Origin of the sequence: Amycolatopsis acidiphila (assembly GCF_021391495.1) — a bacterium.
Taxonomy (GTDB): Bacteria; Actinomycetota; Actinomycetes; order Mycobacteriales; family Pseudonocardiaceae; genus Amycolatopsis_E; species Amycolatopsis_E acidiphila.
The window spans coordinates 2257738-2371630 of record NZ_CP090063.1; the positions used below are offsets into that span (position 1 = coordinate 2257738).

Sequence of the window (113893 nt, forward strand, 5' to 3'; positions counted from 1 at the left end):
GCGCCGGATCGCGCTCGCCGCACAGGGGTTCGCCGATCCGCGGCCGGAGGTCGCCACGCGCAGGCACCTCAAGCGGGTGCTGTCGCGCGTGCAGCTGATCCAGCTGGACTCGGTGAACGTCGCGGTTCGGGCGCACTACGCGCCGTTGTTCTCGCGGCTGGGCGCGTACGACCGCACGCTGATCGACGAGGCGGCGTGGGCGCACAGTGCGCGCAAGCCGCGGATGCTGGTGGAGACGTGGGCGCACGAGGCGAGCCTGATCCCGGTCGAGGACTGGCCGCTGCTGCGCTCGGGGGCGAAGCGGGCCGGGTGGTGGCGCAACTACGCGCGGCTCGTCGAGAGGTCGCCGACGCTGGTGGACGACATCGTCGCGGTGGTCAAGGAGCTGGGGCCGATCGGCGCGGGCGGGATCGAGCGCGAGGTCGTGGGCGAGTCGCAGCGCACGCCCGGGCCGTGGTGGGACCGGTCGGAGGTGAAGAAGGTCTGTGAGTGGCTGTTCGGGATGGGACAGCTGACGACGGGGACAAGACGGTCGTTCGAGCGGTTGTACGACCTCACCGAGCGGGTGGTGCCGCCGGAGATCCTCGCGCGGCAGGTGTCGCCGGAGGAGGGGGCGCGGGAGCTGACGGCCCGCTCGGCGGCGGCGCTGGGCGTCGCGACCGAGCCCGACCTGCGGGACTACTACCGGCTGGGGCCGGAGGTGAGCCACCAGGCGGTGGCGGACCTGGTCGAGTCGGGCGTGCTGGAGCCGGTGCGGGTCCGGACGTGGCGGTCCCCGGCGTACCGGTTCGCGGGGGCGCGGCTGCCCCGCAAGATCACCGGACGCGCGCTGCTGTGCCCGTTCGACCCGCTGATCTGGGAGCGGGGGCGCACGGAGCGGCTGTTCGACTTCCACTACCGCATCGAGATCTACGTGCCCGAGCCGAAGCGGGTGTACGGGTACTACGTGTTCCCGTTCCTGCTGGACGGTGAGCTGGTCGCGCGGGTCGACCTGAAGGCCGACCGGGAAGCGGGGGTGCTGCGGGTGCAGGGCGCGTTCGCGGAGCCGGAAGTGGACCGGCCGCGGGTGGCCGGTGAGCTGGCCGCGGAGCTGCGGGTGATGGCGCAGTGGCTGAGCCTGGACGGCGTGGCCGTGGGGGAGCGGGGTGACCTGGCCCCGCTGCTGCGGAGGGCCTGAGACGGCGTGCCGGCGGTGGGCGGCGCGGCCGGTGGGCGGCGGTGGTTGCGGGCAATGGCCAGGCCGCCCGTGACTCGAGGTCGCCGTTCGGGGCGCCGCGCAGCCACCTGACACCGCCGCGTCCGGAAGAAACAACGAGGGGCGCCCCGCCGGTCGCTGTGGGCGCCCCCGTTGTCCCCCTGGTACCGCGCTACTGCGTCGCGCGGGTGATCAGTGCCGCGCCCATTCCGGTGCGGGCGCGGATCTTCAACGGCACCTCGCCGGCGGGCGGCTCCAGGTCGAGGTCCAGCTCGCTGGACACCTTCCCCGACCCCGACGTCAGGTCCACCTCGGCAGTCACCCCCGGCCGTACCCCGACGCGGATCTCGCCCGAGCCCGTGATCAGCTCCAGCGAACCGCCCGCCGCCTCGGCGACGGACAGGTCCCCACTCCCGCTGCGCGCCATGATCTCGCCGGACGCCGCGCCCAGCCACACGTCGCCGGTCCCGGTCACCACCGTCGCCGAGCCGGACAGCGACGACGCCTCCACGTCACCGCTTCCCGTCCGCAGCTGCAGTCCCGCCAGCGCCGGCCCCAGCCGGATCCCGCCGGAACCCGTGCGCACCGTCGCCGCACCGTCGGCCCGGTCGAGCTTCACCTCGCCGGACCCGGTCAGCACGTCCGCGCGCCCGCACGGCCCGGTGACCGTCACGTCCGCCGACCCCGCCCGTAGTTCCAGCGACGAACCCACCGGCGCCCGCACGGTCACCGACAGCGGAATGTTCCGCAGCGGCAACGGTTTCGGCGCCCGCACGACCAGCCGCCTGCCGGTCTGCTCGATCCGCGTCTGCTGCACCGCCTCGGCCGGGGTGCCCCGCAGATCGCCGCCGAGCTGGTCGCCGAACCGGTCGCTGACCCAGTTCAGCAGGTTCGACACGCCCTGCGCCCATGGCTGGCCGACTTCCGGATCGTGCCGGACCTCGACGAACGTCTCGTCCGTGTCCGTCAGCTCGATGTCGATCTGTCCGAGCGTGACGCTGATGTCCAGGTCCAGCGGCCCCGCCGCGGCGAAGGTCTCCGTCCGGATCAGGTCTTCCCCCTGTGGCTCAGCCATGACTATCCCTTCACCCAGCCGTGCAGATGCGAGTCGGTGTTCTTGCCGGGACGCGACTTCGTCTCCCCGCGCAGGTGCGCCGCGCCGCCGAGGGCGCCCTGCACCGCCTGTGAGATGAACGTGTTGAGCGAAACCCCCTGGGCCGCCGCGGCCTGCTCGGCCTGGCCCTTGATCTGCTCGACCATCCGCAACGTCATCCGCGTGATGTTGTCGCTGCTCTCGCCGAGACCGGGCGGCGGCGGGGGTGGTGGTGGCGTCGGTCCGGGCTCGCGTTCCGCGGCCCCGGTGCCCGTCACGACGACGCGCACGTCGCGGCCGTCGAGGCGGACCTCGACGACGTGCTCCGGCAGTTGTGTGGTGACTTCGGCGGCCAGGTCGGCGAGCGCGTTCATCAGCGCCAGCCGGACCGCCGGTTCCAGCGCCGCCGAGAGCACCGCCGCGGCTCGCCGGGTCTGGTCGTCCCCCGCCGAGGCCGTCGCGGTCAGGTCCTCACGGAGGCTCGTGATGTAAGGCGACAGGTCCATGACACCACTATGGTGTCATTAGTGGTGTCAGTCAAGGCGTCACGTGGCGCCTCCGCGATGTCGCCCCCTTCGCCGGTTAGGCTGCCAGAGCCGAAAGAGGGGAAGGGAGCGAACGTGGCCGAGACCGTTTCGCCGAAGGTCCAGTTGATCGCGAAGACGGAGTTCTTCCCGCCGGAGGACGTGCCGTGGTCGACCGATGCCGACGGTGGCCAGGCGCTCGCGGAGTTCGCCGGCCGCGCCTGCTACCAGTCGTGGAAGAAGCCCAACCCCAGGACGGCGACCAACGCCGGCTACATCGACCACATCATCGAGGTCGGGCACCTCTCGGTGCTCGAGCACGGCTCGGTCACCTTCTACATCAGCGGCATCTCGCGCTCGCTGACCCACGAGCTGATCCGGCACCGCCACTTCTCGTACTCGCAGCTCTCGCAGCGCTACGTGCCCGAGCGGAACGCGGCGTTCGTCGAGCCCGACGTGATCGCCGAAGACCCGGTGCTGCACGAGAAGTTCCTCGCCGCCGCGCAGGCGAGCGTCGACGCCTACACCGAGCTGCTCGCCGGGCTCGAGGAGAAGTTCGCCGACGCGCCGAGTGCGACGCTGCGCCGCAAGCAGGCCCGCCAGGCCGCCCGCTCGGTGCTGCCGAACGCCACCGAGACCCGCATCGTCGTGACCGGGAACTACCGCGCCTGGCGCCACTTCGTCGCGATGCGCGCGACCGAGCACGCCGACGTCGAGATCCGCCAGCTGGCCGTGGAATGCCTGCGGCAGCTGCAGAAGGCCGCCGAGAACGTGTTCGCCGACTTCACCATCTCGACGCTGCCGGACGGGACCGAGGTCGCCTCGAGCCCCAAGGTGCTGGAGGGGTGAAGCGGCTCGCGATCGACGTCCAGCCGGGGGAGTACGTCCTCGCCCGGCTGGAGCCGGACGCGGGGGTGCCCGCGGACCTGCTGGCGCCCGGGCGTTCCGGCCTGGTCTCGGTGACCCGCACCGCCGGCGAGCTGTCGGTGGTCTGCCCCGCCGGGCACGCGCCGGAGGGCGCGAAGGTGGAGGCGGGCTGGCGGCTGCTGACCGTGCGCGGCCCGCTGGCGTTCACGCTCACCGGCATCATCGCGGCGCTGGCCAACGAGCTCGCCTCGGCCGGGGTCGCGCTGGTCACGCTCTCGACCTTCGACACCGACCACGTGCTGGTGAAGCAGGGCGACCTCGCCCGCGCGGTGGACGCGCTGAACTCCGCCGGGCACGAGGTGCACCTGCCCGCGTAGCCCGCCGAGTTTCGGGTAACACTCTTCTCGGACACCTTGAACCTTGAAGTTCGGCATGCCTAAACTTCGAGTTGGGTAACCGAGAGGTGGTGGCATGGCGCTGGCGGAGAGCGTTCGCCCGAAGCTGGCCCGGGTGCGGGCGGGGTCGGTCATGCTGGGCCCGGCGTTCGTCGCGGCCGTCGCCTACGTCGACCCGGGCAACGTCGCGTCCAACATCAGCGCCGGTGCCCAGTTCGGTTACCTGCTGGTCTGGGTGATCTTCGCGGCGAACCTGATGGCCGGGCTCGTGCAGTACCTCTCCGCGAAGCTGGGCCTGGTCACCGGCCTGTCACTGCCCGAGGCGCTGCGGGAGCGGATGCCGCGCACCGGCAGGCTCGCCTTCTGGGCGCAGGCCGAGCTGGTCGCGGTCGCGACGGACCTCGCCGAGGTCGTCGGCGGCGCGATCGCGCTGAACCTGCTCTTCCACCTGCCGCTGCTCGTCGGCGGCGTGATCACCGGCGTGGTCTCGATGGGCCTGCTGCTGGTGCAGGACAAACGCGGCCAGCGCCCGTTCGAACGGGTCGTCACCGGCCTGCTGGCCGTCATCGCGATCGGTTTCCTGGCGAGCGTGTTCGTCGAACCGCCGTCGGCCGCCGGGGTCGTGCACGGTCTGGTGCCGCGGTTCGACGGCGCCGAGAGCGTGCTGATCGCCGCGGCCATGCTGGGGGCCACGGTCATGCCGCACGCGGTCTACCTGCACTCCGGGCTCGCCCGCGACCGGCACGGCCATCCGTCCGGCAGCGGGTTGTCGCGGGCCCTGCGCGTGACGCGGTACGACGTCGGGCTGGCGATGCTGCTGGCCGGCGCGGTCAACCTGGCCATGGTGCTGCTCGCGGCGACGGTGCTGCGCGGGCGTGCCGACATCGACTCGATCGCCGGTGCGCACTCGGCGATCGGGCAGCTGCTCGGCGGCGGGATCGCGCTGCTGTTCGCGATCGGGCTGCTCGCCTCGGGGCTGGCCTCGACCTCGGTCGGCGCCTACGCGGGCGCGATGATCATGCAGGGCCTGCTGCGCAAGCGGATCCCGCTGCTGCTGCGGCGGCTGATCACCCTCGCTCCCGCGATCGTGGTGCTCGCCGCCGGGGCCGACCCGTCGCGGGCGCTCGTGGTGTCGCAGGTGGTGCTCTCGTTCGGAATCCCGTTCGCGCTCATCCCGCTGGTCCGGATCACCAGCGACCGGCGGGTGATGGGCGCCGACGCGAACCATCGGGCGACCACGGCGCTGGCCTGGGCGATCGCGGGCATCATCATCACCCTCAACGTGGTGCTGATCTACCTCACCTTCGCGGGCTGAGCGGGAACCGCCGGACCGCTCGCCCGGTCGGATTACCATCTCGCTGTCCGATCCGAGGAAAGGCCGCGCCCCCGTGAGCAACGAGCAGACGACGCAGGCGGCCCAGCCGGCGCCCCGCACCATCGCCGGGCGCTACGCACTGCTGGCGGAGCTCGGGCGCGGCGGGATGGGCGTCGTGTGGCGCGCGGAGGACCGGGTGATCGGCCGCCAGGTCGCGATCAAGGAGCTGCGCCTGCCCGACGGCGCCGAGGAGACCGTGCACAGCGAACGGGTGCTGCGCGAGGTCCGCACCGGCGGGCGGCTCAACGACCCGGCCGTGGTCACGGTGTTCGACGTGGTGTCCGAGCAGGGCGGCACCTACATCGTGATGGAGCTGGTGGAGGCGCCGACGCTGTCGGAGCTGGTGCGCCGGCACGGGCCGCTGCCCGCGGCGCAGGCCGCCTCGATCGGCCGGCAGGTGCTCACCGCGCTGCAGGCAGCGCACGAGGCGGGGATCGTGCACCGGGACGTCAAGCCGGGCAACATCATGGTCGCGCCGAACGGCCGGGTGAAGCTCACCGACTTCGGCATCGCCCAGGCCGTGGACGACCCGCGGCTGACCACCAGCGGCATGATCATCGGCTCGCCCGCGTTCATGGCACCGGAACGCGTCGCGGGCAACGAGGCCGTGCCCGCGTCGGACCTGTGGTCCCTGGGCGCGACGCTGTTCTTCGCCGTAGAGGGCGCGATGGCCTTCGAGCGGCCCACCACGGCCGCCACCCTGCACGCGATCATGACCGAGGTGCCCTACCTGAGCCGGACCCAGGGCCCGCTCGCGTCGGCGATCATGGGGCTGCTGATCGCCAGCCCGGACGCCCGGATCGCCGCCGCGCAGGCACACCACCTGCTCGCGATGGCCGCGAACGCCCAGCCCACCCCGTCCGGGGGCCACACCGCGGTTTGGTCCGGGCCGTCGCCGACCCGGGTCGCCAACGGCGCGCCCGCGCAGCGTTCGCGCAAGCCGCTGTGGATCGGCGCCGCGGTGGCCGCAGTCGTGCTGCTCGCCGGGGGTTTCGTCCTCGGCGACCGCTGGGCGGCGCCCGGGCGGGACGCCGCGCTGCTCCCCACGCTGACCTACGGGCTGGGCGGGAACGTGCCGGGCTTCGACATCGGCAGCTACGCCTGCACGTCGGCACCGGTGCGAGACCAGCAGAGCCTCGGCGAGAACGACTGGGTCGACTGCAAGAACCTGCACTACGCGGAGCTCTACGACACCGCCACGACGTACGGCTCCAGCGGCTCCGGCGCCGTCAAGGCCGCGTACCCGTCCCAGCTCGCCGCATGGGCCGAAGCGCGCTGCGCGATGACGTTCCACTCGAACGCGGTGCCCGAGCAGGCCGGCATGGGCCGGGCGTACCGCGCGCTCGTGCCGTCGCCGCAGGCCTGGGAGACCCCGCCGGAGAGCCAGTACTCGGACTATCCCGTGCGCAAGGTTTACTGCCTGCTGGCCAACGCCGACGGCAGTGCCTCGACCGGCACGGCCGCCACCGGCCTCAAGTAGCGCAGCAGAAGTTCCGGCGAGGCCGGGGCGCTGCCGGTGATTCTCCGGCAGCCGCCCCCGGCTGCCTGCCGATCGTGCCGAACCGGCAGGTCGTCGCGGAGATCGTCGCGCTGAGGAGGTACCGTCAGACCATGTCCACTCCACCTACCGCAGCGCCCGGCAGGCCGTTCGGACGCGTGCTCACCGCGATGGTCACCCCCTTGGACGCCGACGGCGCAGTGGACCTGAAGCGCGCCGGTGAGCTCGCCGAGCACCTGGTGGAACTGGGCAACGACGGTCTCGTCGTCAACGGCACCACCGGTGAGAGCCCGACGACCTCCGACACGGAGAAGGCGGACGTGATCCGCGCCGTGGTCGAGGCGGTCGGCGACAGGGCCACCGTGGTCGCGGGCGCGGGCACGTACAACACGAGCCACAGCGTGGAGCTGGCGCAGCAGGCCGAAAAGGCCGGCGCGCACGGCCTCCTGCTGGTCACCCCGTACTACTCCCGGCCCTCGCAGGCCGGGCTGTACGCGCACTTCACCACGGTCGCGGACGCGGCCGGCCTGCCGGTGATGCTCTACGACATCCCGCCGCGCTCGATCGTGCCGATCGAGGTCGACACGCTGCGCCGGCTCGCCGAGCACCCGCGCATCCTCGCGGTCAAGGACGCCAAGGGCGACCTGCTCGCCGGCAGCGAGGTCATCGCGAACACGCACCTGGCCTACTACTCCGGCGACGACGCGCTGAACCTGCCGTGGCTCTCGGTCGGCGCGACCGGTGTGGTCAGCGTGATCGGCCACGTCGTCGCGGGCCGGATCCGCGCGATGCTCGACGCCTACGAAGACGGGGACACCTCCACCGCGCGCACCAACCACCGCGGCATGCTGCCGGTCTACCGGGCCATGTCGCGGGTGGGCGGGGTGGTGTTCGCCAAGACGGCCCTGCGGCTGCGGGGCCACAATGTGGGCGAACCGCGGCTGCCGCTCGTGCCCGCGACGGACGAGCAGGTGCGCGCGATCGAGGGCGACCTGACCCAGGCGGGGGTCCCCCTCGACGAGTCGCGCAGCACCGACTGGCACAGTTCGAGGGTCGCGCAAGCGGACTCGGCGGCGGCCTACGTCGCGCCGACAACTCATACCAGCGTTGGGATCATTCCTAGGTGACCTCGTTTTCTCCGCCCAGCGGACCCGGACCGACGAACAACCCGCCCACCCTTCCCGACGGTGCCCTGCGCGTGGTCGCGCTCGGCGGCATCGGCGAGGTCGGCCGCAACATGACCGTGTTCGAGCACGCCGGCAGGCTGCTCATCGTGGACTGCGGGGTGCTCTTCCCCGAGGACGCGCAGCCCGGCGTGGACCTGATCCTGCCCGACTTCCGGGCGATCGAGGAGCGGCTCGACGACATCGACGCGCTCGTGCTGACCCACGGCCACGAGGACCACATCGGCGCCGTGCCGTTCCTCCTGCGCATGCGCCCGGACCTGCCGGTCTACGGTTCCCGCTTCACCCTCGCCCTGCTCGACGCGAAGTGCCGCGAGCACCGGCAGCGGCCGAAGCTGATCGAGGTGACCGAGTCCGAGCGGCGGACGGTCGGCCCCTTCGAGCTCGAGTTCTTCGCGGTCAACCACTCCATCCCGGACGCGCTCGCGGTCGCCATCCGCACGCCGGCCGGGGTGGTGCTGCACACCGGCGACATCAAGCTCGACCAGCTGCCCCTGGACGGACGGCTGACCGACCTGGCCGGGTTCTCCCGGCTCGGCGACGAGGGCGTCGACCTGCTGTGCATCGACTCCACCAACGCCGAGGTGCCCGGGTTCGTCACGCCCGAGCGCGACATCGGGCCGGTGCTCGACGACGTGATCGGCCGGGTCACCCAGCGCGTGATCGTCGCCTGCTTCGCCAGCCACGTGCACCGCGTGCAGCAGGTGCTCGACGCGGCGGTCCGGCACGGCAAGCGGGTCGCGTTCGTGGGCCGGTCCATGGTCCGCAACATGGGCATCGCGGCGGACCTCGGGCTGCTGGAGATCCCCCAGGGCCTGCTGATCGACCTGGACCAGGCGGTCAACCTGCCGGCGACCAAGGTGCTGTTCGTCTCGACCGGTTCGCAGGGCGAGCCGCTCTCGGCGCTGTCGCGGATGGCGCGCGGCGAGCACCGGCAGATCTCCATCCGCGCGGGCGACACGGTCGTGCTGGCCAGCTCGCTGATCCCGGGCAACGAGACCGCGGTGTTCGGGGTCGTCAACGGCCTGGTCCGGCTCGGCGCGCACGTCGTGCACCAGGGCAACGCCAAGGTGCACGTGTCGGGGCACGCCTCGGCCGGTGAGCTGCTGTTCCTGTACAACGCGATCCGCCCCAGCAACGTGATGCCGGTGCACGGCGAGTGGCGGCACCTGCGCGCCAACGGCGAGCTCGCGGTGCGCACGGGCGTGGCGCCGGAGAACGTGGTGCTCGCCGAGGACGGGGTCGTGGTCGACCTCGTCGACGGACAGGCGCGCGCGACGGGCCGCGTCGAGGTGGGGCACGTGTACGTCGACGGCCTGTCGGTCGGCGATGTCGGCGAGTCGACGCTCTCGGACCGGCTGGTCCTGGGCGAGGGTGGCTTCATCTCGATCACCGTCGTGGTGGACTCGACCACCGGGCGCGCGATGGGCACCCCGACCGTCTCCGGGCGTGGTTTCTCCGACGACCCGAAGGCGCTGGACGCGGTCGTGCCACTGGTGGAGATGGAGCTGTCGCGGACCGAGGCGGAGGGCATCACCGAGAGCCACCGCATCGCGCAGTCGGTTCGCCGGACCGTGGGACGCTGGGTGGCCGAGACGTATCGCCGCCGGCCGATGATCGTGCCCACCGTCATCCCGGTCTGAACCACTGCGACGAACGGAGTAACGCGTAGTCCATCCTGTGGCGCCTGGTGCTGATCGGTTTTGGCTCTAGCCTGAACCGGCACGCACCTAGAGTTGCAGGAGGCGATACCGGTGGGGCGACACGAGCCGGCCACCGGGCGGCGAGGTACCCACACGGCGCTGATCGCCACCGCGGCGGTGGTGGCGCTGGGCACCGCGGGCTGGATCACCTTCGACGTCGCCGGCGAGGACCCCGGCTGCCCGGGGCAGGACGTGATCCGGGTGGCCGCCGCCCCGGAGATCGCCGCCGTGGTGGACCGGGTCGGGCGTGGCGTCGCGGACGGCGAGTGCTTCCGGTTCGAGGTCGAGGACCGCGATCCCGCCGCCGTCGCGTCCTCGCTCGCCGTCGCCGACGGGACCCGCCGTCCGGACGTCTGGATCCCCGACTCGACCCTGCGGCTGCGCCGCGCGAAGGCCGCGGGCGCGGCCGACGTGCCGGAGTCGGGCTCCCCGGTCGCCAACTCGCCGGTCGTGTTCGCGATGACCGAGGACGCCGCGAAATCCTTGGGGTGGCCGGGAAAGACGCCGACCTGGCAGGAGCTGCTGGCCTCCGGGGTGAGCGTCGGGCTGCCCGACCCCGGGTCGGACCCGGTCGGCGTGTCGACCCTGTTCGGGATCGCGAAAGCCCTTCCACCCGGGCCCGCGGCCGCGCCCGCCTTCGCGGCGGCGATACGCCGGCTGGCGCCCAACACGCTGCCCGGCGTGGACGACCTCTACGCCCGCCTGCCCGGCGCGGGCAGTTCGAAGCAGCCGATCAGTGCGTTCCCGGCGTCGGAGACGTCGGTCCTGCGGTACAACGCGCGCAGCGGGGTCGCGGCCACGCCCGACCAGCTCGTCGCGATCTACCCGCCGCAGCCGGTGCCCTCGCTCGACTATCCGTTCGCGGTGCTGGGCGACGCCGGGCAGGCGCAGCAGCAGGCCGCCGAGAAGCTGCTGCGGGCGCTGCTCGCCCCCGACGGCCAGGCAGCCCTCGCGGCCGTCGGCGTGCGCACCCCCGACGGCCGGATGCTGTTCGGCCACACCGCGGACAGCCACGTCCGCGGCGGCGCACAGCCGCTCGCGGCGCTGCCGCCGGAGCAGGTGCTCGACGACGTGCTCAGCCAGTGGGCGAAGGTCAACACCAGCTCGCGGGCAAGGGTGCTGATCGACGTTTCCGGCTCGATGAACGCCGTCGTGCCGGACAGCGGCGGCCGGACGAGGATGGAACTGACCGCGGAGGCGGCCGCCAGGGCGCTCGACCTGTTCCGGCCCACCTCCGAGACGAGCACCTGGGTGTTCGCGACCAACCTGGACGGCGACCGTGACTACCGCGAGGTGCTGCCGATGGCCCAGGTCGGCGCGCAGCTCGCGACCGGCGCGGCGCAGAAGCTGCGTGACCTGCGGGCGACGCCGGACGGCCAGACCGGGCTCTACGACACGGTGCTCGCCGCGTACCAGCAGGCCCGGCAGGACTGGCAGGCCGGGCGGCTGAACCTGGTGATCCTGATGACCGACGGCCGCAACGAGGACCCGCACGGCATCACCCGCGACCAGCTGCTCGCGGGGTTGCGCAGTCTGCAGGACCCGCGCCGCCCGCTGCCGATCATCGGGATCGGCATGGGCGGCGACATCGACGTGCCCGAGCTGGACGCGATCACCGGGGCCACCGGCGGGAAGACGTTCGTCGCGCCGGACCCGGCCAGGATCTCCGACGTGTTCTACGGTGCGCTGGCCGGGCTTTCCTGTCCCACACCGGGTTGTGCCTGACCGGCTTGTCTACTGTGGACTCGCTGGACGACGGTCGCGCCGCTCAGCAGCACGAGCGCGCCGGCCAGCTGGACCCAGCTCAGCGCTTCGCCCAGCAGCGCCCAGGCCGTTGCCGTCGCGACGATCGGTTCCAGCAGGCCGATCACGGACGCGACGGCGGCGGGCAGATGCCGTAACGCCGTCGTGCCCAGCGCGTAGGCCAGCGCCGTCGACAACAGCGCGACGGCCACCACCAGCACCCACACCGGCGGGTGCCACGGCCCGAACGCCGCGGGCGCGTCCAGCAGGGCCACGGGGATCGTCCACGGCGGGGAGATCGCGCAGACGGCCACCGCGCCGACCACCATGCCCCAGGTGACCATGCCCAGCGGTTCGCGGGTGGTCGCGCCGTGCTCGCCGATCAGGAAGTACGCGGCCGAGCAGACCGCTCCGCCGAGCCCGGCGACGAAGCCGACCGAATCGAGGCTGAGCCCTTCCCACACCTGCGCGACCAGGGCCAGGCCGAGCATCGCGAGCGTGATCCCGAGCCACATCGTGCGCGGCAGCCGGACGCGGCGGACGAACCGGGCCCACAGCGCGATCAGCACCGGCGAGGTGAACTCGAGCAGGATCGCGATGCCGACCGGCAGCCGGTTCACCGAGACGAAGTAGCACAGCTGCACCCCGGCGACACCCAGCAGCCCGTAGCCGAGCAGCAGCGGCCATTCGGCCGGCCGCACGCGCAGCAGGCGCGGGCGGAGGATCCCGATGCCGAGCAGCAGTACCACGGCGGCCAGCGCGATCCGGGCCGCGGCGACCTGCTGGGGCGAGAGGCCGGCCAGCATCGTGGGCTTCGCGATCGTGCCCGAGCTGCCGAAGCAGGCGGAGGACACCAGGATCAGCGTGGTGCCCCGGCCGCGACGGGAGACCGGGGCGGGCGCGACAGCGGGCACTTCGAGGGACACCCCACGAGGCTAGGTGCTCGCCGGGGAGAACACGAAGTGATTTACCCGGCGCGCAAACCGGCGGCGACGTAACCGGCGATCGTCGCGAGCCGGTTACCCTGGATCCGCAGCGCGCCGAGCGCCTCGTCGTCCGGCGCGGCGGACCGGCGGGAGACGAACGAGCCGCCGTAGGGGTTTCCGGAGCCCATCAGGTGCGGGTGCGCGTAGCCGAGCGGCACCACGATCGCGCCCCAGTGGTAGAAGACGTTGTTGATCGCGAGCACGGTGGACTCCAGCCCGCCGTGCGCGGTGGACGCGGTGGTGAACGACGTCGCGACCTTGTTAGCGAGCTTTCCCTGCGCCCACAGGCCGCCCGTGGTGTCCAAATAGGACTTGAGCTGCGCGGCGGGGCCGCCGAACCGGGTCGGGCTGCCGACGGCGAGCCCGTCGGCCCAGGTCAGGTCCTCAAGCGTCGCCGGCTCGGCGTGCGGGCCCGAGTCCACGTAGGCCTGCCAGCGGGGGTTGGTCGCGATCGCCTGCGGGGGAGCGGTCTCGGCCACCGTGCGAAGCCGGACCTCGGCGCCGGCTTCGCGGGCGCCCTCGGCGAGGGAGGCGGCGAGCGCCGCGGTGTTGCCGGTGGCGCTGTAGAAGACCACGAGGATACGAGTGTCCACGCCCTCACCCTAGCGATCATGCACCGGTGTCCCATGATCTGGACGTGCTGTGCACAACGGGGGACGGAAAATTACGTTCGAAGCCGTGACCGCAGCCACCGCCGTCCTCCCGCGTACGTCCCCGCGCAGTGCCGCGTTCGGCAGCGCGATCGGCACCACGATCGAGTGGTACGACTTCTACCTCTACGCCACCGCCACCGCGCTGGTGTTCAAGCCGCTGTTCTTCCCCAACATCTCCTCGACCGCCGGCACGCTGGCCGCCTTCGCCACCTACGCGGCGGGCTTCGGCGCGCGGCCGATCGGCGCCATCGTCTCCGGTCACCTCGGCGACCGCGTCGGGCGCAAGTCCGTGCTGGTCGCAGCGCTGCTGGTGATGGGCCTGGCCACCACCGCGATCGGCGTGCTGCCGACGTTCGCGCAGGTCGGCGTGCTCGCGCCGGCGCTGCTGGTGGTGCTGCGGCTGCTGCAGGGCCTCGCCGTCGGCGCCGAATGGGGCGGCGCGGCGCTGCTGTCGATCGAGCACGCCCCGCCGGGGCGGCGGGGGCTGTTCGGCAGCTTCACCCAACTCGGCTCACCGGCGGGGATGCTGCTCGCGACCGGCGTCTACTACGCCGTGCGCTCGCTCGCGGGCGACGACGCGTTCCTGTCGTGGGCCTGGCGCCTGCCGTTCCTGCTGAGCATCGTGCTGGTGGTGATCGGGCTGGTCGTGCGGCTGCGGCTGGAGGACGCGCCGGAGTTCCAGGCGGTCAAGCAGCGCAACGAGGTCGCGCGGCTGCCGGTCGTGGAGGTGCTGCGGACCCAGCCGAAGAACGTGCTGCTCACCACCGGGCTGCGGCTGTCGCAGATCGGGCTGTTCGTGCTGCTGACCACGTACTCGCTGACGTACCTGCAGGGCACGTTCGGCAAGCAGAGCCAGGTCGGGCTGGTCGCGGTGATGGTCTCCTCGGCGCTGGGGCTGATCACCACCCCGCTGTGGGCGCACCTGTCGGACCGCTACGGCCGCCGGCCGTTCTACCTGTTCGGCGCGGTCGCCGGGGTCGTGGCGCTCGTGCTGTTCTTCCTGGCCGCGCACTCGGGCTCGGCGGTGCTGGTGGTGCTGGCGATCGTGCTGGGGGTGAACGTCGCCCACGACACGATGTACGGTCCGCAGGCCGCGTGGTTCGGGGAGCTGTTCGAGACGCGCGTGCGCTACAGCGGCGCGTCGCTCGGGTACCAGGTCGGCGCGGTGCTTTCGGGCGGTTTCGCCCCGCTGATCGCAGCCGCCCTGCTGGTCGTGGGCGGGCCGTGGCTGATCGTGGTCTACTTCGGAGTACTGGCCGTGCTGACGTTCGCGTCGGCGTTCTACGCGAAGGAGACCGCCAGGTGAGCCGGATCTACCTGAACGCCTTCGACATGGCGTGCGTGGGGCACCAGTCCGCGGGGCTGTGGCGCCATCCCGAGGACCAGGGGCATCGCTACCGCGACCTGCGGCACTGGCTCGACCTGGCGCGCACCCTGGACCAGGGCGGATTCGACGCGCTGTTCCTCGCCGACGTGCTCGGCGTGTACGACGTCTACGGCGGCTCGCGGGACGCGGCGGTGGCCGACGCGGCGCAGGTGCCGGTGAACGACCCGACGATGGCGATCTCGGCGATGGCCTCGGTCACCGAGCGGCTCGGCTTCGGGGTCACGATCTCCACGACGTACGAGCAGCCGTACCAGCTGGCCCGCCGCCTGTCCACGTTGGACCACCTGACGGACGGCCGGGTCGCGTGGAACATCGTGACGTCCTATTTGGACAGCGCGGCGCGGAACCTCGGGCTGGGCACCCAGATCCCGCACGACGAGCGGTACGAGCTGGCCGAGGAGTACGTCGAGGTCTGCTACAAGCTGTGGGAAGGCTCGTGGGAGGACGACGCCGTGGTGCGGGACGCCGAGCGCGGCGTGTTCACCGACCCGGCGAAGGTGCACGACATCGACCACAAAGGCAGGTACTTCACCGTGCCGGGCCCCTTCCTGTGCGAGCCCTCGCCGCAGCGCACGCCCGTGCTGTTCCAGGCCGGCGCGTCGCCGCGGGGCCTGCGGTTCGCCGGGGCGCATGCGGAGGCGGTGTTCGTGTCGGGGCCGTCGCCGAAGGTGGTGCGCAAGTCGGTCGACGCGCTTCGTGGTGCCGTCGCCGAGCAGGGGCGTGACCCGCGGTCGGTCAAGGTGTTCACGATGCTGACGCCGGTGGTCGCCGAGACGGGCGAGCTGGCGCGGGAGAAGCTGCGGTCGTACCAGGACCTGGTGAGCGTGCCGGGCGCGTTCGCGCTGTTCGGCGGGTGGACCGGAGTGGATCTGGCGGAGCTGGAGCTGGACACGCCGCTGAGCTACCAGGACTCGGACGCGAACCGCTCGGCGCTCGCGGCCTTCACGACGGCCGACCGGGCGTGGACCCCGAGGGAGCTGGCGGGCTTCATCGGCCTCGGCGGGCGGGGGCCGGTGGTGGCGGGCTCGCCGGGCGAGGTCGCGGACGAGCTGGAACGGTGGACCGAGGAGGCCGACGTCGACGGCTTCAACCTCGCGTACGTGACGACGCCGGGCACGTTCGCCGACTTCGCCCGGTGGGTGGTGCCGGAGCTGCGGCGCCGTGGGCGTGTCCCGGAGGCGCCAGAGCCGGGGACGCTGCGCGAGCACCTGGGCTTCCCCGGCCCACGCCTGACGCCACCCCACCCGGGCGCGGCCTACCGGCGGTGAGTGGGGGACACGCCCGACCACCGACCCAACCGGGACAGGCCCCCGCACAACGGCAACCCAAGAACGCCTAACCACCCCACCACGGCGACCCGGCAACGGCAGCCAAGAATGCCCGCGCCCAGCCCGCTCCCTAACCCCGATCCCCGCGCCCTGAACACTCCGCGATCGGGGTGGGACGGGCGTTCCCAGCCACCCGCGCCACCCGCACCCCGCACGTTCCCCAGAACCCCTCAAGGCCGCCAGGGGCTGAGCTTGTCCGTGGGGCGCGTCGGGTCGTGGAAGCGGGGCCGGTCCAGCTCCCCGGCGCGCAGCGGGACCAGGCCCGCGGTGATCGCCTGCATGATCTTCGCGTGGGCGCGCATGCCTGCGCCCGGGCGGGCGGGATCGATCTCCGAGAGGTCCACCGGCGTGCCGAAGTGCACCTTGAACGTCGGCCGGCGCAGCGGTGCGGTGAACCCCGACCGCGCGATCGGCAGCAGGTCCATGGGCCCCGTCACCTTCTCGGTGCCCCAGTAGACCGCCTCATGCGCGCCCCACTGGCTGATGGGGATCACCGGCACCCCGGCCGCCAGCGCGAGCCGCGCGGCGCCGGTCTTGCCGCGCTCCGGCCACAGGCCGGGGTCGCGGCTGATGCGGCCCTCGGGGTAGACGATGATCGGGCTCGTCGTGGTGCGCATCGCCGCCACGGCGTCGGCGAACTGCTCGACCGCGCCCGCCTTGCCGCGGTCGACCCGCAGGTGCCCGCTGGCCCGCAGCGCCGGGCCGAGCACCGGGGCGTCGAGCAGGCCGCCGGCCAGCAGGAACCGCGGCGCGATGCCGATCTGCCGGCACGCCGCGATCAGCACGAACGCGTCGAAGACACCGATGTGGTTGGGCGCCATGAGCAGCGGCTTGCCACGCAGCTCGGCCGGAATGCCGCCGCTGACCCGGAGCCTGCCCACGAGGTGGACCAGCCCGCTGTCCAGCGTCGACATCGTGCGCCAGATCGCCGGCGGCCTCCGGCGTGGCGCCCCGTTCTCCTCGTGCTGCAGCGCGACCATGGGCAGAGCATGGCAGACGCCGATCTTCACGAGTACGAGGGCGCTGTGACGAAAGTTCGTCCTGCGCCGAGAGTGGCGGATGGGACTACTGCGCTACTGCCGTTACCGTAGAAGGCATGGCAGGCGGGGCGACCACGAGGAGAAGCACGACGACGAAACGCAGCGGCGGCAAGAGCCCGGCGCGCAAGCCGCGCGCGGGGAGCAAGCCGCGTGCGCGGTCGTCGGCGCGCAGGCCCCCGGCCCGCCGCTCGTCGGGCGGCACGTTCGCCAAGGCGGTCCGCGGTGGCTGGACGTTGCTGGCCCGAGGCGCCGGGAGCATGGCCAGGACCGTCGGGCGCAGCCGTGAGCTGGAGCCGGAGCACCGTCGCGACGGGCTCGGCCTCGGCCTCATCGCGCTCGGCCTGATCCTCGCCGCCGCGGTGTGGTGGCGCGCGGGCGGTCCCGTCGGCGGGTACCTGGAGCTGGCGGCGCGCACGGTGTTCGGCGCCGCCTCGGTCACCCTGCCGCTGGTGCTGTTCGTCACCGCGATCGCGCTGATGCGCTCCGAACCGCGCCCCGAGACCCGGCCCCGGATGGTCATCGGCACCGTGCTGGTCACGTTCGCCCTGCTGGGACTGCTGCACCTGTTCAGCAGCCGGCCCGCGAGCAACGACGACCGGATGTACGCCGGCGGCCAGCTCGGCGCGCTCTCCGGCGGCCTGCTGGCCCAAGGCGTGACCCCGTGGGTCGCGGCGCCGGTGCTGATCCTCGCCCTCGGCTACGGCGTGCTCGTCTTCACCGGCACCCGCGTGCGCGACATCCCGCAGGCGCTGCGCGGCTGGGGCCTCGACCCCGAAGAACGCGAGCGCATGGAGGAGGAGCAGCGGGCGTTCGAGGAGGAGCAGCGGGCGTTCGAGGAAGAGCAGAAGGCGGTCACCGAGGCCGACCCGAAGGCCGTCCGCCTGCGCAAGCCGTCGCGGCGACGCCAGGGCAGCGGCGACAACGCCGGCGAGCAGCTCGACATCGAGGCCGCGCTCGCCGAACCGCCGACCCCGAACCGGCCGCCGAAGGTCAAGCCCGCCGACATCCCCGAGAAGAAGCCGAAGAAAGCACCCGAGCCTGCGCTGTCGGTCACCCGGACGGTCGAGGGCGACTACAAGCTCCCCTCGCCGGACCTGCTGCAGCTCGGCGACGCACCGAAGACGCGCAGCAAGGCCAACGACGCCATGATCGAGGCGATCACCGGCGTGCTGGAGCAGTTCAACGTCGACGCGCAGGTCACCGGCTTCACCCGCGGCCCGACCGTCACCCGGTACGAGGTCGAGCTGGGCCCCGGCGTGAAGGTCGAGAAGATCACCGCGCTGACCAAGAACATCGCCTACGCGGTCGCGACCGACAACGTGCGGCTGCTCGCGCCGATCCCCGGCAAGTCCGCGGTCGGCATCGAGGTGCCCAACTCCGACCGCGAGATGGTCCGCCTCGGCGACGTGCTGCGCTCGCCGAAGGCGGCCAAGGACAACCACCCGATGGTCATCGGGCTGGGCAAGGACATCGAAGGCCACTTCGTCACCGCGAACCTGACGAAGATGCCGCACCTGCTGGTCGCCGGGTCCACCGGATCCGGCAAGTCGAGCTTCGTCAACTCCATGCTCGTGTCGCTGCTGGCGCGGGCGACACCCGACGAGTGCCGGATGATCCTGATCGACCCGAAGATGGTCGAGCTGACCCCGTACGAGGGCATTCCGCACCTGATCACGCCCATCATCACCCAGCCGAAGAAGGCCGCCGCCGCGCTGGCCTGGCTGGTGGAGGAGATGGAGCAGCGCTACCAGGACATGCAGGCCAACCGGGTGCGCCACATCGACGACTTCAACACCAAGGTGAGATCCGGGGAGATCCAGCCGCCGCCGGGCAGCGAGCGGGAGTACCGGCCCTACCCGTACATCATGGCGATCGTCGACGAGCTGGCCGACCTGATGATGACCGCGCCGCGCGACGTCGAGGACGCGATCGTCCGCATCACGCAGAAGGCGCGCGCGGCGGGTATCCACCTGGTGCTTGCGACGCAGCGGCCGTCGGTGGACGTGGTCACCGGCCTGATCAAGACGAACGTGCCGTCCCGGCTGGCGTTCGCGACCTCGTCGCTGACCGACTCGCGGGTCATCCTCGACCAGCCGGGCGCGGAGAAGCTGATCGGCATGGGCGACGCGCTCTACCTGCCGATGGGCGCGGGCAAGCCGGTCCGCGTGCAGGGCGCGTTCGTCGGCGACGAGGAGATCGCCGCGGTCGTCAACTTCGCCAAGGACCAGGCGCAGCCGGACTACACCGACGGCGTCACCGCGGCCAAGGCCGGCGAGGCCAAGGAGATCGACCCGGAGATCGGCGACGACCTCGACGTGCTGCTGCAGGCGGCCGAGCTGGTGGTCACCTCGCAGTTCGGCTCGACCTCGATGCTGCAGCGCAAGCTGCGGGTCGGCTTCGCCAAGGCGGGACGGCTGATGGACCTGCTGGAGAGCCGCGGCGTGGTCGGCCCGTCGGAGGGGTCGAAGGCCCGCGACGTGCTGGTGAAGCCGGACGAGCTGGAGGGCGTGCTGTTCATGATCCGCGGCGGCGGCCCCGGCACGGCGGACGAGGACTAGAGCTCCAGCAGCATCCGGGTGTTGCCGAGGGTGTTCGGCTTGGCGTACGGCAGTTCCAGAAACTCCGCGACGCCCGGGTCGACCGAGCGGCGCATCTCGTCGTAGACCTGTTGCGGGACCGGGGTTCCGTCGATCTCGCGGAAGCCGTGCTGGGCGAAGAACCGGGTCTCGAAGGTGAGCACGAAGATCCGCCGCAGCCCCAGCTCCACGGCGTGGTCGACGAGCCGGCCCACCAGCCGGTGCCCGATGCCCTGCCCGCGCGCGGCCTTGTCCACCGCCACCGTGCGGATCTCGGCCAGGTCCTCCCACAGCACGTGCAGCGCGCCGCAGCCGACGATCTCGCCGCCGGCCTCGCCGACCCAGAACTCCTGCACGTGCTCGTAGAGGGTGACGAGCTCCTTCTCCAGCAGCACCCGCCCGGCGTCGGCGTCCACGAGGGCCTTGATCTTGCGGACGTCGGCGATCCGGGCCCGGCGGATGCCGACCCGGGTGGCGGGATCTTGCTGCACCGATCGACCGTATCCGGGCTGTGGCCGGGTTGTCGCGGTGGGTTCCACCACGTCCGGGGCCCGCTCGTATGCTGCGTCGGGTAGCCGCGGACGAACCACGGGGGGCGAGCTTGACCGGCGCGGGGTGGGATCCGTTCGTCGAGGCCGAACGGCAGGCGTCGAGGGGGCGGACGACGATACTGGCCACCCCGGACGGGGTCGGGTGGCTGCTCGTGCCGGGGCGGCCGTGGCAGTGGCGCCGCCAGGGCCGTGGCAGTTCGGCCCGCCGCCACCGGACCCCCGCTGGCGTGCGACCGCGCGGTTCATCCCGCCGCCGCCCGCCGCTCCCGCACCGATGAACCCGCCCGCGCCAGCGGCCCCGTCGCCCGGGCCGACGGCCGAAAAGCTGCCGAACGGTTCGGCGTTCGTCGCGGGTCCGGAGTCCGCCGTCGCCTACGTCGAGAAGGTCGTGCGCGTCGTGCAGTGGGCGGACGGCACACGCCACGCGGACGAGCCGGAGCGCCCCGAAACGAGCGCGAAGCCCGGGCTGCTCGACGAGGTCGCCTCGGCGATGAACTCCGACGCCCTGCGACTGATCGCGCGGGCGAACCGGGCCCGCCGGGTCCTGCAGGAGCGGAACGAGGCCGCGCCGCGGCAGCCGGGCCCGGTCGTCGTGCCCGAGCCGAACCCGATCCTGCTCTCGACCGGTCCGCTGCGCAGCGGGCACCGGCGGCTCTGGCGCGCGGTCCGCGACGAGCTCGTCGCCCGCGAGGTCTCGTTCGCCGGCTACTAGATGTGGAGCGGCCCGGAACTGAGGCAGCTCGCGGAGCAGTCGGGCAAGCCCGTGGACCTCGCCCTGCAGACCGCGATCGAGGCCGCCGAGGGCGACACCGACCCGCTGATGGTGCTGATCGACGACGTGGACGTGCTGCTCGCGGAGAACGCGGCCGGGGTGGCGCGGGTGCTCGACCGGCTGGCGCACGACCAGACGAGCTGCCGCCTGGTCACCCTCGCCGGCACCCCGGCGGTACTGGCCACGCTGACCGCCGAGTCGCCGCGGCTGGCGTCCCGGCTGATCACCTACCGGACACCGGACTTCGCCCGGCCCGCCACCGCCGCCATGCTGCTCGACGTCCTGCTGGCCGAACGCAACGCCATCGTGTCCCCGCCCGCCCGGGAGGCGTTGGCCGGCGTCGTCCGGCAGCTGCGCGCGCCCGATGCCCGGGAAATAGAGGCGATCGTCGGTGCCGCCGCGCAGCGCGCCATCGGCCGTGGCGCGCTGCTGGGCGACCGGCCGCAGATCGACGTCGCCGACGTCGGGCCCGCCCGGCCCGCGGACGACGGGCCGCCGGTGGAGCGGCTGCTGGCCGGGCTGGACGCGATGATCGGGCTGGACGCGGTCAAGCAGCGGGTGCGGGCGCTGGTCGCGGAGCTGGACGTCGACGCGCAGCGCCGGGCCGCCGGGCTCAAGGTCGCCACCCGCAGCCGCCACCTCGTCCTCACCGGCAACCCCGGCACGGCCAAGACCACGGTCGCGCGCCTGGTCGCGCGGATCTACCGGGCGCTCGGCGTGCTGCCCAAGGGACATCTGGTCGAGGTCGGTCGCGCGGACCTGGTCGCCGAGTACGAGGGCCAGACGGCGCCGAAGACGCGGGAGGTGTGCGAGCGGGCGATGGGCGGGGTGCTGTTCATCGACGAGGCGTACAACCTGGTGCAGGACGCCGACGACGACTTCGGTCGCGAAGCCGTCACGGAACTGTTGGTACAGATGGAGAACCACCGGGACGACCTGGTGGTCTTCGCCGCGGGCTACCCCAGGGAGATCGACGGGTTCCTGGAGTCCAACCCCGGCCTGCGCTCCCGGTTCGCCGGCCGGATCGACTTCCCGGACTACACCAACGAGGAGCTGGGCCGGATCTTCGAGTTGATGGCCCGGCAGCAGGGCTATGAGCTCGCCCCGGACTTCGCCGCCGCCCTGCCCGAGGCGGTCCGCCGGATCCCGCGCGGCCGCGGTTTCGCGAACGGCCGGTCCGCGCGCGGACTGCTGGAGACGGCGATCAGCCGCCAGTCCACCCGCATCGCCGCGCAGGCACAGCCCGACCCGCGCGCACTGGCCCTGCTGGTCGCGGCGGACCTGCCCACCGACGCGGGTGTGGGGCAGGCGGACGACGGCGGGCCGCGGCGTGGCCTCGGCGACCTGCTGGCGGAGCTGGACGCGATGATCGGGCTCGCCCCGGTCAAGCAGCGCGTGCACGGGCTCGTGGACGAAGCCCGCGTGGACGCGCAGCGCCGTCAGGCCGGGCTCCAGGTCGCACCGCGCAGCAGGCACCTGGTCTTCACCGGCAACCCCGGCACCGCGAAGACGACGGTGGCGCGGCTGATGGGCCAGCTCTTCCGCGAGCTGGGCGTGCTCCCGTCGGGGCAGCTGGTCGAGGCGTCCCGGTCGGACCTGGTCGCCGAGTACACGGGTCAGACGGCGCCGAAGACCCGGGACGTCTGCGAGCGTGCCATCGGCGGGCTGCTGTTCATCGACGAGGCGTACAACCTGGTGCCGGACGCCGACGACGACTTCGGCCGTGAAGCCGTCACGGAACTGTTGGTACAGATGGAAAACCACCGCGAAGATCTGGTGGTCATCGTGGCCGGGTACCCCGGCGAGATGGACGAGTTCCTCGAGTCCAACCCCGGCCTGCGTTCCCGCTTCGCCGCCGGCGTCCAGTTCCCGGACTACGACAACGACGAGCTGGCCGCGATCTTCCGCGCGATGGCGCAGACGCAGGGGTACCGGTTCGCGCCCGACTTCGCCGCCGCCCTGCCCGAGGCGGTCCGCCGGATCCCGCGCGGCCGCGGCTTCGCGAACGGCCGGTCCGCGCGTGCTCTGCTGGAGGCCACGATCGGCAGGCAGTCCAGCCGCCTGGCGCGCGAATCCCAGGCGGACCCGGCGGCGCTCGTCCTGCTCACCGCCGCCGATCTGCCGGCCGAGGCGGGTGTCGGTCAAGCCGACGCGGCGGGTCCGCGCCGCGGCCTCGAAGACCTGATGACCGAGCTCGACGGGATGATCGGGCTGGAGCCGGTCAAGCAGCGGCTGCGCACCCTGGTCGCGGAGACCCGGCTCGACGCCCGGCGGCGCCAGGCGGGGCTGCCGGTCGCCGCGCGCAGCAGGCACCTCGTGTTCACCGGCAACCCCGGCACGGCGAAGACGACGGTGGCGCGGCTGATGGGCCAGCTCTACCGCGAGCTGGGCGTGCTCCCGTCCGGGCAGCTCGTCGAGGCGACGCGCTCGGACCTCGTCGCCGAGTACCTCGGGCAGACCGCGCCGAAGACGCGGGAGGTGTGCGCGCGGGCGGTCGGCGGGCTGCTGTTCATCGACGAGGCCTACCAGCTGGCGCAGGACGACTTCGGCCACGAAGCCGTCGCGGAACTGTTGGTACAGATGGAAAACCACCGCGACGACCTGATCGTGATCGCGGCCGGCTATCCGGGCGAGATGGACCGCTTCCTCGACAGCAACGCAGGTCTGCGCTCACGTTTCGGCGGCACGGTGGAGTTCCCGGGACTACACCGACGAGGAGCTGGCCGCGATCTTCGCCACGCTGGCGGCGAAGCAGGGCTACCGGCTCGCGCCGGACCTCGCGGCCGGGCTGCCGGAGGTGCTGGCCGGGCTCGGCCGGGGGAACGGGTTCGCGAACGGCCGGTCCGCGCGTGGCCTGCTGGAGCAGGCGATCGGCGCGCAGGCGCTGCGGCTGGCCGGACCGGAGGCCGACCTCGACGGCCTCGCCGACGAGGAGCTGACCCTGCTGACGGTGGCCGATCTGCCGCGCCAGCTACCCTGAGTGTCGTGTCTTCCGCCACCGAACCCCGCCGCGTCTCCCTGCTGACCCTGGGGTGCGCCCGTAACGAGGTCGACTCCGAGGAGCTGGCAGGCCGCCTCGCGGCCGGGGGCTGGGAGCTGAGCGAAGACCCCGAGGACTCCGACGTCGTGGTCGTCAACACCTGCGGCTTCGTCGAGTCCGCCAAGAAGGATTCGGTGGACACACTGCTGGCCGCCGCCGACACCGGCGCGAAGGTCGTCGCGGTCGGCTGCATGGCCGAGCGCTACGGGGCCGAGCTCGCCGACAGCCTGCCCGAGGCCGACGCGGTGCTGGGCTTCGACCACTACCCGGACCTCGCCGAGCGGCTCGGTGCGATCGTCGACGGGCACCGGATCGAGTCGCACGTGCCGGGCGACCGCCGCAAGCTGCTGCCGATCAGCCCGGTCGAACGGCCCACCGCCGCCACCGACATCAGCGTTCCCGGCCACGGCTGGATCCCGCGCGCCCGGCTCGGCCAGGGCCCGGTCGCGGCGCTGAAGATCGCCTCCGGCTGTGACCGGCGCTGCTCGTTCTGCGCGATCCCCTCGTTCCGCGGCTCGTTCGTCTCGCGCCGTCCGGAGGAGATCGTCGCGGAGGCGGTCTGGCTCGCCGGCGAGGGCGTCAAGGAGCTGTTCCTGGTCAGCGAGAACTCGACCTCCTACGGCAAGGACCTCAGCCGCGAGGACGGCGGCACGCGCGCTCTGGAGCGGCTGCTGCCGCGGCTCGCGTCGATCGAGGGCATCGAGCGGGTGCGGGTGTCCTACCTGCAGCCCGCCGAGACCCGGCCGGACCTGGTGCGCGCGATCGCGACCACGCCCGGGGTCGCCGACTACTTCGACCTGTCGTTCCAGCACTCGAGCGAGACCGTGCTGCGGCGGATGCGCCGGTTCGGCTCCACCGACTCGTTCCTGGCGCTGATCGACCAGATCCGCGAGCTGTCGCCGGCCGCGGGCATCCGCACCAACGTCATCGTCGGCTTCCCCGGCGAGACCGAGGAGGACGTCGCCGAGCTGGAGCGCTTCCTGACGAACGCGCGGCTCGACGCCGTCGGGGTGTTCGGCTACTCCGACGAGGACGGCACCGAGGCTGAGACGTTCGCGGGGAAGGTCGACCCCGAGCTGGTCGCCGAGCGGGTCACCAAGATCTCGGCGCTGGTCGAGGAGCTGACCACGCAACGCGCGGAGGACCGGGTCGGCGAGCTCGTCGACGTGCTGATCGAGGAGACCGGGGACGAGGTGGTCGGGCGCGCCGCGCACCAGGCGCCCGAGGTCGACGGGGCGTGCATCGTGCTCGACGGCGGTGCCGTCGCGGTGGGCGAGTTCGTCCGCTGCCGCGTGGTCGGCAGCGAGGGCGTCGACCTGCTCGTCCGCCCGGACACGGACGGATGAGTGCCGTGCCCGACGAATCCGCGCAGGCCGGGGAGACCCCGCCCGCGCAGGTGCCGCCGCGGACCCCGGTCTCGAACATCAACGTCGCGAACTTCCTGACCCTTTCGCGCCTGGTCCTGGTGCCGGTGTTCATCGTGGCGCTGTTCGCCGACGACGGCACGGACACCTGGTGGCGTGCGGTGGCCACGGCACTGTTCGCCATCGCGTCGCTGACCGACCAGGTCGACGGCTGGGTGGCGCGCCGCTACGGCCTGATCACCGACTTCGGCAAGATCGCCGACCCCATTGCGGACAAGGCCCTGATCGGCGCCGCGCTGGTGGGCCTGAGCGTGCTCGGCGAGCTGCCGTGGTGGGTGACGATCGTGATCGCGGTCCGCGAGATCGGCGTGACCCTGTTGCGCTTCTGGGTCATCCGCTACGGCGTCATCCCCGCCAGCCGCGGCGGCAAGGCCAAGACGCTCACCCAGATCGCGGCGATCGTGGCGTTCCTGCTCCCGCTCCCGGCCGGCGCGACGCCGGTATGCTGGGTGTTGCTGGGCATCGCGCTCGTGCTCACCGTCGTCACCGGGGTCGACTACGTGCTGCGCGCGCTGCGGCTGCGCACGTCGGGCACCCGGCCCGTCGCGCCGTGACCCTCGCCCGCCGGCTCGTCGCCCGCCTGACCGAACGGGGCCAGACCGTCGCCACCGCCGAGTCCCTCACCGCGGGCCTGGTCTGCGTGACGCTGACCGAGGTCCCGGGGGCCAGCGCGGTCGTCCGGGGCGGGCTCGTGGTCTACGCCACCGAGCTCAAGGCCAGGCTGGCCGGGGTCGACCGGGCGTTGCTGGCCGAGCACGGCGCCGTCCACCCCGAGGTCGCGGCGCAGCTCGCCGAAGGCGCGCGGGAGTGCTGCGGCGCCGACTGGGGGCTGGGGCTGACGGGGGTGGCCGGGCCCGACCCGCAGGACGGGGTGGTGCCGGGCACGGTGCACATCGGGCTCGCCGGAGCGGGTGTGCGCGACGTGCGCACGCACTGGTTCGAGGGAGACCGGAGATCGGTTCGAACCGAGTCGGTCCGTGCCGCGTTGCTCCTGTTGGGGGAACATCTGGCCTGAGCCAGACGTTCGCCCTTGGCGTACGGCCGTGTCAACCGCTGCGGCGGAGGGCCCGGTCTGGGTAACGTGGTCGGTACCAGGAAGGGAGGCGCGTGATGACCGTGCTGTTGCGTGAGGCGATCGGTGATCGGCTCCGTCATGCCCGCACCAACCAGCGTCGCACACTGCGCGACATCTCCCGCGCCGCCAAGGTGAGCCTCGGCTACCTGTCGGAGGTGGAGCGGGGACAGAAAGAGGCGTCGAGCGAGCTGCTGGCCTCCATCTGCCAGGCGTTGGAGCTCCCGCTCGGTGAGTTGCTGCACAACGTGGCCGCCGACGTCTCCGCGCTCGACACAGTCGACGTGGCCACGATGGCCGAGGGCGAGGGCCCGAAGGGCCGTGCCGAGGCCGAGCGCCGTGCGGCCGCGGGCGAGCTCGAAGGCGGCCGGATGGTCGAGGGCGTGATCGGCAATGACCTCGCCGACCTGCGGGTCTCCCCTCAGCGCATGGGCCCGGCCCTGCGCACGACGATCCACGCGCCGAAGATGGTCGCGGCGTAGGGACCCGGTTCTTCGCAGAGGCCACTTTCCGGACGTCGCTGTCCGGGAGGTGGCCTCGCGGTCATTCCGGGGGCGCGGATCGGGGTAGTCCCTGAAATCCCCCGGGGTCGCCTGGAAGACCGGGCGCTGACCTGACACGATGGAACCCACGCCGAGGCTGGGACGTTGCTGGATCAAGGGGAGAGCAGCGCCCCATCGGCCGGACAACTTGGACAGTGGGACGCAAGAAGGCAGGCGGAGCAGATGGCCAACCCGTTCATCAAGGCCTGGAAGTACCTGATGGCGGCGTTCTCGTCGAAGATCGACGAGCACGCCGACCCGAAGGTGCAGATCCAGCAGGCCATCGAGGACGCACAGCGCAACCACCAGGCGCTGTCCCAGCAGGCCGCGGCGGTGATCGGTAACCAGCGGCAGCTGGAGATGAAGCTCAACCGGCAGCTGGGCGAGGTCGAGAAGCTGCAGGCCTCGGCCCGCCAGGCGCTGGTGCTCGCCGACGAGGCCCGCTCGAAGGGCGACGAGCAGAAGGCGACCCAGTACGAGAACGCCGCCGAAGCGTTCGCGACGCAGCTGGTCACCGCCGAGCAGAGCATCGAGGACCTCAAGACGCTGCACGACCAGTCGCTGCAGGCGGCCGCGCAGGCCAAGCAGGCCGTCGAGCGCAACGCCACGATGCTGCAGCAGAAGCTGGCCGAGCGCACGAAGCTGCTCTCGCAGCTGGAGCAGGCCAAGATGCAGGAGAAGGTGTCGGCCTCGCTCAACCAGATGTCGGAGCTGGCCGCGCCGGGCAACACGCCGTCGCTCGAAGAGGTCCGCGAGAAGATCGAGAAGCGCTACACCACGGCGCTGGGCTCGGCGGAGCTGGCGCAGAACTCGGTCCAGGGCCGGATGCTGGAGGTCCAGTCGGCGACCACGGAGCTGGCCGGGCATTCCCGGCTGGAGCAGATCCGCGCGTCGATGGAGGGCAAGCCGGTCGCGCAGGTGACCGACGGCGCGGAGCCGTCGAAGTCGTCGACGGCGCCGACCGCGGACATCCAGCGCGAGATCCAGGCGCGGGTGCAGGCCGAGCAGCAGAAGAACCAGGCCTGACCGGGACACGGCATGGGGTCGGGCAGGCGGGACTTCGGCGAGTTCGGCGCGAAGCTGGAAAAGCACCTGGAACGCCTGCCCGACTACGCGCAGCGCGCGCAGGAGAAGCTGCAGCGGTACTTCCCGCCGGAAGGTGAGCAGAACCCGTTGCGCCGCCCGGCGCCGCCCCGGGCGGTGACGATCACCGACGTGCCGGTGTTCGCCGAGGCCCGTTCGCGATGGGCCCGGTGGAACGCGCCGGAGGCGAAGCTTGAGCGCCGCAAGCGGCGGGCGTCGCGGACGCTGACGTTGTGGATCGTGTTGACGCTGCTGTGCGTGCTGTACGCCGTGTTCACGGGCTTCGGGCTGGTGGGCGCCGGTGGGCTGGGCGAAGCCGCCGGCGGGATCGCCGGGGCCGTCGTGTTCGGCGCGCTGGGCGTGCGGTCGGGTCTGCGACTACGGCAGCTGAACCGGACCGAACTGCCGGCGAGCAGCACGCCGCCGCCGCTGCCGGGGCCGAACTCCGCGGCCCGCAGGCCCATGGAGCGGCTGGCCGAATGCGAGGCGTCGCTGGCCGAGCTGTTGCGGCAGCTGTCGGAGTCGGTCGTGCCGGACATCTCGGTCGAGGACGCGCGAGCGACGGCCGCGGAGGCCGCGTCGGCGCTGCGGGCCCTGGCCGGCCGTGTTCAGGCGATCGAGCGGGCACGCAACTCCGCCCCCGCAGGGGAGCGCAAGGCCCTCGAGGCCGCGATCCGCACCCTGCGCGAACAGCTGGACGACGGCCTGGACAGCTACGGCGCGCTGATCGCGGCGGCGGGGCACGCGGTCGCCGCCGGCGGCAGCGGCCTGCAGCCGTCGAAGGACGCGCTCACCGACGCGACCGACCGGCTCGCCGGTCTCGCGATCGCCCTGCGGGAGCTTTCCTGACGCGGGCTGCTCCCACAGGGTGAAGCGGTTCGATACCTGTGCGTAACGCGAGACGGCTGTTGTCCGGAATATCCGCTGCTTACCGTCGGATGGATGGAGACGCTGCCGCTGCCCCCAGAACCGGCGCCACTACCCCCGGCGCCGCTCAGTGCTCACCGCCAGGTCCTCGCCGCGTACGACCGTATCGCCGAGGCCGGCCGACCCGAACTGTGGACCATCCTCCGCCCCTGTGAAGACGTCCTCGTCGACGCGAAAGCCGTGGACGAGCGCGTGCGCGCCGGCGAGCCGCTGCCGCTCGCGGGCCTGCTCGCCGCGGTCGCCGACCCCCTCGACGTCGCCGGCCTGCCGACGAGCGGCCGCCCGGACACGAGCGCTACCGCGGTCCGCCGCCTGACCGAGGCCGGTGCCGTCGTACTCGGCAAGATAGTCCTGGACCGGTCCGGCGCCGCCGTGGTCGCGCTCGGTCTGGTCGACGTCACGATCGGAACCGGGATGGCGGCGTGCGACGGCGTCGTCGGGCTCGCCCCGACACCCGGCCTCGTCCCCGTGACCGGCGTGCCGGACCGCGTCGGCGTCTTCGCCCGCACCGTCGCCGACGGCCAGCGCGTTCTGGCCGCGATGACCGGGCCCGACCCCGCCGATCCGTCCAGCCGGGCGTGGCCGTCGTCGGTGCGGCTTTCGGCGGGAGAACGGCCAAGGCTGGCCATTCCCGTCGAGGCCGCGTCCGGCGCTTTCCGTACGGCCGTCGAGGATCTGCTCGCCGCCGGTGCCACCGTCGAAACCGTTGGCAGCACAGGGTTTCTCGACCACACCGCGAAGTACGACGCGCTGTTGCTGCCGTTGGCCCCCGAGCACGGCGAGCTGCTCGGGTTCCCGGTGGTCACGGTGCCCGGTGTCAGCGTCGTCGCGCGGCTGTTCGAGGACCAGATCGCGCTCGACATCGCCGCGTACCTGCATGCCGAGCAGATCCGGAACCCTTATCCGGACACCGGAATCGACCTCGTCGTGTTCGGTGCGCACCTACGGGGCCAGCCGCTCAACACGCAGCTGACCGACCTCGGCGCGCGGTTTCTCGGCGAGGTGGAGACCGCCGGTTCCTACCGGATGGTCGCGCTGCCCACCAGCCCGCCGCAGCCCGGCATCCTCCCGGTCGCCGGGGGCGCCCCGCTCGCGGGCGAACGGTGGACGATCTCACCTGCGGGGCTGGGCTCGTTCCTCGACGGGCTGCCTCAGCCGATGAGACCGGGCGAGATCGAGCTGGCGGACGGCAGCACCGCGATGTCCTTCCACTGTGGCGTGCCGGCGGGCGCGCACGCCCGGGACATCACCAGGTTCGATGACTGGCGGGCATACCTGCGACACCTCACCGCCACCCGGCCAATGTCCTGTTGATCTCCCGGATCAGCCCGGGCCCCCGCAACGCGAACCCGGTGTAGACCTGGACGAGGCTGGCGCCCGCGTCCAGCAGCGCTCGCGCGTCCGCGCCACTGAGGACCCCGCCGACGCCGATGATCGGCAACCTGCCTTCGGTGTGCTCGTGGACGAACCGCACCACCTCGCGGGCGCGCGCGGCCAGCGGACGGCCGGAGAGCCCGCCGGTTTCCTTGCCCAGCGCGGCTTCCGGGCCGGTGAGTCCGTCGCGGGACAGCGTCGTGTTGGTCGCGATCACCCCGGCCACGCCGTGCGCGTCGCACACCTCCAGCAGCTCGGCGAGCGCGGTGTCGGTCAGGTCGGGCGCGACCTTCACGAGCAACGGCGTCGGAGTCACGGCGAGCTCGGCCGACGTGCGCTGGAGTTCGCCCAGCAGCTCCGCGAGCGCATTTTTGTCCTGCAGCTCCCGCAATCCGGGGGTGTTGGGGGAGCTGACGTTGACGGCGAAGTAGTCCGCGTACGGGTACAGCGCGCGCAGCGAGTGACGGTAGTCGTCGACGGCGTCGTCCAGTGGGACCACTTTGGACTTGCCGATGCTGATTCCCAGTGGAACAGCCGGTTTCCCGCCGTCCGCGAGCCGTCGGGCGAGCGCGTCCGCGCCGGAGTTGTTGAACCCCATGCGGTTGACGACCGCGTCGTTGGCGGCGAGGGTGAACAGGCGCGGCTTCGGGTTCCCCGGCTGCGCGAGCCGCGTGACGGTGCCGACCTCGACGAAGCCGAAGCCCAGCGAAGGCCAGGCGTGCAGCGCGCGCCCGTCCTTGTCCATGCCCGCGGCCAGCCCGACGCGGTTGGGAAAACGCAGCCCGAAGACGGTGGCGGGGTCGTCGGCGGCGTAGAAGTCACGCAGGAGCGGGGGCTGGGCGGGCAGCAGGCTCAGGGCGCGGACCGTCCGCTCGTGCACGGTTTCGGGGTCGTCGCGGTTGAGCCGGTAGAGCGCGGGGCGGATCAGCTTCTCGAACAGCACGCCCTACATCTTCGCTCAGCCCTTCTGCCACTCCGTGTCCAGCATCGCGTAGACGAGCTCGTCGACCCATTGGCCCTTCACGCGCTCGTTCTCGCGCAGGTGCGCCTCGCGGCGCATGCCGAGGCCCTCCATGAGCGAGGCGGAGGCGATGTTGCGGGCGTCACAGCGGCCGAAGATGCGGTGCAGCTTCAGTTCGTCGAAGCCCAGGCGCAGGATCTCGATGGCCGCCTCGGCCGCGTAGCCCTTCCCGTGGTGGCGGGGGTGCAGGACGATGGTGAGTTCGCCGGTGCCGTGCTCGGCGCTCGTCCAGCCCAGGGACAGCTCGCCGATGAGCTCGCCGGTGTCGACGAGCTCGACCCCCATGGACAGCGTCTGGCCGGGCTGCGTGAGGCTGGTGTGCTCCGCCTTCTTCGTCAGCAGCTCGAGGCTCTGCGCGCGGCCGTGGGGCTCCCAGTACAGGAAGCGGACGACTTCGGGGTGTGCGTAGAGCGCGTGGAACGCCGTGATGTCGTTCCGGGTCAAGGGGCGCAGGATCAGCCGCGGCGTCTTGATGGGGTATGTGGGCTGGAGCACACGGAGCAGCGTAACCGCCCGCGGGCCGCTCACCTGGGTGAATGCGGCAGGAAATATGCAAAAGTTAGGAAACCGGTGGCAGCCGGGGGTGCTCGTCACCTGATCGACTGCGGGCATTTCCGGCAGTCGGCGCAATCTTCGCGGGCACCGCTCCGCCGGGCGTCGCCTGGTCCCGGCAGTCGGCGCGATCGTCGCGGCGCCGTTCCGCGGGGCGTCGCCTGGGCCTCGCCAGCCGGGTACGGGAAACCCCCGGCGCGTCTCCGACAACGTCGTCAGCCGTTGTCGGCCCGAGCCGGACTTGCTCGGGGCGCCGGGGGTCCGGTGACTGCCTGGTATTCGCCGGCAGGCTCCACTGTCCTGTCGCGGCCCGGACGCCGACGGCGTCGACGGGGCGCGGCACACCGTGACGGTTTGTCTGGTCGTCACGAGCTTTCGCAGCTTCGTCCGCTAGCGGACAGCCACCTCACGAGTCCTGTCGATATTCAACTGAGGACCACCTCCTTTCTCGTGTACTGCCAAGTTATGCCCGCCCGGGCCGCTCTCGCAACATCGTTTATTTCACTTCCCGGGGGCGGGCCCGCGCTGGCAGCGGGGGCAGTACCAGGTCGGCCGCTGCTGCACGTCGTGCCCCTGGGTGCCCACCCCCAGTCGGCCGCCGCAGCGGAAGCAGCCCTGCCTGGTGCGCTCGTAGACCCAGTTGCGCCGGCCCCGCGCGGTGTCCCCGGTCGTGCTCTGCTCGTGCCGCCACGCGTTGGCCAGCAACAGCTTGCGTGCGAGCGCCACCGTCCTCCCGGCGTCCACTTCGGACACCGGAACCCACGGCGTGACGCCGAGCAGGAAGCAGACCTCGCACTTGTACAGGTTGCCGACCCCGGCCATCACCCGCTGGTCCAGCAGGGCGAGCCCGAGCTCGCGAGCCGGGTCCGCGCGCAGCGCCGCGACGGCCCGCTCCGCGTGCTCGTCCGTCCACTGTGGATCGAGCAGGTCGGGTCCGAGGTGCCCGACGAGACGCGACTCGGTGTCCGTCGGCAGCAGCTCGAGGTCGTGCAGCCGGAACCCGACCGCCTGCACCTCGGCGTCGGCGAGGATCACCCGCACCAGGTGCGCGGGATGCCGCCACCGCGCGCCTGCCCGGTAGACCTCCCACGAGCCGTCCATCTTGAGGTGGCTGTGCAGGCTCAGCTCGCCGGAGAACCGCGTGAACAGGTGCTTGCCGACCGTCCCCACGCCCAGCACGGTCCGGCCCGTCAGATCGGCCGTGGCCAGCGCCGGATGCCGGAAGTCGGTACGCGACAGCGTCCGCCCCGCGAGGGCGCGGTCGAGCTTCTTGCCCGCCAGGAAGACGGTGTCACCCTCGGGCATCGGTTCGGATCGGCTCGATCGGGCCCGTGATCTCGGCCTCGGTCTCCGGCTCGGCGTCGATGCGGTGGCGGCCGGCCCGGTTGGACCGCAGGATCTTGGCCAGCACCATGTTGAACGTCAGCGCGATCTCCTGGGCGCCGGGGGAGTGCCACTCGTGGATCGGGCTGCACGCCCCCTGCGCCTGCTGGATCGCCAGCCGGTCCGGGATCGCGGTGGGCATGACCAGCGCGCCGAAGGACTCGCGCAGCTCCGCGATGCGGAACTGGTGCTCGTGCGAGCGCGGCCGGAGCCGGTTCACCAGCACGCCGACCGCCCGCAGGTCCTGGTTGTGCTCGTCACGGACGCTTTCGATCGCCTCCAGCGCGCGCTGCGCCCCCGCGACGGCGTACATCGTCGGCTCGGTGACCAGGATGGCGCTGTCCGCGGCGACCAGTGCCGACTTGGTCAGCCTGCCCAGCGACGGCGGGCAGTCGAGGATCACCAGGTCGTAGGGCTTGCCGCGCGGTGGCGACTGGTCCAGCTCGTCGAGGGCGCGCGACAGGCTCGCCAGCCGCCGCTCGTCGGGGCCGGGCTCGTTGAGCGCCTCCAGCTCCTCGGCGCCCACCAGGACGTCGATGTCGTCGCTCCACACGCTCCGCGCGATGGCACGTTCGAGCACCGGCAGCTGCGGGGTCTCCAGCACGTCCGCCAGGGTGGCGTCGGTGTAGGGCGGGTCCAGGGAGGCCGTGGCGTTGCCCTGCGGGTCGAGGTCGGCGACGAGCGTGTGGATACCCCGGCGCATCGCGGCCGAGGCGATGCCCAGAGCGACCGTCGTTTTGCCGACGCCTCCCTTGAGGCTGAGTACGGCGACCGTGTGCACGTCCCCGAGGGTAGCCGGGCGCGCCCGCGCACCGCGCCCGCTGTCTTGTTACCAGGCCTGCCGAAAGCAGGCCGGCCGCCGTGCCTGCCGGTCGGCTCGGCGATTGTCAGCGCAGTACGCTGTTCTCCCATGCGAACGGAGATCGGGGCGGCACGCGGCTCGAGCGCGGTCTGGCGGGTACTCGAGGACGAGGTGGCCCGGGTCCGGGCGCAGGGCACGGCCGAGCCCCACGTCGTCGACGTCGGCGGCGGGACCGGGGTGTGGGCGGTGCCGCTGGCGGCCGCCGGCTGCGTGGTGACCGTCGTCGAGCCGAACCAGAACGCACTGGCCACCCTGCGCCGCCGCGCGCAGGAGACCGAGGTCGCCGACCGGATCGTCGTGGTGGCCGACGACACGGACGCGCTCAGCGAGTGCGTGCGGGCCGGGTCGGGCGACCTGGTCCTGGCGCACGGGCTGCTGGAGATCGTCGACGACCCGAACCGCGCGGCCACCGCACTGGCCGCCGCCGTCGCTCCGGGCGGGGCGGTGTCGGTGCTTGCCGCGAACCGCTTCGCGGCCGTGCTGCACCGCGCGCTCGCCGGCCGCCTTGCCGCGGCGCGGCACCTGCTGACCGGCGCGAACGGCGTCCTGCCCGACGACGGGGAGAGCCTCCTGCGCCGGTTCGACAGCGTGGGCCTGCAGACCCTGCTGGAAGCGGCCGGCCTGGACATCGCGCTCCTGCAGGGCGACGGCGTGGTGTCCGATTCGCTGGGCGAGGTGGAGTCCGCGCAGTTCAGCGGCGACGAGCTGACGGAGTTCGAGACTGCCGCGAGCGTCGTATCGCCGCTGCGGGACATCGCGACCCGGCTGCACGTGCTGGCCCGGAAACCCGGAACTGTCGGTGGGGCCCCGTAGGCTCTGCCTCGATGGGGAGAAACTCCGGCCTGCCCGCCGGCTACGAACGGTTCCGGGTGTCGGCGCAGCACGTGCCCGACGACTCCGGCTGCGGGCTGCTGCACGTCGACATGGACGCGTTCTTCGCGGCCGTGGAGCTGCGCACCCGGCCCGAGCTGGTCGACAAGCCGGTGGTCGTCGCCGGCAGCGGTCCGCGCTCGGTGGTCACCTCGGCGAACTACCCGGCGCGCGAGTACGGCGTCCGCGCGGCGATGCCCGCGGCCGTCGCGCGGCGGCTGTGCCCGCAGGCGGTGTTCATCCCGCCCACCCACGGGCTCTACGGCGAGGTCTCCCGCGGCGTGATGGCGATCTTCCGCGACCTGACCCCGCTGGTCGAGCCGATGAGCCTGGACGAGGCGTTCCTGGACGTCAGCGGCGCGCTGCGGCGGCTCAAGGCCACCCCGGTGGAGCTGGCCGCCGGGATCCGCCGCCGGGTCCGGGCCGAGCACGGCATCACCTGCTCGGTCGGGGTCGCCGGGGTCAAGTTCGTCGCCAAGCTCGCCTCCGGGATGGCCAAGCCGGACGGGGTTCTGGTGGTGCCGGTGGAGCAGACCCTGGCGTTCCTGCACCCGCTGCCGATCTCCGCGCTGTGGGGCGTGGGGCAGCGCACGGAGGAGAGCCTGCGGCGGCTCGGGCTCACCACGATCGCGGAGGTGGCGGCCGCGCCGCTGCCCCGCCTGCGGCGCGCGGTCGGCAACGCCGCGGCCGAGCACCTGTACGCGCTGGCCCACGGTCAGGACGAGCGAGGCGTGGTCGTCGACAGCCCGGACAAGTCGATCGGGGCGGAGCACACCTTCGACACCGACCAGCGCGACCCACGGCTGCTCGAACGGGAGCTGCTGCGGCTGTCCGAACGCGTCGCGGCGAGCCTGCGGGCGCGGGAGGTCCGCGGGCGGACGGTGTCGATCAAGGTCCGGTTCGCGGACTTTCGGACGATCACCAGAGCCCGTACCCTCGCCTCCGCCACCGATGTCGCGCGGGTCATTCACTCGACGGCGGTCGCGTTGCTGACGGAAGCGGTTTCGGGCGCGGAGATCCGGTTACTCGGAGTGCGGGTCGAAGGACTGTCCGGAGCCGACGCTCCCGAGCAGCTGACCTTCGAACGGGCGGAGCCGCGCTGGCGGGACGCCGAGGTGGCGGCGGACGTCGCCCGGTCGAAGTTCGGCGCGGGAGCCGTCCGGCCGGCTTCGCTGCTGTCGCCCGGCCCGGGTGAACCGCGGCGGCACAGCCCGACGTGACAGGAAAGCGTGCACGAAAAACACAGATGAGCCGAACGGGGCACAGCTTCGGAGCGGGATCGGGTAGTCGTCCGCGCGCAGGACTCGTATCCTGGACAGAGACACCCCGGTCGGGGTGTGATTGTTGGGTCCAGGACGTTGCGCGGCCCGGCGCCCGCGACAGCTGTGCCGGAGGAGGAAAGATGCCACTCTCCGAGCATGAGCAGCGGCTGCTCGACCAGATCGAGCGCGAGCTCTATGCCGAGGACCCCAAGTTCGCGTCCACGGTGCGCGGTGCCCGGTTCCGCCGGCCCGCACGCCGCCGTCGAATCCAGGGGATCGCGCTGTTCGTAGTCGGAGTCGCGCTGCTCGTGGTGGGCGTGATGGTCAGGGCGCTGTGGGTCGCCGAGATCCCGCTCGCCAGCGTGCTCGGATTCCTCGTGATGTTCTTCGGGGTGGTGCTGGCCGTGATGTCGGGCCGCGGCCCGGCGGGCGCCAAGGGGGGCAAGAGCGGGCCGGGGAAGGCCAAGAGCTCGTTCACCCAGCGCATGGAAGAACGCTTCCGCCAGCGCTTCGAAGAGCAGTAGAGAGACTGGGAGGCGAGCGCTCGCGCGGAGCGCTCGCCTTTCTCTTGCCCTTGATCACGTCGGGGCCTGAACCCCGAACCGCCGCGTGCCTACCGGTTCCGCCGGAAGATCGACCGTGGGAAGAGGCGTCCGCGCCAGGACATCGGGGCGTTGCGGTGCAGGCTCGCCCGCACGCCCTCGAACGCCGGGGCGAACTGTGGGTCCTCCGCGCCGCCGCCCGGTGAGTACCAGGAGCGCTCCACGACGCCGACCACGGTCCGCAGGTCTTCCTGACCACTGTCGTCCAGATGGTGCTGCTGCGCGACCTTCTGCGCCGCCGCCCGGACGGTGTCCGACGTCGGGATCGGCAGCCCGCGGTCCGCGCACTCGTCCAGCAGCTCCGCCCACGCGGCATCCGCCGCACCGGGCGCGGCGCCCGTGATCGCCCGCCAGCGCCGTCGCCGATGGACCTCCCGTACGACCGCGGGCGCCAGCGCCGCCGCGGCGAGCACCAGCAGGATCAGCGCGAGCGACCAGTGGATCAGCCACGCGCTCAGCAGCACGGCCACCAGCCACGCCCCGGCCGCCGCCAGGGGCAGCCAGCGGATCCGGTGCCGGCGTGCGAGCTTGGGCGCGAGGAACGCCCCGATGGTCAGCGCCACCGCCAGCAGCACCAGCGCGAGCGCGCCCCAGCCGGTCCAGCCGGGCGCCGAGCCGGGGCCCGCCGCCTGCTGGCCGCCGTTCGCGCCCGTGCCGTCGTCCTGCGCGTTCGGCGCCCCGGTCGGCGCCACGTGCGTGGTGGAGACGCTGGGCACCTCCTGGCTGTCCGTGGCCGACGGGTCGCTCGGCGAGCTGCCCGACTGCAGGTACGGCGGCACGTAGCCGCGCCCGTCCGAGCGCGGTGTCGGGTCGAAGCTGACCCAGCCGAGGTCCTGACCGAAGTAGACCTCGACCCACGCGTGCGCGTCCTGCGAGGTGATCATCCGGTAGTCGCCGTCGGTGTAACCGGTGGTGAAGCCGACCGCCACCCGCGTCGGGATGCCCAGCACGCGAAGCATGACCGCCATCGCGGAGGCGAACTGCTCGCAGAACCCGCGCTTGCCCTTGAGCAGGAAGTCGGCCAGCGCGTCGGAGTCCGTCGCGGCCGCCGTGCGGGTGTCGTAGGTGAAGCCGTTCTCCGCGGTGAAGTACCGCCAGATCGCGCTCGCCTTGTCGAACGTCGTCGACGCGCCCGCGGTCAGCTGCTGGGTCAGCGCGACGACCCGCGGGTCCACGCCGTTGATCTGGGTGTAGGCCGCCGGGACCGACGCGGTGCGGTCCGGGGCCGACTCGAGCTGGTCCTTTGACGGCTCGGCCAGCGAGGTGATCTCGGTGTAGGGCTGCACGTGCTGCTTGCGCTCGCTGAACACCGCGCCGCCGCCCGGGTCGTAGTACCAGCCCTGGTCCACGCCCTGCAGTCCGCGCAGCGCGCCGTAGACCGGCAGCCACACGTCCACCCAGTTCACCGGCTCGATCTGGATCTGCCGCGACTCGCCGGTGCCGTCGTCGCCCGGCGCGGCGGGCAGCGTCTGGTTGGCCGGGTAGCCGGCGGGCATCGGGCCGTCCGGCAGGCTCCAGCCCTGGTTGGGCCGGTAGGTGTCCAGCGTGAAGGCACGCAGCAGCCGCTTGTCGTTGCCGAGGCCGCGCACCCGGAACAGGTCCACCGTGCTGCCCTGGTCGAGCATCCCGCGCAGCGACGTGAACGGGTTGACGCCCAGTCCGCCCGAGCCCGCGCCCTGACCGCTGCGGCCGCTGCCCGGCAGCCGCCCGACCGTGCCGACGGCGGTGACCGTCGTGCCCGCGACCAGACCGCACACCAGCGCCAGCGCCAACACCGCGACGGGGGCGGCCGCGGCGGAGGGCGACGCGCCCATGCCGGGCGCGTCCCGGTTGCGCCAGCGGCGGTGCCGGTGGTTCCCGTCCACCGCGAGCAGCCCGGCGAAGGCCGAGGCACCCAGCAGGAACGTCCACCAGGGGAGCATGGTGTCCGACAGCGACGCCGGGACCGCGTACACGCACAGCAGCACCAGGCCCGTCGCGGCCGGCGCGGACGCCGCGACCGCGAGGGTGTCGACCAGCACCGCGACCATGCCCATCGCGATGGTGACCAGGCACAGGATCGGCGGCGTGGGGTCGACCGGCGGCAGGCCGGTGCGGATCTGGTCGAAGGCCGAGACGAGCACGTCGTTCAGCTCGGTGAAGGCCGCCGGGCCGGGGATGATCGCCAGGATGCCGCTGCCGGTGAACACGCCGGTGATCAGCAGCAGGAGCACGACGAGCTGCGCCAGCCCGACCAGCGGTGTCGGTGTGCGGATGGAGCGGAGCGCGAGGCCGGTGCAGGCCACCAGCACCACGGTGACCGCGACGTAGCCGAGCCAGCTCACGCCGCCGACGACACCGGTCAGCGAGGTCGACGCGCACAGCGTCGCCACGCCCGCGGCGACCGGCGCGAGCACCGAGCTGCGCCACGCGGGCGGCGGCTGGACGTAGCGCTTCGTGGGGGTGTGCAGCTCCGGGCGGCCCGGCGACGGGGGAGCGACGCCGGGACGAGGCAGCGTGCTCGTCACAGCGAACCCCCGATCAGCACGCCGCGGCCGGAGCCCGTGCGGCACAGCTCGCCCCAGACCTGCGGCATCGGCGTCGCGGGGTCGGCGATCACGACGCCCCAGCCCGCGGCCCGCAGCAGCGTGGCCGACTCCTCGGTGGCCGCCGCGCGCTTCTCCGGCACGGAGATCCCGCTGGCGAAGGCCGGCGTGTCCAGCAGCACCGCGAGGCTGCGGATGCCGCGCGGCCGGTAGCGGGCCAGCTCGTGCACCGCCTCGTTGCTCACCGTGCCCAGGATCGCGATCAGCTCCTGCCCCTCGGCCGGGTCGTGCCCGGTGGTGAGGTCCCGCTGGTGCGCGGGCTGCAGTGCGGCCAGCGCGTCCAGGATGAGGTTGTCGTAGCCCTCGCCGCCGTCGCCCGGCGCGTCGGCGAGGACCTTGCCGTGCTCGCTGACCAGCCGCACCCGGTGCCCGGCCTTGCGGACGTGCAGGCACACACTGGCGGCGAAGGAGATGGCCCATTCGAGGCTGGCCGTCGGCCCGGTGCCGTGGTGCGCGGCCGCGCGGTGGTCCAGCAGCACGGTCGTGCCGCCGCGCCACGGGCGCTCCTCGACGCGGACCATGATCTCGTCCCGGCGGGCCGTCGAGCGCCAGTGCACCTTGCGCAGGTCGTCGCCCTGGCGGTAGTGCCGCACGACCACGTCGGTCTCGCCCTGGCCGGCGTGCAGCCGGACGCTGCCGTCGTCGCCGGCGCCGATCCCGGCACCGCTGGGCAGGCCCCACAACGCCACCACGCGCGGGACCACGACCAGCCGGCTGTGCCCGATCAGCTCGCGGTCGAACTCGCACAGCCCGAACGGGTCGGTCAGCGTCGCGCGCAGCGGGCCGACCTGCTGGATCCCGCGCAGCGTCGGCTGGATCGGGTAGCGCAGGGCCACGACCCGGCCGTGCGGCAGCCGCTCGACCACGAACCGCGGCCGCGAGCCCAGCGCGTACGGCACGCCGTCCTCGAGCAGCACCTCACCGGCAGGCAGCTTCCCGTTGCGCCACAGCGCCAGCTCGACCTCACTGTTCGAACCGACGGCGACCCGGTCGGGCAGCATCCGGCGCGAGGCGCCGATGCGCACCCGCGACGCCGCGATGAACACGGCCACCACCAGTGGCAGGGCGATCACGAACACGGCGACCCGCAGCAGATCGCGCTCGTTGAGCACCACCGCGCACACCGCGGCCGCGACGCCCGCGGCCAGCAGGCAGCGGCCCCGTGTGGTCAGCCCCGACAGCGACCGCAGCATCGCCGGCTACCGGCGGGCCTGGCCGTTGACCGCGGGTCCGCCCTGCGGCACCGGCACCCGGTGCAGCACCGCGCGGACCACGTCGGTGGCCGACCGGCGGGCGGCGTGCGCCTCGGTGGTCAGCACGAGCCGGTGCGCGAGCACCGGGATCGCCACGGCGTGCAGGTCGTCCGGGACGACGTAGTCGCGTCCCGAGAGCGCGGCCTGGGCGCGGGCGGCGCGCACCAACTGCAGCGTCGAGCGAGGGGACCCGCCGAGCCGGATCTCCGGCACCTGACGGGTCGCGGCGACGATGTCCACGGCGTAACGGCGCACCTCGGGGGCCATGTGCACGCGGCGCACCAGGTGGATCAGCCGGACCACGGTGGCGGCGTCGGACACCGGCTCCAGCTCGTGCAGCGGGTTGTGGCCCGAGTGCTCGTCGACCATGGCCAGCTCGGCCTGCTGGTCGGGGTAGCCGATCGAGACGCGCGCGGTGAAGCGGTCGCGCTGCGCCTCGGGCAGGGCGTAGGTGCCCTCCATCTCGATCGGGTTCTGCGTGGCGATGACCATGAAGGGGTCGTCGAGGGTGTAGGTCGAGGTGTCGACCGTGACCTGCTGCTCCTCCATGCACTCCAGGAGCGCGGACTGCGTCTTCGGCGAGGCGCGGTTGATCTCGTCGCCGACCACGATGTTCGCGAACACCGGGCCGGGCCGGAACTCGAACCCGCCGGTCTGCCGGTTGTAGATCGACACCCCGGTGACGTCGCTGGGCAGCAGGTCGGGGGTGAACTGGATGCGGCTCACGGTGCAGTCGATCGACCGCGCGAGCGCCTTGGCCAGCGACGTCTTGCCGACACCGGGCACGTCCTCGACCAGGAGGTGCCCTTCGGCCAGCAGGGTGACGAGTGCGATGCGCACCACGTCCGGTTTCCCGACGAGCACGCGTTCGACGTTGCCGGCGATCCGGCGCATCGTGTCGTGCAGCTCGTCGAGGGAGACGGTCGGGTGACCGTTGTAGGCGGTCGCGCCGGACGGGTAGTACGGCGCTTGCCCCGGGCCCTGCTCGCCGGTGTATTCGCCAGGCGTCGCGGGCTGTGTCCTCGACGTCACTCGACCTCCTGGTGGTGGAGCCTCTTTGCGTGCTCGATGCGGCGTGATCCGCACGCCCCCGAATGAGTGGTGGCGCGGAAGCGTCTCACAGACGGGTTCCGGCGGCTCCGTCGAGCCTTCCGATGCTGCTCGGCTGACACCCAGCCTGCCACCAAGTGTGTCAAACTCCCGCCAACCTCGTGAGCGACCCCTCATATTGCCGGGTGCTGCGCTTTTGCCCCGGCACCCTCTATGCTGCGGTGAGGATCCGGCCGACTACGGAGAGGCGCGATGGTCGAGACGAAGGCGGCACCGAGTGTGGACGCGGGTGCGTTCGCGGTGTCCCCCGAACTCGCGACAGCCGCGTTCACGCAGCTCACGCAGCTGCAGGACGTGGTCGGCGAAATGGTGCGCGAGGCGAACGTGCTGGGCCGGACGGTGCCGCTCGGCGGCGGCTACGCGGCGGAAATCGGCGAGTTCATGGCCCGCTACGGCATCGACGGCCCCGGCTCGGCGGCCGACCAGCTCACCCGCTTCGGCCGCCAGCTGGACAAGCTCAAGGGCGACATCCAGAAGGCGCTGCAGCGCTACCGGGACACCGACGACGACGCGGCCGACGGCGTCGACTGCAGTGGTGGTTAGGCCCCTCGCCGGGCTGGTGCTCGTCGCGGGCTGGCTGCTGGCCGGCTGCGGAGCCCAGGCCGCCGCGCCCCCGCCGGCCTCGCCCACCCCGGCGGCGAAGACCGGTCTCGCCGCGCTCGCACCGTGTGATCTGCTCTCCTCCGTGGACCGCTCGAGCGCGGGGCTGACGTCGCTGGGCGAGGACAAGACGATCGGGACGGCGCGGGCGTGCGACTGGACCGAGTCGGGCATGTTCGGCCTGACGGTCACGCTCGACGACACCGCCGCCGTAGATGACCTGAAGGTCGACGGCGGCACGCCGCTCATGGTCGGGCGGCACCAGGCGACGAAGGTGCCCGGCGACGGGGCGTGTGCCGTGCTGCTGCCGGCGGGGGCGAAGGCCAGCGTGCAGGTGGACGTCACCAATGCGAGCTTCCGTGACACGAACCTGGCCTGCCGGCGCGCCACCACGGTGGCGCAGCTGGTCGAGCCGAAGCTGCCGTAGGGGAGAGCCGTGGGAGTTCCGGAACCGGTGCGCAGGTACGAGTCCTGCACGCACGAGGAGATGGCGGCCGAGGTGGCCGCGGGCAACGACCCCGCCGCGGCGGGGCAGGTCGGCGAGCAGTGGGCCGGTCTCGGCGCGCGGCTACAGGAGTCGATGGAGCTGTTGTCGTCGATGGCCGACCGCAGCCAGGAGGCGTGGCAGGGCCCGGGCGGGGACGCGGTGCGTGCGGCGCTCGGGCGGGCCTCGGCGTGGTCGGAGCAGGCGACCGGGGTCTCGTTCGAGCTCGCGGCCGCGGTGCGGGAGCAGGCCGGGATCGCCGCCCGGGCCAGGGCCGAGATGCCGCCGCCGGTGCCGTACGACCCGGTGGCGATGATCCGCGAGGCGGCCGGGGACGTGGTCGCGCTGATCGGGCTCTCCGACGCGATGGCCTCCCGGCGGGCGGCGTCGGAGGCGGCCCGGCGCAAGGCGATCGACGTGATGAACGCGCGGGACGGGGCGCTGCGGGCCGCCGTGCCGTCGCGGTCGTTCGAGGCGCTGCCGGAGCTGTCTTGATCCAGGTCTCGGCCTCGGCGTTCGACATCCTCTGGCACGACCTGGGGCTGCCGCCCGCGCCGGTGCCGCTCGACGTGCACAGCGTCGGCGGGACCGAGCGGGAGCGCGCCGAGATCCGGGAGGCGGTGTACCAGAACCTCGCCGAGCGCGGGCTGTGCGCCGGCGGCCGGGTGGACCAGGCACTGGTCGCGCGACTGGAGACACTGGCGGGGGCCGAGGTGTACGTGGAGTGTGAGGCGCTGCCGTCCCTCGACGACGACGTGCCGTTGCGCGCGGTGGCCGCGGCGGGCGGGAAGCGCGCGGTGCTGGCGGCGCAGCCGAGCCGGACCATCGGGTTGTCGACGATCCGGGACACCGAGCTGTGCTCCGCCGTGGTCGGGTTGCTGCCGCCGTTCGAGCCGGGTCCCGGGTTCGGGGTGAGCGTGCCGGCGTCCGCGCTGAGCGGCGAGGCCTCGGCCGCGGTGGCGAAGCAGCTGGCGGAGATCCGGGCGATCCAGGCGCGGCCGGTGCTGGGGGCTGGGCAGTTCTCGATCCGGGTCCGCGACGGCGCCCGGGTGCGCCGGGCCGGCGGCCTCAGCTGGTTCACCACGGACGCGGGCGCGTACTGCGGGACGGTCGCGCCCGGCCGGGGCGGCGAGGAGTGGCTGACCCTGACCCCCGCCGACCCGGCGCGGGTCACCGCCCGGCTGGCCGATCTGCTGGGCTGAGCCCTTCGCCCACTCCGCCCCACCCCATTCCCCACCGCCCCCCACGCGGCGCCCCGCTCCTGCCCCCACCGCCCGAAAAGGCCTCGTCCGGTGCTCGTCCGGGCGGCGGCTACCCCCGGCGCGGGGGAGGGGGTGCCGTTCGCCCCCCACCTTTCCCCCACCTGGCACCACCCGCATTCACCTGCGGAAACGTGGCGAGGTTCGCTCGGAAGGGGGGATCGCCGGCGTTGACTGTGGTGAAAAGTGGGGTACCGTGGTGCGCAGTGGGGCGGAAGGGAGGCCCCGTGGGAGGTGGGGCCGGTGTTCCTCGGTACCCACACCCCGAAACTGGACGACAAGGGGCGGCTCGCGCTGCCCGCGAAGTTTCGCGACGCGCTGGCAGGTGGGCTGATGGTCACCAAGGGACAAGACCACTGTCTCTACGTCTTCCCGCGTGCCGAGTTCGAGCAGATGGCCCGCAAGGTCGCCGAAGCGCCGTTCACCAACGAAGCGGTGCGCGCCTATCAGCGCTATCTGTTCGCCGGAACCGACGAGCAACGCCCGGACGGGCAGGGGCGCATCGCGGTCGCGCCCGAGCTGCGGCGCTACGCCGGGCTCAACAAGGAGTGCGTGGTGATCGGCGCGATCACCAGGTTGGAGATCTGGGACGCCCAGGCGTGGCAGGCCTACCTGGAGGAGCACGAGGACAGCTACGCGAAGGCACAGGAAGAGGTTCTGCCGGGCGTGTTCTAGACGTGCGGTGAGCCGGTACCCATGCCGTCGGGGGGTGTGGGTCCCGGCGTGAGGACGACTTGGACTCGGATGCCGTGAGGCCTCTGTCCGCTCAGTGGCCCTGGTGCACCTTCCCCGGCACCAGGTTCGCAGCGGGCGGGCGGGGACCTGACGGCATCCGATTCTTCTGTACGGCGGGAAAAGGGGGTGGTTGTGGCCGAACACGTGCCGGTGCTGCTCGAGCGTGTGCTCGAACTGCTCGCTCCCGCCCTCGCCGACCGCCCCGCGGTGCTGGTCGATGCCACCGTCGGCCTCGGCGGCCACGCCGACGCCCTGCTCTCCGCCCACCCGCAGCTCCGGCTGATCGCGCTCGACCGCGACCCCAACGCCCTGGAGCGGTCGCGGGAAAGGCTGGCGCGCCACGGGGATCGCGTCGAGTTCGTGCACGCGGTCTACGACCGGCTGCCCGAGGCGCTCGACGACCTCGGTCTGTCCACTGTGGATGCCGTGCTGTTCGACCTCGGCGTCTCGTCCATGCAGCTCGACCTGGCCGACCGCGGGTTCGCCTACGCCCGCGACGCGCCGCTCGACATGCGGATGGACCCGACCACCGGGCCCACCGCCGCGGACGTCCTGAACACCTATCCGCCGGGTGAGCTGGTGCGCATCCTGCGCGAGTACGGCGAGGAGCGGTTCGCCCAGCGGATCGTCAAAGCCGTGGTGGCGGAACGGGAACGTGCGCCGTTCGAGCGCAGCGAGCGGCTGGTGCGGCTGCTCTACGACGCCGTGCCCGCGGCGAGCAGGCGAACCGGCGGCCACCCGGCCAAGCGCACCTTCCAGGCGCTGCGCATCGAGGTCAACGGGGAGCTCGAGGTGCTGCGGAACGCGATCCCCGCCGCGCTGGCGGCGCTTTCCGTCGGCGGCCGGATCGTCGTGGAGTCCTACCAGTCGCTGGAGGACCGGATCGTGAAGCAGGCCATCGCCGAGCTGGCCAGGTCGCGGACGCCCCCGGGGCTGCCGGTCGAGCTGCCCGGCCACGGGCCCGAGCTGAAGCTGCTGACCCGAGGGGCCGAGAAGGCCGACGAGACCGAGATCGAGCACAACCCGCGGGCCGCCTCCGTGCGGCTGCGCGCGGCGGAACGGATCAGGGAGGGCACATGACCGCGCCCACGAGGACCCGGCGCAAGCCGGCCGAGACGCCGTCGCGCACCGCGACGCGGGAGGCGACCCGCACCGAGCGGCGCCACACCCGTGGCGGCCAGCAGCGCACCACCGCGGCCGAGCGTGCCTACGCGCGCCGCGCCCAGCGAGTGGACGTGTTGCGCCGCAACGAGAAGGAGCCGCAGCGGGAGCCGCGCAAGCTGCGCCTGCGCTGGCCGAAGTCCCGCGCGTCGTTCGTGCTGATCGTGATGACGCTGCTCGCCGCCGGGGTGGCCACCACGCTGCTGCTGTCGACGCAGGCGATCGCGGACTCCTACCGGCTCGAGCAGATCCGCCAGGAGAACGCGAGCCTCGCCGAGCAGTCCGAGCAGCTGCAGCAGGGCGTGACCAAGGCTGAGGCGGCGTCCTCGCTGGCCAACCGTGCCAAGGCGCTGGGCATGGTGCCCGCGGGCAACCCGGCGCACCTGGTGCAGAACCCGGACGGCTCGATCACCGTGGTCGGCGAGCCGAAGAAGGCCGTCGGCCAGGCGCCACCGCCGCCCGCGCCCCCGGCCCCGCCGCCGGTGAACCAGAACCCGGCGGGCCAGACCACCGCGCCCATCGAGGGTGACGTGGCCCAGGGCGACGAGCAGCAGCCACCGGTGGTGTCGGCACAAGCGGGAGGCCAGTGATGCCCCATCGCGGCCGCCCGCGCCGGCGCACGTACACCGCGCGGGTCCGGCAGGTCGCCGGGCGGCCGGGCGTGGCCACCGGGAAGGGGCGCTACGTCGCCGTCCGGGTCGCTCTCGTCGGTGTGCTCGTGGTGGCGGGCCTGAAGCTCGTGCAGGTCCAGGGCTTCCAGGCCGAGGCGCTGTCGGCGAAGGCGGAGAGCCAGCGCACCACCACGATCACCATCCCCGCCAAGCGTGGCGCGATCGAGGACCGCAACGGCGTGAAGCTCGCCTTCAGCGTGGAGACCCGCGCGCTGTCGGTGAACCTCAAGCTCATGCGCAAGAGCTGGGCGGAGTACGCGCAGAAGAACCCGGCACTGGGCCAGAACTTCGAGACCCGCGCCGCCGCCGCCGCGAAGTTCATCGCGGCCAAGCTGCCGGGCAAGGTCACCGAGACCGAGATGCTCGCGGACTTCCACAAGAACCAGGACTTCACCTACCTGGCCAAGGACGTCGAGCCGTCGGTGGCGGACGAGATCACCAAGCAGTTCCCCGAGATCGGCAGCGAGACGCAGGCCGCGCGCGAGTACCCGGGGGACACCCTGGCCTCCAACGTGGTCGGGCTGGCGAACTGGCGCACCGACGACCCGGACGTCTCCAAGCACAACCTGCACGGCATCGCCGGGCTCGAGAGGACCCGCGACGCCGACCTGGCGGGCAAGCCGGGCCAGTACGTGGCGGACACCGCCTCGGGCAACGACAGCGTGATCATCCCGGGCACCGAGCGCGACGTGCAGTCCGCCACGGCGGGCAACGACCTGGTGCTGACCCTGGACTCCGACGTGCAGTACGCGTTGCAGAGCCAGCTTTCGGACTACGTCGCGGAGTCGCACGCCAAGGGCGGCAGCGCGGTGATCATGGATGCGAAGACCGGCGAGATCTACGCGCTCGCGGACGACCGCACGTTCGACCCCAACGACCCCAGCACCTACACCCCGGACCTGATGAACGACACGGCGGTGACCACGCCGTACGAACCGGGCTCGGTGAACAAGATCGTCACCGCGACGGCGGCGATCGACACCGGCGTCTCGACCCCGCAGGCGGTCAACCAGGTGCCCGGCTCGCTGAAGATCGCCGACCACACGGTGCACGACGCGTGGACGCACGGCACGGTGCAGTACACCACCACCGGGATCTTCGCGAAGTCCTCGAACATCGGCACGCTGCTGCTGGCCCAGCAGGTCGGGCCGGACCGGTACCTGGACTACCTGCAGAAGTTCGGCATCGGGCAGAGCACCGGGCTCGGGCTGCCCGGTGAGAGCCGCGGCTCGGTGCCGCCGCGCAACACCTGGACCGGCACCACGTTCGGCAACCTGCCGATCGGGCAGGGGCTTTCCATGACCGTGGTGCAGATGACCGGGATGTACCAGGCGATCGCGAACAACGGGCTGCGCGTGCAGCCGCGGATCGTCAAGGACGAGATCCGGCCCGACGGCACGGTGGTGCCCGAGCCGGCGCCGCAGACCGTCCAGGTGGTGAGCCCGCAGACGGCGACGACGGTGCGCGACATGATGCGCGCGGTCACCCAGACCGGCAAGAACGGCAACAGCGGCACGGCGCCGACGGCTTCGCTGGAGGGCTACCAGATCTCCGGCAAGACGGGCACCGCCCAGCAGGTCAACCCGGCGACCGGCGCGTACAGCGATTCGCTGTACAACATCACCTTCGCCGGCATCCTGCCCGCCGACAACCCGAGGTTCGTGGTCGGCATCCGGCTCGACGCACCGGACACCACGCTGCCCGCCGGGCACTCGGCGGCGCCGCTGTTCCACGACCTCGCGTCGTATCTCACGCAGCGGTACCAGATCCCGCTGTCGCCGGAGCCGGCGCCCTACATGCCGTTGCAGATCAATCAGTGAGCGCACAAGGCGTACCGGCTCGCCGGAGCGAACCGCGTCGTCGGTAACCTTCCCGCCTGTGTCGGTCAACAACGAGGGGCAGGTCCCGGACAGCCCGGTCAAGGCGGCGGTCGCCCCGCCGCGGCCCGCGCGGATCAAGCCGGTTCCGCTCACCACGCTGGCCGCCCGCGCCGACGCGCGGGTGATCGCGGACGTGCACGGGTGGCCCGGCGACACGACGGTCACCGGCGCGACGTTGCGGGCCCAGCACGTGGTGCCGGGCGACCTGTTCGCGGCGCTGCCGGGCGCCAGGGCGCACGGGGCGGACTTCGCCGCCGACGCGCTCTCGGCGGGCGCGGCCGCGGTCCTGACGGACGAGGCGGGCGCCGAGCGGCCCGCGCTGCGCGACGCGGACGTCCCCGTCCTGGTGCACAGCGACCCACGTGCCGTCCTCGGCTCGGTCGCCGCCTGGATCTACGGGGAGCCGTCGCTGGAGCTCGCCGTGCTGGGCGTGACGGGCACCTCCGGCAAGACCACGACGTCCTACTTCGTGGACTCCGGGCTGCGGGCCGCCGGGAGCACCACGGGGCTCATCGGCACGGTCGAGACCCGGATCGCGGGCGAGCGGCTCGCCAGCGCGTTCACCACCCCGGAGGCGCCGGACCTGCAGGCGCTGTTCGCGGTGATGGTGGAGCGGGGCGTCACGCACGTGCCGATGGAGGTCTCCAGCCACGCGCTCGCGCTCGGGCGGGTCAACGGGACCCGGTTCGCCGTCGGCGCGTTCACCAACCTCTCCCAGGACCACCTGGACTTCCACCGCGACATGGAGGAGTACTTCGCCGCCAAGTCGCTGCTGTTCGACGGCCGGTCCAGCACCGAGGTCGTGGTGATCGACACGGCCTGGGGGCAGGCGCTGGTCAAGCCGCACACGGTCACCGTGTCCACCCAGCCCGGCGTCGACGCGGCCTGGACCGCGACCGACATCGAGACCACGCCGACCGGTGAGCAGTCCTTCAGCCTGCGCGGGCCCGACGGGCGCAGCGTCCGCGCGAAACTGCCGCTGCCGGGCACGTTCAACGTGGCCAACGCGCTGCTGGCCGCGGCGGTGCTGGACGCCACCGGCATCGCGATGGATCACATCGTCGCCGGGCTCGCGGCGGTCGAGGTGCCCGGCCGGATGGAGCGGGTCTACCTCGGGCAGGACTTCACCGCCGTCGTGGACTACGCGCACAAGCCCGCGGCCGTCGCCGAGGCGCTCGACGCCCTGCGCGCCCGCACCGGCAACCGGGTCATCACGGTGCTGGGCTGCGGCGGCGACCGTGACACCGGCAAGCGCCCGCTGATGGGCGAGGCCGCCGCGCGCCGCAGCGAGGTGCTGATCGTGACCGACGACAACCCGCGTTCGGAGGACCCGGCGCTGATCCGCGCCGCGATGCTCACCGGCGCCCGCGCCGCCCGAGCCGGGGGCCGCGTGCTGGAGATCGGGGACCGGCGCGCCGCCATCACCAGGGCGGTCGAGCTGGCCGAGCCCGGCGACGTGGTGCTGATCGCGGGGAAGGGGCACGAGACCGGCCAGGAGGCCGGCGGCGTGGTGCACCCCTTCTCCGACCGTGACGAGCTGGCCGCCGCCATCCGGCACCGGCTCGAGGGACAACCAGGAGTATCCGCTTGATCTCGCTCACCCTGGCGGAGATCGCCAGCATCGTCGGTGGGACGGTGCACGACAGCGACGGCACGGCCGTCGTCAGCGGCGGCGTGGAGTTCGACTCCCGCAAAATCGGCCCCGGCGGTCTCTTCCTCGCCCTGCCGGGCGAGAAGGCCGACGGCCACACCTTCGCCCGCCAGGCGGTCGAGGCCGGCGCCGCCGGCGTGCTCGCCGCCCGCCCGGTCGGCGTGCCGGCCGTGGTCGTGCCGCCGCTGCCCGCCGGCCAGGCGCACGAGCGGTCGGTCGCCCTCACCGGCGACACCGACGGCTCCGGGGCGGCCGTGCTCGCGGCGCTGGGCAAGCTGGCCCGGTACGTCGTGCGGCAGCTGTCCACGGAGGGGCTCACCGTCGTCGGGGTCACCGGCTCCTCCGGCAAGACCTCCACCAAGGACCTCATCGCGCAGCTGCTGGAGCCGCTGGGCCCGACGGTCGCGCCGCCCGGGTCGTTCAACAACGAGCTGGGCCACCCGTGGACCGCGCTGCGGGCCGACGAGAGCACCCGGCACCTGGTGCTGGAGATGTCCGCGCGCGGCCCCGGCCACATCGCCGAGCTGGCCGTGACGGCGCCGCCGCGCATCGGCGTGGTGCTCAACGTCGGTTCGGCGCACGTGAGCGAGTTCGGCTCGCGCGAGGCCATCGCGCAGGCCAAGGGCGAGCTGGTGGAGGCCCTGCCCGAGGACGGCGTGGCAGTGCTCAACCTGGACGACCCGCTCGTCGCGGGGATGGCGAGCCGCACCAAGGCGCGCGTCGTCGGCGTCGGCGAGCACCCGGACGCGGACGTGCGCGCCGAGGACATCGTGCTCGACGAGCAGGCCCGCCCGTCGTTCCGCCTGGTGACCGCCAAGGGCGACGCCCGGGTGACGCTGGGCCTGCACGGCGAGCACCACGTGGGCAACGCGCTCTCGGCCGCGGCGGTCGCGCTCGAACTCGGTTCCACTGTGGACGAGGTCGCCACTCGTCTGTCCACTGTGGAGCGACGGTCGACCAGGCGGATGGAGGTCGTCACCCGCGCCGACGGCGTCACCATCCTCAACGACTCCTACAACGCCAACCCCGAGTCGGTGCGCGCCGCGCTCAAGACCCTGGCGTCCATGAGCCGCGGCAGGCGATCCTGGGCGGTCCTCGGTGTGATGGGCGAACTGGGTGCCGATAGCGTGACCGCACACGACGAGATCGGCCGCCTCGCGGTCCGGCTCAACATCGGCAGGCTGGTGGTCGTCGGCTCCGAGGACTCAGCCGCGGCACCGATGCATTTCGGCGCCAGCCACGAAGGGTCATGGGGAGAGGAGTCCGTCCTGGTGCCCGACACCGACGCCGCCACCGCCCTGCTGCGCGCGGAGCTCGAACCGGGCGACGTCGTGCTCGTCAAGGCCTCCAACTTCGCCCAGCTGTGGCGGGTGGCGAACGCGTTGCTCGAGGATGGTGTTGCGTGATCAGCATTCTGGTCGCCGCGGGGATCGGGCTATTGATCTCCATTCTGCTCACCCCGTACCTGATCCGGGTGTTCTCCCGGCAGGGCTTCGGCCAGGAGATCCGGGAGGAGGGGCCGCAGGGCCACAAGTCCAAGCGCGGCACGCCCACCATGGGCGGCGTCGCGATCATCCTGGCCATGGTCGCCGGGTACTTCCTGGCGCACCTGTTCAGCTGGCAGCGGCCCTCGGTCTCCGGCCTGCTGGTGCTGTTCCTGGCCGTGGGCCTGGGCGTGGTCGGCTTCCTCGACGACTTCATCAAGATCCGCAAGCAGCGCAACCTGGGGCTGAACAAGACCGCGAAGCTGGTCGGGCAGCTGGTGGTCGCGGTCGCGTTCGGCGTCCTGGTGCTCAACTTCGCCGACAAGTACGGCCTCACGCCCGCCTCGCGCAACCTCTCCTACGTGCGGGACCTGGCGCTGATCACGTTCCCGTCGGTGCTGTTCGTGCTGTTCTGCTACATCGTGATCTCCGGCTGGTCCAACGCGGTGAACTTCACCGACGGCCTGGACGGGCTCGCCGGCGGGGTCTCGGCGATGGTGCTGGCCACCTACGTGGTCATCGCGTTCTGGCAGGAGCGGCTCTCGTGCGTGAACTCCCCGCAGGCCGCCTGCTACGACGTGCGTGACCCGCTGGACCTCGCCGTGGTAGCGGCGGCCGCCGCGGGCGCCTGCGTCGGCTTCCTGTGGTGGAACGCCGCGCCCGCGAAGATCTTCATGGGGGACACCGGCTCGCTGGCGCTGGGCGGGCTGGTGGCCGGGTTGTCCATCACGACCCGCACCGAGCTGCTCGCCATCGTCATCGGCGGCCTGTTCATGGTCGAGATGATCTCGGTGGTGCTGCAGATTGCGGTGTTCCGCACGACCCGGCGGCGGTTGTTCCGGATGGCGCCGTTCCACCACCACTTCGAGCTCGCGGGCTGGGCGGAGACCACGGTCATCATCCGGTTCTGGCTGCTGGCCGCGATCTGCTGCATGTTCGGCCTCGGCCTGTTCTACAGCGAGCAGCTGGGCGCGGGAGGCTAGCGGTGTTCGCCGGACGTCACGTCCTCGTCGCGGGGGCCGGGGTCACCGGCCGTTCGGCCGTCCCCGCACTGCTCGAGCTGGGCGCACGCGTCACCGTCGCGGACGGCAACGCCGCGCGGCTCGCCGAGTTCGAGGGCACGGGCGCGCAGACCGCGGCGGGACTCACCGAGCCGCCCGCGGACGTCGACCTCGTCGTGACGAGCCCGGGCTGGCGGCCCACCTCGCCGCTGCTGGTCGCCGCCGCCGAGGCGGGGATCGAGGTCATCGGCGACGTCGAGCTGGCCTGGCGGCTCGGTCGGGCGCGGGAGAAGCCGCCGGTCTGGCTCGCCGTCACCGGCACCAACGGCAAGACCACGACGGTCGGCATGCTGGAGTCGATCCTGCGGGCCGCCGGGCACAACGCCGTCGCCTGCGGCAACGTCGGGTTCGCGGTGCTGGACGCCGTGCACGCCGGGTACGACGTGCTGGCCGTGGAGCTGTCGAGCTTCCAGCTGCACTGGTCGAGCACGCTCGCGCCGCACGCGGCGGTGGTGCTCAACGTCGCCGAGGACCACCTCGACTGGCACGGCTCGATCGAGGCCTACGCCGCGGACAAGGGCAAGATCCTCGAACACGCGGCCGTCGTCGTCCACAACGCCGACGACCCGTGGTCGACGCGGCTCGCGGCCGGGCACGAAGGCGCGCGGCACGTCGCCTTCCGCCTCGACACCCCGCGTCCCGGCGAGCTGGGACTGGTCGAGGACCTGCTGATCGACCGCGCGTACGTCCAGGACCCGGCGAGCAGCGCCGAGGAGCTGTGCGGTGTCGCGGACGTGCGTCCCGCGGGCCCGCACAACATCGCCAACGCCCTCGCGGCCGCCGCGCTGGCCAGGGCGCACGGCGTGCGCCCTGAGGCCGTCGCGAAGGGGCTGCGGGACTTCCGGCCGGGCGCGCACCGGGCCGTCGAGATCGGCGAGGTCGGCGGCGTCCGCTACATCAACGACTCCAAGGCCACCAACCCGCATGCCGCCGCCGGTTCGCTGCTCGCGCATCCCGACGTGGTCTGGATCGCCGGCGGGCTGCTCAAGGGCGCGCAGGTGGACGACCTGGTCACCGCCGTGGCGGGGCGGCTGCGCGGCGCGGTGCTGCTGGGCACCGATTCCGGCGTGATCGCGGCCGCTCTCGCGCGACACGCGCCGAATGTCCCCGTCCGGCAGGTGCCGCCGGGTGACGATGAGCCCATGAATGCGGCGGTTGAGGCGGCCCGAGTGCTGGCGCGTCCCGGTGACGTCGTGCTGCTGGCACCTGCCGCGGCATCGATGGACCAGTTCCGGGACTACGCCCACCGCGGCGACGCCTTCGCGGAGGCGGTGCGCGGCCTGTCGGGCGGGGCGGATGACCGCGGTTGAGGACAGGCCCCAGGCAGGTGCGCGCGGGCCGCGCCGCAAGCGGCAGCGGCCGGAGGGCAAGCTGGGCTCGGTCTACACCGCGCTGACGGCCTGGCTGTCGCGGCCGCTGGCCGACTTCCACCTGGTGCTCGCGCTGACCGGCCTGCTGACCTCGATCGGCATCGTGATGGTGCTGTCGGCCTCGTCGGTCGCCTCGGTGGACCCGGCCACCGGTTCCGGGGTGTACTCGCTGTTCAAGAAGCACCTGGTGTTCGTGCTCACCGGCACGATCGTGTTCTGGGTTGCCCTGCGGCTGCCGCTCAAGCGCACGCGGGCGCTCTCGTCGATGTCGGTGCTGGTCTGCCTCGGCATGCTCGCACTCGTGCTGACGCCGCTGGGCTCGGCGGGCGGCGGTGCGCAGCGCTGGTTCGTGATCGGCTCGTTCTCCGTCCAGCCGGTCGAGTTCGCCAAGGTCGCGCTCGCGCTGTGGGGCGCGCACGTGCTGGTCACCAAGTACGGGGTGCTGCACCAGTGGCGCCATCTGCTGGTGCCGGTGGTGCCGGTCGCGCTGCTGATGTTCGCGCTCGTGATGGCGCAGCCGAACCTGTCCGGCACCATCACCCTCGGCGTGGTGCTCGCGTCGCTGCTGTGGTTCGCCGGCGCCCCGAAACGGCTGTTCGCGGTGATGTGCGCCGGCGGGCTCGCCGCCGTCGTGGTGCTGGCGCTGACCGCGAGCTACCGCGCCTCGCGCGTGCTGTCGTTCCTGTCGCCCGGCTCGGACACCAGCGACTCGGCGTACCAGGCCACCCAGGCGAAGTACGCGCTCGCCGACGGCGGGCTGTTCGGCAAGGGGCTCGGGCAGGGCCCGTCGAAGTGGGCGTACCTGCCGAACGTGCAGAACGACTTCATCTTCGCGGTGATCGGCGAGGAGCTGGGCTTCATCGGCTGCATCGTGGTGATCGGCCTGTTCGTGGGCCTGGCGATCGTCGGGCTGCGCATCGCCACCCGCAACCTCGACCCGTGGATCCGGATCGTGGCCGGCACGCTGACCGTGTTCACCGTGTCCCAGGCCGGGATCAACATCGGCTACGTGGTCGGCCTGCTGCCGGTCACCGGCGTCACGCTGCCGCTGATCTCGGCAGGTGGTACCTCGATCTGGGTCACGATGTTCCTGATGGGCCTGCTGGCGAACGCGGCCCGGCACGAGCCGGAGTCGGTCGCGGCACTGCGTTCGCAGGGACCGGGTAAATTCGGTCGCCTCCTGCGGTTGCCCGCACCCGACGTCTACCGCCCACCCACCCGGCGGCGCGGCGGCGGACGTGCGGCGGCCTCCCGCGGGGCCCGGCCGTCCGCGCGCCGCACCCGTTCCGCCCAGCCGGCGGAGCGCCGGCGCGCGGCGCCGGACTACGGTAGACGTTCGACGCGAAGAGGAACCACGTGACTGAAGGCGTTACGGGCAGTGTGAGCAAACGGGCCCCCACCGTCGTCGTGGCGGGCGGTGGCACCGCCGGGCACATCGAGCCCGCCATGGCGCTCGCCGACGCGGTCAAGCGCCTGTGCCCCGAAGCGACGGTCGTCGCGCTGGGCACCCCCAAGGGCCTGGAGAACGAGCTCGTCCCGCCGCGTGGCTACGCCCTGGAGCTCATCCCACCGGTCCCGCTGCCGCGCAAGCCGACCGCCGAGCTGTTCCGCCTGCCGCTGAAGGTGCGTGACTCGGTCAAGCAGGCCCGTGCGGTGCTCGACCGGGTCGGCGCGAACGTCGTGGTCGGGTTCGGCGGCTACGTGTCGCTCCCGGCGTACCTCGCCGCCCGCGGCCGGGTGCCGATCGTGGTGCACGAGGCCAACCAGTCACCGGGCCTGGCGAACCGCGTCGGCGCGCGCTTCGCGAAGCGGGTCGCGGTCGCGGTGCCGGACACCCCGCTGCCGAACGCCGAGGTCGTCGGGATCCCGCTGCGGCGCTCGATCACCTCGCTGGACCGGGCCGCGCTGCGCGCCGAGGCCCGCAAGCACTTCGACCTCGACCCGGACGCGCCGACGCTGCTGGTGTTCGGCGGCTCGCAGGGCGCCCGCTCGATCAACAACGCGGTGTCCGGCGCGGCGAAGGAGCTGGCCGAAGCCGGCGTCGGCGTGCTGCACGCGCACGGGCCGAAGAACACCCTGGTCGTGCAGGAGTTCCCGGGCCGCCCGCCGTACGTGCCGGTGCCGTACCTGGAGCGGATGGACCTGGCCTACGCGGCGGCGGACATGGTGCTGTGCCGCTCGGGCGCGATGACCGCGGCGGAGGTGTCCGCGGTCGGGCTGCCCGCGGTCTTCGTGCCGCTGCCCATCGGCAACGGCGAGCAGACCACCAACGCCAGGCCCGCGGTGGACGCGGGGGCGGCGCTGCTGGTCGAGGACGCGAACCTGACCCCGGCGAAGGTGGCCGAGCTGGTCATCCCGCGGCTCACGGACCCGGGGGTACTGGCGAAGATGGGCGCGGCCGCGGTCGGCATGGGCCACCGCGAGGCCGACGAGGTGCTGGCCCGGATCGTGTTGGAGGCGGCGAAGTGACGGTCCCCGAGCAGCTCGAGCGCGCGCACCTGATCGGCATCGGTGGTGCGGGCATGAGCGGTATCGCACGCATCCTGCTCGCCCGCGACGCGCACGTGTCCGGCTCCGACGCCAAGGACTCCCGCGCCTTCCTGACGCTGCGCGCCCAGGGCGCGCGCATCGAGATCGGGCAGCGCGCGGAGAACCTCGACGGCCCGACGGCGGTCGTGGTCTCGACCGCGATCAAGGACACCAACCCCGAGCTGGCCGCGGCCCGCGAGCGCGGCATCCCGGTGCTGCACCGCGCGCAGGCGCTCGCGCTGCTGATGGAAGGGCACCGCGTCGCGTGCATCGCGGGCACGCACGGCAAGACCTCCACGACCTCGATGCTGACGGTCGCGCTGCAGCACTGCCGGCTGGACCCGTCGTTCGCGATCGGCGGGGACCTCAACGAGTCCGGCGCCAACGCGCACCACGGCGAGGGCGGCATCTTCGTCGCCGAGGCCGACGAGAGCGACGGGTCGTTCCTGACCTACTCGCCGTCGGTCGCCGTCGTGACCAACGTCGAGCCCGACCACCTCGACCACCACGGCACGCCCGAGGCGTACGTGGCGGTGTTCACCGAGTTCGTGAAGCGGGTCCAGCCCGGCGGGCTGCTCATCGTCTGCGGTGACGACGAAGCGGCGAACGCGCTGGCCGAGCGGGCCGAAGGCATCCGGGTGCGGCGTTACGGCCGGACCGTGACCGGCGAGCACGACGCGCGGGTGCTGGAGTACCGGGCCACCGAAACCGGCGGCACGGTGCGGATCGCGCTGGACGGCGAGGAGATCACCGTGCCGGTCGCGGTGCCGGGCGAGCACATGGCGCTCAACGCCGTGGCCGCCCTGCTGGCCGGGATCGAGCTGGGCGCCCCGGTCGACGGCCTCGCCGAGGGGCTCGGCGCGTTCGGCGGTGTGCGGCGGCGGTTCGAGTTCAAGGGCCGCGCGGGCGACGTGCGGGTCTACGACGACTACGCCCACCACCCGACGGAGGTCGCGGCGCAGCTGCGCGCCGTGCGGCACGCGGCCGGCACCGGGCGCGTCATCGTGGTGTTCCAGCCGCACCTGTACTCGCGCACGAAGACCTTCGCGGCGGAGTTCGCCGAGGCGCTGGCGCTGGCCGACGAGGTCGTCGTGCTGGACGTCTACGGCGCGCGCGAGCAGCCGCAGCCGGGGGTGACCGGCGCGCTGATCGCGGACCGGATCGCCGGCGCGGGCGTGCACTACGAGTCCGCGTTCGACCGGGTGGTGCCGCTGGCCGCCGACCTGGTGAAGCCGGGGGACCTGCTGGTCACCATGGGCGCTGGGGACGTCACGCAGCTCGGCCCGGAGATCCTCGCCGAGCTCGACCGGCGCGCGGGGGCCTGATTGGCGACGAGGGAGCAGCGGCGAAGGCCGGCCGCCCGGCGCGGCACCGGGACGCCGGTCCGCAGCCGTCGTGGCCGCCGCCCGCTGACCGCGCGCACCCGGACCGGGACCGGCTTCAGCCGGCGGCGGGCGGTGCGGCGGCGCTGGGTCGCGCTGCTGACGGTGCTGACCGTGGTCACCCTGGCCTACCTGGTGTGCTTCACCTCGTTGCTGGGCGTGCGCTCGGTCGACATCGAAGGCGCGTCCTCGGTGCCGGTGGACCAGATCCGCGCGGCCGCCGCGGTGCCCGACCGCCAGCCGATGATGCTCGTCGACACCGGCGAGATCGCCGACCGCGTCATGCGGCTGCCCGGCGTGGCGTCCGTCGACGTGTCGCGCTCCTGGCCGTCCACGGTGGACATCACGGTGACCGAGCGGTCGCCGATCGGGTTCTTCCAGGGCGCGGGCGGGGTGCACCTGGTGGACGGCACCGGGCTGGACTACAAGACGGTGCAGAACAAGCCCGCGAAGCTGCCCGAGCTGAGCCTGGCGCACGTGTCGCCGGACGACGCGGTGACCCGGTCGGTGACGGCGGTACTGCTGTCGCTGCCGCAGGCGCTGAAGGACCAGGTGACCGTCGTGCGGGCGCAGACCCCGGGCGGCGTGGAGTTCACCCTGGCGAACGGGAAGATCGTGCGCTGGGGCAGTGCCGAGGAGCCGGACCGGAAGATGAAGGTGCTGGCGGTGCTGCTGACCCGCGAGGGCAAGATCTACGACGTCGCGAGCCCCGACCTGCCGACGGTTTCGTGAGGGTGGCGGCCTTGCCGCGCAACGACATCGCGCCCGAGTCCAAAGTGACCTGGAAGAGACCCGCGCCGCGCGGTTCCCTTGCGACCGCTTGACGGGGGAGTGGGCCCCGCGCGAAAGTGTTGTGGCGAAAAAGCCTTCGCCGACACGCGGCGTGGCTGCTGGATTCCGGCGTGCCTGATCCCTACCGTCCTGCAACAAGCCAGAAGTTGACATAACTCTAAACCTCGGGTTGAGGTTTCCGGTTGTGCCACTCCGGGCGAGCGGTACGAGTACTCACGATCAGGAAGGCGGACCCGATGACGCCCCCGCACAACTACCTCGCGGTGATCAAGGTCGTCGGCATCGGCGGTGGCGGCGTCAACGCTGTCAACCGCATGATCGAGGTCGGCCTCAAGGGTGTCGAGTTCATCGCGGTGAACACCGACGCGCAGGCACTGCTGATGTCCGATGCCGATGTCAAGCTCGACATCGGCCGCGAGCTCACCCGTGGCCTCGGTGCCGGCGCCAACCCCGAAGTGGGGCACAAGGCCGCCGAGGACCACCGCGAGGAGATCGAGGAGGTGATCAAGGGCGCCGACATGGTCTTCGTGACCGCAGGCGAAGGCGGCGGCACCGGTACCGGTGGCGCTCCCGTGGTCGCCTCGATCGCCCGCAAGCTCGGCGCGCTGACCATAGGAGTCGTCACCCGCCCTTTCACCTTCGAGGGCAAGCGTCGCGGCAAGCAGGCCGAGGACGGCATCCAGGCACTGCGCAACGAGTGCGACACCCTGATCGTGATCCCCAACGACCGGCTGCTGCAGCTCGGTGACATCGGCGTCAGCCTGATGGACGCCTTCCGCTCGGCCGACGAGGTACTGCTCTCCGGTGTCCAGGGCATCACCGACCTGATCACCACCCCGGGCCTGATCAACCTGGACTTCGCGGACGTCAAGTCCGTCATGTCCGGCGCGGGCAGTGCCCTGATGGGCATCGGCTCGGCCCGCGGCGAGGGCCGCGCGGTGCAGGCCGCGGAGAAGGCGATCAACTCCCCGCTGCTGGAGGCCTCGATGGAGGGCGCGCACGGCGCGCTGCTGTCCATCGCGGGCGGCTCGGACCTCGGCCTGTTCGAGATCAACGAGGCCGCGTCGCTGGTGCAGGAGTCCGCGCACCCGGACGCCAACATCATCTTCGGCACGATCATCGACGACTCGCTCGGCGACGAGGTCCGCGTCACGGTGATCGCGGCCGGGTTCGACGCGGGCGCGCCCACGCACAAGAAGCTGGAGCCGCCCGCCATGGGCTCGCGGCCGTCGGGCAGCACCGTCTCCGCCGAGGCCGGCCAGGTTCGCACCCCGGCGCCGGCGACACCGCCGCCCGCGTCCGGGGCCTACCCGCCGGTCACGCCGCCGCGGAACCCGGCGTCCACGAGCTACCAGCCGCAGTCGCCGTCCCTGCCGCAGCCGGGCGGCAGCGCCCGCGGCTACCCGGCGCCGCGCAACGGCCAGGGCAGCCTGCCCAACCGCGCCGTGCCGGTCACCGACGACCCCACCGACGACGAAGTCGACGTGCCGCCCTTCATGCGCCGCTGACCCCCGCGCTCGTTCGTGGGAAGGTGAAGGGGTGCGCATCAGACGGGTGGTGACCACCCGGGCCGGTGGGGCCTCGGTGGGGAAGTTCGAGTCGTTCAACCTCGGCGATCACGTGGGGGACGACCCCGCGGCGGTCGCGGCCAACCGGAAACGGCTGGCCGCCGAGCTGGGCCTGACGAAGATCGCCTGGATGGAACAGGTGCACGGGCGGACCGTCACGGTCGTCGACGGCACCGAGACCGCGCCGGCCGAGGCGACCGACGCGCTGGTGACCGCCACCCCTGGTGTCGCCGTCGTGGTGCTCGTCGCCGACTGCGTGCCGGTGCTCCTGGGTGACGCCGAAGCCGGAGTGGTCGCCGCGGTCCACGCCGGCCGCGTGGGCGCGCGGATCGGCGTCCTCCCGGCGGCGCTGAAGGTGATGCAGGAGGTGGGCGCCGAGCTCGGGCGCATCGAGGTACTGCTCGGCCCGGCCATCTGCGGTGAGGACTACGAGGTGCCCGCCGAGATGGCCCGCGACGTCGAAAAGCACCTGCCCGGCAGCGCGACCAGGACCCGCAAGGGCACCCCCGGGCTCGACCTGCGGGCCGGACTGTGGCGGCAGCTCGCGGACGCCGGGGTCGGCAAGATCGGCGTGGACCCGCGCTGCACCTTCGAGGAGCAGAGCCTGTTCAGCTACCGCCGCGACGGCACCACCGGCCGGATCGCGGCGCTGACCTGGACCGAGCCGGAATGAGCGACGACCGCAAGGCCGCGCTGGCGAAAGCACTCGAACAGGTCGAAGAACGCGTCCGGCGTGCCTGCGAAGCGGCCGGGCGGGCCCGTGCCGAGGTTCGCATGCTCGCGGTCACCAAGACCTTCCCGGCCTCGGACGCCGCGCTGCTCACCGACCTCGGGCTGACCGACCTCGCCGAGAACCGCGACCAGGAGGCGGGCACGAAGGCCGCCGAGGTGGCCGAACTGCGGCCGGACGCGGCGGTCCGCTGGCACATGGTCGGCAGGCTGCAGCGCAACAAGGCGCGGTCGGTCGTGCGCTGGGCCGACGAGGTGCAGTCGGTGGACTCGGTCCGGCTCGCGGGGGCACTCGACAAGGCCGTGCTCGCCGAAGGGCGCCCGCGCCTGGACGTGCTCGTGCAGGCGAGCATCGACGGCGACCCGGCGCGTGGTGGCTGCCCGCTGCCGGAACTGGACGAGCTGGCCGCGTACATCGCCCGCACGGGTGGTCTGCGACTGCGGGGCGTGATGGCCGTGGCGCCCCTGGGCGCCGACCCCGGGCCGGCCTTCGAGCGGCTGGCCGAGGCCGCGGAACGGCTGCGCCGCAACCATCCTGAGGCCACTGAGCTGTCCGCGGGCATGAGCGGTGATCTTGAACAGGCGATCAGGCACGGATCCACGTGTGTGCGTGTCGGAACCGCGCTGCTCGGTGGGCGCGGTTTAGCCTCGCTGGAGAGCGGATCACCCGGAAGTGCGCGATGATCTTCGGGTGATCAGGTGAGGGAGCGGCTAGGGAGAGGCATGAGTGCGCTGCAGAAGCTGAAGGCCTACTTCGGCATGATCCCGGCCGACGAAGACGGTTACGACTCCTACGACCGGTACGACGACGGTGGTGACTACCGGCAGGAGTTCGCCGAAGAGTCGTACGACGCCTACGAGGAGGAGCCGCCCGCGCGCTCCAGGCGACGGTACCGGGCCGACTACGACGAGGAACCACTGGGCCGGTCGCACGGCGGCCGCGAGCCGGCCGTCCACGGCGCACTGGCGGTGGACCGGCAGCCGGAGCCGGTGGCCCGGCTGCGCCCGGTGCCAGAGACGCGGGTGGCCCAGCGCGACCCGCTGAGCCGCATCACCACCCTGCACCCCAGCAGCTACCTGGAGGCGCGGGCGATCGGCGAGGCGTATCGCGAGGGCACGCCTGTGATCATCAACCTCACCGAGATGGAGAACGCCGACGCGCGGCGGCTCGTCGACTTCGCCGCGGGGCTCGCGTTCGCGCTGCGGGGCTCGATGGACCGGGTGACGAACAAGGTGTTCCTGCTGTCTCCGCCCGACGTCGAGGTGACGGCGGAGGAGCGGCGGCGGATCGCCGAGGGTGGGCTGTTCCTTCGTCACTGAACGGGGTGATCGTCTCTCGTTCCGTGCAGGGAGAGGCGTAGTTGCCCGGTGGCGGTGAGTGAGAAATTGCTCCGAACGGGTGACATCGTTGGATAAATCACAGTAGGGTCACGCGAGCCGGACAGTTCGGTCGTCTCGGGTGCGTGGCGCTGGAGCCCGGTGTGGCAGAGTGGTGACGTGGATGTGCTCTGGCTTGTCGTCTACTACGTGCTGTTCGTCTTCTGGCTGCTGCTCACAGCGCGTGTCGTGGTCGAACTCGTGCGCGCCTTCGCCCGCGAGTGGCGGCCGGCGGGCGGGGTTGCGGTGACGCTCGAGACCATCTACACAGTGACCGATCCGCCGGTCCGTCTGGTCCGGCGGCTCATCCCGATGGTGCGCATTGGCGGCGTCGGACTGGACTTATCGATTATGGTGCTGCTGTTGGTTGTGTTCATACTGATGCAACTGGCGTATCCCGGGTGATATCGGGGAAACCCGGGATGTCGGAGCAGGCCATGGAGTGCGTGAGGTGATCTGATGTCGTTGACCCCCGCTGACGTGCACAACGTCGCGTTCAGCAAGCCGCCCATCGGCAAGAGGGGCTACAACGAGGACGAGGTGGACGCGTTCCTCGACCTGGTGGAGACCGAGCTTGCCCGGCTGATCGAGGACAACAACGAGCTGCGGCAGCAGGTTGAGCAGCTCGACGCCGAGCTGGAGAGTGCGCGCGGCGACCTCGACTCCGCCCGTGCGGGCGGTGGTGTGCGCGAGGAGACCTCGCGCAGGCTGGCCCCGGTGCCGCCGCCGTCGCCCGTGGAGCAGACCCAGGCCCACTCGATGGCCGACAACGGCGAGCCGAACGTGCAGGCCGCCAAGGTCCTCGGGCTGGCACAGGAGATGGCCGACCGGCTCACGGCCGAGGCCAAGACCGAGTCCGACGGGATGCTCGCCGAGGCGCGGGCCAAGTCCGAGCAGCTGCTCTCGGACGCGCGGTCGAAGTCGGACTCGATGGTGAACGAGGCGCGCACCCGTGCCGAGACGATGCTGAACGACGCCAGGACCAGGGCCGAGACCCTGGAACGCCAGGCGCGCGACAAGGCGACGTCGATGGAGCGCGAGGCGCAGCGCAAGTACACCGAGACCATGAACAACATGAACAGCGAGAAGACCACGCTGGGCAAGAAGATCGAAGAGCTGCGCACGATAGAGCGCGAGTACCGGACCCGGCTGCGTGGCTTCCTGGAGTCGCAGCTGCGTGAGCTGGACGACCGTGGTTCGGCGGCGCCGGCGTCGGCGTCCTCGAACTCCAGCGGGTCCGGCTCGGGTTCCGGCGGCGGTCAGGGGTACTCGTTCGGCCCGCGGGCCGAAGCGGGCTGACCCCCGTCTTCACGCACTGAACCGGTTCCGGTCCTCTCCCCGGGAGGGCCGGAACCGTTTCGCGCCGTGGTCCGTGTTGTAATTCAGCGTGCTCTACATCGTTCTCATCCTGGTCCTGGCCGCCCTGGGGCTGCTGGTCACGGCACTGATCACGGCGACCTCGCTGTGGGCCTGGGTCTCCATCGTGCTGTCGGTACTGGCCGGCCTGGTGCTCGTGGCGGACTTCGTCCGCCGCCGCAGCGCCCGTCGCCGGGTTGTGCACGCCGCCACGCGGGTGGACGCCGAACCCGTCGAGGAGAGCGAAGACGACGACGCCGAAGAGGTGGCGGCCGAGAGCGCCGAGGAGCCCGAGCGGGCGGAGTCCGGCGGGACCGGGCTGCTGCCCGTCACCGGCGAGGCCGGCGAGGACCAGGCGTCGTCGGCCGAGAGCGGCGACCCGGCGGAGGAGGCGACTGCTCCCGCCGACGCCGAGCTGGTCGCGAAGCTCGGCGCGGAGGTCGTCGTGGTCGACGAGTACCCGCGTTACCACGTCCTCGACTGCCCCTGGCTGGCCGACCGGGACACGATCCCGATCGCGGTCAACGAGGCACGGGACCTGGGCTTCACTCCGTGTGCCCGGTGCACCCCGGACGCGAAGCTGGCCACGGCGCACCGCGCCACGTCGAAGTCCCGGGGCTGAGGGCCGGCCCCCTGGCCCGGCGGCCATCGGCATAACGGCGTGTCCGGTGCGCTAACCTTGACTGCAGCAAGGCGTGGATCCGGCCATCACCGGGGAGCCTCCGGAAGAACGGGCCACCGGCCCCAGTAGAACCGGACGGGTGCGGCCCGTGACAGCCGCCGAACGAGCGGCCCGCGTACGCGCGGGCAAGCGGGGTGGTACCGCGGAACGCGCCGGCCGGTGTGTCTCGTCCCCGTGCGGGATCGGCAGATCCCATACGAGAGCGACGAAACCGCGAGGAGCGCACCGATGTACCCCAAGGCACAGCTGGGGGAGCAGACCCCGGGCCAGGTCGAGTCCCAGCCGTCTTTTCCCGAGCTCGAGCGCGACGTGCTGGCCTACTGGGAGTCCGACCGCACCTTCCGGGCGTCCGTCGAGGCGCGCGACGCGGGCGCCAACGGCAACAACGAGTACGTCTTCTACGACGGCCCGCCCTTCGCCAACGGCCTGCCGCACTACGGTCACCTGCTGACGGGCTACGTCAAGGACATCGTGCCGCGCTACCAGACCATGCGCGGCAAGCGCGTGGAGCGCCGCTTCGGCTGGGACACCCACGGCCTGCCCGCGGAGCTGGAGGCCGAGCGGCAGCTGGGCATCACCGACAAGTCGCAGATCGACGCGATGGGCATCGCCGCGTTCAACGAGGCGTGCCGCGAGTCCGTGCTGCGCTACACGGGCGAGTGGCAGGAGTACGTCACCCGCCAGGCCCGCTGGGTGGACTTCGAGCACGACTACAAGACGCTCGACGTCACCTACATGGAGTCGGTGATCTGGGCGTTCAAGCAGCTGTGGGACAAGGGCCTGGTCTACGAGGGCTACCGCGTCCTGCCCTACTGCTGGCGTGACGAGACGCCGCTGTCCAACCACGAGCTGCGGATGGACGACGACGTCTACCAGAGCCGGCAGGACCCGGCGGTCACCGTCGGCTTCCGCGCCGAGGGCAACGGCAACGACCTCGACGGCACCTACGTGCTCATCTGGACCACGACCCCGTGGACGCTCCCGTCGAACCAGGCGACCGCGGTGCACCCCGACCTCGACTACGTCGTGGTCGAGCCGGAGACCTTGCCGGGTAAGCGCTTCCTGCTCGCCGAGGCGCGGGTTTCCGCCTACGCCAAGGAACTCGGCGAGGAGCCGCCGGTTGTCGCGCGCTACAAGGGCGCCGCGCTGGAGGGCCTGCGCTACGCGCCGCCGTTCCCGTACTTCCTCGGCAACGAGAACGCGCACCGGATGCTGCTGGCCGACTTCGTCACGACCGAGAACGGCACGGGCGTGGTGCACATGTCGCCCGCCTACGGCGAGGACGACAAGGCCGTCGCGGACCGGTACGGCATCGTGCCCGTCACCCCGGTCGACGCGCGCGGCCGGTTCGACGCGCAGGTCCCGGACTACCAGGGCCAGCAGGTGTTCGAGGCCAACGCGAACATCATCCGCGACCTGAAGAACGGCACCGGTTCCGCCGCGCGGCAGGGCGCGATCCTGCTGCGTCACGAGACCTACGAGCACTCGTACCCGCACTGCTGGCGCTGCCGCAACCCGCTCATCTACCGCGCGGTCTCGTCGTGGTTCGTGAAGGTCACCGAGTTCCGGGACCGGATGGTCGAGCTGAACCAGCAGATCACCTGGTACCCCGAGCACGTCAAGGACGGCCAGTTCGGCAAGTGGCTCGCGGGTGCGCGCGACTGGTCGGTCTCGCGCAACCGGTACTGGGGCACGCCGATCCCGGTGTGGATGTCGGACAACCCGGAGTTCCCGCGCATCGACGTGTACGGCTCGCTCGACGAGCTGGAGCGCGACTTCGGTGTCCGGCCGACGGACCTGCACCGGCCTTACATCGACGAGCTGACCCGGCCCAACCCGGACGACCCCAGCGGGGTGTCCACGATGCGCCGGATCCCCGAGGTGTTCGACGTGTGGTTCGACTCGGGCTCGATGCCGTATGCCCAGGTGCACTACCCGTTCGAGAACGCGGAGTGGTTCGAGCACCACTACCCGAGCGACTTCATCGTCGAGTACATCGGCCAGACCCGCGGCTGGTTCTACCTGCTGCACGTGCTCGCGACGGCCCTGTTCGACCGGCCGGCGTTCACCATGTGCGTCTCGCACGGCATCGTGCTCGGCTCCGACGGGCAGAAGATGTCGAAGTCGCTGCGCAACTACCCGGACGTCAACGAGGTGTTCGACCGCGACGGCTCCGACGCCATGCGCTGGTACCTGATGGCGAGCCCGATCCTGCGTGGCGGCAACCTGATCGTCACCGAGAAGGGCATCCGCGACGCGGTGCGCCAGGCCGTGCTGCCGCTGTGGAACTCGTACTACTTCCTCGCCCTCTACGCCAACGCCGAGGGCGTCGAAGGCCACTGGCGCACGGATTCCAAGCATGTGCTGGACCGCTACATCCTCGCCAAGACCAACGAGCTGGTGACCGACGTCCAGTCCGCTTTGGACGTCTGCGACATCGCCGGCGCCTGCGCCACCGCGCGCGACTTCCTCGAGGTGCTCACGAACTGGTACGTGCGCCGCTCGCGGGACCGGTTCTGGGCTGGGGAGCAGGACGCGATCGACACGCTGCACACGGTCCTGGAGGTGACGTCCCGGACGCTGGCGCCGCTGCTGCCGCTCACGACCGAGGCGGTGTGGCGCGGGCTGACCGGCGAGCGCTCGGTGCACCTGTCCGACTGGCCGCTGGTGGACGAGCTGCCCGCGGACGTGGCGCTGGTGCGTTCGATGGACCGGGTGCGCCAGGTGTGCTCCTCGGCGCTGTCGCTGCGCAAGGCCAACAAGCTGCGGGTGCGGCTGCCGCTGGCGAAGCTGCTGGTGGCGTTGGAAGACCCAGCGGACGCGACCTCTTTGCAGCCGTTCACCGACATCATCGCCGACGAGGTCAACGTCAAGTCGGTCGAGCTGAGCACGGACGTCGCCGCGCACGGCGGGTTCGAGGTCGCGGTCAACGCGCGCGCGGCCGGCCCCCGGCTGGGCAAGGACGTGCAGAAGGTGATCAAGGCCGTGAAGGCGGGGGAGTGGTCGACCTCGCCCGAGGGCGCCGTGGTCGCCGCCGGGATCGAGCTGCTGGACGGCGAGTACGAGCGACGCCTGGTCGCGAAGGACGGCGACGAAGCGGCCGCGGCGTCCGAACTACCGGGCGGGTCCGGTCTGGTGCTGCTGGACACCGAGGTCACCCCGGAGCTCGCGGTCGAAGGCGTCGCCCGTGACCTGATCCGCGTGGTGCAGCAGGCCCGCCGCGACGCCGGGCTCGACGTGGCCGACCGGATCGAGCTGACGATCGACGCACCCGAGGACGTCGTCGCGGCCGCGAAGGAGCACGAGAAGTTCCTGGCGGGCGAGACGCTCACGGTCTCGGTGTCCTACGGGGCCGTCGACGGCGGTTCCGAGGGCACCGTGGGCGAAGGCGTCAAGGTGCACGTGAAGGTGGTCAAGGCGTAACAGGGCGGCCGCGTCGATCGATCTACCGGCAACGGGGAGAAGCTGGGGAGCCGATCGTGTCGCGGACCGCGAAGAGATGGGTACTGACCGGGGCCGCCGTCGTGGTGGTCGCGATCGTCGTGGCGGCGGTCGTGGTGCTGCGCGGCGGCACGGACAGCCCGAACACGGCGTCGGCGGCGTCTTCGGAGGATTCCGGTGACGTGGTGAGCCGGTACCTGCTGGCGTGGTCCTCGGGTGACGACACCGCGGCCGGGGCGCTGACCGACGACCCGGCGGCGGCCGCGGCCGCGTTCAAGGCGGCGCGCACCGCGCTGGCCCCGACGGGGTTCACCGCGACGCTGAAGCAGGTGACCGGCCAGACCGCCGCCGTCCACGCGAAGTGGACCCTCGGCGCGGGCCGCGTGTGGAACTACGACAACAATCTCGAGCTCCGCCATGGCGACAACGGCTGGCGGGTGCACTTCACCCCGGCCGTCATCCACCCCGAACTGCGCCCAGGTGACCGCCTGGCCGTGCGGGGCGCGTCCGACGGGCCGGCGGTGAGCGACCGCGACGGCAAGCCGTTGATGACCTGGCAGGCGGACGGGCCGAAGGCCATCGACCCGGCCTTCGCGCCGCTCGTGCTGCCCGGGGTGGGCCGCCTCGCCAGCGACACCGGCAAGGGCTGGGCGGTGGTCCTCATCGACAGCGCGAACAAGGTGACGAGCCTCTACAGCGAGGGCCCGGCGCGGACGAAGACGCTCACCACGTCCTTGAGCAGCAAGGCCCAGACGGCGGCGCAGGCGGCGGTGGACGCGGCGGGCACGCCGGCCATGCTCGTCGCCGTCCAGCCCTCGACCGGGGACATCCTCGCCGTCGCCCAGAACTCGCGGGTGACCGACGGCAACGCGCTGACCGGGCTGTACGCGCCGGGCTCGACGTTCAAGATCGCGACCGCGGCCGCCGTGCTGGAGGCCGGGGTGGCGACCGCGGACACCGTGCTGCCGTGCCCGGGCACCGTGCAGCTCGGGCAGCGCACGATTCCCAACGACGACCAGTTCTCGCTCCCGCCGCTGCCGCTGCACTCGGCGTTCGCGCACTCGTGCAACACGACGTTCGCGCAGCTGGCCTCGCAACTGCCGGCCGACGCGCTGGCCAAGGCGGCGAGCCAGTTCGGGCTGAACGCGGACTTCGACGTCCCCGGGATGACCACCGAGGCGGGCAAGGTCGTGCCCTCCACCGGCGCCGCGGACCAGGTCGAGTCCGCGATCGGGCAGGGCGCGGTGCAGGCCAGCCCGTTCGGCCTCGCGCTGATGGCCGCGACGGTCTGTGCCGGGAAGGCGGTGACCCCGGAGCTGGTGCGGGACTACGCCACCTCGGTGACCACGGGCTACCAGCCCCCCTCGGGTGCGGTGCTGGGCACGCTGCGGTCGATGATGCGCGAGGTCGTCACCGGCGGGACCGCGACCGGGCTCGCGGGCAGCGGCAAGGTCTACGGCAAGACCGGCACCGCGCAGTTCGGGGACGGCAGCCACGCCAACGGCTGGTTCGCCGGTTACCGCGACGACTTGGCGTTCTCGGCGCTGCTGCTCGGCGCGGACTCGTCCAAGCCCGCGGTGTCGACCTCGGCGGCCTTCCTCTCGCGGCTCTGAACCCCGAACCACGCGACGAGGGCCCCGGCCAGCTCCACCGCCGCCCCGATGGCCAGCGCGGCACGCAGGCCGGCCGCGGCCAGCGCCACCCCGAGCACGGCGACGCCCAGCGCGGCGCCGAACATGCGCGCCAGGTTCACCACGCCCGCGGCCAGCCCGGCGCGGTCCGGTGACACGGCGCTGACCGCGACGTTCACCACGGGGCCGGTGTTGAGCGCGAGCCCGGCCCCCAGCACCGCGAACACGACCTCCAGGTACGGCAGGGGTGCCGTGGGGCCCGCGAGCGCGAAGGCGGTGAGCCCGCCGCCCATCAGCGTCATCCCGGCGGCCATCGCCGGCCGGGGGCCGATGCGGTTCACCAGCCGTCCCGTCAGCGGCGAGCCGAGCACGACCATGGCCGGGAGCGGCAGCAGCTGCAGCCCGGCGTGCAGCGGGTCGGCGTGGCGCACCTGCTGCAGGTGCAGGCTCGCCAGCAGCAGGAAGCCGTACATCCCGAACGTCATGCACAGCGCGACCACTGCCGCGACCCGCAACTGCCCGCGCCGCAGCAGCGCCAGCGGCAGCATGGCCCGCTCGCGGCGCTCCACCAGTACGAAGGCCGCGCCCGCGAGCACCGCGACCACGCCCGGCACGACCCCCGTCTGCACGGCCGCGTAGGTCAGCGCGCCCAGGAAGAGCACGGCCAGGAGCTGTCCCGGCACGTCGATGCCCCGCGGGCGGCCGTCCGCGGACTCCGGCACGGCGAAGGTCAGGCCGAGCGCGGCCAGGCCGACGGGCACGTTGAGCCAGAAGATCGCCGGCCAGCCCGCCCGCTCGACGAGGAACCCGCCCAGCACCGGGCCGCTGGCGAGCGCCACCCCGGTGACGGTCGACCAGGCGGCCATCGCCCGGTTGCGCTCCCGCCGGCCCGGGAAGACGACCGCGAGCAGCGCGAGGCTCTGCGGGATCGCCAGTGCCCCGCCCGCGCCCTGCATCGCGCGGGCGGCGACGAGCACCCCGGTGCCGGGAGCGAGCGCACACGCGAGCGAACCGGCCACGAACACCGCGATCCCGCACCGGAACAGTCGCCGCCGGCCGAACCGGTCGCCGAGGGTGCCGCCGGTCAGCAGCAGCGCGGCGAACGCGACGTTGTAGGCGTCGATCACCCACTGCAGGTCCGCCAGCGAGCCGTGCAGGCTCTCGCCGATCGCCGGCAGCGCGAGGTTGACCGCGGTGGTGTCGGTCTGGGCGAGGAACAGGCCCAGGCACAGGGACAGGAGTGTCAGCCGCTTGCTCATTCCTCCCGACGCTAGGAGCGCGACGTGTCGGTGACGGCCGAACCGTCGCCCGGCTAGCGTGGAAGCCATGGAAACCGTCGGACTCGCGGAGGTCGCCGCGGTGCTCGCCGAGCCGAGCCGCGCGGCGATGTGCCTCGCACTGCTCGACGGGCGCGCGTGGACGGTCGGCGAGCTGGCGAAGGCGGCCGGGGTGCGGCCGTCGACGGCCAGCGAGCACGTGGCGCGGTTGCGCGAGACCGGGTTCGTGAGCGGCGCCAAGCAGGGGCGGCACAACTACGTCCGGATCGCCGACCCGCGGGTGGCCGACCTGATCGAGCATCTGGCGCAGCACGCCGAGCACCGGCCCGCGCGCGGCCTGAAGGAGTCGCTGCGCGTGCAGCGACTGGCCTTCGCACGCACGTGTTACGACCACCTCGCCGGCACGCTCGGCGTCGCGATCCGCGACGGCATGGTGCGCACCGGGATCGTCGACGTCGCCGCCGGGCTCACCCTGACCGGACACGGCCGCGAAGTCCTGGTGGACCTGGGCGTGGCAGTGCCGTCCCACGGGCGGCGCCCCCTGCTGCGCGACTGCCTCGACTGGACCGAGCGCCGCGACCACTTCGGCGGCGCCCTGCCCGCCGCGCTGCTCGAGCACGCCGTCGGTGCGGGCTGGCTCCGCCGCGAGCCGCGTCGTGCGGTCCGGCTGCTGGCGGCGGAGCCGTTCCGGGGTCTCGGTGTTGCGCCGGACAGTCTCGTGCAGTCGGGAGTGGCCTGATTTCGTTGGGGAACAAGGGTTATCGCGTGCGACGCGGGACCCGCCGGGACCGCGGACGTGGCGCCGGCGCTGCGCCGGCGGTGAGCCGCCGCGGCCATTCGAAGCGCAGCCCGACGCCCGGCGGCAGGTGCGCGAACGCGTCGGCCAGTCTCGTCAGCGTGCTGGTGGCGCGCTGCAAGTCCATTTCACCGTAGGGGAACGGCTCCTCGCGCAGTGAGCCCCACGCGGCGAGCGCGGCGCGGAACGGCGCTCCACGGCCGTGTTCGACCGCGTCGTGCACGACCGACGCCAGCACCTCGGCGACCGCGACGTCCCGCTGGTGGTGCGCGAGCAGGCGACGGCTGCGTTCCCGTGCGTCGTAGCGGGTGCGGCCGTCGAGCACGCGCGTGGACGAAAAGAGCGCGCCGGCGGCGAGACAGCCGAAGACGCCGCTGCCGAGGTTCAGCTCGCGTTCGGTCACAGCGTGTGCCAGATCGTGCGGCACGCGCCACTTCCGGTCGTAGGAGCGCATTTCGAGCGTGACGCGGTCATCGCGGTGCAGCACCGTGCGGGTGCCCCCGCCGGGCCAGGGGTGGAAGAAGACGAGCACGCGCCCAGCATCCGGTGCCGGGTGGGCGTCGGTCCACGGATTTTCCCGCCGCTTCTATACCCTGGGTCCGAAAAGGGGAGGTGGCGGTGGCGGAGCTTCCGGTCGTGCTGGGCCTGGGCGCGGCCGTCCTGCTGGCCGCGGTGCTCGCCGTCCGGCTGTCCACCCGCGTCGGCCTGCCCTCGCTGCTGATCTACCTCGGGCTCGGCGTGCTGCTGGGCGAGGCCGGCTTCGGCATCCAGTTCTCCGACGCCTCGCTCACCCAGTCGCTCGGGCTGGCCGCGCTGGTGCTGATCCTCGCCGAAGGCGGGCTCACCACCCGCTGGTCCTCCGTGAAACCCGCACTGGGACAGGGAATCGTACTGTCCACTGTGGCCGTCGGGATCAGCGTCGCGACCACCGGTGCGGCACTGCACTGGCTGCTGGGGCTGGACTGGCGGATGGCGCTGCTGTGGGGCGCGGTGCTCGCCTCCACCGACTCCGCCGCGGTGTTCTCGGTGCTGCGCACGGTCGGGATCCGCAAACGGCTGGTGGGCGCGCTGGAGCTGGAGTCCGGCATCAACGACGCGCCCGTCTACATCCTTGTCGTCGTGCTGGCCGAGGGCACGCGCGTCGACTGGACGCTGCCGCTGCTGGTGGTCTACGAGCTGCTCGCCGGACTGGCGATCGGCGCCGCCCTCGGCTGGGTGGGGGCCTTCGCCCTGCGCCGGGCCGCGCTGCCGGCCACGGGCCTGTACCCGCTCGCGACCGTCGCGATGTGCATCGTCGCGTACGCGTCCGGTCAGCTTGCGCACGCGTCGGGCCTGCTCGCGACCTACGTCGCCGCGCTCGTACTCGGCAACGCCCGGCTGCCGCACCGGTCGGACACGCTGTCCTTCGCCGAGGGGATGGGGTGGCTGGCGCAGATCGGCCTGTTCGTGCTGCTGGGCCTGTTCGCGTCGCCGGAGCGACTGCTCGACGCCGTGGTGCCGGGGCTGGTCGCCGCGGCCGTGGTGCTGCTCGTCGCCCGGCCGCTGTCGGTGCTGCTCTCGCAGCTGCCGTTCAAGGTGCCCTGGCGCGAGCAGGTGTTCCTGTCCTGGGCGGGACTGCGCGGGGCGGTGCCGATCGTGCTCGCGATGATCCCGCTCGCCACCGGCCTGCCCGGGGCGGAGCGGCTCGTCGACGCGGTGTTCGTGCTCGTGATCGTGCTCACCCTGGTGCAGGGCACGACGCTGGCGCCGGTGGCGCGCCGGCTCGGCCTCGCCGCCGAGACCGAGCCCCAGGAGATCGAGGTCGACGCGGCGCCGCTGGACGAGCTGGGCGCGGCGCTGCTGCAGGTGCGGGTCCAGCGCGGGTCGCGGCTGCACGGGGTGTACCTCAGCGAGCTGCGGCTGCCGGCCGGGGCGTCGCTGAGCCTGATCGTGCGGGACGGCGCGAGCTTCACCCCGCAGCGGACGAGCCGGCTGCAGGAGGGGGACCAGCTGCTGGTGGTCGCCACCGAGTCCGCACTGGTCTCGGCCGAACGGCGGTTGCGGGCGGTCGACCGGGCAGGCCCGCTGGCTCGCTGGCGCGGGGAGTCGGGGCACTGATAGGGTTCCGTGATAGGTCATGAGTGCCAGCGCGTAGCCCCGGCTAGCTGGCCGGCAACCCTCCAACCGCGGTGGGGTGCCCCGGGTGAGGACCTGGCCTGCCGCGCGGTGCGGCGGGCAAGCGCGGGCCCCTCGTGGGTCCCCAGGACCGCCCGAGGAGGCGCCATGACACTCGCACTCGACCCCGTCCGGACCTGTCTGCCGGCTACGCTCAACACCCAGGTCCCGCTCGTCACCGGCGAGACCGTGGAGTACGCGAACCTCGACCACGCGGCGAGCGCGCCCTGCCTCGCCGCCGTGCGCGACGCCGTCGACGAGTTCCTGCCGTGGTACGCGAGTGTGCACCGGGGCGCCGGCTTCGCCTCGCAAGTGTCCACAAAGGTCTATGAGCGCACCCGCGATGTCCTGCGCCGCTTCGTCGACGCCCGCGCCGGCGACACGGTGATCTTCACCCGCAACACCACGGACGCGCTGAACCTGCTGGCACGCAGCGTGCCGCGGCACACCTCTGTCGTGGTCTTCGACACCGAGCACCACGCCGCGCTCCTGCCGTGGCGCGGGCCGAACGTGCAGCGCATCCCGACACCTCGCACGCGGCTCGCCGCGGTGTCCGCTGTGGACAGTGCGCTCGCCGCCACTCCGGTGGGCCCGCGGCTGGTCGTGCTGACCGGGGCGTCCAACGTGACGGGCGAGCTGCTGCCGGTCCGCGAGATCGCCGCCGTCGCCCGGCGGCACGGTGCCCGGATCGCGGTCGACGCCGCCCAGCTCGCGCCGCACCGGGCCGTCTCGCTGCGCGAGCTGGACGTCGACTACGTGGTGCTGTCCGGGCACAAGCTGTACGCGCCCTTCGGCGCGGGCGCGCTGGTCGGGCGCTCCGACTGGCTGCGGGCGGCACAGCCGTACCTCGCGGGCGGCGGCGCGACGAAGCTGGTCACCGAGCGCGACGTGGTCTGGAACGTGGGTCCCGAGCGGCACGAGGCCGGCTCGCCCAACACCGTCGGCGTCCACGCGCTCGGCGTCGCCTGCGAGCAGCTCGCGCGGAACTGGGCCGCGGTGGCCGAGCACGAGCACGAACTGCTGACCCGGCTGCGCCGGGGGCTCGCGGGCGTGCCGGGGCTGGCCGAGCTGCGGTTGTTCGACGACGACGGCGACCGCGTCGGAACCGTCAGCTTCACGGTCGAGGGATACGAGCCGGGCTGGCTGGCCGCCGTGCTGTCGGCCGAGTACGGCATCGGCGTCCGCGACGGCGCCTTCTGCGCGCACATCGCGACCCGGCGGCTGACCGGCGGCCAGGCGCTGCGGGTGAGCCTCGGCCTGGGCACCACGGCCGGCCACGTCGACCGGCTGGTGCTGGCGTTGCGGCAGGTCGTCGCCCGCGGCCCGCGCTGGGCCTACGACCGGGTGGCGGGCCGCTGGGCCCCGGTGCCCGACCCGCGCCCGCTGCCCGCGTTCCTCGGCTGAGGAGGCTCGGCGGCGGGTGGGTGGGCCGGACGTGGACAATGGCCTGGTGAGCACCGAACAGGGATCGCAGCCCGAGATCGAGCCCGGGCAGTCGGCGCCGCCGAAACGGCGGGTCGTGCTGCTGGCCTGCGTCGCGGCGGTGGCGCTGGCGCTCGACATCGTCAGCAAGGTCATCGTGGTGTCCACTTTGGAGGACCACGCGCCGGTGCGGATCCTGGGCGGGCTGGTCTACCTGCAGCTTGTCCGCAACCCGGGCGCGGCGTTCTCCATGGCCACCGGGCTGACCTGGGTGTTCGCCCTGGTCGCGATCGGCGTCGTGGTCGTGCTGATCTGGTTCGCGGGACGGCTGCGCTCGGCGGGCTGGGCCGTCGGGCTCGGCCTGGTGCTCGCCGGGGCGCTGGGCAACCTGCTCGACCGCATCTTCCGCGCGCCCGGCCCGCTGCGCGGCCACGTCGTCGACTTCATCTCGGTGTTCGCGCCGAACGCCGAGGTGTGGCCGGTGTTCAACGTCGCCGACTCGTGCATCTGTGTCGGCGGGGTGCTGATCGTGCTGCTGTCGCTGCTCGGGCGGGACTACGACGGGACCCGGCGGGCCAAGAAGTGAGCACGCGGATGCTGCCCGTGCCGGACGGGCTCGACGGGATGCGTGTCGACGCCGGGCTCGCGAAGCTGCTGGGGCTGTCCCGCACGGTGATCGCCGAACTGGCCGGGTCGGGCGAGGTGCTGGTGGACGGCAAGCCGGTGGGCAAGTCGGACCGGCTCGCCGCGGGCGGGCTGCTCGAGGTGACCCTGCCGGACCCGGACCGCCCGGTCGAGGTCGTCGCCGAACCGGTCCCCGGCATGCGCGTCGTGTACGACGACGAGGACATCGTGGTGGTGTCGAAGCCGGTCGGCGTCGCGGTGCACCCGAGCCCGGGCTGGACGGGCCCGACGGTTGTCGGTGGCCTGGCGGCGGCCGGTCTGCGCATCTCGACCTCGGGTGCGGCCGAGCGGCAGGGCGTCGTGCACCGGCTGGACGCGGGGACGACGGGCGTGATGGTCGTGGCGAAGAGCGAGCACGCGTACACGGTGCTGAAGCGGGCGTTCAAGGAGCGCACCGTCGAGAAGGGCTACCACGCCGTCGTGCAGGGCCACCCGGACCCGACGCGCGGCACCATCGACGCGCCCATCGACAGGCATCCGCGGCACGACTACAAGTTCGCCGTCGTCGCGGGCGGTCGGCCGAGCGTCACGCACTACGAGGTGGTCGAGGCCTTCCGCGCGGCGTCCCTGGTGGACGTGAAGCTGGAGACCGGGCGGACGCACCAGATCCGCGTGCACTTCTCGGCGCTGCGGCACCCGTGCGTCGGGGATCTGACCTATGGGGCGGATCCGGTGCTGGCGCGGAAGCTAGGCCTGACCCGGCAATGGCTGCACGCCCGGACCCTGGGCTTCGCCCACCCGGCGGACGGCCGGTGGGTCCAGTTCGAGGCGGAGTACCCGGACGACCTGGCCCACGCGCTGGAAGTCCTGAGGGCGGAGGACTAGGCAGGGCTGCGCGCGAGCATTCTTGGCTGTCGTTGCCGGGTTCGCCTCGTGTGGGTGGTTGGGCGTTCGGGTCGCCGCTGTGCGCCGGGGGCCGGCCACCAACGCCGGAACCTAATCCCCCAGTGACCAGGTCAGGGTGCGCTCGTCCGGCTCGGGGCGGGGGCTCCACCGCAGCGAGGTCACCCGCGTCGCCTCGGGGAGGATGTACACCGTGTGGCCGCCCGCGGTCTCGCCCGGCTGCAGGCCGATCTTGTGCGGTGGCCGCGAGGTCAGCGAGACCGGTGCCTTCGTGATGGCCTTGCCCGCGGCGGTCACCAGCTCCAGATAGTTGTCCGGCAGCGAGACGAACGGCACGCCGCCGCGGTTGGTGATCTCGGTGTGCACGACGACGGCGCGCTCGCCCTCGTCCAGCCGGTAGCCCGCGGCCCCGAACAGGTAGTCCGCCGGGTCCTGCACCTCCAGCAGCTGAATGCTCAGCTGCTCACCTTCCAGCCCCTGCGTCGGCAGCGCGTCGCCGATCCTGCCCGCCCGCTGCCGTGGCGGCTGCGCGGGCTTGCGATCACCCCGGGCCCAGGACGCCGTCTGCGGCGGGCCCCACGTGCTGATCACCGGATCGACCGGGCGCGGCGGCGGCGCGGGCTGGGGCGGCGGGATCGGGCCGGACTGCGGCGCGGCATAGCGCGCGGGCGGGGGTGGGGCGACCGGCCTCGGTCGTGCGCCCGCGAGCGCGGCGCGCAGGCCGTTCGGGTCGCTCTCGACGCCGACCAGCAACGGCAGTCCGCTGCCGGAAAGGGCGACCAGCCGGTAAGCCACCTCCCGCGGGTCCATCCCGACCTTGGCGGCGAGCTCGTGCACCGCCACTTTGCCCACCTCGGCCAGCGCGGCGAGCAGGCGGGCGTCCACGGGATCGGTCACGGCCACAGCCGGAAACGCTACCTGTTCGCGCTCGGCATGCGCTTGTTCGCCCCGGGCGTCGTACCCACGATCTAAGGTGGCGGGCATGACCGAGGTGACCAAACTGGCCGACGAGTTCGTCGAAGCACTGTTCGACGCCGAGCCCCTGTGGCCGGCGGTGCTGGGCATCGAGTCCGATCGCGAGGGCGTCGGCGACCTCAGCGAGGTGGCCGAGGCCAAACAGCGCACGATCCTGAAGGACTTCGTCAGCCGCGGACTGGCCCTGCAGCCCGAGACGGCCGAGGACCGCACCACTCGCGACGTGCTCGTCAGCCAGGCCGGCGGCTACCTGGACAGGATCAGCGCGCACGGCGCCGAGTACACCGTCACCGACATGTTCGTCGCGCCCGCGTCCGGGCTGCTGACGGTCCTCCCGATGATCGGCATCGGCACCGACGCGCAGGCGGAGAGGCACCTGCAGCGGCTCGCCTCCATCCCGGGGTACCTGGAGCAGGCCGCCGAGCGGCATCGCAGCGGGGTCAGCGCGGGCCGTGTCCCGGTCGAGCACCTCGTCCGCGCCGCGATCGCTCACCTGGACCGGTACCTCGCCGAGCCCGCAGGCGACCCGCTGCTGCGCCAGCCGGCGCCGAACGACGACTTCGCGAAGCGGCGCGCCGAGCTGGTCGAGGACGTCGTGCGGCCCGCCTTCGCCGCGTACCGGGACGTGCTGGCGAACGAGATCGTCCAGCACGGGCGGCCCCTCGACAAGACCGGGCTGTGCTGGCTGCCCGGCGGCGAGCGGATGTACGGCGCGCTCGTCCGGTCGCACACCACCACCGAGCGCAGCCCGGACGACCTGCACGAGACCGGCCTGCGGATCATCGAGGACCTGGCCGCCGAGTACGCCGAGGTCGGCTCGCGCGTGTTCGGCACCACCGAGCTGACCGAGATCTTCGACCGCCTGCGCTCCGACCCCGCCCTGCGCTGGGAGAGCGCCGACGAGCTGCTCGACTCCGCTCGCGCGGCGATCTCTCGCGCGGAAGAGGCTGCCCCGCAGTGGTTCGGCCGGGTCCCGCCGCACCCGTGGGTCGTCGAGGCCGTGCCCGCGGCCGAGGCGCCCGGCGCGCCCACCGCGTTCTACATGCAGCCCGCCGTCGACGGCTCCCGCCCGGGCACCTACTTCGCCAACACGCACGAGGTCACCCAGCGGTATCGGCACACGTCCGAGGTGATCGCGTTCCACGAGGCCATTCCCGGCCACCACTTCCAGCTGTCCACCGCGCTCACCCTCACCGACCTGCCGCTGCTGCGCCGCATCGGCGACTTCAACGCCTATGCCGAGGGCTGGGGCCTCTACACGGAGCGGCTCGCGCAGGAGATGGGCCTGTACTCGAGCGACCTCACGCTGCTGGGCATGCTGACCATGGACTCCATGCGCGCCGGGCGGCTGGTGGTCGACACCGGCCTGCACGCGAAGGGCTGGAGCCGCGAGCAGGGCGTGGACTTCCTGCGCGAGCACACGCCGATGCCGCAGGTCGAGATCGACTCCGAGGTCGACCGCTACATCGCCTACCCGGGACAGGCGCTGTCGTACATGGTCGGGCGGCTGGAGATCCTGCGCATCCGCGAAATGGCGAAGCAGGCGCTGGGCGAGAAGTTCGACATCAAGGCGTTCCACGACCTCGTGCTCGGTGGTGGCTCGCTGCCGATGTCCGTGCTCGACGCCGTGGTCACCGCGTGGATCGAGGAGCAGGGCGCGTGAGCGAGGTCGAGGAGATCGCCGACGAGTTCGTCCGGGTCTGGTTCGACGAGAACCCGGTCGCGCCGTCGCTGCTGGGCCTGCCCGGCGACCACGGGCGCCTGGCCGACCCGAGTGCCGAGACCGAGCAGCGGTTCCGGGCCCGCTACACCCAGCTCGCCGACGAGGCCGAGGCCGCCGAGGGCGACTCGGTGACCCGCGGTGTGGTCGTGCAGCAGGCGCGCGCGGCGGTGGACCGGATCGACGTGGCCGAGGTCGAGTTCTCGGTGAGCGACACGTTGAGCGCGCCCGTCCTGGCCCCGCTGACCCTGCTGCCGCTGGTGACCCTGGACGACGACGAGAAGGCGGCGGGGCACCTTTCGCGGCTGGAGGCGATCCCGTCCCTTGTGGACACCGTGATCGACCGTCAGCGGGACGCCGTCGTGCCGGGCTTCCTGGTGCAGGCGGGGGCGGAGTTCCTCGGCCGGTACCTGGAGCAGCCCGGAACCGATCCGTTGCGGCTCGAGGGACACTCCTTTGTGGAGCGTCAGGAGGAGTTGCTCGCGGAGGTCGTCCGGCCCGCCTTCGCCCGCTACCGGGACTTCCTGAACGACGAGCTGAAGCCCCGCGCGCTGTCCGCGGAGCAGGCCGGGCTGTGCTGGCAGCCCGACGGCGAGCGCCGGTACGCGCGGCTGATCCGCGTGCACACGACCACCGAGCACACCGCGCAGGAGCTGCACGAGACAGGGCTCCGGCTGATCGACGCCCTGGCCGAGGAGTACCGCGAGCTGGGCTCGCGGGTGTGGGGGCTGAGCTCGCTGCCGGATATCTTCCACCACCTGCGGACGGACCCGGAGCTGCGCTGGCGTAGCGGCGAGGAGCTGCTCGAAGGCGCTCGCTCGGCCATCCGCAACGCGGAAGCCGTTGCGCCGCAATGGTTCCGGACCGTGCCGGGGCAGTCGTGCGAGGTTCGCCCGGTGCCGCCCGCCGAGGCCGACGGCGGCACGATCGCGTACTACATGCGCCCGGACTTCGCCGGGACGCGGCAGGGCATCTACTACGCTAACACCGCGCACGCCGAGGAGCGGTTCCGCCACACGAGCGAGGCGATCGCCTTCCACGAAGCCGTTCCCGGGCACCACTTCCAGCTCAGCAGCGCGACGAACCTCGACGGCGTGCCGCTGCTGCGCAAGCTCGCCGACGTCAACTCCTACGTCGAGGGCTGGGGGCTCTACGCCGAGCGCCTCGCCGACGAGATGGGGCTCTACTCCAGCGACGTCTCCCGGTTCGGGATGCTCACGCAGGACTCGATGCGGGCCGGGCGGCTGGTCGTCGACACCGGGATGCACGCGCTGGGCTGGAGCCGGCAGCAGGCGGTGGACTACCTGCGCGAGCACACCCCGATGGCGCCGCTGGAGATCGAGCTGGAGATCGACCGGTACGCGGGCTGCCCCGGGCAGGCGCTGTCGTACATGGTGGGCCGGCTCGAGTTCGAGCGGGTGCGCGCGGAGGCCGAGCGGGCGCTGGGGGAGGCCTTCGACATCCGTGACTTCCACGACGCCGTCCTCGGCCAGGGCATCCTGCCGCTCGCGGTGCTCGACGCCGTGGTCCGGGACTGGGTGGCCGCCGTGCGGTAGGGTGACGGGAGCTAAGCGGGCGCTTAGTCAGGAAGGCGGCACAGATGCGCATCGGGACGTCGATCTCCTACGCCGGCGGCTTCGCCGAGAGCGTGGCCGACATCGTCGAGCTGGAGAAGGCGGGGCTGGACGTCGTGTCCGTGCCCGAGGCGTACTCCTTCGACGCCGTCAGCCAGCTGGGCTACCTGGCGGCGCGGACCGAGCGGGTCGAGTTGGCCTCGGGGATCCTGCAGATCTACACCCGCACCCCGACGCTGACCGCGATGACCGCCGCGGGGCTCGACTTCGTCTCGAACGGCCGGTTCGCGCTCGGCATCGGCGCGTCCGGCCCGCAGGTCATCGAGGGCTTCCACGGCGTGCGCTACGACGCGCCGCTGGCGCGGACCCGGGAGATCGTGGAGATCTGCCGTCAGGTGTGGCGCCGCGAGCGCGTCGTGCACGAGGGCAAGCACTACCAGATCCCGCTGCCCGCCGAGCAGGGCACGGGCCTCGGCAAGCCGCTGAAGCTGATCAACCACCCGGTGCGCGAGCGGATCCCGATCATCCTGGCCTCGCTGGGACCGAAGAACGTCGCGATGACCGCCGAGATCGCCGAGGGCTGGGAGCCGATCTTCTTCCACCCGGAGAAGGCCGCGAGCTTGTGGGGCGGGTCGCTGGCCGAGGGCAAGGCGAAGCGTGACCCGTCGCTCGGCGAGCTCGACGTCGTGGTCGGCGTCCCGGTCGCGATCGGCGAGGACGTCAAGCACATGATCGACTGGGTGCGGCCGATGGTCGCCCTGTACGTCGGCGGCATGGGCGCGCGTGGCAAGAACTTCTACAACGAGCTGGCGTGCCGGTACGGCTACGAGGCCGAGGCGAAGAAGGTCCAGGACCTCTACCTCGACGGCAAGAAGGACGAGGCCGCCGCGGCCGTGCCGATCGAGCTGCTCGAGGCGATCAGCCTCATCGGCCCGGCCGGCTACGTGAAGGAACGGCTGGCGGCCTACGTGGAGGCGGGCGTCACCACGTTGCACGCGACCCTGCTCGAACCGGGCGTGGAGCGGCGTGTCCAGGTCGTGAGCCAGCTGCGGGAGCTGCTGGGCTGAGGTTCCTCAGGCCTGGTCCAGGTAGAGGAACTCGGTCACCCCGACCACGCCCAGGATCTGGCGGACGACGAACGGCGTGGCGGTGCGCTGCTCGTCGTGGACGATCCGGGGGTTGGTCAGCGCGACCTGCCGTCCCATGGTCTCCAGCCCGCAGCCGCCCGCGGCGAGCACGTTGCGCACCCAGTCGGCGTCGGGGCCGTAGGTCAGCGCGACCACGTAGCCCTTGGGGGCCTTGAAGACGTTCACCGGCGTGCGGTACTCGCGGCCGGACTTGCGCCCACGGTGGATGATCTTCCCGAACCCGGGCGCCCGGCCGGCGATCCTGCCTGTCACGCGGTTCGTCGCCACGCGGTTGAAGCGGGCGATGCTCTTCGACAACACCATGCGAGCAGCATGCCGCGTTGCCAAGAGCAAATCAACATGTGATGAATTAAGGTTTGCCGAACGGGTGACCGTGGAAGCCGTCGGTCGTGCCTGAACTGCCCGACGTCGAAGGCTTCCGGCGCGTCCTCGCCGAGCACGCCGTAGGTAAGCGGATCGAGGACGTGCTGGTGCGTGACGCGCAGGTGCTGCGCGGTGTGAGCGCGAACCGGCTGAGGAAGGCGTTGGTGGGTAAGTGTTTCGCCGAGCCGTGGCGGCTGGGGAAGTGGCTGGTCGCGCCGGTGGAGGGCGGGCCGGAGACGATGGTGCTGCACTTCGGCATGACCGGTTCGCTGCGCTGGGAGGACGGCGAGCCACACCGGCACGACCGGGTGATCTTCTGTTTCGATGGCGGTGAGCTGCGCTACCGGGACATGCGCAAGCTCAAAGGGTTGTGGCTGGTCACGGGCTCGCCGGACGCGGTGCTGGGTGACGCCGGACCGGATGCGCTGGCGGTGTCCCGGAAGGAGTTCCGGGAACTGCTCCAGGGGCGTCGCCAGGTCAAGGCGGCGCTGACCGATCAGTCGGTGCTGAGCGGTCTGGGGAACCTGCTGGCCGACGAGATCCTGTGGCGGGCGCGGATCAACCCGCGGACCCCGGTGTCAACCTTGGAGGTGGGTGACATCGACCGGATCCACGCGCAGATGGGGACGGTCCTGCGCGCGGCGGTGAAGGCCGAACGCGTCCCGCCGTGGCCGTCGTGGCTGACCGGCCGCAGAGACGAGCCGTCCGGCGCGTGCCCCCGCTGTGGGACGACGCTGCGTCATGGCCGGGTCGGCGGCCGTGGGACCGTCTGGTGCCCGCGCTGCCAGCCGGGTTGACGTTTTCGGGAAATGCGGTAAGCCGTTGTCATGGCTCAGGAACAGGACAAGAAGCACCGGCTCGACCCGGACCCGCCGCTGACCCCGGACTTCCCGCGGTTGCAGCATCCGGATCTGGACGTGGACAAGACGGACGAGGTCGAAGAGGTGCCCAACCGCGAGGACGTGCGCCCCGACAACCCGACACCCGAGCCGCCGGACTAGCCGGCGCGCTTGGCCAGCAACCACTCGCCCACGGTGACCCGCAGCGCTCAGCCGCTCACCAACGGCGTACCCGGCAATGCCCAGCCACCCCGCGACGGCGACGCGGCAACGGCAGCCGACTGCCCGAGGCCGACGCGGCAGCGCCCAGCCACCCGCCAATGGCGACCTGAGGCGAACCCGACAGCGCCCAGCCACCCCACCACGGCGACCCGGCAACGGCAGCCAAGAATGCCCGCGCCCAGCCCCGCTCCCTTACCCCGATCCTCAGCGTCCCTGGCGGTGGACACGCCGGGTCAAGGGTGGACGAAGTCCTTCGCGCAGTAATGCCGCGTAGTTGAGGGTTGGGTGGGGTTGTCGAGGGTGGTTGCGGGTTGGGGGTGTAGTAGCCGGTGGAGGTTCTGGTCAGCGGTTTGGGTCGTGCCCATTCCGCGAGTTGGGTTAGCAGGTTGTGGGATGGGATGTTCGGTCGTGTGGCCAATTCCGTGGCGTTCCAGTGGCGGTCGGGATCGGTGGTCATTAGGGCGATGACGCGGGCGTGGCGTGTGGTGGGCCGGGGTTTGGTTCGGTCGCGTGGCCGTGCCGGGCGTGGCGGTGGCGTGGTCAGAGCTGGGGTGTGGATGACGATGTCGATCGCGGTGATTGTGGTTGCGGTGGCGGGGCGGTCGTCGTCGCGGTTGAGGTAGCGGGATGTGCTGCATTTGACCTTGCGGGCGCTGTATCGGGACCGGCGTGGGGGCAGCAGCGTGGCCAGGACGGCGCGACCGAGGGCACCGAGGCTGTCAGCGCCCGGGTCCGGGCAGACCCCGGCGGCGGCGGTGAGTTGGTCGCGGGCGGTTTCCAGGGCGGTGGTGAAGCTGGCCCGGTCGGGGTCGATACCCGGTTGGGACTCGATCGCGGTGACCATCGCGGTGCGCAGCAGTTGATAGACGGTCAACAGGGCCCAGATCTCTTGTTCCAGGCCGGGCCGGTCACCGGAGCGCAGGACGTGCCCGTCTAGCAGGGTGTGGCGCGGGGCGAGGTAGGCGGTTTCGATTTCCCACCGCTCGTGGTAGAGCCGGATCAGCGCCGTGGCGGGGTAGCGGGCGTGGTCGGTCAGTGTGGTGATCAGCCGATAGGGGTCACCGACGCGGCTGCCGTCGGCGCCGGTCACGGCCAGTTCGGCCTCGATGATCCGCACCCCGAGACCGTCCGGAGTGGACAAGTAGGAGCCGTCGGGCAGGTGCCGCAGCACCGGTGGGTTGCGGGTGGATTTGGCGCGGGCCAGCAACATGGCCCCGGTGGCGGCGACCTCGGTGAAAAACCCGGTGGCGTCGAACGCTCGATCCACCAGCAGCAGCATGCCCGGCCCCAGCTTGGGCAGCAGTCGCCGGGCCAACCCGGTTTCGTCTCGCTCGCTGGCCTGCCCGATCACGGCGCCCAGTAGGGCGCGGGTGCCGGTCTCGGCCGGCGTCATCAACCGCAGGGTGGGATATCCGGCGAAGCCCATCCGGTAGCGGATCCGGCCCAGCCGGCACCGGTTGCGGTCGGTGTCGGGCACCTTCAGCGAGTTGAGCCCGTCGAAGGCGACCGTACGCAGCCCGGCGACACACACACCGGGAGTGCGGGGCTGGGCCAGCGGCCCAGCGACCACCTCGAACAGGGCTTTCAACGGTGCCGGTCCCAGCCGGCGGCGCAACTCCCGCAGGGCTTTCTCCGACGGACGTGGCAGCGCCAGACCTGCCAACCCGGCGGTCAGTTCGTCCCAGACTCGCGCGTATCCCAGCCGGGGGAACAACCCCAGCGCGAGCACAAAGTACACCCCCACGCGAGAGGGCAGATCCCGCAGTCGACGCTGCACCGTCCGGGTGTGTTCCAGCACGTCATCGACCATCTCGAACGGCAGGTAGCGAGTCAATTCACCCAGATGTCCGGGGGCGAATACACCCCCGGCGACCGTGACGGCACGGGTGATCGTGATGGTATCGAGGGTCGTGGCAGACTGCGGCATTGGCGGGACTCCGGCAAGCAAGGTGATCTAGGCAATCCCGTGCTCTACCGGAGTTCTGCCTTATCCCCGCTCCCGCCACGCCTGACACAACCAACACTTGATCAACTCGGTCTTGCCAGGCACCCTCGCGGCTTAACTACGCGGCATTGCTGCGCGCAGCGACGCCGAAGGCGCCCTTGACGCGGCGTGTCCACCGTTGGACGATCAGCGATCGGGGCGGGACGGACATTCCCAACCACCCGCGCGCAGCGCGCGCCCCCGCGCGAAGCGCGGCTAGCGCCCCGCCAAGCGCGGCTCCCCGAACGCCCCCGCGCGAAGCGCGAACCCCCGCGCTGCGCGCAGGGGAAAAGATCAAGAGAGTCCTCGCCGGACGGGCAGGCTCAAAGATGAGCCAGGAAAAGCCCCTACGTCACCTCATGCAGATGGTCGAGTCGTGTGATCATCCCGTCGCCCGCGGTTTGTGCATATCACTTTGAGCCAGACCCGCAAGCCTGCGTCGTCGGCTGCCCGAAAGCAGGAGGGGTGCGGCTCCGCCTCAAAGTGATGCCACGAGTTCAGGCGACGGGATGACCACCCAACTCTGAGTTGGCCCCGCACCCCGCCGGCCGCCTGCGCCTACGACTGCGGCACCGGATTCTCCGGCCTCAACCCCTCCGGCCTGCGGCGGGACGGGGCGCGGCCCGGGGGCTGGTGCGGGGCCGGTCCCGGGTCGATCCCCGGGATGGGCAGGGTCACCGGAGTCTCCTCGACCGTGCAAGGGGCGCCGTGGTGGGTGATCTCCACCGGCTTTCCCGACATCAGCCGGTAAGTCGCCTTGTCGGCGTGGATCTCCACCGCGAACCTGCTGCCGCGCACGCACATCCGGAACCCGATCCGGTCCAAGGCCGGCGGCAACCGGGGCGCGAAGGTGATCTCGCCCTCGTGGTCGCGCATCCCGCCGAACCCTGCGACGAAGCCCAGCCACGCCCCGGCCAGCGAGGCCATGTGCAGTCCATTTCGGACGTTGTTGTGCACGTCGTGCAGATCCGTCAGTGCCGCTTCGCCGACGTAGTCGTACGCCAGGTCGAGATGCCCGACCTCCGCCGCCATCACGGCCTGCGTCGCCGCGGACAGCGAGGAGTCGCGCACCGTCCGGGCCTCGTAGTACGCGAAGTTGCGCGCTTTCTCCTCCGGCGTGAACGCGTCACCGCACAGATGCATCGCCAGCACGAGATCCGCCTGCTTCACGACCTGCTTGCGGTACAGGTCGAAGTACGGGTAGTGCAGCAACAACGGATAATGCTCTGGCGGCGTTTCCGCGAAGTTCCAGTCCACATGCTCGGTGAACCCCTCGGACTGCGGGTGCACCCGGCGCTCGGCGTCGTACGGCACGAGGATCCGGGCCGCCGCGTCGCGCCATTCTTCCATTTCCTGTTCGGTGACCCCGATCGCCGCGGCGACGTCCGGTATCCGCGCGCAGGACGCGGCGGCCTCGCGCAGGTTCCGCCGCGCCATGAGGTTCGTGTAGACGTTGTTGTCCGCCACCGCGGAATACTCGTCCGGCCCGGTCACCCCGTCGATCCGGAACCGACCGTGGAAGTCGAAATGCCCGAGCGACATCCACAACCGGGCCGTCTCGGCGAGCATCTCCGTGCCGCAGCCCCGTTCGAACTCCTCGTCCCCGGTCGCGGCCAGGTAACGGGCGACCGCGTCGGCGATGTCGGCGCTCACGTGGAACGCCGCCGTGCCCGCCGGCCAGTAGGCCGAGCACTCGGCGCCGTTGATCGAGCGCCACGGGAAGGCCGCGCCCCGCAGGCCCAGCTGCGCGGCCCTGTCTCGTGCCTTGTCCAAAGTGGAATGGCGCCAGCGTAGCGCGTCCCGCGCCGCCTCCGGCATCGTGTACGTCAGGACAGGCAACACGAAGGATTCGGTGTCCCAGAACGCATGCCCGTCATAACCGGGACCGGTCAAGCCCTTGCCGGGAATCGCCCGGCTCTCACCGCGGGCCCCGGCCTGCAGGATGTGGAACAACGCGAACCTGGTGGCCTGCTGCAGTTCCGGATCGCCGTCGACCTGGATGTCCGCCGTGGCCCAGAAATCGTCGAGGAACGCCTTCTGCTCCGCCAGCAGTCCGTCCCAGCCGGTCTGCACGGCGCCGGCCAGCGCCGCGTCGACCTGCGCCCGCAACGCCGGGATCGACCGCTGCGCGGACCAGCCGTAGGCCAGGAACTTCGTCAGCCGCAAGCGCTTTCCGCGGGGCACGTCCACAGCGACCGTCAGCCGCGCCAGGTCGTCCTCCTCGCTGATCGTGGTGCGCAGTCCGTCGGGCGACTCGATGAGGTGGTCCATCGCCGCCGCGATCCGCAGCCCGGAGCGCCTGGTCTGGTGCACCAGCACCGCGCGGTACTGGTCGGCGAAGGAGAACTCCGCCGCCAGCGGGCTCTGCAGCGCGGCGGCCACCCGCGGGTCGCTGGTATCGGACTCGATCGGCTCGTTCGCGAGCAGATCCGACTGCAGCACCAGCTGCGTGTCGTCGTCCAGCGGCTCGACCTCGTACCGGATCGCGACCACGGCACGCTGGGTGAACGACACCATCCGCTGGGTGCGCACCCGGACGTGCCGGCCGGTGGGGGAGACCCAGTCGGTGTTGCGGGTGAGCGTGCCGGAGCGGAAGTCCAGCGTGCGGTCGTGCGCGGTCGCGGTGCCGTAGCGCATGTCGAACGGCTCGTCCTCGACCAGCAGCCGGATGATCTTGCCGTCGGTCACGTTCACGACGGTCTGCCCGGCCTCGGGATAGCCGTAGCCGGCCTCGGCGTAGGGCAGCTCGTGCTCCTCGTAGAACCCGTTGAGGTACGTGCCGGGCAGCCCGCGTGGCTCACCCTCCTCGAACGTGCCGCGCAGGCCGATGTGCCCGTTGGCGAGGGCGAAGGTCGATTCGGTGCGCTGCAGCTGGTCGACCGCGAGGCCGCGCCAGGTCAGCTGCCACGGGTCGCATTCGTACCCTTCGACCGGTGTGGTCATGCCTTGTCCCCCAGCAGGTCCGCGAGGTCGTCCACCACCACGTCGGCGCCGTGCGCCCGCAGCTCGTCCGCCTGGTTCGCGCGGTTCACGCCGACGACGTACCCGAAGTTACCTGCCCTGCCCGCCTGCACCCCGGCCAGCGCGTCCTCGAACACCGCGGCCCGCGACGGGTCGACGCCGAGCGCCTTCGCCCCGGCGAGGAACGAGTCGGGCGCGGGCTTACCGCGCAGGTGGTCGCGCTTGAGCACCAGGCCGTCGACCAGTGCCTTCACGAACCGGCTCAGCTTCGCGGCCTCCAGCACCGCGGCGCCGTTCGCCGACGAGGTCACGACCGCGATCGCCAGCCCGGCCTTCTGCGCCTCCTCCAGGTACCGCACCGAGCCTGGATACGGGTCGACCCCGCGCTCGTCGATGATCCGCAGCACCAGCTCGTTCTTGCGGTTGCCCAGCCCGTTGACCGTGGGCGTGTTCGGCGGGTCGTTGGGGTCACCCTCGGGCAGGGTGATGCTGCGGGAGGCGAGGAACGCGCGCACGCCGTCCGCGCGCGGCCTGCCGTCCACGTGCTGCGCGTAGTCGGCGTCGGTGAAGGGCCGGAAGCCGGCCCCGTCCCGTTCCCGCAGGAACGCGTCGAACGTCTGTTTCCACGCCTCGCGATGCAGCGCCGCGGTACCGGTCAGCACGCCGTCGAGATCGAACAGGCAAGCTGAAATTCCTTCGGGCAACCCGATCATGTCTCGCACCGTACCTGTCCCGACCGGCTAAGGCAGTGTGCCCGGATGGGGCCGGACGTGGTGGATCAGCTCGTGCACGGTCGCGTCGGCGAGGCGGTAGCGGACCACCCGGCCCGAGCGGTGGCCGGTCACCAGCCCGTGCGCGCGCAGCAGCCGCAACGCCTGCGAGACGGCCGTGTCCGTCATGCCCGCCGCGACCGCGAGGTCGGTCACCGCGATCTCGCGCGCGTAGTGGATGCAGACGAGCAGCGTCAGCCGCGACGGATCGGCCAGGACGGAGAACCGTTCGGCCCACTGCTGCACGACCGCGCGGTCGCCGAGGCCGTCGAGCGCGGCCGCGACCGCGCCCGCGTCGATCACCCGTCGTTCCGGCTCGTCAGGCATACCCCATCGTCTCATCACGATCACCACCAGGCGTTCATGCCCCATCATCGGACAATGGACGAAATCTGCTTCATGTCCGCGCTCGGGCTGCGCGCCGCGCTCGGCTCCCGGGAACTGTCCGCGCGCGAGGTGGTCCAGGCGCACCTGGACCAGATCGAGCGCGTCAACCCCGCGGTCAACGCCGTGGTCACGCTCGTCGCCGAGCGGGCGCTCGACGCCGCGCACGCGGCCGACGAGCTGGCCGCCTCCGGGGCCGAGCTGCCGGCGTTGCACGGGCTTCCGGTGGCGCACAAGGACATGCACGACACCGCCGGCATCCGCACGACCTACGGCTCGCCGCTCTACGCCGAGCACGTCCCCGAGCGGGACGAGCTGATCGTCGAGCGGATGCGCGCGGCCGGCGCGATCACGACCGGGAAGACGAACGTGCCGGAGTGGGCCGCGGGCTCGCACACGTTCAACCCGGTGTTCGGTGTGACGCGTAACCCCTACGACCTGGACCGCTCCGCCGGTGGCAGCAGCGGGGGCGCGGCGGTCGCGCTCGCGTGCGGGATGCAGCCGATCGCGGACGGCAGCGACATGGGCGGCTCGCTGCGCAACCCGGCGTCCTTCGGCAACGTCGTCGGCTTCCGGCCGTCGCCGGGCCGGGTGCCGAGCACGACGTCGCGGCTGGGCTGGAGCACGCTCGCCGTGCAGGGCCCGATGGCGCGGTCGGTCGCCGACGCCGCGCTGCTGCTGTCGGTGCTCGCCGGCCCGGACGCCCGCGTGCCGATTTCCCTTGCGGAACCCGGTTCTTCGTTCGCCCGGCCGCTGGCGCGCGACCTGACCGGCGCCCGGGTCGCGTGGTCGCCGGACCTCGGCGGCGCGGTCCCGGTCGAGCCCGAGGTGCGCTCGGTCGTCGAGGCGTCGGCGAAGGTGTTCGCCGGGCTCGGCTGCGTCGTCGAGCGGGACTGCCCGGACTTCTCGGGCGCGGAGGAGGTGTTCCGGACGCTGCGGGCCTGGCAGTTCGAGGTGCAGTTCGGTCCGCTGCTGGCGACCGGGCGGCTGAAGGACACCATCGTCTGGAACACCGAGCTGGGGCGCCGGCTGACCGGGCCGGACCTGGGGCGCGCGGAGGTCCTGCACACCGAGCTGTTCCGGCGGGTGCACGAGTTCTTCACCCGTTACGACTTCCTGCTGCTGCCGGTGAGCCAGGTGCCGCCGTTCGAGATCGGGCAGGAGTACCCGCCGCAGGTCGACGGGGTGCGGATGGAGAGCTATCTCGACTGGATGCGCTCGGCGTACTTCGTCTCCGCCACCGGCTGCCCCGCGCTGTCGGTGCCGGGCGGGTTCACCCCCGGCGGGCTGCCCGTCGGCGTCCAGGTCGTCGGGCCGCATCGCGCCGACTTCGCCGTCCTGCAGGCGGGGCACGCCTTCGAGACCGCGACCTCGTTCGCAACGCGACGTCCGTCACTGGTGACCGATTAAGACAACTGTCATAGGATCGCGGGAGGTATGACGATCGTCTTAGGAGCGGCCATGACAGCGCAGCAGGACTCGCGGCAGAAGACCATCACCTGGCAGGACCCACTGGCCGCGGCCGAGCTGGGCCGGGCGATGCCCGGGCTCGAGTACCTCACCGCGATCGGGGAGGGCCGGATCCCGGCCGCGCCGATCAGCGCGCACCTGGGCATGCGGCTGGTGAGCGTCACCGACGGCGAGGTCGTCTTCGCCGCCACGCCCGACGAGTCGCTGTACAACCCGATCGGCATGATCCACGGCGGCGTCGCCGCGACGATGCTCGACTCGGCGGTGGGCTGCGCGGTCCACACGAAGCTTCCCGCCGGGGTCGGGTACTCGTCGGTCGAGCTGAAGGTCAGCTACCTCAAGGCGATCCACCCGTCGGCGGGCGAGATCCGGGCGCGCGGGTACGTGGTCAAAGTGGGGTCGCGGGTCGGGTTCGCGGAGGCCGAGCTGCGGGACGAGGCCGGCACGTTGCTGGCCACAGCGTCCGGTACCTGTCTGGTCATGCGGCCGTGACGACCCCGCGGGAGCTGTGGGCGGTCCTGGAGACGCTCCACGACGTCACGTACTTCACTCCGCAGGCGCGCGCAGCGCACGAGGCGGTGGGGTTGCGGGGGTTCTGGCGCGGTTACGTCGCCATGCGGGCGGCGCCGCTCGGGCAGGCGGGCCCCGGCCTGGTGACGGCGGTGTTCCACAACTTCGCCCGGTCGTTCCTCGCTCGTGCGCTGCCCGCGATCTGGGCGGTCGTGGCGCCGGAGCGGGCGTTGGCGGCCCGGATGGACGGTGCGGTCGCGGCGCTGCGCGCGCACCTGCCGGACCTCGGTGCCGACGTGCTGGCCGGGCCGAACGCCGTGCTGCGCCGGATCGTGGGTTCGGCGTGCTGGGAGGGGCGCGCGCTCGGCGCGGCGAACGCGGATCTGCCGTGGCCGGACGAGCCGCTCGCGCAGCTGTGGCTGGCGACGACGGTGGTCCGCGAGCATCGCGGCGACGGGCATGTCGCGGTGCTGGTCTCGGAGGGCATCGGCGGTCTGGAAGCGCACGTCCTGCGGGACGCGGCCGACGGCAGCCGGGAGCTGACGCTGCCCAACCGCGGTTGGACCGAGCAGGAGTGGGCGGCGGCGCGGGCGCAGCTCGCCGGACGCGGCCTGCTCGCGGCGGGCGGGGGTCTCACTGCTGAAGGCGAACGCTTGCGCGAGCACATCGAACGCCGGACCGACGAGCTGGCCGCGCAGCCGCTCACCGCGGCGACGGCCGCCGAACTCGACCGCCTCGACGAGGTGCTGCGCCCGTTCGCGCGGGCGCTGGTGCCCGGCGCGGTGCCGTACCCCAACCCCGTGGGGGCGCCCCGGCCGTGAGCATCCGCGGCGGAGCTGCGCCGCGTCAAGCGACCCCCGAACCGATCCGGCGCCGTGGCGGCTAGAAGCGCAGCCAGCCCACGGCCAGCGAGATCAGCAGGGCCGCGACCAGCACGGCCAGCACCACCGACAGCACGATGGTGATCACCGGCACCGACTTCGGCGGGTCGGGGTCGGGGTGCGACAGGCCCGTCGTCGTCGAACCGGACTCCGGCGGGGTGTCGCCGGGCTGCACGCCGCCGCCCGGTTCGAGGCCCGGGGTGCGGTCGGGATCGGGATCGGGACTGGTCATGGCGTTCGCCCTCCTGTGGTGGCCGAGACGTCGAAGGACAGGCCCTGCTCGCCCGCCGACACCCGCACCAGCGAGCCGGGGCCGATGTCGCCGCGCAGCATCAGCGTCGAGAGCTGGTTGTCCACCTCGCGCTGGATCGTGCGGCGCATCGGCCGGGCGCCGAACTCCGGCTGGTACCCGGTGCGGGCGAGCCAGCGCACCGCCTCCGGGGTGAACTCGACCGTGACATCCTGCGCGTGCGCCCGCCGCTTCGTCTGCTCCAGCAACAGCTCGGTGATCTGCTCCAGCTGCTCGGCCTCGAGCTTGCGGAACACGATGATCTCGTCGATGCGGTTGAGGAACTCCGGGCGGAACGTCTCGCGCAGCCGCCGCATCAGCCGTTCCCGCAGCGGGCGCTCGGTGTCGGACTCGTCGGCGCGGCCGAAGCCGAGCGCGCCCTGGGTGCCGCTGACGATCAGCTCCGAGCCGATGTTGCTCGTCATGATCAGCACGGTGTTGCTGAAGTTGACCGTGCGGCCCCGCCCGTCGGTCAGCCGGCCGTCGTCGAGCACCTGCAGCAGCACGTTGAAGATCTCCGGATGCGCCTTCTCCACCTCGTCGAGCAGCACCACCGAGTACGGGCGGCGGCGGACGGCCTCGGTCAGCTGCCCGGCCTCCTCGTAGCCGACGTAGCCGGGGGGAGCGCCGATCAGCCGCGAGACGGTGTGGCGCTCGCCGTACTCGGACATGTCGATGCGGATCATCCGGTCCTGCTCGCCGAACAACGCCTCGGCGAGCGCCCGCGCCAGCTCGGTCTTGCCGACACCGGTGGGGCCGAGGAACAGGAAGCTCCCGAATGGACGGTCCGGTTCGGACAGTCCGGCGCGCGAGCGGCGCACCGCCTCGGCCACCGCGGACACCGCCTCGTTCTGCCCGACGATACGGTCGTGCAGGTGCTCCTCCAGGCGCAGCAACCGGTCCCGCTCGGCCTCGGTGAGCTGGCTGACGGGCACGCCGGTCAGCCGCGAGACGACCTCGGCGATGTCGTCGGGCCGCACCTCCAGGGTGCCGGAGGGACGCCCGTCGGAGTCGGCCTGCTGGATCTGCTCGCGCAGCGCGGCGATCTCGTCGCGCGTCCGCGACGCACGCTCGAAGTCCTCCTCGGCGATGGCCTGTTCCTTGTCGCGCGTCAGCTTCTCCAGCCGGTTCTCCAGCTCGCGCACCTGGTTCGGCCGCCGCCCCGAGCGCAGCCGCACCCGGGCACCGGCCTGGTCGACCAGGTCGATCGCCTTGTCGGGCAGGAAGCGGTCGGTGAGGTAGCGGTCGGACAGGTCGGCCGCGGCGACCAGCGCCTCGTCGGTGAAGCGGACCTGGTGGTGTGCCTCGTAACGGTCGCGCAGGCCGTGCAGGATCGCGATCGTGTCCTCGACGCTCGGCTCGGGCACCAGGATCGGCTGGAAGCGGCGCTCCAGCGCCGGGTCGTTCTCGATGTTCTGCCGGTATTCGTCCAAAGTGGTCGCACCGACGATGTGCAGCTCGCCACGGGCGAGCGCGGGCTTGAGCATGTTGCCGGCCCCCATCGAGCCCTCCGAGGACCCCGCGCCGACCACCGTGTGCAGCTCGTCGATGAACACGATCAGCTCGTCGCGATGCTGCCGGATCTCGGTCAGCAGGTTGGTCATCCGCTCCTCGAAGTCACCCCGGTAGCGGGTGCCGGCGACCATCGCGGTCAGGTCGAGCTGGACGACGCGGCGCCCGGCGAGGGTGTCGGGCACGTCGCCGTCGGCCAGCCGCTGGGCCAGGCCCTCGACGATCGCGGTCTTGCCGACCCCGGCCTCGCCGATCAGGACCGGATTGTTCTTGGTACGCCGGGAAAGTACCTCGACCGTCTGTTCGATCTCCTCGTCCCGGCCCACCACCGGGTCGATGTCGCCCTCGCGCGCCTGGGCGGTCAGGTCGCGGCCGTACTGGTCGAGCGTCGGCGTGTCGCCGCGCTGTGGCGCGGCACTCGGCTGAGGCCCGCGGCCGGGTGGTTCGTTCTGCAGCGACTGGGGGTTCGCCCCGGCGTGGGCGAGGATGCGGCCGGCGGCGGACTGCGGGTTGACCGACAGCGCGAGCAGCAGGTGCTGCGGCCCGATGTAGGAGGAACCCATGCTCCGGGCGATGCCGTGCGCGTCCAGCAGCGCGCGCTTCGCCCCGGGGGCGAGCGTCGTCGGCGTGCTGTGCTCGGCGCCGGGACCGGCCTGCCGGTCGATCTCGCCGGCGATGGCCTCGGGTTTCGCCCCCGCGTTCTCCAGCAGCTGCCGGGTCACCGGTACCTGCGTCGCGGCCCACAGCAGGTGCTCGGTGTCGACGTCGTCGCGTCCCTGCTCGGCGGCCTTGGTCGCGGCGTCGGACACCAGCTCCCGCGCCTGGTCGGTGAGCAGCCGGGTGATGTCGACCGACTGCGGCCGTCGGCCGGGCATGGCGTTGCCGAAGAACTGGGCCAGGAACTGGTCGAACGGGCTCGACCCGGCCCCGCCGGGAAAGAAACCAGTCATGGCCTCGCGGCTACCCGGCCCCCGGACCGGCGAAACGGCTCACGGCTCGTCGGTGAGCTTGTCCCGCAGGTGCTGCAGGGTCTGCGCCAGCAGCCGGGAGACGTGCATCTGGGAGATGCCCACCCGCTTGGCGATCTGGGTCTGCGTCATGTTGCCGAAGAAGCGCAGCATGAGGATCGTGCGCTCGCGCTCGGGCAGCTCCCGCAGCAGCGGTTGCAGGGCCTCGTGGTTCTCGACCGACTCGAGTCCGTCGTCCTCCGCGCCGAGGGTGTCGGCCAGCGACGCGGACTCGCTCTCCTCGCCGGCGGGCTTGTCCACGGAGATCGCGTAGTAGGCGTTGCCTGCCTGCAGGCCCTCGCTCACCTCGTCGACGGAGAGGTCGAGGGCGCGGGCGATCTCGGTGGGCGTCGGCGCGCGGCCGAGCCGCTGGCCCAGCTCGCCGCTGACCTGCCCGATCTGCAGGTGCAGCTCCTTGAGCCGGCGCGGGACGCGGACCGACCAGCTGGCGTCCCGGAAGTGCCTGCGGACCTCGCCCATGATCGTCGGCACCGCGAACGACAGGAAGTCGCTGCCCCGGTCCGGCTCGAAGCGGTCCACCGCGTTGATCAGCCCCACACGGGCGACCTGGACCAGGTCGTCGTACGCCTCGCCGCGGCCGCTGAACCGCCGCGCGATGTGCTCCGCCACGGAGAGGTACTCCGTGACCAGGGCGGTCCGCAGCGTCTCGCGGCGCGGGTCGTCCCGGTCGATGGCAGCCAAGTGCTTGAACAGCGCGAGCTTCTCGTCGTCGCTGAGATCACCTGGCGCCGGGGTGCGGGGTTTGGCCACCGTCATGCCCCGGACACCCGCGGAACGCGGACCGAGCAGGTCCTGTGGTCTGGTCGCATGGTCCGGACTACCCCGTCACAAGAGCGCTCAATCCTGGTTGGCCCGCCCCAGCAGGGGAACCCTGCCCCGAAAGAGACAATGAGGAGGTACCACCATGGCGTCGAACCCCACTCGCTCGCGGTCTCGCGCGTCGGTGTCCCGGGCGCTCGCGCTGGTGATCGGGGTCGTCTATCTCGTGCTCGGCATCGCCGGGTTCTTCCTGATCGACAAGCCGTTGTGGGTGTTCCACACCGGACCGCTGCTCGACGTGGTGCGCACCGCGATCGGCCTGCTGGCGCTCGTGGCCGCGCGCAAGGGCGCGACGGCACAGGTGATCGGCCTGGTGCTCTTCTTCGGACTGGCCGGGTTCACCGTGTACGGTTCGCTTTCCGCGGCGACCATGCAACCGGGCGATGTCCGCCATTTCTTCGACGTCCACTGGGGAGACAACATCCTGCACGGGATCACCGCGGTGCTCGGGCTGGTCATGGGGCTGCTGCCGCAACGGGCCGTACACGAACGGCCGGATCCCGGCCACGAAGAGTAGCAGTATTGCTCCTGGCGTTTAGCTCCTTATCCGCGGGTGAATGAGACGCGCATGCAAAGGGCGAAGGACGACCGGCTCCGGATACTCGTGTGGCATATGCACGGCTCGTACACCGGAGCGTTCGTGCGCGGACGGCACGAGTACCTGCTGCCCGCGTTGCCCGAAGGTGGGAAGTGGGGGATGGGCCGGGCGGGCCGCGACTGGCCCGCGTCGGCGCGGGAGGTCAGCCCGCGAGAGTTGCGCGAGGACGGGTTCGACGCCGTCGTGCTGCAGCGCACGGAGGAGTTCGAACTGCTGGAGGAGTGGACGGGGCTGCGGCCGGGGCGCGACGTGCCCGCGGTGTTCCTGGAGCACAACACGCCCACCGGCGACGTGCCGCGCACGCGGCACTTCCTCGCCGACCGGACCGACGTCCCGGTCGTGCACGTCACCCATTTCAACCAGTTGATGTGGGACTCCGGCCGGGCGTCGACGACCGTGATCGAGCACGGTGTCGTCGATCCCGGCGAGCGCTACACCGGCGAAGAGGGGAGCGCCGGCGTGGTGGTGAACGAACCGGTGCGCCGAGGCAGGGCGGTGGGCACGGACCTGCTGCCCGCCTTCGCCGAGGTCGCGCCGCTGCATGTGTACGGCATCGGGGTCGAGAAGCTGGCCTTCGGTGACCGGGTGCGGCCGAAAGGCGACCTGGGCCAGGAAGAGCTCTACACCGACCTGGCCCGGTGCCGCCTTTACCTGCACACGCCGCGCTGGACTTCGCTGGGCCTGTCGCTGATCGAGGCGATGCTCCTGGGGATGCCGGTGGTCGCGGTGGCCGCTACGGAAGCCGCGCGAGCGGTGCCCCGGGAGGCCGGGTTCGTCTCGGCCGACATCTCGGAGCTCACGAACGCGGTCCGTGAACTCGTTTCCGAACCGGAGCTCGCGCACCGCATGGGCAAGAGCGCGCGCGAGTTCGCACTGGCCCGGTACGGGCTGGACGCCTTCCTGCACAACTGGGACGTCCTGCTCGAGGGCCTCGTGCACAGCTGACTTGCGGAGGTAGAGCATGAGGATCTCGATGGTCTCCGAGCACGCCAACCCGTTGGCGGCGCTGGGAGAGGTCGACGCGGGTGGCCAGAACCTGCACGTGGCGGAGCTGTCGGCCGCCCTGTGCCGGCAGGGCCACGGAGTCACGGTCTACAGCAGGCGCGACGACGAGGAGCAGCCCGAACGGGTACGCACCGACGCCGGCTACGAGGTCGTGCACGTGCCGGCCGGCCCCGCCCGGTACCTGCCCAAGGACGACCTGCTCCCGCACATGACCGCGTTCGGCCGCTTCCTGGCCGGCCAGTGGCGTGACGAGCAGCCGGACGTGGTGCACGCGCACTTCTGGATGTCCGGGCTGGCCTCGCTGCTGGCCGCGCGCGGTACCGACATCCCAGTGGTACAGACCTTTCATGCGCTCGGCGCGGTCAAGCGGCGGCACCAGGGCGCGGCCGACACCAGCCCCCCCGACCGGGTGCGGCTGGAACGGTTGATCGGCAAGAACGCGGCCCAGGTCGCGGCGACCTGTTCGGACGAGGTGTTCGAGCTCGCGCGGATGGGCCTGCCCCGGCCGCGGATGTCCGTCGTGCCGTGCGGAGTGGACCTCGACCGGTTCGGCGTGACCGGGCCGACGGCCGTCCGCGGCGCCAAGCGCCGCCTTGTCAGCGTCGGAAGGTTGGTGCCCCGCAAGGGTTTCGCGACCGCGATCGCCGCGCTGGCGGGGGTGCCCGACACCGAGCTGGTGATCGCGGGAGGCCCGGACGAGGGCAGGCTCGCGGACGATCCCGAGGCGCGCAGGCTGCGTGAGCTCGCCAAGCGGTGTGGCGTGGCCGGCCGCGTGCACCTGCTGGGACAGGTGTCGCGCACCGAGATGCCGGGCCTGCTGCGCTCGGCGGACATCGTCGTGTGCACGCCCTGGTACGAGCCGTTCGGCATCGTGCCGCTGGAGGCGATGGCGTGCGGGCGGCCCGTCGTCGCCGCCGCGGTCGGCGGCCTGATCGACACCGTCGTCGACGGGGTGACCGGCGAGCTGGTGCCGCCGAAGCGGCCGGAGGTGCTCGCCGCGACCCTGCGGCGGCTGCTGGACAACCCGGCCCAGCGCGAGGCCTACGGCGTCGCCGGGATGGACCGGGCGCATTCGCGGTACTCCTGGGACCGCATCGCCGTGGACATTCTCCGGGTCTACGAAAAGGCCCTCACCGAACGGGCACCCGCGCCGGCGCGTCCGGTCGCGGGCAGCCACGCCTGAGGACCGCTGGACGGAGGGGCCCCGGACACCGGGGCCCCTCCGTTCGTGCGGGTCAGCTCAGCTTGTTCTTGGCCGACTGGGCCTTGCCCTTGATCGTGCCGACGGTGTCCTGTGTCGGCGAATAGGTGGCGTAGAGCGCCGGATCGGGCTTCGGGGCGGTGCCCGGGCCGCCGAGGGGCTTGGGATCCATGAGGTACTCGATCCGGTCCTCGCCGGTACTCCAGCCGCCCTTGTTGCCGTCGGGGCCGTCGGACAGGTGCCAGATCGTGTTGTTGTGCACCTGGTCCTCCTCGTCGAACAACGCGCTGGGCGCGATGTCGGTCTCGAGGCCGTCGGCTTCGAGCTCTTCGATCGCGCGCAGCCACTGCTTCTGGTGCACCGTGTCGCGCGCGAGGTTGAACTTCAGCATCGCCTTCACGCCCGGATCATCGGTCATGTTGTACAACCGCGCGGTCTGCAACCGGCCCTGCGCCTCCGCCGCCGCGTTCGCCCGGAAGTCCGCCAGCAGGTTCCCGCTGGCCACGATGAACTTCCCGTTCCACGGATAGCCATTGGAGTCCGCAGGCAACGCACCCCCACCCGCGACGATCGCCTGCTGCGGATCCATCCCCCCGAGCACCGCCGCCATCACCGGATCCTTGACCGACTCCGCCGTCGCCGTCGCCGGCGCGCCCTCCAGCAGCCGCGCCACCATCGTCGCGAGCATCTCCACGTGCCCGATCTCCTCGGTGGCCGTATCCATGATCAAGTCCTTGTACTTGCCCTCGATCCGGCAGTTCCAGCCCTGGAACAGATACTGCATCGTCACGGTCATTTCGCCGAATGCGCCACCGATCAGCTCCTGCAACTTGTGCGCGTACACGGCGTCCGGCTTCTCCGGCTTCGCTTCGAACTGCAGCATCTTCGTGTGTCTGAACACGGATGTGTCCCTTCCCTCGCCCTGGCCGCTGTCTGCGGTGCGGAGGGGCTTCCCGGTTCCGGCGCGGGTATTCGCCCGATTCCGGAGCGAATTCGGCGCCGTGCGGAAGAAGGAGAAGAAGTACCTCCGCAGCGTTTGCCGGTATCGACGGTGGGTAAGCGAGCTTCTATGGGAACGGGGAAGTGCTCACGGTCCGTACCCCGGCCTGTTTAGCAGTCGCTGCGCCGGGTAGCGGTAGCAGAGAAGGAGGTGAGCATGCGGATTTCCCGCGTGGGGTATGCGGTAGTCGTGCCGGGCACCGGCGGGAGCTCGCTGGGCACCCTCCTCTCCGCGCTGGAGCACGGCAGCGGCCCGGCGCCGGACGAGGTGGTCGTGGTCGACGACCGCCCCTCCGGTGCGCCGCTGCCCGCGTCGGCCCTTCCGGTCCGGGTGGTGCGCCCGGCCGCGTCCGGCCCGGCCGCGGCGCGTAACGCCGGCTGGCGCGCGGCGCGCAGCGACTGGATCGTGTTCCTGGACGAGGACGTGCGCCCGCCCGCCGACTGGCGGCAGCGGCTCGTCGCCGACCTCACCGCGCTGCCGGAGCGGGTCGCCGGCTCGCGGGGGCATCTGGTCGTTTCGCCGCCCACGGGCGGGCGCCGCGCGACCGAACACGAACGCCGGACGGTCGAGCACGCGTCGGGCTGGGTCGGCTCCGACATCGCCTACCGGCGCGGGGTCCTGGCCGCGCTCGACGGGTTCGACGAACGTCTTTTCCGCGCCGAAGCGGATTTCGCCCTGCGGGTGCGGCAAGCGGGCTTCGCCGTCGAACGTGGTTCGCGGACGACTCTGCAGCCGCTGCGCCCGTCGGGGTTCTTCGCGAGTGTGACCGAGCAGCGGACGCATGCCGAGGATGCCTTGCTGCGCCGGAAGTTCGGGTCCGCCTGGCGCGATCTCGCCGGCATCGGACCCAGCCCGCTCGGGCGGCACGCGTTCACCACCGCGGCGGCGCTCGCGGCCGCTGGCCTCTCGCGCACGAGATTGCGTCGCGTCGCGACGGTCGCGGGTGCGGCGTGGCTGGCCCTCACCGCCGACCTCGCCCTGCGGCGGATCCTGCCAGGCCCGCGCACGCGCGACGAGGTCGCCCGGATGACCGTGACGAGCGCGCTCATCCCGTCCGCCGCGGTGTTTTCCCGGCTGTGCGGGGAAATCTCGGCCCTGCGCGCCGAACCCGCGACGCCCGGGGCCGTGTTGTTCGACCGCGACGACACCTTGATCGTCGACGAGCCCTATCTTTCCGACGCGAAGCTCGTGCGACCCGTGCCGGGCGCCGAGCAGGTGCTGCGACGGCTGCGCGACGCGGGCGTGCCGATCGGCGTGGTGAGCAACCAGTCCGGCGTCGCCCGCGGTCTCATCACCGAGCAGCAGCTCGCCGAGGTCAACGCGCGGGTCGAGCAACTGCTCGGGCCGTTCGACACCTGGCAGGTGTGCGTGCACGGCGAGAGCGACGGATGTGCCTGCCGGAAGCCGAAACCGGGGCTCGTGCGGCAGGCCGCGCGGGCGCTGGGGGTGCGGCCGCGCGACTGCGTGGTGATCGGCGACATCGGGTCCGACGTAGCGGCCGCCCGCGCGGCCGGCGCGACCGGGATCCTCGTGCCGACCGGCCGGACGCGTGCCGAGGAGATCCGCTCGGCCCCGTACGTCGCGAAGGACCTGCGGGAGGCGGTCGGCCTGGCGATGGGGGAGCGGGCATGGTGAAGGTCCTGGTGGCACGACTGGACAACGCGGGCGACGTCCTGCTCGCCGGGCCCGCCGTGCGTGCCGTCGCCGCGGCCGCGGACTCGGTGACGATGCTCGCCGGGCCGCACGGGCGCGTCGCCGCGGAACTGCTGCCGGGGGTGGACGAGGTCGTCACGTGGTGCGCGCCGTGGATCGACCCGGCGCCGCCCGCGGTCACACCGGAGCACCTGGGCGAGCTGAAGACGAAGATCCTCGCCGGGGGCTTCGACAAGGCCCTGATCTTCACGTCGTTCCACCAGTCCGCGCTGCCGCTGGCGCTGGTCCTGCGTGAATGCGGGGTGCCGTGGATCGGGGCGATCAGCGAGGACTACCCGGGCTCGCTGCTGGACCTGCGCCATCGCGTCGACGGCGACCCGCCCGAAGCCGAGAGAGCGCTTTCCCTCGCCCAGGCGGCCGGTTTCGCCCTGCCGCCCGGCGACGCGGGCGGTCTCGGCGTACGCCGGCCGCTGCCCGACGTGTCTCACCTGGTCGGCGAACCCGGTTATGTCGTGGTGCATCCCGCGGCCTCGGTGCCCGCCCGCCAGTGGCCTGCCGGGCACAACGCGGAAGCCGTGCGGATGCTGGCTGAAAGCGGTTACCGCGTCGTCGTCACCGGCGGTCCTGGCGAGGCCGCGCTCACCGCCGGGGTCGCGGGCACGCACGCGCTGGACCTGACCGGCCGGACGGACTTCGCCGAGCTCGCCGCGGTACTGGCCGGTGCCCGCGTGCTCGTCGCCCCCAACACCGGGCCGGCCCATCTCGCGGCGGCCGTCGGCACCCCGGTGGTGTCGCTGTTCGCCCCCGTGGTGCCCGCGCAGCGATGGGCGCCCCACGGCGTGCCCGTCGTGCTGCTCGGGGACCAGGACGCGCCGTGCCGCGACACCCGCGCACGGCAGTGCCCGGTGCCCGGCCACCCCTGCCTGACCGGGGTGCCACCCGAAGACGTCTGCCAGGCCGTCGAGAAACTAGGAGGTGCAGCGTGATCGAAGAGCGGTTCGGAGCTTTGTCCACCGCGATGCAGAGGCTCAGCGCGGACGCGCCGAGAATCGAGGCCTGGGGCCGACATCTCGCCGACGTGTTCGCCCGCGGCGGCAGACTGCTCGCCTGCGGCAACGGCGGCAGCGCGGCGGAGGCCCAGCACCTGACCGGCGAGCTGGTCGGCAGGTTCGTCAACGACCGGCAGCCGCTGTCCGCCATCGCGCTGCACGCCGACACCTCGGCGACCACCGCGATCGTCAACGACTTCGGCGAGCAGGAGGTCTTCGCCCGCCAGGTGCGCGCCCACGGCCGTGCCGGTGACGTGCTGGTGGCGCTCTCGACCAGCGGCCGCAGTCAGAACGTGTGCCTGGCCGCGAAGGTCGCCAACCAGCTCGACATGACGACGTGGGCGCTCACCGGCCCGGCCCCGAACGAGCTGGCTTCCCTGTGCGACGACGTCATCGCGATCGACGCGCCCCGCACCGGCACGGTGCAGGAGGCGCACCTGGCGGTGGTGCACGGGCTGTGCGCGGCCCTCGACGAGGCGCTCGGAGTGCCCTCGTGACGGGGCCGCTGGTGGTGGTCGGCGACGCCCTGCTCGACATCGACGTCGAGGGCACCTCGGAGCGACTCTGCCCGGAGGCGCCCGTGCCCGTCGTCGACGTCGGCCGGGAGTGGCAGCGGCCCGGCGGCGCCGGGCTCGCGGCCCTGCTCGCCGCCCGCTCCGCGGCCGAGGTCGTCCTCGTCACCGCGATCGGCGCCGATCCCAGCGGCGCGCGGCTGGCCGCCCTGCTGGAGGGCGAGGTCGAGCTCTGCACGCTGCCGCTGGACGGGGAGACCCCGCGCAAGACGAGGATCCGCGCGGGGCAGCAGTCCGTCGTGCGGCTGGACCACGGCGGCGGCCGCGCGTCCCGCCGGACGCTCGACGAGCGCACGATCTCCTTGCTGCGAAGCGCGTCGACGGTCCTCGTGGCCGACTACGGCCGCGGTGTCGCCGATCATCCGCAGATCCGGAAGCTGCTGGCCGAGGCCGCGACGCGGGTGCCGGTGGTCTGGGACCCGCATCCCCGCGGCGGCGCGCCCGTCCCCGGCGCCCGGCTGGTGACTCCGAACGACGCGGAGGCGGTGAAGTTCGCCGGGGCGGCCGGCGATCCCGCCGAACTCGCGGTTTCCTTGCGGGACAAGTGGAACGCGTCCGCGGTCGCGGTCACGCTCGGCTCGCGCGGCGCGGTGCTGGCCGCGGGCGGCGAGGTGCGCACGGTGCCGATCCCGGGCCCGGCGAAGGTCGCCGCGAGCCTGCGGCCGGACACCTGCGGCGCGGGCGACCGGTTCGCCAGCGCCGCCGCCGCGGCCCTGTTCGACGGCGCGGACCTCACCGGCGCGGTGACGACCGCCGTCGAGTCCGCCGCGCGGTTCGTCGCCGCGGGTGCGGCCACCGCCGTCTCGCAACCGGCCGACGAGGCCGAGCCCGAGCCGGTGACCGACCCGCTCGCCTTCGCCGAGCGGGTACGCCGCCGCGGCGGGCGCCTGGTCGCCACCGGCGGCTGCTTCGACCTGCTGCACCCCGGGCACGTCGCGTTGCTGCGGCACGCGCGGTCGCTCGGCGACGCGCTGATCGTGTGCGTGAACTCCGACGCCTCCGTGCGCCGGCTCAAGGGACCGACGCGGCCCGTCGTGCCCGCCGCCGACCGGGTGCGGGTGCTCGCCGCGCTCGAGTCGGTGGACGCGGTGGCGGTGTTCGACGAGTCCTCGCCGGCCGCCCTGCTCGACAGGATCGCGCCGGATGTCTGGGTGAAGGGCGGCGACTACGCGGGCACCGAACTGCCCGAGGCCGAGGTCGTGCGCGCGCACGGTGGCGAGATCGTGCTGGTTCCGACCGTCGAAGGCTATTCGACGACCCGACTGCTGGAGGGAGTCTCCCATGGCTGAGCTGGGCAAGGTACTGATCACCGGTGGCGCGTCCGGGCTGGGCGCCGCGGCCGTCGCGGCCGTGGCCGAAGCCGGCGGGCAGCCGCTGGTGCTCGACCTCAAGCCGCCGGCCGCCGACGTGCCGTACGTGTCGGTGGACCTCACCGACACCGCGGCCACCGAAAAGGCCGTCGCCGAGATCGCCGAGACCGCGGGCGGCCTCGACGCCGTCTTCACCGCCGCGGGCATCGACACCCCGGGCACCCTGGACTCGGTGTCCACAACGGACTGGGAGCGGGTGGTGAAGGTCAACCTGCTCGGCACCGCCGCGGTGATCCGGGCGGCGCTGCCCTACCTGAAGCGCTCGCACGGCAAGGTCGTCACCGTCGCGTCCACCCTCGGCATCAAGGCGGTCAGCGACGCCACTGCCTACTGCGCGTCGAAGTGGGGCGTGGTCGGGTTCACCCGCGCGCTCGCGGCCGAGACCGCGGGCCAGGTCGGCGTGACGCTGCTGATTCCCGGCGGTATGCACACGGCGTTCTTCGACACCCGCGACGAGCAGTACAAGCCGCCGGCCGACGCGAAGCTCAACCGCCCGGAGGACACCGCGAAGGCGGTGCTGTTCGCCCTGTCGCAGTCCGCGGGCTGCGAGGTGCGGGAGATGGTCGTGGCCTCCTCCGAAGAGGGCTCCTGGCCGTGACCGACGTGCTGGTCCTGCGTGCGCTGGGCGTCGGGGACCTGCTCGTCTCCGTGCCCGCGCTGCGCGGGCTGCGCGCGGCCTTCCCGCGGGCGCGGATCACCCTGGCCGCGCCCGCGGGCCTGCGTGAGCTGGTGGCGCTCACGGGCGCCGTCGACGAGCTGCTGCCCACCACGAGGCTGGGCGGGCTGTCCTGGCGTGGTGCGCCGCCGTCGGTGGCGGTCAACCTGCACGGCAGCGGCCCGCAGAGCGTCGAGGACCTGTTCGGGACCCGGCCGGGACGCCTGCTCACCCACACCCACCACGACTATCCGGGGCTCGACGGCCCGGCGTGGCGGGCGACGGGCGTGCACGAGGCGGAACGCTGGTGCGACCTGCTCGGCTACTACGGGATTCCCGCCGACCGCACGGATCTCGCCATCGCGCGGCCGGACCTGCCCAGCCCTGCACCGGCTGCCGTGGTCCTGCACCCCGGCGCCGCCTACGGCTCGCGGCGCTGGCCGCCCGAGCGGTTCGGCGAGGTCGGCCGGGCACTGGCCGCGGAGGGAAGGCGGGTGGTGGTGACCGGCAACGCCGGGGAGTACGCGCTCGCCAGGTCGGTCGCCGATGCGGCCGGGCTGGGGGAGGAGGCGGTGCTGGCGGGGAAGACGGCCCTGCCCGAGCTGGCCGCGCTGGTGGCCGACGCGGCGCTCGTCGTGTGCGGGGACACGGGTGCCGGGCATCTCGCGACGGCCTACGGCACGCCTTCGGTGCTGGTGTTCGGGCCGGTCCCGCCGTCGCAGTGGGGACCGCCGCCGGGCTCGGCGGACCGGCATGTGGCGCTGTGGTCCGGCAGCGGCGCGGACCCCTTCGCCGACGAGCCGGATCCGGGGCTGCTGCGCATCACCCCGGCCGACGTGCTCGCCGCGGCGAGTCCGTTGTGGACGGTCAGGGAACGGGCTGTGGCGCGGACAGGACGGTGAGGGCGGCGGGCACCGTGGGCTGCAGCGGCAGCCGGGCGGCCAGCCCGGTCAGCTGCAGCGGCCTGGTCACCGCCCGGGTGGAGCCGACCAGCGCCCAGCGCAGCCGGCGCCGCGCGGCGTCGTCGTCGGCGTCGAGCAGGACCTGCATCCCGGCCGAGCCGAGGAAGGTGACCTGATCCAGGTCGAGGACGAACTGCTGGTCCGCCGCCACCTGGGCGCCGAGGAAGTTCCGGAGACAGGGCGCGCCCAGTGCGTCGACCTCGCCCGCCGTGCGGGCCAGGAGAATGCCGTCGTGGCGGTGTTCCGCGTCGATCCGGACGTCGTTCGAGGTGTGCACAACGTCTTCCGATCTGTCGAAGGTGCCCGGGAAGAGAACGCACACTGCAGAGGCCTGAAAAAGAAAACCGACGGTCGGGTGCGAGTCGCTTTCCCGGCGCGGCTGGGCTCTCAACCGCTCGCCTTCGACGGTACGGTCGTGGCACGGACCAGGCAAGGCACGAGAAGTGTCACGCAGTCGCTACTCCTGGTCACACGTGAATCTTCTACGCGACCAGCCTCGCCCAGACCGTCTTCCCGCCTGAGCCGCGGTCGGCGCAGCCCCACTCCCGGGCCGTCCGCTGGATGATGAGCATCCCGAACCCGCCCCCACTGCCGCCGTCGCGCACGTAGGCGCGCTCGGGGCTGTCGTCGGAGACCGCGATGGTCAGCTCGCCCCGGTTCAGCTCCAGGCTCAGTTTCGGGGTGGATCCGGTGTGCTGCAGCGTGTTCTCCACCAGCTCGCTCGCCACGGTCTCCGCATCCGGGGTGAGCGAGGTGAGGTGCCAGTCGAGGCACACCCCGTCGACGAACCGGCGGGCCCGGCGTGGCGCCTCCGGTGTTCGCGCCAGCGTGATCTCCGCATGGCTTCGCATCGGACTTTTCTCCCAAACCTTCGTGACAGCCGGTACGTACCCGGTGCCAACGGGTCGGAAACACCGGCCCCTGACAGTCCGATGTGGACAGTGTTTCCGGCGCTGGGCGGCAGGGTAGTCCCTGGTGGACGAGCGGGCCCTGCTGCAGACGCTGACGAAGGTGGTGAACACGCTGGCCGCCGGCGGGATCGGGTTCGCGGTGGCCGGCGGCTGCGCGGTCTACGCGCGGGGCGGCCCGCCCTCGGACCACGACGTGGACGTGTTCCTGCTGGAGGACGACGTCGAGGCCGCGCAGAAGGCGCTGGTGGACGTCGGGATGCGCCCGGAGGACCCGCCCGAGGACTGGCTCACCAAGGTCTACGACGGTGACGTGCTCGTCGACCTCATCTTCCGGCCGAACTACCGGTCGGACATGACCGAGCTGCTGGCCGCGCGGAGCGGATGCGGATCGGGGCCGCGCTCGCCCCCGTGGTCACCGCGACCGACCTGATGGTGGACAAGCTGCTGGTGCTCAACCCGCACCGGTGCGACTTCACCCCGCTCCTGCTCATCGCCAGGGACCTGCGGGAGCAGATCGACTGGGGACGGGTGGCGGCGGAGACCGCCGAGTCGCCCTATGCCCGCTCGTTCCTGATGCTGGTGGAAGCGCTTTCCGTGGCCGAGGTGGAAGCCGAGAGGAGCGGGACATGACCGACGAGAGCCCGCAGTACCGGGTCGCGCACGTGCGGCGTGCGCTGGCCGAGGACCCGCGCACGTGCGAGCTGGGCGTGCGGGTCAACGTGCGCGGGGACCACGTCCACCTCTCCGGCGAGGTGGCGACCGAGCAGCGACGCGCCGAGCTGGAGCAGGTGCTCGGCGAGCTGGTGCCGGGGGTGCAGCTGCACAACGACGTGCGGGTGGCCGACACCCGCGAACCGGCACGACGGGAGGAGCTGCGGTGATCCGGGTCGCTGCCGTCGGGGACGTGCACCTGGGCGAGGACGGCCGTGGCCGGCTCCGGCCCGCACTGGACAACCTGGCCGAGCACGCCGACGTGCTGCTGCTGGCGGGCGACCTGACCCGCCACGGCGCCGTCGACGAGGCCCGCGTCGCGGCGGAGGAGTTCAGCGACCTGCCGGTCCCGGTGGTCGCCGTCCTCGGCAACCACGACTACCACGGCGACGCCGCCGACGACATCGCGAAGCTGCTGGAGGACCACGGCATCCGGGTCCTCGAAGGCGACGCGGTGACCCTGGACGTGGACGGGAAGCGGCTCGGCGTGGCGGGCGTGAAAGGCTTCGGCGGAGGGTTCGCCGGGAAGTGCGCGAGCAATTTCGGCGAGCGGGAGATGAAGGCCTTCGTCGGTCACACGATCGAGCGAGCCGAGCGGTTACGCTCCGCGCTCGAAAGTCTCGACACGGACGTCCGGATCGCGCTGACGCACTACTCGCCGATCCCGGAGACCCTGCGTGGCGAGCCGCCCGAGATCTACCCGTTCGTGGGCTGCTACCAGCTGGGCGAGGTGATCGACGAGTGCGGGGTGGCCCTCGCGGTCCACGGCCACGCCCACTTCGGGTGCGAGCAGGGGGTCACCCCGGGCGGAGTACGCGTCCGCAACGTCGCGCAGCCGATGATCCGCGGCACCTTCGCCACCTACGGATTGGGGGCTTGATTCACTTTTAAGCCCGGAGGACAGTGGGTACGCCCGGTCGGCACTGCGCGCGACGAAGGCGAGGATGCGATGACCGAACTGCGGGCCCGCCCCATCGTCCTGGGGAACCGGTACGAGCTGCCGCCCAGGCATCGCCGCGGCCGGGCGCTGCTCAAGCTGACCCGGACGACCGACCACAAGGTCATCGGCCTGATGTACCTGTTCACCTCGCTCGGGTTCTTCGTCGTCGGCGGCGCGATGGCGCTGCTGATGCGCAGTGAGCTGGCTCGGCCCGGCCTGCAGTTCCTCTCGAACGAGCAGTACAACCAGCTGTTCACCATGCACGGCACGATCATGCTGCTGCTGTACGCGACCCCGAACCTGTTCGCGTTCGCCAACCTGGTGCTGCCGCTGCAGATCGGCTCCCCGGACGTCGCGTTCCCCCGCCTCAACGCCTTCTCCTACTGGCTGTTCCTGTTCGGTGGCCTGATCGTGCTGGCCTCGTTCGCCACGCCGGGCGGGGCCGCGGACTTCGGGTGGACCGGCTACACCCCGCTGTCGGACTTCATGCACTCGCCCGGCGTCGGGGGCAACATGTGGGCGGCCGGGCTCATCGTGTCCGGTCTCGGCACGATCCTTGGCGCGGTCAACATGGTGACGACCATCGTGTGCCTGCGCGCGCCCGGCATGACGATGTGGCGGATGCCGATCTTCACCTGGAACATCCTGTTCACCTCGATCCTGATCCTCGCCGCGTTCCCGATCCTCACCGCCGCCCTGTTCGTCCTGCTGGCCGACCGGCTTATCGGCGCGCACGTGTTCGACCCCGCGAACGGCGGCGCCATCCTGTGGCAGCACCTGTTCTGGTTCTTCGGCCATCCCGAGGTCTACATCATCGCCTTGCCCTACTTCGGGATCGTCACCGAGATCATTCCGGTGTTCAGCCGCAAACCGCTGTTCGGCTACCGGCTGATGGTGTTCGCGACGATCGGCATCACCGCGCTGTCGTTCGCCGTATGGGCGCACCACATGTTCGCCACGGGCGCGGTGCTGCTGCCGTTCTTCTCGTTCATGACGTTCCTGATCGCGGTGCCGACCGGGATCAAGTTCTTCAACTGGATCGGCACCATGTGGAAGGGCCGCATCAGCTTCGAGAGCCCGATGCTGTGGTCGGTCGGGTTCCTGGTGACGTTCCTGCTCGGCGGGCTGACCGGCATCATCCTCGCCGCCCCGCCACTGGACTTCCATGTCACCGACAGCTACTTCGTTGTCGCGCACTTCCACTACGTGCTGTTCGGCACCATCGTGTTCGCCACGTTCGCCGGGGTGTACTTCTGGTTCCCGAAGATGACCGGGCGGATGCTCGACGAACCGCTGGCCAAGCTGCATTTCTGGACCACGTTCATCGGGTTCCACACGACCTTCCTGGTCCAGCACTGGCTCGGCGACATGGGCATGCCGCGCCGCTACGCCGACTACCTGCCGACGGACGGGTTCACCCTGCTCAACACCATCTCGACGATCGGCGCGTTCATCCTCGGCGCGTCGATGCTGCCGTTCATCTACAACGTGGTCCGCAGCTACCGGTTCGGCGAGCCCGTCGAAGTGGACGATCCTTGGGGCTTCGGCAACTCGCTGGAATGGGCCACGACCTGCCCACCACCCAGGCACAACTTCCTGGAGCTGCCGCGTATCCGCAGCGAGCGGCCGGCGTTCGAGCTGCACTACCCGCACCTCGTGGAACGCCTGCACGACGAAGGCCACATCACCCTGACCGGCAAGCCGGTCCCGCACTCCGAGGCCGCCGAGACACCGTCCGAAAAGGCCTCGCAGGCGAGCACGCCACACGATTAGGGGTCGTCCCCCTCGGGTAGTCGGTTCAGGACCGACTTGGAGGAGACGACGATGAGTGAAGCAGCCGGTCCTGGACCGACGGCGGTCGGGGACCGCTCGATCGCGCAGCTGGTCCAGGACATGTCCGAGCAGACCAGGCGTCTCGTGCGGGACGAGCTGCTCCTGGCCACAGAGGAGCTCAAGCAGAAGGGCAAGCGCGCCGGCATCGGTGCCGGCCTGACCGGTGCCGCCGGAGTGGTCGCGCTGTTGGGGGCCGCGACGCTGATCGCGTGTGCCGTGCTCGCGCTCGCGCTGGTCCTGCCCGCGTGGGCGGCCGCGCTGATCATCGGCGTGGCGCTGCTCGCGGGGGCGGGCATCGCCGCGATGCTGGGCGCGAAGAAGCTGAAGTCCGCCGTCCCGCCGGTGCCCGAGGAAGCCGCCGCGGGCGTGCAGAAGGACGTCGACGTGGTGCGGCAGAGGGGGCACAGCGATGTCCAAGCGTGAGACGTTCCCCCGCGACGTGGAGGAGGCGCGCCTCGACGCGGAGCTGACCCGGCAGGAGCTGGGCGAGACCGCGGAGGCGCTGGCCGAGAAGGTGAAGGACACCGCGCACACCACGCAGCGCGCTGCGCTCACCACGGGCGCCGCGATCGGGGCGGGGCTGTTGCTGGTGCTGATCATCCGCAGGATCATCGGCGGGAGGTGACGTGATGAGCCGGCACGTCGAGGTCGAGACCGAGCTGTGGGACGAGTTCCACCGGGTGGTGAACATGACCTCGCGGGAGCTGAGCGAATGGCTGCGCACGCGCTCGGCACACGAGGACGCCGAGGAGCTGCCGGACCACTCCGGCACGCCCACCGGTCAACGGGTCCTGGACATCCTGCAGAAACGGCGGGTGGACCTCACCGACGACGACGAGCGGGTGATGCGGAAGGTCGTCGACAAAATCCACGCCGAGCGGCGGGACGACCTCGAGCCCACCGCCGGGCAGGAGAACTGGCGGCATCGCCTGATGTCGCTGGGGCACGACCCGTTGAAGGGAGTGCGTGATGGAACGCGGTAGCGGGAAGCACAGCCCACGCGAGGACGACGAGCTCAAGCACGAGCTGCGGGGAACATTGCAGGGCAACCGGTCCAGCCGCGCCGAGGAGTGGCGCGACCCGGAGCCGCCCGCCGACGACGACCCGGACGTGCCGAACGCCGGGCCGCCTCAGCGGTAGAGCTTCGCCGCGTATTCGGGGCCGTAGTAGCGTTCGAGCTCTTCGAGCGAGTCGCCCGGGCGTTCCAGCGCCCGGGCGATCACGGGTCGCGAGGGCGCCGATTCCGGTCGCCACGTCTCGGGTTGCCACAGGTTCGAGCGCATGAACGCCTTGGCGCAGTGGTGGAAGATCTGCTCGATCTCGACCACGATCGCCAGTACCGGGCGGTGGCCCTTGACGACCATGTCCGCGAAGAACGGGGCGTCGCGGACCAGCCGGGCCCGCCCGTTGATCCGGAGGGTGTCGCCGCGGCCGGGGATGAAGTAGAGCAGGCCCACGTGCGGGTTCTCGAGGATGTTGCGGAACCCGTCGACCCGCTTGTTGCCTGGCCGCTCCGGGATCGCGATCGTCGTGTCGTCGAGCACGAGCGTGAAGCCGGCCGGGTCGCCCTTGGGGGACACGTCGCAGCTGCCGGCGGCGTCGGCGGTGGCGATCAGGCAGAACGGCGACCCGGCGAGCCACTGCCGGTCGAACTCGTGGAGCTTCGGGCGTTCCTTGCGCCGCGCCGCCTCGTTCGGCAGGCCGATGAGTTCGCGAAGCTCGTCCTCCGAGGTGAGTTCGTCCATCTCCACCCGGCCGACACTACTCCGGCGAGAACCGCGCCAAGGCCTCTTCCAGCAACGTCTCCACGATCCGGCTCTCCGGCACCGTCTTGACCACCTCGCCCCGCACGAAGATCTGTCCCTTCCCGTTGCCCGAGGACACCCCGAGATCGGCTTCGCGTGCCTCGCCGGGGCCGTTCACGACGCAGCCCATCACGGCCACCCGCAGCGGAACCGGGAAGCCCTCGAACGCCGCCGTCACGCGTTCCGCCAGCCGGTAGACGTCCACCTGCGCGCTGCCGCACGACGGGCAGGACACGATCTCCAGCCGCCGCGGCCGCAGCCCCAGCGACTCGAGGATCTGCGCGCCCACCTTGACCTCCTCGACCGGCGGCGCGGAGAGCGACACGCGGATCGTGTCGCCGATGCCTTCGGCCAGCAGCACCCCGAACGCCACCGCCGACTTGACCGTGCCCTGGAACGCGGGCCCGGCCTCGATCACACCGAGATGCAGCGGGTACTCGCAGCGGCGCGCGAGCTGCCGGTACGCCTCGATCATCACCACCGGGTCGTGGTGCTTCACCGAGATCTTCAGGTCGGCGAACCCGTGCTGCTCGAACAGCGAGCACTCCCACAGCGCGGACTCCACCAGCGCCTCGGGCGTCGCCCGGCCGTACTTGGCCAGCAGCCGCTTGTCCAGCGAGCCCGCGTTGACCCCGATCCGGATGGGCACCCGCGCGGCGGTCGCGGCGCGGGCGATCTCGGCGACCTTGTCGTCGAACTTGATGATGTTGCCCGGGTTCACCCGCACCGCCGCGCAGCCGGCGTCGATCGCCGCGAACACGTACCTGGGCTGGAAGTGGATGTCGGCGATCACCGGGATGGCCGACTTGGCCGCGATGGCGGACAGTGCGTCGGCGTCGTCGGAGGAGGGCACCGCGACCCGCACGATCTCGCAGCCCGCCGCGGTCAGCTCGGCGATCTGCCGCAGGGTCGCGTCGACGTCGGCGGTGACGGTCGTGGTCATCGACTGCACCGACACCGGCGCGCCCCCGCCCACCGGCAAGTCCCCGACCCTGACCTGCCGCGACTTCCGGCGCCGTACCGGCAGGTCCGGGAGGCCGAGCGCCACCGCGCTCACGAGCGCACCGTCACGGGCAGTGTGAAGTGGACGGTCTCACGCGTGGTCTCGCGCTCCTCGACGGTGACCGGGCCGAGCCCGCCGATCGCGTCGATCACCGCGCGCACCAGCCGTGGCGGCGCCGACGCCCCGGCTGTCAGGCCGACGACGCCCGCGCCGGCGAGCCAGGCAGGCCGGATGTCGCGGGGGTCGTCGATCAGGTGCGCCGGCGTGCCGGCCCGCCGGGCGAGCTCGACCAGCCGCACCGAGTTCGAGGAGTTCGCGGAGCCGA

General features: G+C 72.2%; 107 protein-coding genes, 2 pseudogenes and 1 riboswitch (2 of these 110 running past the window's edge). Of the genes and pseudogenes, 79 read left to right on the plus strand and 30 right to left on the minus strand.

What is annotated here, in order from left to right:
* Window positions 1–1177, plus strand: partial view of a winged helix-turn-helix domain-containing protein gene (locus LWP59_RS11025; protein WP_144644012.1) — the 3' portion only. It extends 26 nt beyond the left edge of the window; only the last 1177 of its 1203 coding nucleotides appear in the window; the start codon falls outside the window, past its left edge; the stop codon is at window positions 1175–1177.
* Between the two features lie 190 nt (window positions 1178–1367).
* On the opposite strand, the gene LWP59_RS11030 is transcribed toward LWP59_RS11025, so the two are convergent.
* Together LWP59_RS11030 and LWP59_RS11035 are read right to left on the minus strand one after the other, a co-directional pair.
* Complete coding sequence (locus tag LWP59_RS11030) at window positions 1368–2270, minus strand: DUF4097 family beta strand repeat-containing protein (RefSeq protein ID WP_144644014.1); 903 nt, start codon at window positions 2268–2270, stop codon at window positions 1368–1370.
* Window positions 2271–2272: 2 nt separating this feature from the next.
* Window positions 2273–2794, minus strand: a complete 522-nt coding sequence (locus LWP59_RS11035; RefSeq protein WP_191334870.1) for a toxin-antitoxin system HicB family antitoxin — start codon at window positions 2792–2794, stop codon at window positions 2273–2275.
* Window positions 2795–2908: 114 nt separating this feature from the next.
* Here LWP59_RS11035 and thyX point away from each other — a divergent pair, with 114 nt between their 5' ends.
* The 7 genes from thyX (at window position 2909) to LWP59_RS11070 (ending at window position 11559) form a co-directional block, all read left to right on the plus strand.
* Window positions 2909–3661, plus strand: a complete 753-nt coding sequence (gene thyX, locus LWP59_RS11040) for an FAD-dependent thymidylate synthase (protein ID WP_144646210.1) — start codon at window positions 2909–2911, stop codon at window positions 3659–3661.
* Window positions 3658–4056, plus strand: a complete 399-nt coding sequence (locus LWP59_RS11045) for an ACT domain-containing protein (protein WP_144646208.1) — start codon at window positions 3658–3660, stop codon at window positions 4054–4056. Before thyX ends, LWP59_RS11045 begins: the two co-directional genes overlap by 4 nt.
* Before the next feature lie 94 nt (window positions 4057–4150).
* Window positions 4151–5389, plus strand: a complete 1239-nt coding sequence (locus LWP59_RS11050) for an Nramp family divalent metal transporter (protein ID WP_186383657.1) — start codon at window positions 4151–4153, stop codon at window positions 5387–5389.
* A 73-nt stretch (window positions 5390–5462) separates the two neighbouring features.
* Window positions 5463–6929 carry a serine/threonine-protein kinase gene (locus tag LWP59_RS11055; protein WP_144646206.1) on the plus strand — a complete coding sequence of 489 codons (1467 nt, stop codon included), beginning with the start codon at window positions 5463–5465 and terminating at the stop codon, window positions 6927–6929.
* Window positions 6930–7060: 131 nt separating this feature from the next.
* On the plus strand, window positions 7061–8074 hold the full coding sequence (dapA, locus tag LWP59_RS11060) for a 4-hydroxy-tetrahydrodipicolinate synthase (protein ID WP_144646204.1): 1014 nt from the start codon (window positions 7061–7063) through the stop codon (window positions 8072–8074).
* Entirely contained in the window at window positions 8071–9774 is a 1704-nt protein-coding gene (locus tag LWP59_RS11065; RefSeq protein WP_308431780.1) for a ribonuclease J, read from the plus strand. Before dapA ends, LWP59_RS11065 begins: the two co-directional genes overlap by 4 nt.
* A gap of 111 nt (window positions 9775–9885) precedes the next feature.
* A complete protein-coding gene (locus tag LWP59_RS11070; protein WP_229858317.1) occupies window positions 9886–11559 on the plus strand; it encodes a substrate-binding domain-containing protein in 1674 nt (557 codons plus the stop codon).
* Here the strand turns inward: LWP59_RS11070 and LWP59_RS11075 are convergent.
* Window positions 11511–12503 (minus strand): EamA family transporter, encoded by a 993-nt coding sequence (locus LWP59_RS11075; RefSeq protein WP_144646123.1) that lies wholly within the window; start codon window positions 12501–12503, stop codon window positions 11511–11513. The genes LWP59_RS11070 and LWP59_RS11075 overlap by 49 nt on opposite strands.
* Window positions 12504–12544: 41 nt before the next feature.
* On the minus strand, window positions 12545–13156 hold the full coding sequence (gene wrbA / locus LWP59_RS11080; protein WP_144646125.1) for an NAD(P)H:quinone oxidoreductase: 612 nt from the start codon (window positions 13154–13156) through the stop codon (window positions 12545–12547).
* Between the two features lie 85 nt (window positions 13157–13241).
* Here wrbA and LWP59_RS11085 point away from each other — a divergent pair, with 85 nt between their 5' ends.
* Both LWP59_RS11085 and LWP59_RS11090 read left to right on the plus strand, forming a co-directional pair.
* Window positions 13242–14522, plus strand: coding sequence for an MFS transporter (locus tag LWP59_RS11085; protein ID WP_222425757.1), 1281 nt, complete (start codon window positions 13242–13244; stop codon window positions 14520–14522).
* Window positions 14519–15871, plus strand: a complete 1353-nt coding sequence (locus tag LWP59_RS11090) for an LLM class flavin-dependent oxidoreductase (RefSeq protein ID WP_191334871.1) — start codon at window positions 14519–14521, stop codon at window positions 15869–15871. The genes LWP59_RS11085 and LWP59_RS11090 overlap by 4 nt, the downstream gene beginning before the upstream one ends.
* 230 nt (window positions 15872–16101) lie before the next feature.
* Here LWP59_RS11090 and LWP59_RS11095 read toward each other — a convergent pair whose 3' ends face one another.
* Window positions 16102–16911: a lysophospholipid acyltransferase family protein gene (locus LWP59_RS11095; protein ID WP_144643916.1), complete on the minus strand. Its 810-nt coding sequence runs from the start codon at window positions 16909–16911 to the stop codon at window positions 16102–16104.
* A 116-nt stretch (window positions 16912–17027) separates the two neighbouring features.
* Here LWP59_RS11095 and LWP59_RS11100 point away from each other — a divergent pair, with 116 nt between their 5' ends.
* Window positions 17028–19529: an FtsK/SpoIIIE family DNA translocase gene (locus LWP59_RS11100; protein ID WP_144643918.1), complete on the plus strand. Its 2502-nt coding sequence runs from the start codon at window positions 17028–17030 to the stop codon at window positions 19527–19529.
* Here LWP59_RS11100 and LWP59_RS11105 read toward each other — a convergent pair.
* Window positions 19526–20038 carry an amino-acid N-acetyltransferase gene (locus LWP59_RS11105; protein ID WP_144643920.1) on the minus strand — a complete coding sequence of 171 codons (513 nt, stop codon included), beginning with the start codon at window positions 20036–20038 and terminating at the stop codon, window positions 19526–19528. The genes LWP59_RS11100 and LWP59_RS11105 overlap by 4 nt on opposite strands.
* Window positions 20039–20240: 202 nt before the next feature.
* Here LWP59_RS11105 and LWP59_RS11110 point away from each other — a divergent pair, with 202 nt between their 5' ends.
* The 9 genes and pseudogenes from LWP59_RS11110 (at window position 20241) to LWP59_RS11150 (ending at window position 30272) form a co-directional block, all read left to right on the plus strand.
* Window positions 20241–20810: a hypothetical protein gene (locus LWP59_RS11110; protein ID WP_144643922.1), complete on the plus strand. Its 570-nt coding sequence runs from the start codon at window positions 20241–20243 to the stop codon at window positions 20808–20810.
* 588 nt (window positions 20811–21398) lie between these two features.
* Window positions 21399–23555 (plus strand): annotated as a pseudogene (locus tag LWP59_RS11115) (AAA family ATPase); the annotation flags it as partial.
* Between the two features lie 300 nt (window positions 23556–23855).
* Entirely contained in the window at window positions 23856–25256 is a 1401-nt protein-coding gene (gene rimO / locus LWP59_RS11120) for a 30S ribosomal protein S12 methylthiotransferase RimO (RefSeq protein WP_373299936.1), read from the plus strand.
* Entirely contained in the window at window positions 25253–25888 is a 636-nt protein-coding gene (gene pgsA / locus LWP59_RS11125) for a CDP-diacylglycerol--glycerol-3-phosphate 3-phosphatidyltransferase (RefSeq protein WP_144643926.1), read from the plus strand. Before rimO ends, pgsA begins: the two co-directional genes overlap by 4 nt.
* Window positions 25885–26349 carry a CinA family protein gene (locus LWP59_RS11130; RefSeq protein WP_229858320.1) on the plus strand — a complete coding sequence of 155 codons (465 nt, stop codon included), beginning with the start codon at window positions 25885–25887 and terminating at the stop codon, window positions 26347–26349. The genes pgsA and LWP59_RS11130 overlap by 4 nt, the downstream gene beginning before the upstream one ends.
* Before the next feature lie 95 nt (window positions 26350–26444).
* The gene (locus LWP59_RS11135) at window positions 26445–26888 is read left to right on the plus strand and encodes a helix-turn-helix domain-containing protein (protein ID WP_186383544.1); all 444 of its coding nucleotides are present in this window, start codon (window positions 26445–26447) and stop codon (window positions 26886–26888) included.
* 243 nt (window positions 26889–27131) lie between these two features.
* Entirely contained in the window at window positions 27132–27974 is an 843-nt protein-coding gene (locus LWP59_RS11140; protein WP_144643932.1) for a PspA/IM30 family protein, read from the plus strand.
* Window positions 27975–27986: 12 nt separating this feature from the next.
* A complete protein-coding gene (pspM, locus tag LWP59_RS11145; protein ID WP_144643934.1) occupies window positions 27987–28880 on the plus strand; it encodes a phage shock envelope stress response protein PspM in 894 nt (297 codons plus the stop codon).
* A 93-nt stretch (window positions 28881–28973) separates the two neighbouring features.
* Window positions 28974–30272 (plus strand): allophanate hydrolase-related protein, encoded by a 1299-nt coding sequence (locus LWP59_RS11150; protein ID WP_144643936.1) that lies wholly within the window; start codon window positions 28974–28976, stop codon window positions 30270–30272.
* Here the strand turns inward: LWP59_RS11150 and LWP59_RS11155 are convergent.
* From LWP59_RS11155 to LWP59_RS11170, 4 genes are all read right to left on the minus strand, one after another.
* A complete protein-coding gene (locus LWP59_RS11155; RefSeq protein WP_144643938.1) occupies window positions 30244–31275 on the minus strand; it encodes a quinone-dependent dihydroorotate dehydrogenase in 1032 nt (343 codons plus the stop codon). The genes LWP59_RS11150 and LWP59_RS11155 overlap by 29 nt on opposite strands.
* Window positions 31276–31290: 15 nt before the next feature.
* Entirely contained in the window at window positions 31291–31848 is a 558-nt protein-coding gene (locus LWP59_RS11160) for a GNAT family N-acetyltransferase (protein WP_144643940.1), read from the minus strand.
* Window positions 31849–32406: 558 nt separating this feature from the next.
* Window positions 32407–33210, minus strand: coding sequence for a DNA-formamidopyrimidine glycosylase family protein (locus tag LWP59_RS11165; protein WP_144643942.1), 804 nt, complete (start codon window positions 33208–33210; stop codon window positions 32407–32409).
* On the minus strand, window positions 33197–34069 hold the full coding sequence (locus LWP59_RS11170) for a ParA family protein (protein WP_144643944.1): 873 nt from the start codon (window positions 34067–34069) through the stop codon (window positions 33197–33199). The genes LWP59_RS11165 and LWP59_RS11170 overlap by 14 nt, the downstream gene beginning before the upstream one ends.
* Window positions 34070–34198: 129 nt before the next feature.
* Between LWP59_RS11170 and LWP59_RS11175 the strand changes: the two genes are divergently transcribed.
* The 3 genes from LWP59_RS11175 (at window position 34199) to LWP59_RS11185 (ending at window position 36806) form a co-directional block, all read left to right on the plus strand.
* Window positions 34199–34963, plus strand: a complete 765-nt coding sequence (locus LWP59_RS11175; RefSeq protein WP_144643946.1) for a methyltransferase domain-containing protein — start codon at window positions 34199–34201, stop codon at window positions 34961–34963.
* 11 nt (window positions 34964–34974) lie between these two features.
* On the plus strand, window positions 34975–36240 hold the full coding sequence (dinB, locus tag LWP59_RS11180; protein ID WP_144643948.1) for a DNA polymerase IV: 1266 nt from the start codon (window positions 34975–34977) through the stop codon (window positions 36238–36240).
* 182 nt (window positions 36241–36422) lie between these two features.
* Window positions 36423–36806 carry a DUF3040 domain-containing protein gene (locus tag LWP59_RS11185; protein WP_144643950.1) on the plus strand — a complete coding sequence of 128 codons (384 nt, stop codon included), beginning with the start codon at window positions 36423–36425 and terminating at the stop codon, window positions 36804–36806.
* 89 nt (window positions 36807–36895) lie between these two features.
* Here the strand turns inward: LWP59_RS11185 and LWP59_RS11190 are convergent, their stop codons facing one another.
* Genes LWP59_RS11190 through LWP59_RS11200 form a run of 3 tightly spaced genes read right to left on the minus strand, consistent with a single transcriptional unit; the run spans window position 36896 to window position 41754 of the window.
* Window positions 36896–39391: a transglutaminase TgpA family protein gene (locus LWP59_RS11190; RefSeq protein ID WP_144643952.1), complete on the minus strand. Its 2496-nt coding sequence runs from the start codon at window positions 39389–39391 to the stop codon at window positions 36896–36898.
* Window positions 39388–40662 (minus strand): DUF58 domain-containing protein, encoded by a 1275-nt coding sequence (locus LWP59_RS11195; protein ID WP_144643954.1) that lies wholly within the window; start codon window positions 40660–40662, stop codon window positions 39388–39390. Before LWP59_RS11195 ends, LWP59_RS11190 begins: the two co-directional genes overlap by 4 nt.
* Window positions 40663–40668: 6 nt before the next feature.
* Complete coding sequence (locus LWP59_RS11200; RefSeq protein ID WP_186383545.1) at window positions 40669–41754, minus strand: AAA family ATPase; 1086 nt, start codon at window positions 41752–41754, stop codon at window positions 40669–40671.
* Between the two features lie 270 nt (window positions 41755–42024).
* On the opposite strand from LWP59_RS11200, the gene LWP59_RS11205 reads away from it, so the two are divergent.
* From LWP59_RS11205 to LWP59_RS11325, 25 genes are all read left to right on the plus strand, one after another.
* Window positions 42025–42375 (plus strand): hypothetical protein, encoded by a 351-nt coding sequence (locus tag LWP59_RS11205; protein ID WP_144643956.1) that lies wholly within the window; start codon window positions 42025–42027, stop codon window positions 42373–42375.
* Complete coding sequence (locus LWP59_RS11210) at window positions 42368–42859, plus strand: DUF3558 family protein (RefSeq protein ID WP_144643958.1); 492 nt, start codon at window positions 42368–42370, stop codon at window positions 42857–42859. Before LWP59_RS11205 ends, LWP59_RS11210 begins: the two co-directional genes overlap by 8 nt.
* 60 nt (window positions 42860–42919) lie before the next feature.
* Window positions 42920–43411, plus strand: a complete 492-nt coding sequence (locus LWP59_RS11215; protein WP_144643964.1) for a PPE domain-containing protein — start codon at window positions 42920–42922, stop codon at window positions 43409–43411.
* A complete protein-coding gene (locus LWP59_RS11220) occupies window positions 43408–44118 on the plus strand; it encodes an ESX secretion-associated protein EspG (RefSeq protein ID WP_144643960.1) in 711 nt (236 codons plus the stop codon). Before LWP59_RS11215 ends, LWP59_RS11220 begins: the two co-directional genes overlap by 4 nt.
* A gap of 300 nt (window positions 44119–44418) precedes the next feature.
* Entirely contained in the window at window positions 44419–44850 is a 432-nt protein-coding gene (gene mraZ / locus LWP59_RS11225; protein WP_144639356.1) for a division/cell wall cluster transcriptional repressor MraZ, read from the plus strand.
* Between the two features lie 186 nt (window positions 44851–45036).
* Window positions 45037–45990, plus strand: coding sequence for a 16S rRNA (cytosine(1402)-N(4))-methyltransferase RsmH (gene rsmH / locus LWP59_RS11230; RefSeq protein ID WP_144639354.1), 954 nt, complete (start codon window positions 45037–45039; stop codon window positions 45988–45990).
* Complete coding sequence (locus LWP59_RS11235; RefSeq protein WP_144639352.1) at window positions 45987–46661, plus strand: hypothetical protein; 675 nt, start codon at window positions 45987–45989, stop codon at window positions 46659–46661. The genes rsmH and LWP59_RS11235 overlap by 4 nt, the downstream gene beginning before the upstream one ends.
* Window positions 46661–48562: a peptidoglycan D,D-transpeptidase FtsI family protein gene (locus LWP59_RS11240; RefSeq protein ID WP_144639350.1), complete on the plus strand. Its 1902-nt coding sequence runs from the start codon at window positions 46661–46663 to the stop codon at window positions 48560–48562. The genes LWP59_RS11235 and LWP59_RS11240 overlap by 1 nt, the downstream gene beginning before the upstream one ends.
* 58 nt (window positions 48563–48620) lie before the next feature.
* Entirely contained in the window at window positions 48621–50213 is a 1593-nt protein-coding gene (locus tag LWP59_RS11245; protein ID WP_144639348.1) for a UDP-N-acetylmuramoyl-L-alanyl-D-glutamate--2,6-diaminopimelate ligase, read from the plus strand.
* Window positions 50210–51679 carry a UDP-N-acetylmuramoyl-tripeptide--D-alanyl-D-alanine ligase gene (locus LWP59_RS11250; RefSeq protein WP_144639346.1) on the plus strand — a complete coding sequence of 490 codons (1470 nt, stop codon included), beginning with the start codon at window positions 50210–50212 and terminating at the stop codon, window positions 51677–51679. Before LWP59_RS11245 ends, LWP59_RS11250 begins: the two co-directional genes overlap by 4 nt.
* Window positions 51676–52740 carry a phospho-N-acetylmuramoyl-pentapeptide-transferase gene (gene mraY, locus LWP59_RS11255; protein ID WP_144639344.1) on the plus strand — a complete coding sequence of 355 codons (1065 nt, stop codon included), beginning with the start codon at window positions 51676–51678 and terminating at the stop codon, window positions 52738–52740. Before LWP59_RS11250 ends, mraY begins: the two co-directional genes overlap by 4 nt.
* Window positions 52741–52742: 2 nt before the next feature.
* On the plus strand, window positions 52743–54128 hold the full coding sequence (murD, locus tag LWP59_RS11260) for a UDP-N-acetylmuramoyl-L-alanine--D-glutamate ligase (protein ID WP_144639342.1): 1386 nt from the start codon (window positions 52743–52745) through the stop codon (window positions 54126–54128).
* The gene (gene ftsW / locus LWP59_RS11265; RefSeq protein WP_144639340.1) at window positions 54115–55548 is read left to right on the plus strand and encodes a putative lipid II flippase FtsW; all 1434 of its coding nucleotides are present in this window, start codon (window positions 54115–54117) and stop codon (window positions 55546–55548) included. Before murD ends, ftsW begins: the two co-directional genes overlap by 14 nt.
* Window positions 55549–55568: 20 nt before the next feature.
* Window positions 55569–56657 (plus strand): undecaprenyldiphospho-muramoylpentapeptide beta-N-acetylglucosaminyltransferase, encoded by a 1089-nt coding sequence (murG, locus tag LWP59_RS11270; protein ID WP_373299925.1) that lies wholly within the window; start codon window positions 55569–55571, stop codon window positions 56655–56657.
* A complete protein-coding gene (murC, locus tag LWP59_RS11275; RefSeq protein WP_144639335.1) occupies window positions 56654–58042 on the plus strand; it encodes a UDP-N-acetylmuramate--L-alanine ligase in 1389 nt (462 codons plus the stop codon). The genes murG and murC overlap by 4 nt, the downstream gene beginning before the upstream one ends.
* Window positions 58043–58831 carry a cell division protein FtsQ/DivIB gene (locus tag LWP59_RS11280; protein ID WP_144639334.1) on the plus strand — a complete coding sequence of 263 codons (789 nt, stop codon included), beginning with the start codon at window positions 58043–58045 and terminating at the stop codon, window positions 58829–58831.
* A gap of 296 nt (window positions 58832–59127) precedes the next feature.
* Window positions 59128–60399 (plus strand): cell division protein FtsZ, encoded by a 1272-nt coding sequence (ftsZ, locus tag LWP59_RS11285; protein ID WP_144639332.1) that lies wholly within the window; start codon window positions 59128–59130, stop codon window positions 60397–60399.
* A 31-nt stretch (window positions 60400–60430) separates the two neighbouring features.
* The gene (gene pgeF / locus LWP59_RS11290; RefSeq protein ID WP_144639329.1) at window positions 60431–61132 is read left to right on the plus strand and encodes a peptidoglycan editing factor PgeF; all 702 of its coding nucleotides are present in this window, start codon (window positions 60431–60433) and stop codon (window positions 61130–61132) included.
* The gene (locus LWP59_RS11295) at window positions 61129–61872 is read left to right on the plus strand and encodes a YggS family pyridoxal phosphate-dependent enzyme (RefSeq protein ID WP_144639327.1); all 744 of its coding nucleotides are present in this window, start codon (window positions 61129–61131) and stop codon (window positions 61870–61872) included. The genes pgeF and LWP59_RS11295 overlap by 4 nt, the downstream gene beginning before the upstream one ends.
* Window positions 61873–61911: 39 nt before the next feature.
* Complete coding sequence (locus LWP59_RS11300) at window positions 61912–62508, plus strand: cell division protein SepF (RefSeq protein WP_144639325.1); 597 nt, start codon at window positions 61912–61914, stop codon at window positions 62506–62508.
* A gap of 177 nt (window positions 62509–62685) precedes the next feature.
* Window positions 62686–62970: a YggT family protein gene (locus tag LWP59_RS11305; RefSeq protein ID WP_186383275.1), complete on the plus strand. Its 285-nt coding sequence runs from the start codon at window positions 62686–62688 to the stop codon at window positions 62968–62970.
* Between the two features lie 54 nt (window positions 62971–63024).
* The gene (gene wag31 / locus LWP59_RS11310) at window positions 63025–63864 is read left to right on the plus strand and encodes a DivIVA-like cell division protein Wag31 (protein ID WP_144639323.1); all 840 of its coding nucleotides are present in this window, start codon (window positions 63025–63027) and stop codon (window positions 63862–63864) included.
* An 88-nt stretch (window positions 63865–63952) separates the two neighbouring features.
* Window positions 63953–64543, plus strand: coding sequence for a hypothetical protein (locus LWP59_RS11315; protein WP_144639321.1), 591 nt, complete (start codon window positions 63953–63955; stop codon window positions 64541–64543).
* 288 nt (window positions 64544–64831) lie between these two features.
* On the plus strand, window positions 64832–68026 hold the full coding sequence (gene ileS, locus LWP59_RS11320) for an isoleucine--tRNA ligase (RefSeq protein ID WP_144639319.1): 3195 nt from the start codon (window positions 64832–64834) through the stop codon (window positions 68024–68026).
* Window positions 68027–68082: 56 nt separating this feature from the next.
* Entirely contained in the window at window positions 68083–69657 is a 1575-nt protein-coding gene (locus LWP59_RS11325) for a penicillin-binding transpeptidase domain-containing protein (RefSeq protein WP_144639317.1), read from the plus strand.
* Here LWP59_RS11325 and LWP59_RS11330 read toward each other — a convergent pair.
* Window positions 69561–70934 (minus strand): MFS transporter, encoded by a 1374-nt coding sequence (locus LWP59_RS11330; RefSeq protein ID WP_144639315.1) that lies wholly within the window; start codon window positions 70932–70934, stop codon window positions 69561–69563. The genes LWP59_RS11325 and LWP59_RS11330 overlap by 97 nt on opposite strands.
* 67 nt (window positions 70935–71001) lie before the next feature.
* Between LWP59_RS11330 and LWP59_RS11335 the strand changes: the two genes are divergently transcribed.
* Window positions 71002–71691 (plus strand): ArsR/SmtB family transcription factor, encoded by a 690-nt coding sequence (locus tag LWP59_RS11335; protein ID WP_144639313.1) that lies wholly within the window; start codon window positions 71002–71004, stop codon window positions 71689–71691.
* Window positions 71692–71710: 19 nt separating this feature from the next.
* Here LWP59_RS11335 and LWP59_RS11340 read toward each other — a convergent pair whose 3' ends face one another.
* Complete coding sequence (locus tag LWP59_RS11340; protein WP_144639311.1) at window positions 71711–72280, minus strand: hypothetical protein; 570 nt, start codon at window positions 72278–72280, stop codon at window positions 71711–71713.
* Between the two features lie 86 nt (window positions 72281–72366).
* Here LWP59_RS11340 and LWP59_RS11345 point away from each other — a divergent pair, with 86 nt between their 5' ends.
* The 4 genes from LWP59_RS11345 (at window position 72367) to LWP59_RS11360 (ending at window position 76833) form a co-directional block, all read left to right on the plus strand.
* On the plus strand, window positions 72367–73845 hold the full coding sequence (locus tag LWP59_RS11345; protein WP_144639309.1) for a potassium/proton antiporter: 1479 nt from the start codon (window positions 72367–72369) through the stop codon (window positions 73843–73845).
* 15 nt (window positions 73846–73860) lie between these two features.
* Window positions 73861–73975: riboswitch (SAM riboswitch) on the plus strand.
* 35 nt (window positions 73976–74010) lie between these two features.
* Window positions 74011–75306: an aminotransferase class V-fold PLP-dependent enzyme gene (locus LWP59_RS11350; RefSeq protein ID WP_144639307.1), complete on the plus strand. Its 1296-nt coding sequence runs from the start codon at window positions 74011–74013 to the stop codon at window positions 75304–75306.
* 46 nt (window positions 75307–75352) lie between these two features.
* Window positions 75353–75910, plus strand: a complete 558-nt coding sequence (gene lspA, locus LWP59_RS11355) for a signal peptidase II (protein ID WP_144639305.1) — start codon at window positions 75353–75355, stop codon at window positions 75908–75910.
* On the plus strand, window positions 75907–76833 hold the full coding sequence (locus LWP59_RS11360) for an RluA family pseudouridine synthase (protein WP_144639303.1): 927 nt from the start codon (window positions 75907–75909) through the stop codon (window positions 76831–76833). The genes lspA and LWP59_RS11360 overlap by 4 nt, the downstream gene beginning before the upstream one ends.
* Window positions 76834–76944: 111 nt before the next feature.
* Here LWP59_RS11360 and LWP59_RS11365 read toward each other — a convergent pair whose 3' ends face one another.
* Window positions 76945–77754: an AsnC family protein gene (locus LWP59_RS11365; RefSeq protein WP_144639301.1), complete on the minus strand. Its 810-nt coding sequence runs from the start codon at window positions 77752–77754 to the stop codon at window positions 76945–76947.
* A 79-nt stretch (window positions 77755–77833) separates the two neighbouring features.
* Between LWP59_RS11365 and LWP59_RS11370 the strand changes: the two genes are divergently transcribed.
* The 3 genes from LWP59_RS11370 to LWP59_RS11380 are packed head-to-tail and all read left to right on the plus strand — an operon-like array spanning window position 77834 to window position 82187.
* Window positions 77834–79489, plus strand: coding sequence for a DUF885 domain-containing protein (locus tag LWP59_RS11370; RefSeq protein ID WP_144639299.1), 1656 nt, complete (start codon window positions 77834–77836; stop codon window positions 79487–79489).
* Window positions 79486–81102 carry a DUF885 domain-containing protein gene (locus tag LWP59_RS11375; protein WP_144639297.1) on the plus strand — a complete coding sequence of 539 codons (1617 nt, stop codon included), beginning with the start codon at window positions 79486–79488 and terminating at the stop codon, window positions 81100–81102. Before LWP59_RS11370 ends, LWP59_RS11375 begins: the two co-directional genes overlap by 4 nt.
* A 44-nt stretch (window positions 81103–81146) precedes the next feature.
* Complete coding sequence (locus LWP59_RS11380) at window positions 81147–82187, plus strand: LLM class F420-dependent oxidoreductase (protein ID WP_144639295.1); 1041 nt, start codon at window positions 81147–81149, stop codon at window positions 82185–82187.
* A 6-nt stretch (window positions 82188–82193) separates the two neighbouring features.
* On the opposite strand, the gene LWP59_RS11385 is transcribed toward LWP59_RS11380, so the two are convergent.
* Window positions 82194–82571: a nitroreductase family deazaflavin-dependent oxidoreductase gene (locus tag LWP59_RS11385; RefSeq protein ID WP_144639293.1), complete on the minus strand. Its 378-nt coding sequence runs from the start codon at window positions 82569–82571 to the stop codon at window positions 82194–82196.
* An 86-nt stretch (window positions 82572–82657) separates the two neighbouring features.
* Between LWP59_RS11385 and LWP59_RS11390 the strand changes: the two genes are divergently transcribed.
* Together LWP59_RS11390 and LWP59_RS11395 are read left to right on the plus strand one after the other, a co-directional pair.
* Entirely contained in the window at window positions 82658–83428 is a 771-nt protein-coding gene (locus LWP59_RS11390) for an Fpg/Nei family DNA glycosylase (protein ID WP_144639291.1), read from the plus strand.
* Window positions 83429–83458: 30 nt separating this feature from the next.
* The gene (locus LWP59_RS11395; RefSeq protein WP_186383274.1) at window positions 83459–83632 is read left to right on the plus strand and encodes a hypothetical protein; all 174 of its coding nucleotides are present in this window, start codon (window positions 83459–83461) and stop codon (window positions 83630–83632) included.
* Between the two features lie 55 nt (window positions 83633–83687).
* Here the strand turns inward: LWP59_RS11395 and LWP59_RS11400 are convergent, their stop codons facing one another.
* The 4 genes from LWP59_RS11400 to LWP59_RS11415 form a co-directional block, all read right to left on the minus strand.
* Window positions 83688–85619, minus strand: coding sequence for an IS4 family transposase (locus LWP59_RS11400; RefSeq protein ID WP_233921990.1), 1932 nt, complete (start codon window positions 85617–85619; stop codon window positions 83688–83690).
* Window positions 85620–86234: 615 nt separating this feature from the next.
* Entirely contained in the window at window positions 86235–88619 is a 2385-nt protein-coding gene (locus LWP59_RS11405; protein WP_144643525.1) for a glycoside hydrolase family 65 protein, read from the minus strand.
* The gene (locus LWP59_RS11410) at window positions 88616–89350 is read right to left on the minus strand and encodes an HAD family hydrolase (protein ID WP_144643526.1); all 735 of its coding nucleotides are present in this window, start codon (window positions 89348–89350) and stop codon (window positions 88616–88618) included. Before LWP59_RS11410 ends, LWP59_RS11405 begins: the two co-directional genes overlap by 4 nt.
* A gap of 27 nt (window positions 89351–89377) precedes the next feature.
* Entirely contained in the window at window positions 89378–89734 is a 357-nt protein-coding gene (locus LWP59_RS11415) for an ArsR/SmtB family transcription factor (RefSeq protein WP_144643527.1), read from the minus strand.
* A gap of 54 nt (window positions 89735–89788) precedes the next feature.
* Here LWP59_RS11415 and LWP59_RS11420 point away from each other — a divergent pair, with 54 nt between their 5' ends.
* Genes LWP59_RS11420 through LWP59_RS11430 form a run of 3 tightly spaced genes read left to right on the plus strand, consistent with a single transcriptional unit; the run spans window position 89789 to window position 92592 of the window.
* Window positions 89789–91201, plus strand: a complete 1413-nt coding sequence (locus LWP59_RS11420) for an amidase (protein ID WP_144643528.1) — start codon at window positions 89789–89791, stop codon at window positions 91199–91201.
* A 51-nt stretch (window positions 91202–91252) separates the two neighbouring features.
* Entirely contained in the window at window positions 91253–91753 is a 501-nt protein-coding gene (locus LWP59_RS11425) for a PaaI family thioesterase (protein WP_144643529.1), read from the plus strand.
* The gene (locus LWP59_RS11430) at window positions 91750–92592 is read left to right on the plus strand and encodes an SCO6745 family protein (protein WP_144643530.1); all 843 of its coding nucleotides are present in this window, start codon (window positions 91750–91752) and stop codon (window positions 92590–92592) included. Before LWP59_RS11425 ends, LWP59_RS11430 begins: the two co-directional genes overlap by 4 nt.
* Window positions 92593–92653: 61 nt before the next feature.
* Here the strand turns inward: LWP59_RS11430 and LWP59_RS11435 are convergent, their stop codons facing one another.
* Genes LWP59_RS11435 through LWP59_RS11445 form a run of 3 tightly spaced genes read right to left on the minus strand, consistent with a single transcriptional unit; the run spans window position 92654 to window position 96231 of the window.
* On the minus strand, window positions 92654–92884 hold the full coding sequence (locus tag LWP59_RS11435) for a DUF6480 family protein (protein WP_144643531.1): 231 nt from the start codon (window positions 92882–92884) through the stop codon (window positions 92654–92656).
* Window positions 92881–95403 carry an ATP-dependent Clp protease ATP-binding subunit gene (locus LWP59_RS11440; RefSeq protein WP_144643532.1) on the minus strand — a complete coding sequence of 841 codons (2523 nt, stop codon included), beginning with the start codon at window positions 95401–95403 and terminating at the stop codon, window positions 92881–92883. The genes LWP59_RS11435 and LWP59_RS11440 overlap by 4 nt, the downstream gene beginning before the upstream one ends.
* A 39-nt stretch (window positions 95404–95442) precedes the next feature.
* Window positions 95443–96231 (minus strand): SigB/SigF/SigG family RNA polymerase sigma factor, encoded by a 789-nt coding sequence (locus LWP59_RS11445; RefSeq protein WP_373299952.1) that lies wholly within the window; start codon window positions 96229–96231, stop codon window positions 95443–95445.
* A gap of 154 nt (window positions 96232–96385) precedes the next feature.
* Here LWP59_RS11445 and LWP59_RS11450 point away from each other — a divergent pair, with 154 nt between their 5' ends.
* The 3 genes from LWP59_RS11450 to LWP59_RS11460 are packed head-to-tail and all read left to right on the plus strand — an operon-like array spanning window position 96386 to window position 99086.
* Window positions 96386–96817 (plus strand): DUF4383 domain-containing protein, encoded by a 432-nt coding sequence (locus LWP59_RS11450; RefSeq protein ID WP_144643534.1) that lies wholly within the window; start codon window positions 96386–96388, stop codon window positions 96815–96817.
* Between the two features lie 51 nt (window positions 96818–96868).
* Window positions 96869–97843 carry a glycosyltransferase gene (locus LWP59_RS11455; protein WP_186383508.1) on the plus strand — a complete coding sequence of 325 codons (975 nt, stop codon included), beginning with the start codon at window positions 96869–96871 and terminating at the stop codon, window positions 97841–97843.
* Window positions 97844–97859: 16 nt separating this feature from the next.
* Window positions 97860–99086: a glycosyltransferase gene (locus LWP59_RS11460; RefSeq protein WP_144643535.1), complete on the plus strand. Its 1227-nt coding sequence runs from the start codon at window positions 97860–97862 to the stop codon at window positions 99084–99086.
* A 52-nt stretch (window positions 99087–99138) separates the two neighbouring features.
* Here LWP59_RS11460 and LWP59_RS11465 read toward each other — a convergent pair whose 3' ends face one another.
* Window positions 99139–100005: a manganese catalase family protein gene (locus LWP59_RS11465; protein WP_144643536.1), complete on the minus strand. Its 867-nt coding sequence runs from the start codon at window positions 100003–100005 to the stop codon at window positions 99139–99141.
* A gap of 255 nt (window positions 100006–100260) precedes the next feature.
* On the opposite strand from LWP59_RS11465, the gene LWP59_RS11470 reads away from it, so the two are divergent.
* From LWP59_RS11470 to LWP59_RS11495, 6 genes are read left to right on the plus strand one after another with little or no spacing between them, the layout of a single operon-like run.
* Window positions 100261–101739, plus strand: coding sequence for an HAD-IIIA family hydrolase (locus tag LWP59_RS11470; protein WP_144643537.1), 1479 nt, complete (start codon window positions 100261–100263; stop codon window positions 101737–101739).
* Window positions 101733–102743, plus strand: coding sequence for a glycosyltransferase family 9 protein (locus tag LWP59_RS11475; protein WP_186383509.1), 1011 nt, complete (start codon window positions 101733–101735; stop codon window positions 102741–102743). Before LWP59_RS11470 ends, LWP59_RS11475 begins: the two co-directional genes overlap by 7 nt.
* Window positions 102740–103303, plus strand: a complete 564-nt coding sequence (locus tag LWP59_RS11480; protein WP_144643538.1) for a D-sedoheptulose-7-phosphate isomerase — start codon at window positions 102740–102742, stop codon at window positions 103301–103303. The genes LWP59_RS11475 and LWP59_RS11480 overlap by 4 nt, the downstream gene beginning before the upstream one ends.
* Window positions 103300–104667 (plus strand): D-glycero-beta-D-manno-heptose 1-phosphate adenylyltransferase, encoded by a 1368-nt coding sequence (gene rfaE2, locus LWP59_RS11485; protein WP_144643539.1) that lies wholly within the window; start codon window positions 103300–103302, stop codon window positions 104665–104667. The genes LWP59_RS11480 and rfaE2 overlap by 4 nt, the downstream gene beginning before the upstream one ends.
* On the plus strand, window positions 104660–105346 hold the full coding sequence (locus LWP59_RS11490) for an SDR family oxidoreductase (protein ID WP_144643540.1): 687 nt from the start codon (window positions 104660–104662) through the stop codon (window positions 105344–105346). The genes rfaE2 and LWP59_RS11490 overlap by 8 nt, the downstream gene beginning before the upstream one ends.
* Window positions 105337–106305: a glycosyltransferase family 9 protein gene (locus LWP59_RS11495; RefSeq protein WP_144643554.1), complete on the plus strand. Its 969-nt coding sequence runs from the start codon at window positions 105337–105339 to the stop codon at window positions 106303–106305. The genes LWP59_RS11490 and LWP59_RS11495 overlap by 10 nt, the downstream gene beginning before the upstream one ends.
* Here LWP59_RS11495 and LWP59_RS11500 read toward each other — a convergent pair.
* Both LWP59_RS11500 and LWP59_RS11505 read right to left on the minus strand, forming a co-directional pair.
* A complete protein-coding gene (locus LWP59_RS11500) occupies window positions 106271–106642 on the minus strand; it encodes an STAS domain-containing protein (RefSeq protein WP_144643541.1) in 372 nt (123 codons plus the stop codon). The two genes, LWP59_RS11495 and LWP59_RS11500, sit on opposite strands and share 35 nt — an antisense overlap.
* A gap of 205 nt (window positions 106643–106847) precedes the next feature.
* A complete protein-coding gene (locus tag LWP59_RS11505) occupies window positions 106848–107216 on the minus strand; it encodes an ATP-binding protein (protein ID WP_144643542.1) in 369 nt (122 codons plus the stop codon).
* 124 nt (window positions 107217–107340) lie between these two features.
* Here LWP59_RS11505 and LWP59_RS40665 point away from each other — a divergent pair, with 124 nt between their 5' ends.
* From LWP59_RS40665 to LWP59_RS11545, 9 genes are all read left to right on the plus strand, one after another.
* Window positions 107341–107706: a nucleotidyltransferase family protein gene (locus tag LWP59_RS40665; RefSeq protein ID WP_308431781.1), complete on the plus strand. Its 366-nt coding sequence runs from the start codon at window positions 107341–107343 to the stop codon at window positions 107704–107706.
* Window positions 107685–107906 (plus strand): hypothetical protein, encoded by a 222-nt coding sequence (locus LWP59_RS40670; RefSeq protein WP_308431782.1) that lies wholly within the window; start codon window positions 107685–107687, stop codon window positions 107904–107906. Before LWP59_RS40665 ends, LWP59_RS40670 begins: the two co-directional genes overlap by 22 nt.
* Window positions 107903–108157 (plus strand): BON domain-containing protein, encoded by a 255-nt coding sequence (locus LWP59_RS11515; RefSeq protein WP_144643543.1) that lies wholly within the window; start codon window positions 107903–107905, stop codon window positions 108155–108157. The genes LWP59_RS40670 and LWP59_RS11515 overlap by 4 nt, the downstream gene beginning before the upstream one ends.
* Window positions 108154–108867, plus strand: coding sequence for a metallophosphoesterase family protein (locus LWP59_RS11520; protein WP_144643544.1), 714 nt, complete (start codon window positions 108154–108156; stop codon window positions 108865–108867). The genes LWP59_RS11515 and LWP59_RS11520 overlap by 4 nt, the downstream gene beginning before the upstream one ends.
* 69 nt (window positions 108868–108936) lie before the next feature.
* Complete coding sequence (gene ctaD, locus LWP59_RS11525; RefSeq protein ID WP_144643545.1) at window positions 108937–110700, plus strand: aa3-type cytochrome oxidase subunit I; 1764 nt, start codon at window positions 108937–108939, stop codon at window positions 110698–110700.
* 51 nt (window positions 110701–110751) lie between these two features.
* A complete protein-coding gene (locus LWP59_RS11530) occupies window positions 110752–111183 on the plus strand; it encodes a phage holin family protein (RefSeq protein ID WP_144643546.1) in 432 nt (143 codons plus the stop codon).
* On the plus strand, window positions 111170–111385 hold the full coding sequence (locus LWP59_RS11535; protein ID WP_144643547.1) for a DUF3618 domain-containing protein: 216 nt from the start codon (window positions 111170–111172) through the stop codon (window positions 111383–111385). The genes LWP59_RS11530 and LWP59_RS11535 overlap by 14 nt, the downstream gene beginning before the upstream one ends.
* A 4-nt stretch (window positions 111386–111389) precedes the next feature.
* Window positions 111390–111743, plus strand: a complete 354-nt coding sequence (locus tag LWP59_RS11540) for a DUF3140 domain-containing protein (protein ID WP_144643548.1) — start codon at window positions 111390–111392, stop codon at window positions 111741–111743.
* Window positions 111730–111900, plus strand: a complete 171-nt coding sequence (locus LWP59_RS11545) for a hypothetical protein (protein WP_186383510.1) — start codon at window positions 111730–111732, stop codon at window positions 111898–111900. Before LWP59_RS11540 ends, LWP59_RS11545 begins: the two co-directional genes overlap by 14 nt.
* On the opposite strand, the gene LWP59_RS11550 is transcribed toward LWP59_RS11545, so the two are convergent.
* From LWP59_RS11550 to ispH, 3 genes and pseudogenes are all read right to left on the minus strand, one after another.
* Complete coding sequence (locus tag LWP59_RS11550; protein WP_144643556.1) at window positions 111891–112505, minus strand: pyridoxamine 5'-phosphate oxidase family protein; 615 nt, start codon at window positions 112503–112505, stop codon at window positions 111891–111893. The genes LWP59_RS11545 and LWP59_RS11550 overlap by 10 nt on opposite strands.
* Window positions 112506–112521: 16 nt before the next feature.
* On the minus strand, window positions 112522–113622 hold the full coding sequence (gene ispG, locus LWP59_RS11555) for a flavodoxin-dependent (E)-4-hydroxy-3-methylbut-2-enyl-diphosphate synthase (RefSeq protein ID WP_144643549.1): 1101 nt from the start codon (window positions 113620–113622) through the stop codon (window positions 112522–112524).
* Window positions 113619–113893, minus strand: a pseudogene (gene ispH, locus LWP59_RS40940) (4-hydroxy-3-methylbut-2-enyl diphosphate reductase); it runs 693 nt beyond the window's last position. Before ispH ends, ispG begins: the two are co-directional and overlap by 4 nt.

Excerpts from the sequence above, each read along its gene's own strand:
- LWP59_RS11470 (WP_144643537.1), top strand. The coding sequence starts at position 100,261 with ATGCGGATTTCCCGCGTGGGGTATGCGGTAGTCGTGCCGGGCACCGGC.
- LWP59_RS11350 (WP_144639307.1), top strand. The coding sequence starts at position 74,011 with ATGACACTCGCACTCGACCCCGTCCGGACCTGTCTGCCGGCTACGCTC.
- LWP59_RS11425 (WP_144643529.1), top strand. The coding sequence starts at position 91,253 with ATGACAGCGCAGCAGGACTCGCGGCAGAAGACCATCACCTGGCAGGAC.
- dinB (WP_144643948.1), top strand. The coding sequence starts at position 34,975 with ATGGGGAGAAACTCCGGCCTGCCCGCCGGCTACGAACGGTTCCGGGTG.
- pgsA (WP_144643926.1), top strand. The coding sequence starts at position 25,253 with ATGAGTGCCGTGCCCGACGAATCCGCGCAGGCCGGGGAGACCCCGCCC.
- LWP59_RS11050 (WP_186383657.1), top strand. The coding sequence starts at position 4,151 with ATGGCGCTGGCGGAGAGCGTTCGCCCGAAGCTGGCCCGGGTGCGGGCG.
- LWP59_RS11100 (WP_144643918.1), top strand. The coding sequence starts at position 17,028 with ATGGCAGGCGGGGCGACCACGAGGAGAAGCACGACGACGAAACGCAGC.
- LWP59_RS11380 (WP_144639295.1), top strand. The coding sequence starts at position 81,147 with ATGCGCATCGGGACGTCGATCTCCTACGCCGGCGGCTTCGCCGAGAGC.
- LWP59_RS11240 (WP_144639350.1), top strand. The coding sequence starts at position 46,661 with ATGCCCCATCGCGGCCGCCCGCGCCGGCGCACGTACACCGCGCGGGTC.
- LWP59_RS11460 (WP_144643535.1), top strand. The coding sequence starts at position 97,860 with ATGAGGATCTCGATGGTCTCCGAGCACGCCAACCCGTTGGCGGCGCTG.
- LWP59_RS11300 (WP_144639325.1), top strand. The coding sequence starts at position 61,912 with ATGAGTGCGCTGCAGAAGCTGAAGGCCTACTTCGGCATGATCCCGGCC.
- LWP59_RS11420 (WP_144643528.1), top strand. The coding sequence starts at position 89,789 with ATGGACGAAATCTGCTTCATGTCCGCGCTCGGGCTGCGCGCCGCGCTC.
- LWP59_RS11455 (WP_186383508.1), top strand. The coding sequence starts at position 96,869 with ATGCAAAGGGCGAAGGACGACCGGCTCCGGATACTCGTGTGGCATATG.
- LWP59_RS11405 (WP_144643525.1), bottom strand. The coding sequence starts at position 88,619 with ATGACCACACCGGTCGAAGGGTACGAATGCGACCCGTGGCAGCTGACC.
- LWP59_RS11530 (WP_144643546.1), top strand. The coding sequence starts at position 110,752 with ATGAGTGAAGCAGCCGGTCCTGGACCGACGGCGGTCGGGGACCGCTCG.
- LWP59_RS11440 (WP_144643532.1), bottom strand. The coding sequence starts at position 95,403 with ATGACTGGTTTCTTTCCCGGCGGGGCCGGGTCGAGCCCGTTCGACCAG.
- LWP59_RS11535 (WP_144643547.1), top strand. The coding sequence starts at position 111,170 with ATGTCCAAGCGTGAGACGTTCCCCCGCGACGTGGAGGAGGCGCGCCTC.
- LWP59_RS11185 (WP_144643950.1), top strand. The coding sequence starts at position 36,423 with ATGCCACTCTCCGAGCATGAGCAGCGGCTGCTCGACCAGATCGAGCGC.
- LWP59_RS11215 (WP_144643964.1), top strand. The coding sequence starts at position 42,920 with ATGGCGGCCGAGGTGGCCGCGGGCAACGACCCCGCCGCGGCGGGGCAG.
- dapA (WP_144646204.1), top strand. The coding sequence starts at position 7,061 with ATGTCCACTCCACCTACCGCAGCGCCCGGCAGGCCGTTCGGACGCGTG.
- LWP59_RS11135 (WP_186383544.1), top strand. The coding sequence starts at position 26,445 with ATGACCGTGCTGTTGCGTGAGGCGATCGGTGATCGGCTCCGTCATGCC.
- LWP59_RS11035 (WP_191334870.1), bottom strand. The coding sequence starts at position 2,794 with ATGGACCTGTCGCCTTACATCACGAGCCTCCGTGAGGACCTGACCGCG.
- LWP59_RS11175 (WP_144643946.1), top strand. The coding sequence starts at position 34,199 with ATGCGAACGGAGATCGGGGCGGCACGCGGCTCGAGCGCGGTCTGGCGG.
- ileS (WP_144639319.1), top strand. The coding sequence starts at position 64,832 with ATGTACCCCAAGGCACAGCTGGGGGAGCAGACCCCGGGCCAGGTCGAG.
- LWP59_RS11400 (WP_233921990.1), bottom strand. The coding sequence starts at position 85,619 with ATGCCGCAGTCTGCCACGACCCTCGATACCATCACGATCACCCGTGCC.
- LWP59_RS11295 (WP_144639327.1), top strand. The coding sequence starts at position 61,129 with ATGAGCGACGACCGCAAGGCCGCGCTGGCGAAAGCACTCGAACAGGTC.
- LWP59_RS11205 (WP_144643956.1), top strand. The coding sequence starts at position 42,025 with ATGGTCGAGACGAAGGCGGCACCGAGTGTGGACGCGGGTGCGTTCGCG.
- LWP59_RS11515 (WP_144643543.1), top strand. The coding sequence starts at position 107,903 with ATGACCGACGAGAGCCCGCAGTACCGGGTCGCGCACGTGCGGCGTGCG.
- LWP59_RS11540 (WP_144643548.1), top strand. The coding sequence starts at position 111,390 with ATGAGCCGGCACGTCGAGGTCGAGACCGAGCTGTGGGACGAGTTCCAC.
- LWP59_RS11385 (WP_144639293.1), bottom strand. The coding sequence starts at position 82,571 with ATGGTGTTGTCGAAGAGCATCGCCCGCTTCAACCGCGTGGCGACGAAC.
- pspM (WP_144643934.1), top strand. The coding sequence starts at position 27,987 with ATGGGGTCGGGCAGGCGGGACTTCGGCGAGTTCGGCGCGAAGCTGGAA.
- ctaD (WP_144643545.1), top strand. The coding sequence starts at position 108,937 with ATGACCGAACTGCGGGCCCGCCCCATCGTCCTGGGGAACCGGTACGAG.
- wag31 (WP_144639323.1), top strand. The coding sequence starts at position 63,025 with ATGTCGTTGACCCCCGCTGACGTGCACAACGTCGCGTTCAGCAAGCCG.
- LWP59_RS11370 (WP_144639299.1), top strand. The coding sequence starts at position 77,834 with ATGACCGAGGTGACCAAACTGGCCGACGAGTTCGTCGAAGCACTGTTC.
- ftsZ (WP_144639332.1), top strand. The coding sequence starts at position 59,128 with ATGACGCCCCCGCACAACTACCTCGCGGTGATCAAGGTCGTCGGCATC.
- LWP59_RS11435 (WP_144643531.1), bottom strand. The coding sequence starts at position 92,884 with ATGACCAGTCCCGATCCCGATCCCGACCGCACCCCGGGCCTCGAACCG.
- ftsW (WP_144639340.1), top strand. The coding sequence starts at position 54,115 with ATGACCGCGGTTGAGGACAGGCCCCAGGCAGGTGCGCGCGGGCCGCGC.
- LWP59_RS11410 (WP_144643526.1), bottom strand. The coding sequence starts at position 89,350 with ATGATCGGGTTGCCCGAAGGAATTTCAGCTTGCCTGTTCGATCTCGAC.
- LWP59_RS11235 (WP_144639352.1), top strand. The coding sequence starts at position 45,987 with ATGACCGCGCCCACGAGGACCCGGCGCAAGCCGGCCGAGACGCCGTCG.
- LWP59_RS11195 (WP_144643954.1), bottom strand. The coding sequence starts at position 40,662 with ATGCTGCGGTCGCTGTCGGGGCTGACCACACGGGGCCGCTGCCTGCTG.
- LWP59_RS11545 (WP_186383510.1), top strand. The coding sequence starts at position 111,730 with ATGGAACGCGGTAGCGGGAAGCACAGCCCACGCGAGGACGACGAGCTC.
- LWP59_RS11395 (WP_186383274.1), top strand. The coding sequence starts at position 83,459 with ATGGCTCAGGAACAGGACAAGAAGCACCGGCTCGACCCGGACCCGCCG.
- LWP59_RS11330 (WP_144639315.1), bottom strand. The coding sequence starts at position 70,934 with ATGAGCAAGCGGCTGACACTCCTGTCCCTGTGCCTGGGCCTGTTCCTC.
- LWP59_RS11095 (WP_144643916.1), bottom strand. The coding sequence starts at position 16,911 with ATGGTCGCGCTGCAGCACGAGGAGAACGGGGCGCCACGCCGGAGGCCG.
- LWP59_RS11030 (WP_144644014.1), bottom strand. The coding sequence starts at position 2,270 with ATGGCTGAGCCACAGGGGGAAGACCTGATCCGGACGGAGACCTTCGCC.
- LWP59_RS11450 (WP_144643534.1), top strand. The coding sequence starts at position 96,386 with ATGGCGTCGAACCCCACTCGCTCGCGGTCTCGCGCGTCGGTGTCCCGG.
- LWP59_RS11150 (WP_144643936.1), top strand. The coding sequence starts at position 28,974 with ATGGAGACGCTGCCGCTGCCCCCAGAACCGGCGCCACTACCCCCGGCG.
- LWP59_RS11550 (WP_144643556.1), bottom strand. The coding sequence starts at position 112,505 with ATGGACGAACTCACCTCGGAGGACGAGCTTCGCGAACTCATCGGCCTG.
- LWP59_RS11140 (WP_144643932.1), top strand. The coding sequence starts at position 27,132 with ATGGCCAACCCGTTCATCAAGGCCTGGAAGTACCTGATGGCGGCGTTC.
- LWP59_RS11490 (WP_144643540.1), top strand. The coding sequence starts at position 104,660 with ATGGCTGAGCTGGGCAAGGTACTGATCACCGGTGGCGCGTCCGGGCTG.
- LWP59_RS11415 (WP_144643527.1), bottom strand. The coding sequence starts at position 89,734 with ATGCCTGACGAGCCGGAACGACGGGTGATCGACGCGGGCGCGGTCGCG.
- LWP59_RS11335 (WP_144639313.1), top strand. The coding sequence starts at position 71,002 with ATGGAAACCGTCGGACTCGCGGAGGTCGCCGCGGTGCTCGCCGAGCCG.
- LWP59_RS11505 (WP_144643542.1), bottom strand. The coding sequence starts at position 107,216 with ATGCGAAGCCATGCGGAGATCACGCTGGCGCGAACACCGGAGGCGCCA.
- LWP59_RS11165 (WP_144643942.1), bottom strand. The coding sequence starts at position 33,210 with ATGCCCGAGGGTGACACCGTCTTCCTGGCGGGCAAGAAGCTCGACCGC.
- LWP59_RS11475 (WP_186383509.1), top strand. The coding sequence starts at position 101,733 with ATGGTGAAGGTCCTGGTGGCACGACTGGACAACGCGGGCGACGTCCTG.